This window comes from Streptococcus sp. AS20, assembly GCF_000524255.1.
In the GTDB taxonomy this organism is placed as follows: domain Bacteria; phylum Bacillota; class Bacilli; order Lactobacillales; family Streptococcaceae; genus Streptococcus; species Streptococcus constellatus.
In genome coordinates this window covers 230,686-346,028 of the sequence record NZ_JANS01000005.1, presented here as the reverse complement: position 1 = coordinate 346,028, position 115,343 = coordinate 230,686, and the positions used below count along the sequence as shown (strand labels likewise).

Below are 115,343 nucleotides of genomic sequence, written 5' to 3'. Positions count from 1 at the left end.
CTTAGCTGATAATAATCTGGTTTATGATGCTTTTCAAAATCGGATTATGTTTCCGTTGACAAATGATGCAGGGCAAGTTATTGCTTTTTCGGGTCGTGTTTGGCAGGCTAATGATATAGAGCAGAAAGTTGCTAAATATAAAAATAGCCGCAGCACACCAATTTTCAATAAAAGTTATGAGTTGTATCATCTAGACAAAGCTAAAGCGACTATCAAGAGAAGTCATGAAGTTTACTTAATGGAAGGCTTTATGGATGTTATTGCAGCTTATCGCGCTGGAATTGAAAATGCTGTGGCCTCTATGGGGACAGCTTTGACGCATGAGCATGTAGAGCATCTTCGTAAGTTCACAAAGAAAGTCATTTTAACATACGATGGTGATAAAGCGGGACAGGCAGCAACACAAAAAGCACTGGATGAATTACATAATTTGGCAGTTGAAATTGTTAGGATTCCCGATAATATGGATCCAGATGAGTTTATCAAAAAAAATTCTGCTGACGATTTACAAAATTTACTAATCAAAACACGAATTAGTGATATAGAATTTCTTTTAAACTATCTGAAGCCAGATAATGTAGAAAACTTGCAAGCTCAAATTGAATTTGTGGAGCGAATGTCGCCTTTGATTGCACAAGTCAAGTCGATTACTGCACAGAATTCATATATTTATATGTTAGCTGAGCTGTTACCTGATTTTGATTATCAGCAGGTGGAGCAAGCTGTTAATAATCATCGCTTGGTCAATAGAAAAGAACATCAACAGCAAGTTCGCCAGCAGGTGACACGATTTGATATTCCAATAACGAAGCAAGTATCGCGATTGATTAAAGCTGAAAGTCATCTCTTGCAACGTATGATTGAGAATCCTGTCATCTTAAATGATTATCGTTTAAGAGAAGATTTTCATTTTGCAACAGCAGAATTGCAAACTTTGTATAATATTTTAAAAACGAATGGTGAAGTTACGCCACAAGATTTATCTGAACAAAATGACTCAGTACAGCAATCCTGGTATCGGGTTTTAGAAGAGAATCTGCCCAAAGAGGTATCTGAGCAGGAGCTAGTCGAAGTGGAACAGACTCGAGATAAAGAATTGCTTCGAAAAGAAAATCAATTGATTGGCAAAAAAGTTCGTGAAGCATCTCACAATGGTGATGCAGATACGGCATTAACAGAGTTAGAGCGATTTATTGCTCAAAAAAGGAGAATGGAGTAAGAATGGCTACAAAACAAAAAGAAGTAACAACTTTTGATGTTCAAGTTGCAGAATTTATTCGCAACCATAAAAAAACTGGTACAGCAACCGATGATGAGATCAATGATCAATTAGTCATTCCATTTACTTTAAATGCTGATGGTATTGAGGATCTTCTTCAACGAATTCAGGACGCAGGGATTGCTATTACGGATAAAGAGGGCAACCCAAGTGAACGGGTCTTAAATACAGAGGAAGAAGAAGCTGAATTAACAGATGAGGAGTTGCTTGGTAGCAATTCTGCTAAAGTAAACGACCCTGTCCGTATGTATTTAAAGGAAATTGGTGTTGTTCCGCTGTTGACCAATGAAGAAGAGCAAGAATTAGCTGTCCTCGTGGAACAAGGCGATTTAGAAGCCAAGCAACGTTTGGCGGAAGCTAATTTGCGGTTGGTCGTTTCCATCGCTAAGCGCTATGTTGGGCGTGGCATGCAGTTTCTTGACTTGATTCAAGAAGGAAATATGGGATTGATGAAAGCTGTTGATAAGTTTGACTATACTAAAGGTTTCAAATTTTCAACATATGCTACTTGGTGGATTCGTCAAGCGATTACTCGTGCGATTGCTGATCAAGCTCGTACGATTCGGATTCCGGTTCACATGGTTGAAACGATTAATAAATTAGTGCGGGAACAACGAAATCTTTTACAAGAATTGGGACAAGATCCAACACCAGAGCAAATTGCAGAGCGGATGGATATGACGCCTGATAAAGTCCGTGAAATTTTGAAGATTGCACAAGAACCTGTTTCTCTTGAAACACCAATTGGAGAGGAAGATGATAGTCATTTGGGTGATTTCATTGAGGATGAGGTTATTGAAAATCCAGTTGATTATACAACGCGTATCGTTTTGCGTGAGCAATTAGATGAAGTTCTTGATACATTAACAGACCGTGAAGAAAATGTGCTGCGTCTGCGTTTTGGGCTAGATGATGGGAAAATGCGTACACTGGAAGATGTTGGAAAAGTATTTAACGTAACTCGTGAACGGATTCGACAAATTGAGGCTAAAGCCCTGCGCAAATTGCGTCATCCAAGTCGTAGCAAACCGCTTCGTGACTTTATTGAGGATTAGTAGATAAAAGGAGACACCATGACATACACAAATGAACAAATTGATGATATTAAAAATCGTATCTTGGAAAGTTTGGAACAAGTTATTGATCCTGAATTAGGAATTGATATTGTTAATCTTGGTTTGGTCTATGAAATTCGTTTCAATGACGAAAATGGTGAAACGCAGATTGATATGACTTTAACTACTATGGGATGTCCGTTGGCTGATTTCTTGACTGATCAAATCCGTGACGTGATGACCGATGTGCCAGAAGTTAGCAAAGTAGACGTGAGATTAGTATGGTATCCGGCATGGACTGTAGATAAAATGAGTCGCTATGCACGTATTGCTTTAGGAATTAAATAAAGCAAAAAAAGCAGTGCAATCTATTTTGTTGTGCTGCTTTTAATTTTAATCTAAATATTCAGAATTCATAAAATATTTAAAATTATATCGGAGTTTTTTGAATTATAAAAAATGAATCTATCAAAATTTTTAAGGAGATAAGATGATAAAAAAAGGAGCATTAACAGGATTACTCTTGTTCGGAATATTTTTCGGCGCAGGTAATTTAATTTTTCCACCAACTTTAGGAGCTATGTCAGGTAAGAATTTTTGGCCAGCAATTTCTGGATTTGTACTTTCGGGAGTTGGAATTGCTATTTTGACATTGATTATTGGTGCATTAAATCCAAAAGGTTATGTTTATGAGATTTCTAAAAAGATTTCTCCGTGGTTTGCAACGAGTTACTTAGTGGCTCTTTATTTAGCAATTGGTCCTTTTTTTGCCATACCACGGACAGCAACTACCTCCTATGAAGTTGGGATCGCACCATTGCTTCCGAGTAATATGACTGGTTTGGGACTCATTATTTTTACAATTTTATATTTTGTATCTGCTTATCTGATTTCATTAAATCCTTCTAAAATTTTGGATCGGATTGGTCGTATTTTGACCCCTGTCTTTGCCATCTTGATTATCATTTTAATCATTTTAGGAGTCATTAAATATGGGGCTACCGTACCACAAATAGCTAGTGCAGAATACGCAAAGGCAGCTTTTGGATCCGGCTTTCTTGAAGGGTATAATACGCTTGACGCACTTGCTTCTGTTGCCTTTAGTGTTATTGCTGTCCAAACATTGAACCAACTTGGTTTTGCCAATAAAAAAGAATATATTTCGACTATTTGGATTGTTGGAGTGGTGGTGGCACTTGGGTTTAGTGCATTGTATATTGGATTGGCTTTCTTAGGGAATCATTTCCCAATTCCTGCTGATGTAATGGCGTCTGATGCCAATAAAGGGGTCTATGTCTTGTCCCGAGCTACACAGGCTATTTTTGGACCAACAGCGCAAATTTTCCTTGCTGTAATGGTGATAGTGACTTGTTTTACCACAACGGTCGGTTTGATTGTCTCAACATCTGAATTTTTCAATAAAACGTTTCCTGCGATTGCTTACAAAACTTATGCGACAGTCTTTACATTGATTGGATTTGCAATTGCAAATCTTGGCTTGGAAACAATTATTCAGTATTCTGTGCCAGTTTTACAAATTCTTTATCCAATTACTATTGCAATCGTAATGATTGTGATGGTCAATAAATTTGTTGCCTTATCTAAAGTAGGGATGCAATTGACAGTAGCCGTTGTGACAGCTATCGCCTTTGCAAGTATTATTGGACAACAATTTAAATTAACTGCTCTTATAAGTATAATCAACACCCTACCGCTTGCCCAAGCATCTATTCCTTGGCTAATACCAACAGTTATTGGAATTATAGTCTCTTTGTTTTTACCAAACAAGCAAAAAAGCGATACTTTTGAAATGGAATAATCTCAAGAAGTCTATCACGAAAGTGGTAGATTTTTTTATGACCATATTAAATTCAAGTTTTTTCAAATCGTCGTCTCTATTTTTTTTTGCTCATCACATATATACTAGCTATATAAAGAAAATTAGTAAGGAGAAAAGGTATGGCATCAACCGTATTTTCAATTTCTGTATTTTTGGCCGGTATCTTATCTTTCTTCTCGCCGTGTATTTTACCTCTCTTACCGGTGTATGTTGGAATTTTGTTAGATACAGATGAGCCGAGGACAGTGACTGTTTTGGGAAAGAAAATCTCTTGGTATGGTATTGTAAAAACACTATTTTTCATTGCTGGTTTATCAGTTGTATTTCTAATTCTTGGATATGGAGCAGGATTTTTAGGAAAAATCTTGAACGCTGATTGGTTTCGTTATGTACTGGGGGCTATTGTCATTCTACTTGGTATTCATCAAATGGAGTTGATAAATTTCAAGGTATTACAACGACAAAAAAGTCTCCAATTAAAGCAAAATAAGAATAGGAATGATTTTTACAATGCTTTCTTATTAGGTGTAACTTTTAGTTTTGGTTGGACACCTTGTGTTGGCCCGGTCCTTAGTTCAGTATTAGCTATTGCTGCTTCTGGTGGAAATGGAGCTTGGCAAGGTGGATTGCTCATGTTGGTTTATACCCTAGGATTAGCTATCCCATTTCTTATTTTAGCTTTTGCTTCTTCAATTGTATTGCGCCATTTTGGGAAAATTAAACCTTATATGAGCACATTGAAGAAGATTGGAGGGGCTCTCATTATTTTAATGGGAATCTTACTCATGCTAGGAAATTTCAACGTTCTGGCTTCAATATTTGGTGGATAAAAAAGGAGGAAATCCCATGAAAAAATCAATGTTAGTTGTTACGAGTTTGTTATGTGCTACCTTTTTAGGTGCATGTGCAAATCAAAAAACAAATTCTTCAGCAAATGATACAAATAAAGCTGAACAAGGACAAGTAGCTAACAAGAACAATGAGGTTACTGCTACAAAAGCAAATCAAGGAGAAGCTGTTCCTGATTTTAATCTAAAAGGAGTCGATGGCAAGACTTATAAACTATCAGATTTTAAAGGAAAGAAAGTTTATTTGAAATTCTGGGCATCATGGTGCTCAATCTGTCTATCCACGCTGAAACACACGGATGAATTGGCGAAAGAAAATGGCAAAGACTACGTTATTTTATCAGTCGTTTCTCCAGGTCATAAGGGTGAAAAATCAGAAGCAGATTTCAAAAAGTGGTATTCAAAACTAGATTATAAAAACTTACCTGTTTTGATTGATTCAAGCGGAAAATTATTAGAGCAATATGGAGTTCGCTCTTATCCAACAGCCGCATTTATTGATAGTAATGGAAAATTAGTTAAAACTCGTCCAGGTTTTATCAAAAAGTCTGAAATTGAATCAACTCTGAAAAGTATCAAATAGGAGGTAATGACAATGGATCACAAAATGAAATTGCTTTTACTCCTCGGATCCATTTTACTTATCCTTGGTACAATTGTTTTGGGTGGGCGTTTTATGACAACGAAGTCTTCTATTGACAAAATAAAAGAAGCGTCCGTTAGCCAAACGACACCCGTCAACAACAAGAAACCTGATTTGAAAAATGCTAATTTAAAACATATTTATCTTGCAGGTGGCTGTTTCTGGGGGGTGGAAGAATATTTCTCTCGTGTAAATGGTGTAATAGATGCAGTCTCTGGCTATGCGAACGGAAATAGCGAAACAACGAACTATGAACTAATCTCACAAACTAAACACGCTGAAACGGTTCATGTGACTTATGATGCCAATAAAATTTCTTTAAGAGAAATCTTGCTGCATTACTTTAGAATTATCGATCCAACCAGCAAAAATAAACAAGGAAATGACCGTGGCGTACAATATCGCACAGGAGTATATTACAGAGATCAAGCTGATGTTGAAACGATTAACAAGGTTTTTGAAGAACAAAGCAAAAAATTTAAAACAACTTTGGCGGTTGAAAAAGAGCCGCTCAAACATTTTATCAAGGCTGAAGAGTACCATCAAGATTATTTGAAGAAAAATCCAAACGGATATTGTCATATCAATGTTAAACAGGCTGCCTATCCAGTCATTGATGCTTCTAAATATAAAAAACCGTCAGATGCTGAAATTAAGAAAAAACTGACAGAGGAAGAGTATGCAGTGACTCAAAAAGATGATACAGAGCGCGCTTTTTCAAATCGTTATTGGGATAAATTTGATGCAGGAATCTATGTCGATGTTGTAACAGGTGAGCCATTATTCTCATCAAAAGATAAATTTGAATCAGGCTGTGGCTGGCCAAGCTTTACACGTCCGATTAGCCCGGATGTCGCAAACTATAAAGAAGACCATAGCTTTAATATGACTCGGACAGAAGTGCGAAGTCGCGTTGGAAATTCCCATCTGGGGCATGTTTTTACAGATGGTCCTAAAGATAAAGGTGGACTTCGTTATTGTATTAATAGCTTGTCTATCAAGTTTATTCCTAAAGACCAAATGGAAAGCAAAGGTTATGGATATTTATTGAACTATGTCTAACAGCATTTTAAGAAAAAATTTGCTATAATGAGTTTAGTAAATAGTAGGAGTGCGCTCGTGTATTCAATTATGATTGTAGAAGATGAATACCTTGTTCGACAAGGTATTTCGTCTTTAGTAGACTTTAAAAAATTTAACATGCAAGTGATAGGTGAGGCTGAAAATGGTTTAGAGGCTTGGGAAAAAATTCAAGCAGAATGCCCAGATATTATCCTGACTGATATTAATATGCCTCAGATGAATGGTATTAAATTAGCCCAATTAGCAAGAGAACAGTATCCGCAATTACATATTATTTTTCTGACGGGGTATGACGATTTTGATTATGCTCTTTCGGCTGTTAAATTGGGTGCAGATGATTATTTGCTAAAGCCATTTTCGAGAGAAGATGTTGAAGCTATGTTGATAAAAGTAAAAGAAAAATTGGATAAGGAAAAGAAACAGCAACAAGTGCATGAGTTAGTGGAGAAAGCAGAGTTTTCGGACTTGGAGCAAGCGATTCATGACCGATTAGCTGACACAGAATTATCCTTGAAATCTTTATCATTTCAATTGGGCTTCAATTCTTCCTATTTAAGTGTATTGATTAAAAAAGAGCTAGGCTTGCCATTCCAAGATTATTTAATTCAGGAACGAATGAAGCGAGCTAAATTACTATTGCTGACGACGGATTTAAAAGTGTATGAAATAGCAGAGCAAGTTGGATTTGAGGATATGAATTATTTTTCTCAACGCTTTAAGCAAATCGTTGGAGTGACACCTCGGCAATTTAAAAAAGGAGACAGTAAATGAAACGTTATTCGCTGCTGATTCAGTTAGTGATTTATGTTTTTGTGATGATATTAGTTCTTTTAGGAATTGTTGGAGGGTTGTACTATCAAACTAGCTCGGCGGCTATTCGACAAACGACGGAGCAAACGACGCGTAATACCATTCAACAAAGTGGACAATTTATCACTTCTTATTTACAAAAGCTAAAAGAAACTACCAGCAGTTTAGCTGAAAGCGATAAAGTAAAAGCGTATGCTCAAAAGCCCGATGCGGATAATGCTGAACAGCTTCGTCAGTTGATGGGAATGATTTTAAAGACAGATTCAGATTTGGTATCCGCTGTTTTGGTAGCAAAAAATGGCAATCTCATTTCAACTGATCCCAATTTAACAGTGAAAACATCTAATGATATGATGCAAGAAAGTTGGTATCAGGATGCCATTCACAAAGGGACTATGCCTGTCTTAACACCAGCGCGCAAAACTGTTGATAAGGTAGAAGCTGCTGAAAAATGGGTTGTGTCCATTACACAAGAGGTAGTGGATAAAGATGGGAAAAATCTAGGAGTTGTTCGACTTGATATTGGTTACAAGACGTTGGAAGCCTATCTAGATCGCCTGCAACTGGGGAAAGACGGTTTTACCTTCATTGTGAATGACAAACATGATTTTGTCTATCATCCAAAGAAAACAGTTTATTCATCCGCTACTGAAATGCGCGCGATGGCGCCCTATATTGCTGCAAAAAATGGTTATGTAAAATCAAAGCAAGCCTACGTATCTCAGTACCAAATTCCACATAGTGACTGGACCTTGATTGGTGTGTCTTCTATGGAGCAACTGCATGCTGTGCAAAAACAAATTCTTTGGTCTTTTATCGGAACAGGATTATTAGCTTTAGGTATTTGTCTTATTGGCATTTGGTTTATCTTGCGTTTATGGATTAAGCCCTTGCATGAGTTGCAAGAGACCATTTTAGCTATCGGATCTGGGAATGCGCACTTGCGAGCTGTTGAAAAAGGATCCCCTGAGTTGATTGATTTGGCCAAGCAGTTTAATACAATGCTCAATCAGATTGACAAATTGATGATGGCTGTAAAAGAAGAAGAACAAAATGTCAGAAAATATGAATTGCAGGCACTTTCCAGTCAAATTAACCCTCATTTTTTGTACAATACATTAGATACCATTGTTTGGATGGCAGAATTTAACGATAGCAAACGTGTTGTAGAAGTCACAAAATCACTGGCTAAGTATTTCCGTTTGGCACTTAATCAAGGTCATGAACAAATTTCTCTCAAGGATGAAATTGATCATGTTCGGCAATATTTGTTCATTCAAAAACAGCGGTATGGAGAGAAATTACAGTATGAAATTGAAGAGTTAAGTGCTTATGATAATTATCAGATTCCAAAATTAATTTTGCAGCCTTTGGTTGAAAATGCGATTTATCATGGTATCAAGGAAATGAATCGTCAAGGGATGATTCGAGTTAGTGTTTATGAAAATAGTCATCAACTAATTCTTTCCATTTACGATAATGGTCGAGGATTTGTCACTCATGATACAGCTGATACCCTCCTGATGCACCTAGGTGGTGTCGGTTTGAAGAATGTTAATCAGCGTTTGCAATTACAATTTGGTAAATCCTATCACATGGAAATTAAATCTGAAGAAAATACTTATACGGAGATTCGTCTCTATTTTCCAAAGACAAATAAAACCAACTGATGAAAGATTTCAGTTGGTTTTTAATATTTAATTCCCAACACTGGAGAATTTTTTCATGCCGTATTTGAATAGAGCGTAGTTGATAGTAAAAATAACAAGTAGGACTAAAGGAAGTAGCAAACCAATCCAGCTTAGATTTAAAAAATAAAGAGCTGGAAAAAAAGAAGTAAAAGCATAAGGAAATACAAAAATTAGTATCAATTGGATAAAGGTTGGGTAAATTTTGATAGGGTATTGTGCCATTTGATTGAGGGAGAAAATCCCCATTGTGATAGGGAAAGATTCGACAATCCAAAAAGCAAGAGCAGTAGGTCCTAATTGAATAGCAGCATAGAGTAAACCAATACAAATACAGATAAAGACAAAGAGAAGTAGATGAAAAATGTTCCAGTGCAGTCCGAGTAAATGATAGGCTTGATAAGTTGCAATAGCTCCCATTAGTGTTGTGCCAAATCCTTGTAGCTGCACGCGTTCACAAATTAGCTGAAAAAGAGGATTGATGGGCATGATAAGCAGGCGTTCAAACTCACCTTTGCGAATATAGCGGCTTCCAAACATCCAAAGATTATCAAAGAAAATCAGGTGAACTGAACGTCCGATAGTTGCCATTCCATAAATAAATAGCATTTGTCCATAGTTGAATCCGGCAATTTCCTTGATATTTGCAAATAATACATTTAAAAAGATTAAATAAACAATCTGTTCAATCAAAGAAGAAATAAGTCCAATAAAGAAGTCCATTCTATAAGACATACTAGCAATCAAGTAAGCTTTGAGGTTATAAAAATAAATGTTGATGTATTTCATTTTCAACCTCCTAAAATGACTAAACGACGTTTAGCTTGATACCAAAGAAAAGCAATGAAAGCTGAAAGTATCGGAATCCAAGCCAATTGAATCCAGAAGAGTTCAAAATTAACCTGTCTTTTCAAAAGGATATTGACCGGAAAATTAACAGCAAAGCTATAAGGTAATAGTTTCAAAATGTTTGCAATATTTTCTGGATAAAAACTTAGTGGCAAAAGCGCTCCTGAAGCGAGTGAAAAAAGCCCGTTTCTGAGAATCAAAATTCCCCAAGTATTTGCCGTGAAGAAGGCTGTTAAGCTAAATCCTAAATCTAACAGGAGGATGATAAACATTCCTAATAAACTAGAAAATAGGAAAAGCAATCCTGTCTGCCAATTTGGAAGATAAAGCTGTCCTTGAAGCAAAGGGATAACTAATAAAATTGGAATGAATTTGACAATTTCAACGATTTTGACAGCAAAGTCTTGGAAAAAGAGAGAAGTAATGAGGGAATAAGGATAGAGTAGCTCGCCAGTAATATTCCCATCAACAATCATTATAGACAAATCCCGTCCAATGCTGAAACTATTTAGATTTCCCAGTAGATTTGCAAAGATAATATAGGTTGTGAAAGTTTCTAAAGTATAACCATTGACTTGAGATTGGGTGAAAAAAATGGTTTTCCAAACGAAAATAGAGACCAGCACTTGTATGAAAGTACGAATCAGGGTCGCGACAAAGAAAGATTTATATTGAAGTTGCGTAATAAGAGCTAATCGTGTGATATGAATATATTTACTCATCAAGCCCCTCCTCATAAATTTGTTTGACGATATTTTCAATTGTCAATTCTTTGATAGCTAGGTCTTCGATTGAATAATGCTCAAAAATCTGATTGATAACTTGGGCATTAGTATAAATATCCGTCTGATAATGAATATTGAAATGATAAGAGTCAATTTTCTCAAAACGAAAACCATTGATTTGGAACAGCTCTTCTATTGGCGTTTGCGTTTTGAAAGAAATGGTTTTAATTGTTGAAAACTTTTCTCTTAATTGCGTCAGACTTCCGTCATAAACCTTTTTGCCCTTATCAATAATGAAAATTCGTTCGCAGAGCGACTCAATATCCTGCATATCATGAGACGTAATGAGGAAAGTTGTCTGATACTCTTTATTCATAAAGCGAATGAAAGAGCGGATGGTTTCTTTTACACTGGCATCAAGACCGATTGTAGGTTCATCCAAGAAAACAACGGCAGGTTGATGAATGAATATAGCAGCAAATTCGCAGCGAACTCGTTGCCCGAGCGAAAGATTACGAACAGGCTGGTGAATAAAATCTCCTAGCTGCAACAGCTCAATTAATTGCTCCAAGCGTTCCTCAAAAACTTTATCAGGAACGTCATAGATCTTCGCATGTAAAATAAAAGATTCCAGCACAGGGATATCCCAACGTAAATGTGATTTTTGTCCGAACAAAACGCCAATTTGCTTATTGACTGCTGTGCGATGTTTCTGTGGGGTAAGTCCATTAATTTTAACACTGCCTCGATCTGGATAAAGGACACCCGTCAGCATTTTTATAGTCGTGGATTTTCCGCTTCCATTCGAACCAATATAACCAATAATTTCACCTTTTTGAACCGTTAATGAAATATTCTGTACAGCGTGAATTTGTTTTTTCTTGGGGTGAAAAAAGGCTTTGATAGAACCTTTAAGGCCTAATTCTTTCTCGACAATACTATATGTCTTATATAATTGATTTGCTTCAATCATCATTATCTCCTTGTGGCAGAAAACGTTTGCGTATATTCATTATTATAGCAAGTTCACGAAATCTGCGCAAGTGAGTCTTATGGAATGATCTTTTGCACAGAAAAAAGGATGAGACAAGATTTCTCAACCTTTTCTTTAGATCAATGACTGGAAACAGCAGAAGTAGCATCTCCTTCACCCGCACCGTCACTGTGGCTACCTGCATCCGAAGCGCCAGAAGTAGTGTCGACACTGGCTTGACCACCTACAAGACGTCATCAATACCTTTTATTATATCTTTATTGTAACAGATAAATAGTACTTTCATAAAGTTTTTCTAAATAATTTTATGATAATGACAAAGGAACTATCTACCTCAAACAGAATAATACCGTCTGGAGGGATCTTACATACATTGAGATTAGAAATGAAATCATTCATGAAAAGTTCTATTAAATTGATAAGAAATGTAATATTTTTCAGTTTTATGAACAAATATATTGTAAACGTTCACACGAGATGTTATAATAAGTCTGTAAATTAAAATTAAGGTAGGAATTGCTCTATGAGTAAAATTGTCGTTATCGGTGCCAATCATGCCGGCACAGCTTGTATCAATACGATGCTTGACAACTTTGGAAATGAGAATGAAATTGTTGTGTTTGATCAAAATTCAAATATTTCATTTTTAGGATGTGGAATGGCACTTTGGATTGGAAAACAAATTGATGGTCCAGAAGGTTTGTTCTATTCAGATAAAGAAAAGCTTGAAGCTAAAGGTGCTAAAGTTTATATGGAAAGTCCTGTTTTGTCCGTTGATTACGACAAAAAAGAAGTGACTGCACTTGTAAATGGGCAAAAGCATGTAGAATCTTATGAAAAATTGATTTTTGCAACAGGTTCACAACCAATTATTCCAGCAATAAAAGGCGTAGAAATTGTTGAAGGTAATCGCGAATTTAAAGCAACTCTTGAAAATATTCAATTTGTAAAATTGTATCAAAATTCTGCCGAAGTGATTGAAAAGCTGAAAAACAACGAAGGTATTAATCGTGTTGCTGTTGTGGGAGCTGGTTACATTGGTGTTGAACTGGCAGAAGCTTTCGAACGTCTCGGAAAAGAAGTGACCTTGATTGATGTGGCAGACACTTGTCTTGCTGGTTACTACGATCGTGAATTGTCTGACTTGATGAGTAAAAACTTGGCAGATCATGGCATTAAACTTGCCTATGGTCAAACTGTGCAAGCGGTTGAAGGTGAAGGCAAAGTTGAACGGATTGTAACGGATAAAGAAACGTTTGATGTTGACATGGTCATTATGGCTGTTGGCTTCCGTCCAAACACGGCTCTTGGCGCTGGCAAAATTAAGCTTTTCCATAACGGTGCTTTCCTTGTTGATAAAAAACAAGAAACAAGCATTCCAGGAGTTTATGCAGTTGGTGACTGTGCAACGATTTATGACAATGCTCTAGATGATATGAGTTATATCGCCCTTGCTTCAAATGCTGTTCGTTCAGGTATTGTCGGAGCTTACAACGCTACTGGTCATGAGTTAGAAGGCATTGGTGTGCAAGGTTCAAACGGTATCAACATTTACGACCTTAAAATGGTTTCAACTGGTTTGACCTTAGAAAAAGCAAAAGCTGCTGGTTACAATGCCGTCGAAACTGGCTTTAACGACCTTCAAAAGCCAGAATTTATCAAACACGATAACCATGAAGTAGCTATTCGTATCGTATTTGATAAAGATACACGTGTTATCCTTGGAGCACAAATGGCTTCGCACGAAGATATTTCAATGGGCATTCATCTCTTCTCACTCGCAATCCAAGAAAAAGTGACCATTGATAAATTGGCATTGACAGATATTTTCTTCCTGCCACACTTTAACAAGCCTTATAACTACATTACAATGGCAGCTTTGACAGCTGAAAAATAAGGATAAGATATTGAGTTTACAAACCAGTTTCGTATGAGGCTGGTTTGATTTTTTATCTAGATTTCATTCTCCAAAACAATTTCCGCAAGCAATAAAAAATGAAAAATTATGCTAAAATAGAAAGAGAACATATTCGGGAGGCAATGATGTCTGTTCAGACAGAAAAAGGAGTATCAAATACTAAGAAAGAATTCGCATTTACATCTAGTTCAATCATTCTGCAAGTTTCAAGAGGAATTTTAGTCGGAATCATCGTGGGTGCAATTGTTGGTTCTTTTCGTTTTTTGATTGAAAAAGGATTTCATATTGTTCAACATTTCTATCAACAAGGCCATGGCAATACCATTTGGTTTGTTTTCATTCTGCTGTTTTATGCTTGTGTCATTTGGATTAGTGCAAAATTAACGCTTTCAGAAAAGAATATTAAAGGTTCTGGAATTCCGCAAGTAGAAGCGGAATTGAAAGGACTGATGAGCTTGTCATGGTGGAGCGTCCTCTGGAAAAAGTATATTCTTGGGGTTTTAGCCATTGCAAGCGGCTTGATGTTAGGGCGTGAAGGTCCAAGTATTCAGCTTGGAGCAATGGGAGGAAAGGGAATTGCCAAATATCTTCATTTAAGCCCTGTGGAAGAACGTTCTTTGATTGCGAGCGGAGCAGCAGCAGGCTTAGCAGCGGCTTTTAATGCTCCGATTGCAGGGTTACTATTTGTTATTGAGGAAGTCTATCATCATTTTTCGCGTTTCTTTTGGGTCTCGTCTTTGGCGGCAAGTTTGACGGCGAATTTTGTTTCACTCATGATTTTTGGGCTGACTCCTGTATTAAATATGCCTGATAATATTCCTCTGATGGGACTAGGGCAATATTGGCTGTATCTGTTGTTGGGAGTTTTTCTTGGTTTTTTTGGATTTTTATATGAAAAAGTCGTCTTAGCTATGCCTCGTATTTACGATGCGCTCGGAAAACATCTTCACCTTTCTTTGCAATACTATCCCATTATAGCTTTCACTTTCATTCTTCCAATAGGGTATATCTTTCCGCAGCTTTTAGGCGGTGGCAATCAGCTGGTTCTTTCTTTGACCAGTCAGCATTATTTGCTGCTGACATTGGTGATGTTTTTCATCATCCGCTTTATTTGGAGTATGCTCAGCTACGGTAGCGGGCTGCCTGGTGGTATTTTTCTACCTATTTTAGCTCTTGGCTCTCTTTTGGGAGCGATTGCTGGTGTTGTTTGTGTACAATTAGGCTTTGCAACACAAGAGCAATTTCCTATTTTTATTATTTTAGGCATGAGCGGCTACTTTGGTGCAATTTCTAAAGCTCCGTTGACAGCAATCATTTTGGTGACCGAGATGGTTGGAGATATACGGAATCTTATGCCTCTTGGTTTAGTAACTTTAGTGGCCTATGTTGTAATGGATTTATTGGGCGGAGCACCTGTGTATGAAGCTATGTTAGAGCGAATGCTTCCAGATAGTGTAGCAGATGACGGAGAGACAACACTTATCGAAATTCCTGTCTCTGAAAAAATAGCCGGCAAGCAAGTTCACGAATTAGAACTTCCAAGAGATCTTTTGATTACCATGCAGCATCATAATGGAAAGAATCAAACAGTGAATGGCAGCACGCGTCTTTATCTAGGAGATATGATTTATGTAGTTGTGAAGAAATCAGATATTGGTCGGATGAAGGATTTATTACTATAAAAGAAGAGGGTATTTTTCCCTCGCAAAATAAGAATTTTGCATTTAATTCCGAACGAAAAATATCGTTTTGTGTTAATTTATTTTAATTTCTGTACTTTATGTTATAATACTAAAGGAAACGTCAGGAAAGGCGTAGCGATGCGAAAGCATAGGTAGGTCAATTTAATCATAAGGAGTCCTTTTTATGCTAAATGAATTTCCTATCTTTGACTACGAAGATGTTCAATTGATTCCTAATAAATGTGTCATCAAAAGCCGCTCAGAAGCAGACACGACAGTTACTTTTGGAAATCATACTTTTAAACTTCCTGTTGTCCCAGCCAATATGCAGACCATTCTTGATGAAGATGTAGCAGAAAAATTGGCTAAAAGTGGGTATTTTTATATCATGCATCGTTTTGATGAAGCGGGGCGCATTCCGTTTATTAAACGCATGCATGAACAAGGATTGATTGCTTCCATTTCAGTTGGTGTGAAAGATTATGAATACGATTTCGTTAGTCAGCTGAAAGCAGACGCCCCTGAATATATCACGATTGATATTGCGCATGGGCACTCAGACAGTGTGATTGACATGATTCAACACATTAAAAAGGAATTGCCAACTACTTTTGTGATTGCAGGAAATGTTGGAACGCCAGAAGCAGTGCGTGAGTTGGAAAATGCAGGTGCCGATGCGACCAAGGTCGGTATTGGTCCAGGAAAAGTCTGCATTACGAAAGTTAAAACAGGGTTTGGAACAGGTGGTTGGCAGTTAGCAGCTCTTCGTTGGTGTGCGAAAGCTGCTCGAAAGCCAGTTATTGCAGATGGTGGTATTCGTACGCATGGCGATATTGCTAAGTCTATCCGCTTTGGGGCTACAATGGTAATGATTGGCTCCTTGTTTGCAGGTCATGTTGAGAGTCCTGGAAAAACAGTCGAAGTAGACAGCGAACAATTCAAAGAATATTATGGATCGGCTTCTGAATACCAAAAAGGAGCTTATAAAAATGTTGAAGGAAAGAAAATTCTTTTACCGGTTAAAGGGCGTTTAGCTGATACGTTGGTTGAAATGGAGCAAGATTTGCAAAGTGCCATTTCCTATGCTGGCGGAAAGGATTTAGCTGGTCTCAAACATGTGGATTATGTCATTGTAAAAAATTCCATTTGGAATGGTGATGCGCATTGATAATAGAAACACTATCTGTTTATATTCCGATTCGATGTAATAGTTCTTGATTTTATGAGAAGAGATAAGTTAGTCAAGAACAGAAACAAGACAAGACTAGGAGGATTTTCTCCTAGCCTTTTTGACTATTCCAATTGCTTATAGTATAGTTAAGAGAGAAAGAACTATTTGAGGAGATTTTATGTACCAAACTCGCAATTTAAAAGAACGAATGATATTATTCGTCTCAATTTTTTTGCCAATTTTGATTTATCAACTTGCCAATTTTTCAGCCTCTTTTGTGGACACAACAATGACGGGACATTACAATACTTTGCATCTAGCCGGAGTTTCAATGGCGACTAGTTTATGGAGTCCTTTCTTTACTTTTTTAACTGGCATTATCTCAGCTTTGGTTCCAATTATTGGGCATCATTTAGGACAAAATCGAGAAGAAAAAGTCGCTTCTGATTTTTATCAGTTTATTTATTTATCTCTTGGCTTGTCTCTTCTCTTGTTCGGCCTCGTTTTTTTAGGTGGACCGCTGGTTTTGTCCAATATGAACTTAGAACCTTTAGTAGCAAAAGTTGCTATACATTATCTCTGGTATTTAGCGTTTGGAATTATCCCGTTACTTTTATTTAGTGTTGTTCGCTCTATATTAGATGCTTTAGGTTTGACAAGACTATCTATGTATCTAATGTTACTTCTGTTGCCATTGAATGCTAGCTTTAACTATATTCTAATTTATGGTGCTTTTGGATTTCCGGAAATGGGCGGAGCAGGAGCAGGGTTAGGCACTTCATTGGCCTACTGGGTACTGCTAATTCTTTCAATGGTCGTTGCAAAAAGACACCCTAAAATCAAAAAATATCAATTATGGAAAATTCGTCCTTTAGACAAAAAAGGGTTGCAGGAAGGCATGCGCCTAGGTTTTCCTATTGGAGGGACCGTTTTTGCAGAAGTTGTGATATTTTCAGTCGTCGGTTTACTCATGGCAAAATTTTCTTCATTAGTCATTGCCAGTCACCAGTCTGCTATCAATTTTTCAAATCTTATGTATGCTTTCCCCATGAGTATTTCTAATGCAATGGCGATTATCGTATCTTATGAAATTGGTGCTCAACGACTGGATGACGTGAGAAAATATTGTACTCTTGGGAGAGTGACCGCACTGGGATTTGCTATTTTCACACTGACATTTTTATATCTTTTTCGTCATCAAGTCGCTTCATTGTATGGAACGAACAAAGAATTCATTCGTCTGACATCCGTTTTCTTAACTTATAGTTTGTTTTTTCAATTAGCAGATACTTTCGCAGCGCCTCTTCAAGGAATTTTACGCGGTTATAAGGATACAAAAGTGCCATTTTATTTGGGATTGATTGGTTATTGGGGGGTGGCGTTACCAGTTGGACTACTATTAGATTACATCACAAATTTAGGTCCCTTTGCTTATTGGTTTGGTTTAATTGTCAGTCTGGTTGTTAGTGGCATTTTATATCAACTCCGACTTAACCATATTCAAAAAAGAAATTAGGTTATATACCGCACATGCATTCTTACTATTTTGAAACAAAAAGAATCTCAGATTTTTATCCAAGATTCTTTTTTGTTATTTTATACGCATTTCTCCTTGTGGGAAATAACTTCCTTCTGGCATATCATTAATAATGACATGAACAGCAGATTGTGGTGCGCCAGTATTTTTCACGACAGCAGCAGTAATTTCTTTTGCAAGAGCTTTCTTTTGCTCTAAAGTGCGTCCTTCAAACAAATCAATTCTAACAAATGGCATGTTATATATCCTTTTTATCTTTGATATTTTTATTTTATCATAAATTAGGTTTTAAAGCGTGTCAGAATATGGTAAAATAAGAAGTATTAAAAATTGGAGAATTTGGAACGAATTAAAGAAAATGGCTCAGTTGTATTATAAATATGGCACGATGAATTCGGGCAAAACAATCGAAATTTTAAAAGTGGCTCACAATTACGAAGAACAGGGCAAAGGTGTTGTCATTATGACGAGCGCACTTGATACACGTGACGGTTTCGGCGTTGTTTCTAGTCGTATCGGAATGAAGCGAAAAGCAATTGCGATAGCAGAAGATACTGATATTTTCCGCTTTATTCAAGAAATGCCCGAAAAACCTTATTGTGTATTGATTGATGAAGCGCAGTTTCTATCTCGTCATCATGTCTATGATTTGGCAAGAGTAGTTGATGAATTAAATGTACCAGTTATGGCTTTTGGTTTGAAAAATGATTTTCGCAATGAGTTGTTTGAAGGCTCCAAATATCTCCTGCTTCTAGCAGATAAAATTGATGAGATTAAAACGATTTGTCAATTTTGTTCTAAAAAGGCAACTATGGTATTAAGAACAACAAATGGTCAGCCGGTCTATGAGGGAGAACAGATTCAAATCGGTGGGAATGAAACATACATTCCTGTCTGTCGGAAACATTATTTTCAGCCAGAAATAGAGGAAATGAGAATCGAAGGAGAGAATAGCAAACGATGAATATTTATGAACAACTACAAGCCGTTGAGGATCGTTATGAAGAGTTGGGCGAACTTCTGAGTGATCCAGATGTTGTCAGTGACACCAAGCGTTTTATGGAATTTTCCAAAGAAGAAGCAAGCATACGCGATACGGTAACAACTTATCGTGAATATAAAAAAGTGCTCCAAAACATCACAGACGCTGAAGAAATGATTAAAGACGCTTCAGGCGATGTTGATTTGGAAGAAATGGCAAAGCAAGAGCTCAAAGATGCGAAAACTGAAAAAGAAGAATATGAGGAAAAATTAAAAATTCTTCTTTTGCCAAAAGATCCAAATGATGACAAAAACATTATCTTAGAAATCCGTGGAGCAGCAGGAGGTGACGAGGCTTCACTCTTTGCCGGCGACCTTCTGACAATGTATCAAAAATATGCGGAATCGCAAGGGTGGAAATTTGAGGTTATGGAAGCTTCTATGAATGGAGTAGGTGGCTTTAAAGAAGTAGTAGCTATGGTTTCGGGTCAATCCGTTTATTCCAAATTAAAATACGAATCAGGCGCTCACCGTGTACAGCGTGTCCCAGTGACAGAAAGCCAAGGACGAGTTCACACTTCGACAGCAACAGTTTTAGTCATGCCTGAAATCGAAGAAGTGGAATATGATATTGATCCAAAAGATCTTCGGATTGATATTTATCATGCTTCTGGTGCTGGTGGTCAGAATGTCAATAAAGTTGCAACGGCCGTTCGGATCGTTCACTTGCCAACAAATATCAAAGTTGAAATGCAGGAAGAACGGACCCAGCAAAAGAATCGTGACAAAGCTATGAAGATTATCCGTGCACGCGTAGCTGACCATTTTGCGCAAATCGCACAAGACGAGCAAGATGCCGAGCGAAAATCGACCATCGGGACTGGGGATCGCTCAGAACGGATTCGTACCTATAATTTCCCACAAAATCGTGTGACAGACCACCGTATTGGTTTGACACTGCAAAAATTAGATACGATTTTAGCTGGAAAATTAGATGAAATCGTAGATGCCTTGGTATTGTATGACCAAACACAAAAACTAGAAGAATTGAATAAATAATGAAATTAGCTCAAATTCTTGCTGAAATGGAAAAACAGCTTGAAGCAGTTGGCGAAGAAGCTGAAAGTCTCTCCTTTACTTTTCAAGTTTTTAGAAACTTATCTTTTACCCAATTTGTGTTGAAAATGCAGGCAGAAGCAACAGAAGATGATATAGAATTACTGAAAAAGATTCAATCTCAATTATTAGTTCATAGACCTGCCCAATACATTATTGGGAACGCAGAATTTCATGGACATTCGTTCAAAGTAGATGAACGAGTGCTAATTCCCCGACCAGAAACTGAGGAATTGGTCAACCTTATCTTGTCTGAAAATCAAAATAGCAGTCTGAAAGTTTTGGATATTGGCACTGGAAGTGGAGCAATTGCTCTATCTTTGGCTGCTGAGCGTGCGAATTGGCAGGTCACGGCTTCCGACATTTCCCAAGATGCTCTGGATTTAGCGCAAGAAAATGCGGAAGCAATTGATGTAGCAATTGATTTTGTTCAGTCTGATTGTTTTCAGGCAATTACAGGAAAGTATGATATTATTGTATCCAATCCGCCCTATATTTCAGAGACGGACAGAGAAGAAGTAGGACTAAATGTACTTGCTTCAGAACCTCATCTTGCTCTTTTTGCTGAAGAAGACGGGTATGCTGTTTATCGAAAAATTGCTCAGAACGCCCAAAAACATTTGACAGAAAAAGGAAAAATCTATCTCGAAATTGGCTACAAACAAGGGGAACATGTAAAAAAAATATTTGAGTCTGCATTTCCAAAAATGAGAATTCGCGTCTTACAAGATCAATTCGGAAAAGATAGAATGGTAGTGGTAGATAATGGATAAAATTGAGGAAGTACTGAGCAGTGGAGGAGCAGTCGTGCTGCCAACTGAGACTGTATATGGTTTATTTTGTAAAGCACTGGATGAGCAGGCCGTCAGTCATGTCTATGACTTAAAAGGCAGACCTCGCGAAAAGGCCTTGAATTTAAATGTTTCAAGCTTAGAAGAAATTTATCAATTTTCCAAACATCAGCCTCAGTATTTAAAAAAGCTCTATCAAGCCTTTCTACCCGGTCCTTTGACCATTATTTTACAAGCTAATGAACAAGTTCCGATTTGGGTAAATTCAGGTATGAAAACAATTGGTTTTCGTGTCCCTAGTCATCCTAAAACCTTGGACTTGATTAGAAAATTCGGACCTCTCATTGGTCCGTCTGCAAATTTATCTGGAAAGAGTAGTGGAGTAAACTTTCAGCAAATTATGATAGAGTTCAACCATAAAGTTCTTGGTATAGAAGATGATGCTTTTCTAACAGGCCAGGATTCAACTATTTTGGATTTATCTGGGGAAACAGCACATATTCTACGCCAAGGGGCTGTTACTCGTGCAGAAATCCTTGCTAAAATTCCAGAAATCGGCTTTCAAAACATGAACTAGTAGGTTTTGAACCATTTTGATCGAAGGGAGACTCTTATGATTTTTGACCATAAAGACTATAAAGAATATGACGGTGAGCTCTGGGAAGCTATTACTGCAGAAGAAGAACGTCAGCAAAACAATATTGAATTAATAGCTTCAGAAAATGTTGTTTCAAAAGCGGTTATGGCAGCACAAGGCTCTATTTTAACCAACAAATATGCAGAAGGTTATCCAGGTCATCGTTATTATGGTGGTACAAATGTTGTAGATGTGATTGAAACGTTAGCGATTGAACGTGCCAAGAAAATATTTGGAGCACAATTCGCCAATGTCCAACCTCACTCAGGTAGTCAAGCAAATTGTGCGGCTTATATGGCCTTAATCGCGCCTGGTGATACAGTAATGGGAATGGATCTGGCAGCAGGTGGACATTTGACACATGGCGCAGCTGTTAGCTTCTCTGGGAAAACCTACAACTTTGTGCCTTATAATGTCAATCCTGAAACTGAACTATTAGATTTTGAGGCTATTTTGGCACAAGCTAAAGAAGTCAGACCCAAATTGATTGTTGCAGGAGCTTCTGCCTATTCACATATTATCGATTTTGCAAAATTTCGTGAAATTGCAGATACTGTCGGAGCAAAACTGATGGTAGATATGGCTCATATTGCTGGTTTAGTTGCTGCTGGTTTGCATCCAAGCCCAGTGCCTTACGCACATATTACGACAACTACCACTCATAAAACCCTTCGAGGCCCTCGCGGCGGTCTCATTTTAACCAATGATGAAGAATTGGCGAAAAAGGTCAATTCTGCAATCTTCCCAGGCATTCAAGGAGGACCGCTAGAGCATGTTGTGGCAGCTAAAGCAGCTGCTTTCAAAGAAGTATTGGATCCAGATTTTAAAGTTTATGCTCAGCAGATTTTGGATAATGCTAAGGCAATGGTTCAAGTATTCCAGCAACATGCTAATTTTCGTGTCATTTCAGGTGGTACGGAGAATCATCTTTTTCTTGTAGATGTGACCAAAGTGGTTGAAAATGGGAAAATTGCTCAAGATCTATTGGATGATGTCCATATCACTCTCAATAAAAACTCTATTCCTTATGAAACTTTATCGCCATTTAAAACAAGTGGAATTCGAATTGGAACTGCAGCTATTACTGCTCGTGGTTTTGGCAAAATAGAAAGTATTAAAGTAGCAGAATTAATCATCAAAACTTTAGAGAACGCAAATAACAAAGCTGTTTTAGAGCAAGTTCGTGCAGAAGTCAAAGAATTGACTGATGCTTTTCCACTATATGAGGACTGAAATGGATATTTACGTAAAAAAAGCTATTATTCATCAGTTTAGTCCGTCAGACACCGACCTTCTTTTAGCAGATAAATATCTCAATATTACTCCTAAAATTGAGGAATATCTCCGTAAGAAGATTGAACATGTCTATTCGGATGAAGCCAAAACGGGTATTTTTACCGAAGCTAGTGTCTTTTTATCACATATTACAAAAGACCTTTTAGAAACTTCTATCACTATTGCCAATCTCTGGAAAGAGGAATTTTTGGTAAGCGAAAATCAGAAAACCAACGATTTGATTTTTGTTCAATTTGACAAGGAAGGAGTCGAGCATTTTGCTTTTTTGCGCATTGCTCTACGAGAAACACTCGCTCATTTGAGTGGAGAAGTAGACAATCCTATTAAGATCACCCAGAACAACTTGCCGGGATTTGGTACAGGTGCTGATGAAGCCTTGGTTATTAACCTTCAATCTCGTAAATACCATTTGATTGAAAAACGGATTAAATACAATGGCGCTTTCCTCAATTATTTTTCTGATAATCTATTACAAGTCAATCCTAAAACTTCGCCTAAAAAATCTATTAAAGCCTTAGAAAAAACTGCTCAAAAAGTCGCAGAAACTTTTAAACAGGATGATTTTCAATTTCAATCCAAGGTTAAATCATCTATTTTTAAAAACTTAGAAGAAAACGATGAATTGTCGCCAGAAAAACTAGCCGATGAACTATTTGATAACAATCTTACAGCTCGCTTGACTTTCATTGATCAAGTTAAGGAAGTCATTCCAGAAACTATTAAATTCGATGAAATTGATAGTAGCCGTCAGAAGAAAAAATTTGAAAATCAAAAACTCTCCCTTTCAAATGGAATTGAACTCATTGTCCCCAATAACATCTATCAAGATGCAGAATCTGTAGAATTCATACAAAACGATAATGGAACCTATTCCATTCTCATCAAAAACATAGAAGATATCCAAAGTAAATAATGTTTAAAATTTTTAGAAAACTGATTTTTCTTATCCTTTTAATCCTTGTCTGTTATAAGTTTATCCAAGTTCATCATGATGTTAAGCAGGTGATGAACTACCGTAGCTTAGTGCGAGAAGTACTAGATGAGCAGGATACTGTAGCCAATGAAGAACTTGTTCTTGCTATGATTTATACTGAAACAAAAGGAAAGGTTTCTGATGTCATGCAATCTAGCGAGAGTGCGACAGGTCAGAAAAACTCTATTTTAGATAATAAAGAAAGCATTCGCCAAGGTGTTCAAACGCTATCCACTAATTTAAATGTAGCTCAAGAAAAGAAAGTAGATGTTTGGACCGCTGTACAAGCCTATAACTTTGGTCGAGCTTACATTGATTACATTGCAAAACACGGTGGCGAAAATACCCTTGATTTGGCAAAAAAATATTCCAAAAATATTGTTGCACCAAGTTTAGGAAACGTGACTGGAAAGACATATTCTTATTATCATCCCATTGCACTCTTACATGGTTCTAAACTCTATATCAATGGAGGAAATTTCTATTACTCTCGTCAAGTTCGGATGAATATGTATATCATGAAAGTGATGAATTGGTTTTAATGTACTAAACTTAGTGGTCTGAGGCTACTAAGTTTTTTCAATCAGATAAATTGTTATTTATATTGTTCCATGCTATACTTAAATAAATATCTTATAGAAAGAGACGGTGGAATGATGAAGAAAATAGTTCTAATTACAGGGATTTTAACGATTTTAATCGCTATATCTACTGTATTTTTTTATCGTGTCAATGCTGAAGGAAAACTAAATAAACAAAAGTATATACAATCGACTACACCAACGCTTTTCTTTCATGGTTATGGAAGCAGCGCTAATGCCGAACGACACATGACAAATGCTGCTAAGAAAGCTGGAGTGACCAATACTATCATTCGCGCAAATGTAGATAGAAACGGTCAAGTGACTTTGAAAGGAAAAATCCCTAAAGGAGCTATTAATCCGATCGTAGAAGTGAACTATGAGGATAACCGCAATCCAAATAAGGTCAGCCAATATGCAAAAGCAGTGGTTACTAAACTGCAGCAAACCTATGGCTTTAAGAAAATGAATATGGTTGGTCATTCTCTTGGAAATATGTCCATTCTCTATTACCTTTTAGAATATGGACAAGATGAAAGTTTGCCACAGTTACAAAAGCAAGTCAATATCGCAAATTTCGCAGCTGGTTTACAGGTGATGGGAGTTTCTTCTGATTTAAAAGTTGATGAAAAAACTGGTAAGCCAAATCAAACAAGTGCGATTTTTCAAAAATTATTAGGTTTACGCGAAATTTTTCCTCAAAAACAAATTGATGTTTTGAATATCTACGGGGATTACAAAAACGGGTCAGATGGCTCCGTTTTAAATGCAGCATCTCGTGCTTTAAAATATCTCGTAGCGGATAATGCCAAATCATATCAAGAAAAGAAGATTACCGGCGCTTTGGCTCAGCATAGCAAATTACACGAAAACCCAGAAGTAGATAAAATACTGATTCAATTTTTGTGGGGAAAATAAACTAACAAATTAAAAAAGCTAAACTTTAAGAAATAAGAAGTTTAGCTTTTCTGTTTCTATTCCCACTCAACCGTTGCTGGTGGCTTGCTGGTAATATCGTAGACAATACGATTAACATGATCTACTTCATTGACGATACGAACGGAGATTTTTTGCAATACTTCCCAAGGGATTTTAGCGAAATCTGCTGTCATCCCGTCGATAGAAGTAATAGCACGAATTGCAATAGTGTAGTCATAAGTTCGACCATCTCCCATGACACCTACCGAACGAACACCAGTATTCACAGTGAAGTATTGCCAAATATCACGATCGAGTCCAGCTTTCACGATTTCTTCGCGAAGAATGGCATCAGATTCACGAACAGTTGTGAGTTTTTCTTCGGTAATCTCGCCCATAATACGAATGGCAAGTCCTGGACCTGGGAATGGCTGACGCCAAACAATTTCATCTGGCATACCAAGTTCTGTACCAAGCGCACGAACTTCGTCTTTATAAAGTGTATTGAGAGGCTCAATCAGCTCAAACTGCATGTCTTCTGGCAGACCACCAACATTATGGTGAGACTTGATAGTTTGAGCAGTATCTGTACCAGATTCGATAACGTCAGTATAAAGCGTTCCTTGTGCGAGGAATTTTACATCTTTTAACTTGCTAGCTTCATCGTCAAAAACATAAACAAACTCATTACCAATGATTTTACGCTTTTGTTCTGGATCAGATACACCAGCTAATTTATCAAGGAAACGCTTGGCAGCATCTGCTTTAATAATATTAAGACCAAATTTCCCGCCAAGAGAATCCATAACTTGCTCCGCCTCTCCCTTACGGAGTAAGCCATGATCTACAAAAATACAGATAAGCTGGTCTCCAATAGCTTTTTGAAGGAGAACACCAACAACTGATGAATCGACACCACCCGATAGACCAAGAAGAACGCGTTTATCTCCAACAGTTTCTCGAATTTGCTTAATTTGCATATCAATAAAATTATCCATAGACCAGTCGCCTTTGGCTCCACAAATATCAAGAGCAAAGTTGCGAAGAATATCGTAGCCAAACTCAGAATGACGAACTTCAGGGTGGAATTGGATGCCATAGATTTTCTTGGATGTATTTTCAATAGCTGCAAATGGACAATCGGCAGAAGTTCCGGTTCGTACAAACCCTTGAGGAATTTCTGTAACAGCGTCTCCATGACTCATAAGAACTATTTGTTGTTCAGGAGTGCTTGCAAACAGTTGCGAATCCGTATGAATGAGTTCTGACTGACCGTACTCACGATTTCCAGCGTTTCCTGCGGGTACAACTTTTCCACCTAATTTGTAAGTTAAAAGCTGCATTCCATAACAAATTCCTAAAATCGGAATGCCCAATTCCAAAATTTCAGGGTCAAGATCAAATGAACCTTCTTCATAAACAGAATTTGGCCCACCAGACAGGATAATTCCGACTGGATTTATTTCACGAACTTCAGCAGCTGTAATTTTATTACTTTTTAGTTCAGAAAAAACACCAATCTCGCGTATACGGCGTGAGATGAGCTGATTATATTGACTGCCATAGTCCAATACAATGATTCTTTCAACATCGTGCAATTCAGTTGTAATTGTCATTTCTTCCCTTTCTCAAATGAAATTTCTTTGTTTATTCTAACACAAAATAGAGACTTTTTCCAATCTCATTGAGTGAGAATTGACTTTTATTTCAATTGATAATACAATAAAAAGAGGAAATCCGTCTTGAAAGAGGTTACTATGCTTCCAGCTTATATGAAAATTCACGATCAAATAAAAAAAGAAATCGACGAAGAAATTTGGAAAATCGGACAACGCTTGCCAAGTGAGCGTGATTTAGCCGAACAATTTGAGGTTAGCCGCATGACACTTCGTCAGGCCATCACTCTTTTAGTAGAAGAAGGAGTACTGGAACGTCGTATGGGAAGTGGTACATTTGTAGCTAGTACACGGGTTCAGGAAAAGATGCGTGGCACAACTAGCTTTACTGAAATTATCAAAGCCCAAGGAAAGACGCCTTCGAGTCAGCTTATTTCTTATCGTCGAACATTACCAAGTAAAGAAGAAGTCGAAAAATTAGAAATCGAAAAGACTGAAAACGTCATTCGTATGGAACGAGTACGATACGCTAATCACATTCCTGTAGTTTATGAAGTCGCTTCAATTCCGGAAAAATTTATTAAAAATTTTAACAAAGAAGAAATTACTAGGCATTTTTTCCAAACATTACAAAAACACGGCTATAAAATTGGGAAATCCCAACAAACCATTTATGCACGTCTTGCCAAAGAAAGAATTGCGCATTACCTGGAAATACCTAAAGGTCATGCGATTCTTGGTTTGACACAGATTTCTTATTTTGACAATGGAACGGCTTTTGAATATGTCAAAAGTCAATATGTCGGCGAACGATTTGAATTTTATTTAGAAAACAATTAATTTATATTACCTAATTTAAGATATGTAAACACTGTCGCTGATGTGGGAGTGTTTTTAGTTAGGTAAATCTCTTCACTAGTAGAGTTTTACTATATTTTTTGGTATAATAAATCTTATGGAAATTGAAAAAACCAATCGAATGAATGCTCTATTTGAATTTTATGCAGCACTTCTAACAGATAAACAAATGAATTATATTGAACTTTATTATGCAGATGATTATAGTCTCGCTGAGATTGCTGAAGAGTTTCAAGTTAGCCGTCAAGCTGTTTATGATAACATCAAACGGACTGAGAAGATTTTAGAAGACTATGAAATGAAACTTCACATGTATTCAGATTATATCGTTAGAAGCCAAATTTTCGATCAAATAATAGAGAAATATGCTGACGATACCTATTTACAAAAGCAAATTGCAACCTTATCTAGTATTGACAATCGAGAATAGTGAATTGTTAGTAAAAAAATACGCACAAATCAATATCATTAACTAGGAGAAATACATTTTATGGCATTTGAAAGTTTAACCGAACGTTTACAAAACGTCTTTAAAAATCTACGAAGAAAAGGAAAAATTTCAGAGAGTGATGTCCAAGAAGCGACCAAAGAAATTCGTATGGCACTCTTGGAAGCCGATGTAGCTTTACCAGTTGTCAAAGACTTTATCAAAAAAGTTCGCGAGCGCGCTGTCGGACACGAAGTTATTGATACGTTAAATCCTGCTCAACAAATTATCAAGATTGTTGACGAAGAATTGACCACTGTATTGGGTTCTGATACAGCAGAAATTATCAAATCCCCTAAAATTCCGACCATTATCATGATGGTCGGTCTCCAAGGGGCTGGTAAAACTACATTTGCAGGAAAATTAGCCAATAAACTTAAGAAAGAAGAAGCTGCTCGGCCTTTGATGATTGCTGCTGATATTTATCGTCCGGCAGCCATTGACCAGCTCAAAACTCTTGGTCAGCAAATTGATGTACCAGTATTTTCGTTAGGAACAGAAGTACCAGCAGTCGAGATTGTCCGTCAAGGTCTGGAGCAGGCCAAGGCTAATCACAATGACTATGTGCTGATTGATACAGCTGGTCGTCTGCAAATCGATGAGAAACTCATGAATGAGCTGCGTGATGTCAAAGTACTTGCTCAACCAAATGAAATTCTCTTGGTTGTCGATGCCATGATTGGGCAAGAAGCTGCCAATGTAGCTCGTGAATTTAATGCTCAGTTAGAAGTAACTGGGGTTATTCTGACTAAGATTGATGGCGATACACGTGGTGGTGCCGCTTTATCCGTCCGCCAAATTACTGGTAAACCGATTAAGTTTACTGGTACTGGGGAAAAAATTACAGACATTGAAACTTTCCACCCAGATCGAATGTCTAGTCGGATTTTAGGCATGGGAGACATGCTGACTCTGATTGAAAAAGCCTCTCAAGAATACGATGAGCAAAAATCACTTGAGATGGCTGAAAAAATGCGAGAAAATACCTTTGATTTTAATGATTTCATTGACCAACTAGATCAGGTTCAAAATATGGGTCCAATGGAGGATCTACTAAAGATGATTCCTGGTATGGCCAATAATCCTGCCATGAAGAATTTTAAGGTAGATGAAAATGAAATTGCTCGCAAACGTGCCATTGTATCATCCATGACACCAGCTGAACGAGAAAATCCCAATCTTCTCAACCCAAGTCGCCGCCGTCGGATTGCTGCAGGTTCTGGTAATAGCTTCGTCGAAGTTAATAAATTTATCAAGGACTTTAATCAGGCTAAATCTGTCATGCAGGGTGTCATGTCTGGTGATATGAATAAGATGATGAAGCAAATGGGACTAAACCCCAACAATATGCCTAAGAACATGCCTGGCGGAGGAGGAATACCAGATATGACAGCTCTAGAAGGTATGATGGGGCAAGGTGGCATGCCAGATATGTCAAGTTTAGGAGGGGCCGGCATGCCGGATATGAGCCAAATGTTTGGTGGTGGACTTAAAGGAAAAATTGGTGAATTTGCAACTAAACAAGCTATGAAACGCATGGCAAATAAAATGAAAAAAGCAAAGAAAAAGCGGAAATAATCAAATATAAAAAATAAGCCGTTCAATAAATCGCGCACCGGCTTATTTTTTATATATTAATGATTGTTTTCTATGCAATCCCCCTAATATCTTTCCGAAAAACTGTAATTTTCTTGAAAAAAATATAGAGCTATGCTATACTTCTTATAGAGAATAAAATAATGGAGATCCTTTATGAAGCGTGAACTACTTTTAGAAAGAATTGAAAAACTAAAGACTATTCTACCCTGGTATGTTTTGGAATATTATCAATCTAAATTAACTGTTCCATACAGTTTTACAACCTTATATGAATATCTTAAAGAATACAATCGTTTTTTTCAGTGGATTTTAGACTCTGGAATTGCTGATGTCTCACAAATTGCAGAAATTCCTTTATCGGTGTTGGAAAATATGACTAAAAAAGATATGGAATCATTTATCCTTTACCTACGGGAACGACCGTTGCTTAATGCTAATACCACGCAAAATGGAGTATCTCAAACAACTATTAACCGCACTCTTTCAGCTCTCTCTAGCCTTTATAAATATTTAACTGAAGAGGTGGAAAATGAGAATGGAGAGCCTTATTTTTATCGTAATGTTATGAAAAAAGTGTCCACTAAGAAAAAGAAAGAAACTTTAGCTGCACGAGCTGAAAATATTAAACAAAAGCTCTTTTTAGGCACGGAAACTGAACAATTTTTGAATTATATTGATGAAGAATATCCTAAAAGTTTATCTAACCGCGCCCTCTCCTCTTTCGACAAAAATAAAGAGCGAGATTTGGCAATTATAGCATTGCTTCTTGCATCTGGTATTCGCCTATCCGAGGCGGTCAATCTTGATTTGAAGGACCTTAACCTAAAAATGATGGTCATTGAAGTGACTCGTAAGGGCGGAAAAAGAGATTCTGTCAATGTTGCAGCTTTTGCCAAACCCTACTTGGAAGCCTATCTTGAGATTCGGGCCAAACGCTATAAAGCTGAAAAATCAGACACTGCCCTATTTTTGACAGAATATAGAGGTGTTCCTAACCGGATTGATGCTTCTAGTGTAGAAAAGATGGTTGCTAAGTATTCTGAAGATTTCAAAGTTCGAGTGACACCTCACAAACTCCGCCATACGCTGGCTACTCGACTTTATGATGCTACTAAATCTCAAGTTTTGGTCAGTCATCAGCTAGGACATGCCAGTACTCAAGTTACAGACCTCTACACCCATATTGTTAATGACGAACAAAAAAATGCATTGGATAATTTATAAAATAAAAAGTTTGCATAATTTAAGGTATGCAAACTTTTTATTTGAATTGAGCTAAATGCTGCTAGTTTGTGCCCATGCTCATAGTTTCTGGTAGGGTACTACCGCCGTCAATGACAATTTGAGATCCTGTAAGATAGGAGGATTCGTCACTACCTAAAAAGGCAAAGAGTTCCCCTACTTCTTGCGGTTTAGCTAATCTTTTCATTGGGACAGCGGCCGCAATATCTTGAATAGGAACTTCTGGATGTTCTGGGTTGGATTCCAGGGCCATTTTTTCGACCATCGGTGTCCGAGCATAGCCTAGCTGGCTGCAGTTAACTCGGATATTGCGATCGGCATATTCTACTGCCAAGGCCTTGGTTAAGCCGACCAGAGCTGCCTTGGTCATCGCATAAGCTGCTTCTCCAGCATCAGCAACCAAATCGCCTGTCACAGATGATGCGATGACGATAGCGCCTGCTCTCTGTTTCAACATGGGCTTGATGGTTGCCTGACAAGTGTTCCAAACGCCCTTGATATTGACATTAATATGTTGATCCCGTATCTGGTCTGTCATTTCTTCAAAGGGCGCCAGCTTGCAGATACCAGCATTACAGCAGGCAATATCAAGATGCCCAAAGGCTTGGATAGTCTGAGAGACAGCCGCTTCCAAATCTTCTAGACGACTGACATCACCGATATAGCTGATAATATCTATTTGGTAGCTGTCACGAAGTTCTTGAGCAGTTGCTTCTACTTGAGGGTCTCGATCGAAAAGGCAGAGCTTGGCGCCATATTTGGCATAGACTGAGGCAATGCCCTGACCCAGACCGACAGCAGCTCCAGTAATCAAAGCAACTTTTCCATCTAATTTAGCCATAGTAACCATCCTTTCTAAGACGAAGAAGTTTGACAGATTTTTGTGACATTTTATGATATATTTCTAACTTTAGTCTAGTACTTTTCTAGTTGCTTGTCAATATAATAATGAAGGAAAACCTCGCATTTGCTATGATGTTTCGTCCTCTTTATAAAAATTCTATCCAATAATTTCTGTAGGGTTCGATAATAAGGAACTTGCTCCAAAGCGGATATTCTCCAAGCGATTATTGGCTGTGGTGTATCCCAGAAGCATCTGAACATCCTGATAACCAGCTTCTTCAAACAATAGAAAAAACATCCTTAGTTAAATAAACGTAAGGATGTTTTCTCTATTGTTATAGTCTTGTGATTTAGCCGACCACTGCTTCTGTAATTTCTTCTTGGCTAATTCCAGCGAAATAGCGAGAAATATCCAGGTTTTCAAGAGCATTTAAAACATCTTCTCTTTCATATTTAACACCCTTGAGGACTTCTTCTACTGCTGCTACATCTTCGATTCCAAAGAAATCTCCGTAAATTTTGATGTTTTCGATTTTTGACTGAACAACATTGGCAAAGATTTCGACTTTACCACTAGTAAACTTGGTACCACGACGAACATTGTATGCTGGCGATTTGCCATAGTTCCAATCCCAAGTAGCAAATTTAGTTTCCTTGATATGGTTGATTTCAGCTAGTTCATCATTAGAAAAGGCATATTCTGTCATTTCTGGATGTTCTTTCTTCATATAGTCTAGCAGGAGGTCGCGAAATTGCTCGACAGTAATTTTTTCAGGCAATTCATCAACGATATTGGTTACACGAGCTCGAACAGATTTGACACCTTTGGATTCAAATTTATCTTTAGAGACTTTTAAGGCATTCGCTAAGACGGATAATTCTACGTCAAAAAGCAGGCAGCCGTGGTGCATGATTCGACCATTGATGTAGGCTTGTGCATTGCCACAGAATTTTTTCCCGTCAATTTCCAGATCGTTGCGCCCTGTAAATTCTGCTTTTACACCTAATTCTTCCAAAGTCTTGATGACTGGGATAGAGAAACTCTTAAAATCAAAGGCTTTGTTTTCAGATTCTTTGGAAATGATGGTATAGTTGAGATTGTTATAGTCATGATAAACAGCTCCACCTCCACTGATACGACGAACAACCTCAATGCCATGCTCTCGGACATAGTCACGATTGATTTCTTCAATAGTATTCTGATGACGTCCGACAATGATAGAGGGTTTATTGATCCAAAGCAAGAAAATCATATCTTCATCAAGGAGATGCTTGAAAGCATATTCCTCAAGTGCGATATTAAAAGCTGTATCATTACTGTTGTTAATAATGTATTTCATCTCAATCGTGCCTTTTATTTTTTCTTTGGAGCATGAATAGCCATGCCGAGTACGTCTGCAAATGCTTCGTACATAACTTCTGAGAATGTCGGATGACCGTGAATGGTCTTGAGCATTTCTTCCACCGTGATTTCCATTTCGATGATAGTAGAGGCTTCATTGATTAACTCGGCTGCAGCGGGACCGATGATGTGAACACCGAGAACTTCTCCGTATTTCTTATCAGCAATTACTTTGACAAATCCTTGAGCAGCATCAGATGCAATTGCTCGTCCGTTTGCTGCGAAGTTGAATTTGCCGATAGCTATATCATATTTTTCTCGAGCTTGTTCTTCTGTCAGACCGACTGCCGCAACTTCTGGCAAAGTGTAGATGGCTGCTGGAGTTAGATTTAATTTAGCAACTACGTGATTGCCTTTGAGAGCATTCTCTGCAGCTACTTCTCCCATACGAAAGGCTGCATGCGCCAACATCTTGGTACCGTTAATATCTCCAGGCGCATAAATTCCTGAAACAGAAGTTTCCATATATTCATTGACCTTGATACGACCTCGGTCTAGTTCAAAGTCAACCTCGCCAATTCCCTCCAAATCAGGCACTCGTCCGATAGAAAGCAAAGCTTTATCAGCTATGATATCTTCCTTTCCTGCAACTTTGATGCGGAGCTTGCCATTTTCTTCGACAATTTCTTCCAACTTGGTCTCTGTCAAAATGGTCATGCCCTTGCGGTCAAGAATGAGTCGAAGGTTTTTAGAGACTTCTGCATCCATAGCTGGAACAATCCGATTCATCATTTCAACAACCGTCACCTTGCTACCAAAGGTCATGAAAGCCTGTCCTAGCTCAATACCAACAACGCCACCACCGATGATTACTAAACTTTCTGGAACTTCCTTCATATCCAGAATATCATCGCTAGTCATAACAAGTGATGATTCCATGCCTGGAACGTTAATCTTGCTGACTTTTGATCCACCAGCTAAGATAATCTTCTTGGTCTCAAGAAGTTCAGCACCATTCACCAAGACATTCTTATCTTTGGTAATGGTACCAATTCCTTTGTAAACATCAACGCCGTAGCTGCGAAGCAGACCTGCAACGCCTCCGACAAGTGTATTGACAACCTTGTTTTTGGTTTCCAAAACTTTATCCATATTGACAGTAAAGTTTGGATTTTCAATGATAATACCACGGTTTGCTGCATGGGCTAGACTTTCAATAATTTCCGCATTGTGAAGATAGGTCTTAGTCGGGATACAGCCACGGTTGAGGCAGGTTCCACCTAGTTCAGATTTTTCAACAAGGGCAATCTTGCCTCCTAATTGAGCTGCTTTAATCGCTGCCACATAGCCAGCTGGTCCGCCACCAATAACCACAATATTATAAGCATCATCACTCTTATTATCATCGTTAGAAGTTGTGGTTGCAGTTGGTGTTGAACTAGCATCTGAAGCAGCCACAGTAGTCGGAATATTTTCTCCTTCTTCGCCCAGATAACCGATAACTTCCGTTACAGGAACAGTCTCACCGTCTCCTTTCAAGATAGCAATCAAGTAGCCATCTTCCTCTGCTTCTAACTCCATGCTGACTTTATCTGTCATGATTTCCAGAAGGATTTCTCCTTCTTTTACAAATTCGCCAACTTTTTTATTCCATTGAACAATCTGTCCTTCTGTCATATCAACGCCGGCTTTTGGCATAATTACTTCTAAGGCCATGTTTTTATTTTCCTCTCATTTAAACTTTCTCTTATACCAACATTGAAATTGGGTCTTCAATCAGTTCTTTTAGGTCTTTCATGAATTTAGCACCTGCCATACCGTCCACGACTCGGTGGTCAATGGTCAGTCCCAGGCTCATAATCGGCCGGATGACAATTTCTCCGTTCAGGGCAACAGGTTTCTCAATAGTGGCACTGACGCCCAAGATGGCCGAGTTAGGCTGATTGATAATCGGGCCAAAGGATTGGACACCAAACATGCCCAGATTGCTGATGGTGAAGGTAGAATTTTGCAGCTCGCTCGGTGCCAGCTTGCCATCCAGGGTCCGGCCGATGATATCCTTGAAGGCCACAACTAGCTCAGACAGACTCATCTTCTCAGCGTTGTAGACTACAGGTGTCATGAGACCATTATCCATACCGACAGCCATGGCCAGATTGACATAGTTGTGGGTGATGATGGTCTTGCCGTCCTCGGTCAGGGAGGAATTGAGATAAGGGTGCTTCATCAGGGTCTTAACCACAGCCAACGACAGCAAATCTGTGACCGTCACCTTCTTGCCGGTCGCTTCCATGATTGGATCTATAACCTTCTTGCGTAGGGCCAGCATTTCCGTCATATCCACATCATAGTTGAGGGTAAAGGTCGGCGCCGTCAGATAGGAATCCACCATCCGTTGGGCGATAACCTTGCGCATCGGTGTCATTGGAATACGCTCAATCTCACCGTAAGGCGTGATATTATCTGGTACTTCTTCAACCTTTTCAATAACAGCCGGCGACTTGATGCTGTCACTTTCGACATTTTCAGGCAGGAAGGCCAGGACATCCTTCTTCATAATCTTGCCGCGGTGCCCAGTTCCCTGAATCTCATTCCAGGCGATATTGTGCTCCTCGGCAATGCGCTTGGCCAGCGGTGAAATCCGAACCGCATGGGTATCTTGATAGGTTTCCACGTCTTCCTTGTGGACGCGACCGTTTGAGCCTGAACCGGAAACATCGTAAAGATTGATTCCCAGATCGTCTGCCAGCTTTCTAGCTGCAGGGGTCGCTCTTAATTTTTTGTCATCCATGATCTCTCTCATTCTTAAATAATTCATTGGTCGAGGCAACATTTGCCCTTATTTTTGTTTTTATTCTCAGTTATTTATACATAATTTAAATTACGTAAATGTTAATCGCTGTTTATCTACACCTTACTCTTTATGATAAGTCTTACGGATAGTGTCTTTGATGGATTCTACTGTCGGAATCATGGCATTTTCAAGATTTTGAGCATAAGGCATCGGCACGTCTTCTCCAGCACAGCGACGAATCGGTGCATCCAGATAGTCAAAGGCTTCAGACTCAGATATAATAGCCGAAATTTCTCCGATATAGCCGCTGGTCTTATGGGCATCGTTGACCAGAACGACTTTTCCTGTTTTTTTAACTGAGTTAATAATAATATCTTTATCAAGTGGTACCAAGGTACGAGGATCGACTACTTCTACTGAAATGCCTTCTTCTGTCAATTCTTCAGCTGCTTGCATAACTCTGCGGAGCATTTTTCCATAAGTCACAACTGTTACGTCCATTCCTTCTTTTTTGATGTCACCAACACCGAGAGGGATTGTATAATCAGGGTCAAGTGGAACTTCGCCTTTTTGGTTGAATTCTGATTTATACTCAAGGATAATAACAGGATTGTTGTCGCGAATTGAAGATTTCAACAATCCCTTCATATCTGCGGGAGTTCCAGGCGCTACGACTTTGAGACCGGGAATATGGGTAAACCAAGATTCTAAAGATTGCGAGTGTTGAGCAGCTGATCCGACACCATTTCCAGCTGCGCAACGAATTGTTAGCGGAACTTGTCCTTTACCACCAAACATATAACGTGTTTTAGCAGCCTGGTTGACAATCGCATCCATGGCAATGACAGAAAAGTCCATGAAAGTCATATCTACAATAGGACGAAGGCCTGTCATGGCAGCTCCTGCTGCAGCTCCTGAAATAGCTGCTTCAGAAATTGGACAATCACGTACTCGTTCTGGACTGAATTCTTCTAACATTCCGACGGATGTTCCGAAATCTCCTCCGAAAATGCCGACATCTTCTCCCATTAACAACACATTTTCATCAAGACGCATTTCCTCAGACATGGCAAGGATAATGGTGTCACGGAAAGACATTGTTTTTGTTTCCATTATTGTTCAATCTCCTCTCTTTAATCTGCATAAATATCTTCAAAAGCTGATTCAAGCGGTGGGAATGGACTTTCTTCCGCGAATTTTACAGATGCTTCTACTGCTTCTTTAACCTCTGCTTGAATAGCCTCAAACTCTTCATCGCTTGCAATCTGATTTGCGAGTAAATATTTACGAAGATTTTCGATTGGATCTTTTTTCTTCCATTCTTCTACTTCTTCACGAGTACGGTATTTACCTGGGTCAGAAGATGAATGTCCCAACCAACGATAGGTCACACTCTCGATTAAGACAGGTCCTTTACCACTGCGAACATGCTCTACAGCTTTTTGGAAACCTTCATAGACATCCAAAACATTATTGCCATCTTCGATGAACATACCTGGAACGCCATAAGCTGCGCTGCGCTCGTGAATATGCTCTATATTGGTCATTTTCTTAATATCCGCAGAAATACCATAGCCATTATTGATACAATAGAAAATCACTGGCAAATTCCAAATAGAGGCCATATTAACCGCTTCATGAAAAACACCTTCGTTCGTTGCTCCGTCACCAAAAAAGCAAACGACAATCTTTCCTGTATGATGCATTTGCTGAGTAAGGGCTGCACCGACAGCAATTCCCATGCCGCCGCCAACAATACCATTTGCTCCCAAATTTCCAGCATCCAAATCAGCAATATGCATGGAGCCACCTTTTCCTTTGCAGGTTCCGTTGTATTTGCCCATGATTTCTGCCATCATGCCATTCAGATCAATCCCTTTAGCAATGGCTTGGCCATGACCACGGTGGTTGGATGTAATCAAATCATCAGGATCGAGGGCCAACATAGCTCCGACACTCGCTGCTTCTTCTCCGACTGAAAAGTGAGTCATGCCTGGAACTTTCCCCTTTTTTACGAGCTGAGCAATTTTTAAGTCCATCCGACGAATTTCTTCCATCTTCCGAAACATCTCTAACAAGAGATTTTTATCTAACATTGCCATATTTTTTACCTTTCTAAACTTGGTTTCTACAATCACATTCTAACCAATCCTAAAAAAACTGTCAAAATTTATGCTTGCAGAATTTCACAAAGAAAAATCAGCTAACCTTGCTGGCAAGCTGATTTGAATTGACAAAATAAAAATTTCACAAATAGATTTTTCTACTTTTTCCCAAAATCCTCTATCATTTGATCGATTTCCAAACGACTTGGTGTTGTCAAAATATAATGAACATCTCCTTGTAAATCTGCAAATGCCTTTGGCATGATTTTGACTGCTTTTAATTTATCGCCGTACTTTGCACGCAATTCTTCTTCTGAATACACATAATTTGAGGTTGAACGGCGTGAAGTAACCAAGCCATATTGTGCTTCGACTTGAGGTTGTGGGAAAGGTTCGCCATTCACAATATCTGCATATCCACGATAAAGATCAATGGAGTGAGCAAAGTTATACAAATCAATCGTAAAAGCACCTGCTGGACGATTATTGTATTCTATGGCGATATAATCATCTCCGTCACGGAAAAATTCAATATGGAAGAAACGTTCTTTCATGCCAAACGCTTTAATGATAACTTCCCCATATTGACGTAATTTTGAATCCATATCTTTTATAATATAATATGAGTTTTCATAATGATTCAAAACTAAATCTAAAGGGGTATAAGCATAATCAAAAGTTGTTGAAAACACAATATTTCCCTTTGAATCTAGTAGCCCGTCAAATGTACAAATTTGTCCAGAATCAACAAATTTTTCAAAGAAATAAACGGTTTGCTTATCCCATTCTTGCTTAAACTGTTCAACATCTTCACTGCTTTCAAGTTTATAAGTTCCCGCTGCGCCAACTCCATTATCTGGTTTCGCAATCAATGGAAGACCAATTTTACTTACCGCCATGTCAACTGCCTGCAAGGTTTTTACAATTTGACCAGGAACGACAGGAACTCCGGCCTTTTTAAAAAGTTTCTTCATTTCAGATTTGAATTTTGTCTTTTTCAAGTCTTTTGGTTTTGGTCCTACAACATTGAACTGTTCACGCAATTTTGCATCTTGATCTAACCAATATTCATTGTGTGACTCAATGCGGTCAATTGGTCCGTGCTTGTAAAAAAGGAAGGCTACAGCACGTTTCACTTCATCAAGATTTTCTAAATTTTCCACACGAAAATATTCTGTTAAAGCATTTTTCAACGGTTGATCTAGTTGATCATAAGGTTCCTGCCCGATGCCCAAAACAGTAATTCCTTTATTTGCAAGTTCAACAGTAAATTGTTGAAAATTTTGCGGATAATAAGGTGAAATAACGATATAGTTCATAATAGTGTTTCCTTTCTAATCATAGGTTTAATTGATTGAGAAAATAAGGCATTTGCTTGCGCCACCAAATCCAGTCATGCGAAACATCATATCCCCATTCAGCAAACCATGCCGGAATGTTCTTATGTTCAAAGGCTTCTTTTAAGGTGTAGAAAGAAGGTAGTCCGTCCTGTTCCCATGCACCAAGTCCTGTACAGACAATAATATCAGCATTGCGACAGCGATCAATAAACCAGCCATCATTTTGATTCCAAATATAATCTGCCGGTGAATTTTGATAAATTATTTCATCCTCTAAACAATCACCAACAAAATAGCGCGCATCATAAACTCCGCTCAGTGCAATGACTTTATTGAAGACATCGGGGTGCTGGAGAAAGAAATTAACAGCGTGATAGGCTCCCATAGAACAACCTGTCGTCATCATTGGATCAAACCAACCTGTTTTATGCTTGATAAAAGGAATGGCTTCCTCAATGACATAGCGCTCATAGGCTCGGTGCATTTCTGCTCGGTCGTGAGGAGATTTCCAATCAGCCAGCCAGCTTTCACTATCTACACTACTCAAAGTGAAAAATTGGATTTTTCCTGTTTCGATAAACCATGAACAAGCCTCAATCATACCAAAATCTGCATATTCATTATGACTGCCTCCCGATGAAGCAAAAACGATTACAGGCATTCCAGCGTGTCCATAGCGATTCACATACATTTCACGGCTTAAATTACCGCTCCAATGACTTAAAAATTCAACATGCATATAAATTCTCTTCTCATATTCTTAATTGATTTATTTACCATTTTTCACTAAAGAAGCGAAGGCAATCAGGTAAATGCTCAGCCCAAGCCATTTCATTGTGTTCTGCACCGGCTTGGATATAAAACAATAGATTTTCCAAATCTAAACCACCTGCAATTAACTGACGAAAGTAGGTTAATGACGAATCAATATAAGCTTGCTTGATATTGCCAGCCATCAAGGTTTTATCTGTATCATCTGCTTCTTCTGTTCCAACATAAATATAAATATGCTGATCTGCTAATAAGTTATGACGTTCTATATAACGATTGAATGCTTCTTGGTGCAGCCAGTTCGCAGATGAGAAAACACCCAAGCAACCGATTTGCTCTTGGTATTCAATTCCCATAAACTGCGTAATATTTCCACCCAAAGAAGAACCAACCATGCCCGTGTGTGCTCGGTCTGACTTGGTACGGTAATGCTCGTCAACAAAGGGTTTGACAACTTCCATGACAAACTCAGCATACTCTGTTCCTTTGCCTCCAAATTCTATACCTGGAATAGTTGACTCTTGGTATTTCCAAGCAGAATACTCATTCATTCGATTAAAACCGTCGTTGTCAATAGCTACCACAATCATTTTTTCAATGTCCGGATTTCGCTTAATTGTTGGAATAATCTTCCAAGAATGACCGCTAAAAGACTCCTTACTATAAAGGACATTTTGACCGTCATGAAAATAAACTACAGGATAAGATTTCTTAGTATTTTGCTCATAATTTCTAGGAAGGAGCACCCGAACACGACGCTTTTGTTTAGTATAAGGCACTTCTAATTCATGTGTTCTAACTTCAAGGTAAAAATAGGAATGGTTCATTATCAGAAAACTTTCTATTTTCAAAATTTTTATCTATTATATCATAAAAATATGCAAAAAAGTTAGGAATTCCTAACTTTTTTAATACTTCTACAACTTATCGTCATTATTTCCATTTTTTCAGAAAGAAAATTAGAGATTTTGATAGCTTTCGATAGCTTGTAGAGCTCGTTTTGCTATTTTTTCATAGCGTTCTTTCTTGTCTCGAATTCGAGGACCGTCCAATTCTTTGATAATTCCAAAGTTGACATTCATCGGCTGGAAATGTTTGCTGTCAGCGTGCGTGATATAATGAGGTAAGCTTCCAATAGCAGTTGTTTCTGGAAAGATCACAGCTTCTGCTCTATTGAAAAGACGAACTGCATTGATACTAGCTACGAGTCCAGATGCAGCGGATTCCACATATCCCTCTACACCAGTCATCTGACCCGCAAAGAAGATATTCTGTTGTTTTTTAGACTGAAAAGTTTGAGTCAGAAGATTCGGTGAATCCATGTAAGAATTACGGTGCATCACGCCATAGCGAACAAACTCTGCATTTTCCAAACCTGGAATCATCCGAAAAACGCGCTTCTGTTCGCCCCATTTAAGATGTGTCTGAAATCCAACGATATTATAAAGACTCCCAGCTGCATTGTCTTGACGAAGCTGCACGACTGCGTATGGCGTCTTAAATTCGCCATCACGAGGACCTTGATAGTCATCTGGGTATTCCAAGCCGACCGGTTTCATAGGACCGTAGAGCATGGTTTTTATCCCTCTCTTAGCCATCACCTCAATCGGCATGCAGCCTTCAAAATATTTTTCTTTTTCAAAAGCATTGAGAGGCGCTTCCTCAGCATTGACTAAAGCATCGTGAAAAGCTATAAATTCGCTTTTAGTCATGGGAGCATTTAGATAAGCAGCTTCTCCCTTGTCATAGCGAGACTTGAGATAAACTTTTTCCATATCAATCGTATTGACATCTACAATCGGTGCTGCCGCATCATAAAAGTAAAATCCAGTTCCACCATTTAGCGCATGGATTTTTTTAGCAAGCGCATCACTTGTCAAAGGACCTGTCGCAATAACAGTAATCGTATCGCCAGGGATTTCTGTTATTTCCTCACGAATAACCTCAATGAAAGGATGATTATTTAGCTCATCGGTGACTGATTTTGAAAAGCTCTCTCTATCAACCGCTAACGCTCCTCCGGCCGGTACACGCGTAGCTTCTGCTGCTCGCATAATGATTGAATCCAAACGGCGCATTTCTTCTTTTAGCAGACCAACTGCGTTTGTCAGTGAATCTCCCCGTAGAGAATTAGAACAGACTAGTTCTGCAAAATCACTAGTCTTATGCTGAGGAGTGGATTTCATTCCGCGCATTTCGTACAGTTTAACAGGAATACCGCGTTTAGCAATCTGATAAGCTGCTTCGCTGCCAGCCAGACCAGCTCCTATGACATTGATGTAAGATTGAGACATACAACGAATACCTATTTGGGAGGGTTACTCCCACAAATCTTTCTAATTATTCTTTATCATTATAACAAAAAAAGCCTCTACTGACGAGTGAGACTTTCTAGGACGCAAATACACTAACTTATTAGTATCCATCCTCAAACATTGGTGTAAAGAATATAATGATTGGTCATGTATCTACTTCTTTAACATTTTTTCCAGATAAGCAATTTTAACAAAATCCTTATCATTATTTTGGTCATTTCGATAGGAATCTTGCGAAGACGCTGTGTAAATCTTAAGATATTGTTCAGCATCAGGAAGAAAATAAATTACCCCTGCTGTTTCATGTTTTACCAATTCATCTAAAGGAATCCCAGCAAAGTTTTCTAAAGTATTCATGCTACCAAACTCAACCGATAGATTTCCTTTTTGAAATTCGTGCTCGTGCAAATCTACTAATTGGTAGCCAAGCCGGTTCATAATCGTTTCAATCTTTTTAAAATCATAAATTCGTACCTCATCAGGTGCGTCCCATCCCCTAGGATCTCCTGGAACATGGATATCAATATCTCGTGCTTGCCAGTCTTGACCAGTTACCTGTTCAAGACCTAGTGAGCCCATAAGAAAAGGAATAATTCCGATTTTATTTAATTCCTCGGAAATTTTTAAAAACTCATGAAACTTCTCTTTCATATAATCTCCTTTTGTGGATGCAAAAATTATTTGCATAAGTTAAATTATGTAAAACATTGAATTATTTTACTTTTTCTTCTTCGTAATCCCCGTTGCTGCAGACAACTTGTTTGCCACCACCGCGAACTTTCTTTTCTACAAGATACTGACCGCATTTCGGACAAGAGCGACCAACCGGTTTATCCCAAGAGGTGAAGTCACAATCTGGATAGCGATTGCAACCATAAAAAAGCCGATTGCGCTTGGTTTTGCGCTCAATGATTTGTCCTTGATGACATTTAGGACACTCTACGCCTATTTCTTTGACAATTGCTTGGGTGTGACGACAATCGGGGAAGTTGCTACAAGCATAGAATTTACCATAACGTCCTAACTTGATAACCATAGGACTTCCACAAACTTCACAATCAAAACCAGCCGGTTCGTCTTTAATTTGAATTTTCTCCATTTCAGTTTCTGCTTTAGAAACTTCTTTTTCAAATGGTTTATAAAATTCGTCAATGACCTTTTTCCACTGCTCTTTTCCGACTTCTACATCATCCAATTTGGCTTCCATATCAGCGGTAAACTTCACATTGACAATATCTGGGAAGAATTCAACAATCAATGAATTCACAATTTCTCCCAATTCGGTTGGTTCAAAGCGTTTGGAAACTAATTTTACATAGTAGCGTTTTTGAATAGTTTCAATCGTTGGTGCATAAGTTGATGGACGCCCAACGCCATTCTCCTCCAAGGTCTTAATTAAAGTTGCTTCTGAATAACGTGCTGGTGGTTGAGTAAAATGCTGCTCAGGATTGGTGTTGATACGCTTAACCAAATCACCTTTTTTCATGTCTGGCAGCATTTTGTTTTTATCAGAGTCGTTATAAATAGCTAGATAACCATCAAATTTAACCTGACTACCGTTTGCAGTAAATTGAACACCATTTTGCTCTAACTTCACACTCATCGTGTCAAATACCGCAGCAGTCATTTGACTCGCCACGAAACGATTCCAAATCAACGTATACAATTTCAATTGATCTTTATCTAGATATTTTGCGATATTGTCAGGTGTATTAAATACACTTGACGGACGAATCGCTTCATGAGCATCTTGTGCGCCAGAAGTATTTCGGACTCTACTGCCATGTTTAGAATATTTTTCGCCAAAACGATCTGTAATGAAAGTTGCAGCTTCGTTTTGAGCTACTGGGCTAATACGAGTAGAATCTGTACGCATATAGGTAATCAAACCTTGCACACCAGAACCGATATTGATTCCTTCGTAGAGTTGTTGAGCGACCATCATAGTTTTGCGAGTTCGGAAATTGATTTTATTAGCAGCGTCTTGCTGCATAGATGATGTAGTATAAGGTAACGGAGCATGACGCTTGCGTTCCTTTTTCTCAACACTTTCCACGGTAAATTCATCATTCTTGATTTGAGAAAGAACATTTTTGACATCATCGTTGATAGCAAGTTTCATTTTCTTGCCATTTATACCATAAAAGCTTGCTTGAAATTGCCGAGCACCTTTCTTGAACGTTCCATCAATCGTCCAATATTCTTCTGGCTTAAAAGCATTAATTTCGTTTTCACGATCAATGATGAGCTTCAAAGCAACAGATTGCACGCGTCCAGCAGATAATCCCTTTTTGACCTTTTTCCAGAGAATTGGAGAGATAGAATACCCCACAATACGGTCAAGTACACGACGAGCTTGTTGAGCATCTACCAAATCCATATCAATTTGACGTGGTTCTTTAAAAGCATTTTTAACTGCATCTTTCGTAATTTCGTTGAAAACAACGCGATTTTTATCATGTTCATCCAGATTTAGAATATGAGCCAAATGCCAAGAAATAGCTTCTCCTTCTCGATCTGGGTCGCTCGCAAGATAGACTTGTTTAGCCTTTTTAGCTTCTTTTTTCAAATCATTGATAAGAGGACCCTTTCCACGAATATTGATATATTCTGGCTCATAATTATTTTCAAAATCAACGGACATCGTAGATTTTTTTAAATCTCGAATATGACCTACGCTGGCTAAAACCTTGTAGTTCCGTCCTAAATATTTTTCAATTGTTTTTGCCTTAGCTGGCGACTCTACAATCACCAGATTTTTTTTAGCTGTTATTTTTTTCTTCGTTTTTGTTGCCAATCTAAACACCTTCTAAAAGTAATAAACCTCATAGAGTTTAAACTATTTTTTTCAAGATGTCAACTAGTAGCATTCTCTTATAGGAGAACTTGTTTTAAAATTGGAATTCAGAAAGTACGTCAGCCCCTGATGTGATGCATTTTGCTCCTTCCTGAATCAAATGATGACAGCCATCACTTCTTCCATCTAAAATTGACCCTGGAATAGCAAATACATCTCGCCCTTCTTCCATTGCTCGCTCACAAGTAATAAGGCTGCCTGAGCGCATTTTTGCTTCGGCAACAATAACCCCTCTACACAATCCTGCTATAATCCGATTACGCTCTGGAAAATGAAATTTTAATGGCTCTGCTTCAGGACCATATTCACTAAGTACTAGATGATGTTCTCCCAAATACGATTGGAGTTTTTTATTTGCCCTTGGATAAAAAACGTCTAGACCCGTTCCGATAACTGCAATTGTTCGACCACCATTTTGCAATGCTGCCATGTGAGCTGAGGTATCAATTCCGCGTGCTAAACCACTCACGATAACCAATTCATTGTTTAGCTCTTTAATAATCTTTTGAACGGATTGACTGCCTACTCGGCTACTATTCCGACTTCCTACAACAGCTACTTTAGGTAATTTTAGCAAATCCAAATTACCTTTATAAAAAAGAAGAACGGGTGGATTATAAATTTCACTCAAATCCCAAGGATATACATCTTCCAAGATAGAAAAAGATGGGAATTTCTCAAATTCTTGATGTAATAAATCATCATCTAATTGTAAATATTTTTCGATAAAAAGAGCAGGATTACGACATTCGGAGACAACTGCCATATCTTTGACTGACAATTCTTTTTCGCGAATTTCTGCGTATTCCAATACATTGATGACTTGTTGGTTGGTCAAACCAGCTGTTTTTAGTTTATAAATATCAAAATTATCCATTTTATCATTCCTTTTACTATTGCTAATTGTCTTTCAGTTATATTATTCGTAAAAGGAATTAAAAAAACGAGAATTTCTCGTTTTTTACATTCTATCTAATTCTTTAATAATCCGAGCTGGGTTTCCTGCTAAAACAACATTATCACCATAAGATTTAGTGACAACTGATCCCGCACCAACGACAACATTGTTACCTAATGTTACTCCTGGTAAAATCGTTACACCACCACCTGCCCAGAAATTATCCCCAATAGTTATCGGTGCACCATACTCTACACCTGATATGCGTTCTTGTGCATCTAAGGGATGGATAGGAGTCAGAAGTTGACAATTCGGCCCAAACAATGCATTTTTTCCAATTGTAATCGGACAGACATCAAGCATAGTTATGTTCCAATTAGAGTAGAAATTATCCCCTAAATGTATATTGATACCATAATCGCAAACAAAATTTGGCTTCATAGAAATACTTTCACCAGTAGAACCAAGCCATTCTTTTACTAAATCACTTCTTCTTTTGTCATCTCGTTCTGCGTTAAATGTGTATTGAAATTTGCAAGAACGAGATACAAGCTTGCGTAATTCTGGATCTTGAGGATTGTATAATTGTCCCGCTATCATTTTTTCATATTCAGTTTCCATTGATTTTCCTTTTCATTCTTGATAAATAAATGGTTAAATACATTTGTTCATCTATGCGCATAACTAATTTCATCAGCCATTTCAATGATATTAGAAGGCAATTCCAATAACAGGTCACGCTTGTTTTTCTGATAAAACATATTTTTTCTCAATTAGGTTGTCCTGAATGTCATCTCCCGCCTTACAACCAAAGGCTAACCCACGTCCCATTAGAACTACTTCTTGGTGATTTTCTTCAGAAATGACTACATTATTGTTTAAAACCTTGCTAATAATCATTTTTGATCCTCTGCCTTTTCAATCATAGATTTAATTGGTTCAAAGGTTTTCCGGTGGATAGGAGTAATCCCCTTTTTCTTTAAGCCTTCTAAATGGTGCTGGGTTCCATAGCCAGCATTATGCGCAAAGTCATAACCTGGATAAGTTAAGTCATAATCTGTCATCATGCGATCCCTAGTCACTTTTGCTACGATTGAAGCAGCCGCAATGGAGAGTGAATTAGCATCTCCTTTGATGATAGAAGTCTGTGGTATTTGAAGATCTAGCTTCATGGCATCAATCAGAAGATGTTGTGGAGTAATTTTAAGATTTCCAACTGCTTCTATCATAGCCAACTTCGTTGCTTCATAGATATTCACTTCATCAATAAATTGATTATCCTTAATACCAATACCAATTGCAACCGCTTGCTTTAGCACTTCTTGATAGATTGTTTCATGTTTTTTCTTAGAAATTTTCTTGCTATCGTTGAGACCTTTTATTTTAGAGTTTTTAGGTAAAATAACTGCCGCAGCCACAACAGGACCGGCCAAAGGACCACGACCAACTTCATCAATGCCGGCAATCCATTCTATACCCTGTGCATAAAAATCTTTTTCATAGCATAGCATTTTTTCCAATCGAGCGTCTTCTTCATACTCATCTTGAATTGCTTTGCGACGCTTAACAACCAATTTCTTTACCCCAGTCCGTTCATCATGAGCCAGCGCTTTAAAAAATGGATCATCCAAACCGGTAACTTGTTCCAACTGTTTCTGAATTTCTTTAATCGTTGCCATTCAAGTCTCCCAGCATATCCAATGTATATCGCCCTACTTTTCCGTCACGAATCTCTTTGATAAAAAGCTGATAAAACCGGTCATAATTATCGCGAAATCCTAATTTCTGTGTCATATCCATAATTATTTCCGGTGCTTCTTCTTTCAAGTCTATTTGCTTGAACCGTTCTCGAAGCTCTTTTGGATAATGTTCTTTAAAATAATTGATTCCGAAAATAGCAACTTCATCCATTGGGAGCAAATCGTCTTTAATTGCTCCTGTTAAAGCGAGTTTTAAAGCTACTTTTTCATCCTCAAACTTAGGCCAGAGAATCCCTGGAGTATCTAAAATTTCCAAATCCTTATTAGACTTGAGCCACTGCTGCCCCTTGGTAACACCTGGTTTATTTCCAGTCACAGCGATTTTTTTCCCAGCTAAACGGTTCATCAGGGTTGATTTACCAGCGTTCGGGATGCCGATAATCATAGTCCGCAATGTTTCAATTTGGATCCCACGTTCTTTTTGCCGAGCAATTTTTTCTTTCATTAATGACTTAGCTGCTTCTGTGACTTTTTTAACAGTTGATTGTTCTTTAGAATTGATTGCCAAGGTCTTGATACCTTGACTTTCAAAATATCTTCGCCACTCTTTCGTCAGATCAGAATCAGCTAAATCCGCCTTATTTAAAATAAGAAGCTTGGGCTTATCACCCACGATTTTAGTTAGCATAGGATTTTGACTAGATAATGGCAAACGCGCATCTACTAAAATTGTCACAAAATCCACAAATTTGATATTTTCTTGTACTTGTCTCCGAGCCTTTGACATATGACCTGGAAACCATTGAATTGTTACCATGAAAACCCTCTTTCTTACAGTATTCTAACATTTTCATTATATCAGAATTTTAAATAATCCGCATTGATAAATAGAGTCATAAAAAAAGCCTTTCAAAAATAAAAGGCGATTTTTAAATTTTAATGATATAAAGCAGGTTTTCTATCTTGCTTATCGGTAAATGGAAGTCTTGGTTCACGAATCCGCTTTACATAATCAACAATTTCTTTTCCTTCATGGTCAAATTCTGCAACAGCAAAAAATTGATCATGATAAAAGAAAAATTTATAATGATTTTCAAATGCTTCCTTGAGCCATTTTTCTTTTGCAATAATAGAACGCATAGGATAGTCATCTACAGCAGCAACCCAAACAGGCTTACGATGCACGTGGGTTAAGAGCAAATCCGCCATATGGATCATCGTTTCCTTTCCCTGTTTCAGTAAAATAATACTATGACCATTGCTATGCCCGCCAGTATGAACTAGTTGAATTTCTGGAATGATATTTAAATATTCAGTGAATGTCTCGACTTGATGCTGAATGGGCTCCCAATTTTCTCTTAAATAGGTTCCACGTGTTCGATTATTTGGATTCATCATTTCATACCATTCAATATCATTGACAAAAATCTTAGCATTAGGAAAGGTTGAAACCAATTGATTGTTTTCATCTAATTTCGTTAAACCGCCAGAGTGATCGTGGTGCATGTGAGTCATCAACACATGAGAAATATCTTTTGGTGTCAACCCTAAGGTTTCCAAGCTTTCCTCAATTCTGCTTTCGGATAAAATTCCTAGATTTCGTCTCTGTTTATCCGAAAGTTTAGCAGTATTAAAACTTGCATCAATTAAATAGTTTTTGTCCTTGTATTGAATCAATATGGGATCTGTCAATTCAACCATCATATTTTCTTTAGTTGTTGGATAATAGCGTGACCAAACAACTTTTGGTACAGGGCCAAAGAGAGTGCCTGCATCCGTCATTTTATCAGCACCACGTAACCAAATTAGTTTCATGTCTCCAAATTGATATTCTTGTAGAGTGAGTTTTGCCATTTCTTACTCCTTTAGCCATCTTTCAGCAATTTCTCGTCTAATAGAATTTCCAGACCTACCATAATTTTCAATAATCTCAGCATCCTTTAAGTAACGTCTGATATTAATTTTATCAAATTTTTGAAAAGGCCCGATAAGTCTAATAATTTCATCGGATATTTCAATTGCAACTTTAGTTGTGTATAATTTTATGCGAGAAACAAATTTTGCGTCTTCTTCTATCTGACTAGGATAGGAGTCAAAATAAGCTTCCGCCGAGCATAGTTTATTATACAAATCAGCAAACTTATGTTGGTGAACCTCGACATCAATCAAGCGCTTACCAAATTCTCTTTTCACTTTTGCAAATTCAAGTCCTTTCTTAAAAGCTCCCTCAGCAATCCCTAACGCAATAGCACTTAAACCAAGTTGCATATTCTTGATAATGTTAGCAAATTGTACATCTCCAAGCAATTCACCTCCCAGTAAAGCATGTTTTGGGAGTAAGACATTTTCTAAAGTAACTGAACTCAAAGGGAGACCGATTAACCCTGGCTTTTCAATTTGTTCACCAATCAGAACATCTGAATCATTCGGATCGACAATAAAGAGTCCGTACGTCTCTTCCTTACTTTGTTCTTTTACTTTTGCCAAAATTAATAATATATCTGCAACACTGCTATTAGAAATCATGGCTTTTTTCCCTGATAGATACCAGCCCTGCTCAGTTTTTGTTGCATAGGTTTCTAGGTCTTCCAGTCCATTTAAGTGCTTATATTCACAAAATCCCAGCCCTGCTATGCAGTTGCCTTTCAGTAATTTTTCAAGATATAACTCCTTTTGCTCTGCTGTCCCAAAATTTAAAATAGAATAGATGCCATAGCAGCCTTGGGTTAATAAAATAGCTGAAAGAGCAGCAAATTCATTAGCAATTTTTCGGATAAATGTGATGAAATCAGAACTCAATGTATGATTTTTTTCAGATAAAATGGGCGAAAATATATTCATATCATTCGCTAAATTATCCCATATCTCTCTTGGGAAATCATTTGACTCATCATATTCTCTTACATAGTTTCTAATTGCTGTATTTACATATGAATCAAGCATTGTTGCTGTAGTGCTATTTTTTGACATTGATTCTCTCCTTTATTAAGTATCAAGGCTCTGAAATAGGCTGATAATAATCTTTTAAAAGTTCTTCATAAACATATGCTTCAACTTCGTTATAATTTGTTTTATAAGGTCTGCAGAACCAAATATTAAATGGTATCGGATCTTTAAAACGGACAACTTTAAATTTATCTTTATCTACAAAGTACTCTACTGGACGAGGTAAAATAGCAATCATATCGTTCTCATACGTGGACTCTGTTAAAAAGTCCCACGTTGATGATAAATAGGTAAAATTCCTTTTTATTTTTTTGTTTTTTAATTTCTCTGTTATCAATTCATAAGTGGTAAATGATTTATTAAAGGTCGCCAAATCATAAGCAGCGATGTCTTTCCATTCTAAAAATTCTTTATCCGCTAAAGGATGATTTTTGTCCATGTAAGCCGCATATTCATCGACTTGGATAATATATTGCTCATATTTTTTTGTATCCAAACTAGTTGGTTCAATCAATAAAACAAAATTCAAATCGCCTTCGATAAATTTTTGACGTAAATCCTTGCTTCCACCTTCTACAACTTGAATATTGATGTGTGGATTATCCTTTAAAAATTTAGGGAGCACACTGGCAAAGTAAACGCGTAAAATCAAAGAAGGAATACCTAAACTAATGGTACCTTTTTGTTTCTGGGCTTCTCTATGAATCATGGACTGCATTTCTTCGTAACGATTAACAATTTCAGTTGCAAAACGATAAATTTTCCCACCAGCTTCTGTCAGACTTTCTAGCCTTCCATTTCTACGATTAAAAAGCTGAAGTCCTTCAGCGGTTTCAAAATTTGTGACAAATTGACTCAAAGCAGATTGACTAATATGAATTTTTTTAGCAGCAATTGAAAGATTACATCCACATTCAACGATATTAATAAAATACGTCATTTGAATAATATCCATGTTCGTCGTCTCCTATCTTCAATATTTTTGTGATGTAATTTGTCAAGAATAAAATAGCAACCAATCATTTTGAATACAGATGATTAGTTGCTAATAGTTCGATTAAAAACTTATCATCGATAAAGTTCTTTATAAGCATATAGTAACACATTTTATGGCAAACAGTAGTTCTATTTGCTTGATATTTTAACTAGATAGACATTGTTTTTAAATCTTCCGACACAATTACGTCTCCAGCTGTTTTTTCAAGGACTTCTTCCAGAGTGACGCCGGGTGCTAATTCTTTTAGCAGGAATTTACCATCTTGAAAGCCAAATACCGCTAGTTCTGTGATGACTAAATCCAAAACTCCTTTAGCTGATAGAGGCAATGTGCACTCTTTCAGCAGTTTTGACTGTCCATCAACAGTTGTATGTTGGATGGCAGCGATAACTTTTTTAGCACCAACGAGAAGATCCATAGCCCCTCCCATTCCTGGCGCGAATTTGTCAGGAATAATCCAGTTTGCAATACTGCCATCTTGGCTGACTTCTAGCGCTCCTAAAACTGTCGCATCAACATGACCTCCACGAATAATAGCGAAAGAAGTTTGAAGATCAAATAAAGACGCTCCTGGTAAAAGAGTAATGGGGGCTCCACCAGAGTTGGCCAGATTCGCATTGTAGTTTTCTTTTGTCGGTGTCTCACCAAAACGAAGTGCCCCATTTTCTGCTTGAAGAATCACATTCACACCTTCAGGAATGTAATCAGCAGAAGCGTTCGGAATCCCAAAACCAAGGTTGATGACATCTCCATCCTTAAATTCAAGTGCGATACGTCTTGCAATAATTTCTTTTGGTTTCATATTACACTACCCCTGCAAATTTTTTTGTCTCCGTCCAGAGGTCCCCCATCATTTCATGATGTTCTTCAGCAGTCAAACTTTTAACAACATAATCTACAAGGATTCCTGGAATGTATATATCGTTGGGATCGATTTCACCAACTTCAACAATGTCATTAGTTTCGACAATAACTGTATCAGCTGCAAGCGCTAGTTGCAATGAAATATTTTTGGTTGTACCGTCGATATATAAATTACCATATTTGTCTGACTTGGTAGCTTTAATCAAAGCAACATCGATTTTCAAAGGGTCATAAACCAGATATTCTCTGCCATTACGGACTACTTTTTCATAGTCATTTTCCAAAATAGTACCTACACCAGTAGGAGTCAAGACAGCTCCTAAACCGGCTCCAGCAGCGTGAAGTCGTTCTACCACAGTTCCCATTGGTGTGAACTCAACTTCCATATCACCACTAAAATATTCATGTTGCACTGCTGCAGAAGTTCCCACATGAGCAGCGATGTATTTTTTTACTTGGTGGTTTTCGCATAAACGACCAACACCAACTTCTTTACCGGGTTGTGAAGTCACCACCGATACTATTGTTAAGTTTTGTTGATTTTGTCGAATCAGTTCTTCAATGAGTTCAAATGGTTCACCTACCCCAAGAAAGCCTGAGATGCCAACTATATCGCCAGATTTAATCTTAGAAATTGCTTCTGGTAATGTTACAATGTGCATACCACTACCTCCACCTACTATTTGCGATTAAAAACAGCTTTGCGCTTTTCTACAAAAGCATGCATCCCTTCTACTTTATCCTCTGTAGAGAACAATAATGCTTCTGCTTCAGTTTCGAGCCTAATAGCATTTTTAAGTGGAAGTTCAGAACCAACCTGAATAACATGTTTAGCTTTCTCTACTGCTAACGGTGCATTCTTCATAATTGCAGCAGCCAATTCTTCAGCTGAAGTTAACAGTTCTTCCGCAGAAACCAACTTATTAAGAATTCCCAGTTCGTAGGCTTCTTGACCTTTCACTGTACGAGCAGTGAAAATCAATTCTTTCGTACGGCTTGTTCCAATCAAACGAGACATACGTTGAGTGCCAGCGAATCCTGGAATAATGCCCAAACCAACTTCTGGAAAGCCAACAACTGTCTTTTCAAATCCAATACGGATATCCGTCGAAAGTGCTAATTCCATTCCTCCTCCAAGTGCATACCCATTGAGCACTGCAATTGTTGGTTGACGTAAGTCAGAAAGTCGAGTAAAAGTATTGTTTGCAAATGTCATATATTCAAAAGCTTGAATTGGCGACATCACGTCCATTTCTTTAATATCAGCCCCAGCTACAAATGCCTTTTCTCCTGCCCCTGTTACAATCACAACACGGATTTCTTCACTTTGTTCAACTTGATCAAGAACATCATTCAGATCAGTTAATACTTGAGAACTCAAAGCATTTAATGCTTCAGGACGATTGATCGTAATGTAGCCGATGCTGTTTTTTACTTCTAGTAAAACAGTTTTACTCATTTTAATGCTCCTACTTATAAAATTTGAAATATTAAGTACAGTGTCAACAAATACTTGAACCCAAAATGTAAGAGCTTACAATGCTATGATATCCCATTTTTCCATTCTCGTCTACTTAATCTTAATTTATAACTCTATAAGTTAAACTTATAGAGTTATAAAAAATACTAAGACTTTTTGATTTTCAAAATAAAAAAAACAAACTCTACTAAGAATCATTTAAGATAAACGTCTTAGATAGAATTTGTTTTACAGAGTAAAAAAATCAAATGGTAAATTAAATTTAGTAGGTAATTATTTTTAACGTTCTACAATAACTGCTGTGCCCATTCCTCCTCCGATACAAAGAGTTGCAAGACCACGTTTAGCATCGCGTTTTTCCATTTCATGCAACAAAGTAACCAGAATACGGCAGCCTGATGCTCCAATTGGATGACCAAGTGCAATGGCACCACCGTTTACGTTTACTTTTTCCGGATCAAGATTTAACTCCTTACCAACAGCACATGCTTGCGATGCAAATGCTTCATTGGATTCAATCAAATCAAGATCTTCAGTTGTAAAGCCACCTTTTTCAAGTGCTTTACGAGAAGCATAAATTGGTCCGCAACCCATGATTTTCGGATCTAATCCTGCACTTGCATAGGATTTTATGGTTGCTAAAACAGGAATGCCTAGCTCTTTCGCTTTTTCTGAACTCATGACAACAACTGCTGCCGCTCCATCGTTGATGCCAGAAGCATTACCAGCTGTGACCGTTCCGCCTTCTTTAAAGACAGGGCGTAATTTAGCCAAACCTTCTAGTGAGGCATCTTTTCTTGGAAATTCATCCGTATCAAAAACAATTGGCTCACCTTTTCTCTGTGGAATAATCACTGGAACGATTTCTTCTTTGAAACGTCCAGCTTCAATAGCTGCCACAGCACGTTGTTGTGACTGAACAGCAAAAGCATCTTGGACTTCACGAGAAATATCATACTGTTCAGCAACATTTTCAGCTGTGATTCCCATATGGAAATCACCAAAAGCGTCAGTCAGACCGTCGCGTAACATAGTGTCAATCACTTTTGTATCTCCCATACGAGATCCCCAACGCTGACCTTGAAGAACGTATGGTGCCTGACTCATATTTTCTGCACCACCTGCTACAATAATATCTGCATCTCCACATAAAATTGCTTGGGCAGCTAATTGAACTGTTTTCAGTCCTGAACCACATACTTTATTCACTGTAAAGGCTGGAGAAGAGACTGGAATACCTGCATTGACACTCATTTGACGTGCTACATTTTGCCCTAGTCCTGCTGCCAACACATTTCCCATAATCACTTCATCAATTTGTTCTGCTTTCAAATGTGCTCGTTCAATCGCACTTTTAATAACCAAACTTCCCAAATCAACAGCTGAAATATTTTTCAAACTTCCACCAAAAGAACCTAATGGTGTACGAACTGCTGATACAATCACTGCTTCTTTCATTTCTTGCTCCTTATATCTTAATATTTAAAGAAACCTTCCTTTGTCTTACGACCCAGTTTACCAGCTTCAACCATTTTTTTCAACAATGGAGCAGGACGATATTTTGGATCACCAAATCCATTATTCAATACACCCATAATAGCTAAGCAAACATCCAAACCAATCAAATCAGCTAAAGCCAATGGTCCAATAGGATGGTTAGCACCGAGTTTCATAGCTTCATCAATTTCTTCAGCTGTTGCAACCCCTTCTCCGAGAATGAAAATCGCTTCATTAATCATCGGAATCAACACACGGTTCACCACAAAACCATAAGAATCTTTAACACCAACTGCTGTTTTACCGATTTTTTCAGTTAATTCACGAACAGCTTTAACGACTTCTTCTGATGTTTGAAGTGCTTTGATTACTTCGACCAATTTCATAACAGGAGCAGGATTAAAGAAGTGCATTCCAATGACTCGTTCTTGATGTACTGTTGCTGCAGCAATGTCTGTGATAGACAAAGATGAGGTATTTGAAGCTAAAATAGTTTCTGGAGATGTCAATTCATCTAATTGTTTAAAAATACTCAACTTAATATCTCTATTTTCAGTAGCTGCTTCAATAACTAACTGAACATTTTTAGCATCCTCATATGAAGTTGATGGAATCAGCTTACTCAAAATACTATTTTTATCATCTTCTGAAAGACGACCTTTTTCAACGGAGCGTGTTAGTTGCTTAGTGATATTTCCGATGCCTCTTTCAACGAATTCTTCTTTAATATCATTCAAATACACCGTAAAGCCTGATTGCGCAAAAACTTGAGCAATACCACTTCCCATTTGACCTGATCCAATGATCATTACGTTTGAAATATTCAATTTTTTCTCCTATCTAGTACGTTACAAAATTTAAAGCGAAAGAATAGGAACGATTGAATGATATACACCCCTCAATCGCTCCTTTTTCGTCATTATACAAATGCACCTAAGCCAGTGATTTCACGACCAACAATCAAAGCGTTGACTTCATGAGAACCTTCATAAGTGTAAACTGCCTCAGCGTCTGCAAAGAAGCGTGCAACGTCTGTTTCAAGAGTAATTCCATCGCCTCCACATGTTTCACGAGCAAGAGCCACCGTTTCACGCATGACAAGTGAATTGTGCATTTTAGCAAGAGCAGAATTTAACATCAATTCATTACCCGCTTCTTGCATTTCAGCGATACGAACTGAATAAGCGATTGCTGCCACAGCGTTTGCTTGCATTCTAGCCAATTTTTCTTGAATAATTTGGAATTTAGCAATTGGACGTTTGAATTGTTGACGATTTGTAGCGTATTTCAAGGCTGCATTAAATGATCCGCAAGTTATCCCCATAGCGATATGAGCCACATCAGCACGAGTAAATGTAAGAATACGAGCTACATCTGCAAATCCATTGATATTTACTAAACGGTCTGAATCTGGAACTTCAACATTTGTCATGGTAATATGACCATTTCGAACACACCGAAGTGCAATTTTATGTTGGATGACTTCTACATCGTAACCAGGAGCTCCCTTACGAACGATAAAACATTTAACCTTACCATCCGCAACATCGCGAGCAAATACTGGGATAACATCTGCTGTATCTGAACCACCAATCCAACGTTTTTCACCATTAAGAATCCATTTATCTCCAACACGTTCAGCAGTTGTTGCGAGTCCACCTGCAATGTCTGAACCTGAAAGTGGCTCTGTCAAAGCAAAACATCCTTGCCAATCAAATGCTGCTAATTTAGGAAGAAATTCTTTTTGTTGACGTTCATCACCACCGAGCAAGATTGTATTATAGCAAAGTCCGCCATGAACAGTATAGAATGTAGCCATTGATGTATCAAAACGAGCCAATTCCAAGTAAAGGAATGCGATATAAAGTTCTGATGGTTTGTAGCTGCCTTCACGTCCCTCAAACAATTTAGGATTGTTCATAATTTGTGCACCCTTGGCAACTGTGTAAAATTGTTCAAATGGAAAATCAGGTTTTTCCCAATGTTCATTGATAACAGGACGAAGATGTTTTTCAATCAAACGACGAGTTTCTTGCAAAACTTCTGCTTCTCCTAATGTCAAACCATCTGCATAATGGAAAAGATCTTCAGGATATAGTTCACGTAAAATTTCTTCTTTGGTTGCCATAGTATGGACTCCTTTGTAATAGTATGATAAGAGCGCTTTCATTTTAAGGCTCAGTATTTGTTGACGCTTTCATTTTATATCGAACACGCTATAATGTCTACTTAAGATAAATTAAACTTCCCATAAGCTAGTGTTATACATGCTGATTTTAGTGGATTTTCAAGGGTTAAAATCTAAATTTTCCGAATAAAAAATTTTTCAGATTCTAAAAATTTCTTTATAAAATTTTTGGATTTTATAAAGATTTTTTCCAATACATGTAGCGGCCAGATCAATTTTACGGAGCAAAATACGGGCAATTTCAAAATAGACGTGCTACAATATTTGTAAAAAACGGAGGAAAACCATGTTAATATATGATATAATTGTCATTGGTTTTGGTAAAGCCGGAAAAACATTAGCAGCCAAAATGGCAATGCAAGGAAAAAAGGTTGCTTTGATTGAACGCAGTAAAGCTATGTACGGCGGAACTTGCATCAACATCGCTTGTATTCCAACCAAAACCTTACTAGTAGCTGCAGATAAAGGATTATCTTTTGAAGAAGTAATGACTGAGAAAAATGCGGTTACTAGCAGACTCAATGGGAAAAATTACGCAACTATTAGTGGTGCTGGAGTCGATATTATTGATGCAGAAGCTCATTTTCTATCCAATAAGATAATTGAAATTGTCTCAGGTAACCAAAAACAAGAATTAACAGCTGAAAATATCGTCATCAATACAGGTGCTATCTCTAACATTCTACCAATCCCAGGACTTACTACATCAAAAAATGTTTATGATTCAACAGGTATTCAAAACCTTGATAGACTACCTAAAAGTCTTGGAATTCTTGGCGGTGGGAATATCGGTCTTGAATTTGCTGGTTTGTTCAATAAATTAGGAAGCAAGGTCACTGTTCTTGATGCTGCCGATACCTTTCTACCACGTGTAGAACCTTCTATCGCTGCCATGGCCAAACAATACATGGAAGAAGATGGCATTGAAATTCTTCAAAATGTCTTTACTCAAGAAGTTAAAAATGATGGTGACGAGGTGATTGTCGTTACTAAAAATAAAAGTTTTCATTTTGATGCTTTGCTTTATGCTACCGGTCGCAAGCCAAATATTGAACCATTAAAGTTAGAAAATACAGATATTCAAATAACAGATCGTGGTGCTATCCAAGTTGATAAGCATTGTCAAACTAGTGTTTCTGGCATTTTTGCTGTTGGAGATGTCAACGGTGGATTGCAATTCACCTATGTCTCATTAGATGATTTCCGTATAGTTTTTAGTTATTTAGCAGGTGACGGCTCATACACACTTGATAATCGTAAAAATGTACCGACTACCATGTTCATCGCTCCACCACTCGCTCAAATTGGTCTAACTGAAGCACAAGCTAAAGAACAAGGATTGCCTTATGCAACTAAAGAAATTCCAGTTTCAGCTATGCCACGTGGACATGTCAATGCTGACCTCAGAGGAGCATTCAAAGCAGTTGTAAACACAGAAACTAAAGAAATTCTTGGCGCTACTATCTTCTCACAAGGAGCTCAAGAAATTATTAACATTCTAACTGTAGCTATGGACAACAACATACCATATACTTATTTCACAAAACAAATCTTTACTCATCCAACCCTAGCTGAAAACCTTAACGATTTGTTTGCGATTTAATGATGGTAATTGAGTTGTCATCAAAATTTAACACGAGTCGTTTTACTTTCAGCTAACTAAAAAGGTTAAGCAAAAACTTCCTGAATAATGAAAAAAGCTTAAAATCAAGTTATTAAAAACGTTGATTTTAAGCTTTTCTATTGTTAGCTACTTAATTTTGACTAAAAACGGAATCTTTGCCCAGCTTCTTTTATTTTATAGTTGCATTTGATTATATGTTTTACTAAATGCATTCAAAATTTCTTTTGGAGCATCCTTGTAAGAAGTTTCTCCTTCTAGTGTTCCTTTAACAATCGTTCGCGAAGTAGCTGCAGCATCTTCGCAGGTCACTAGCGTTACCTCATTGACTCCTTCACGATCATTAATCACATCTACTCTGTCAGGTGAAACATTTTCAACAGAAGTAATGGAATAAGTATATATCTTCTCTTTATCTGTTAGGTAAATCTTCATTCCGGCTTTTGCACGATCTAATGGAGAAAATAGCATATTACTTGCACCTGTAATTCCAAACACATGGTGACTCGCCAATGCATAATTCCCTTTCCCCATTTGCTGTGTTTCTTTCATCGTACCTGCACCATAATAAAGACCAACATTATCTAGTCCCTTAAAAATTGGCAAATTCATCGAAAGCTCTGGAATTGCAATTCCACCAATAACTGGTAGTTGCTGAGCCTGCCATTGGGCGTTAATCACATCTTCAGTTGACAATGATTTTACTTTGTCAAAGTTAAAGCTGGTTTTGGCTTTTTTATTTTTATTAATCTTATCTTTTGAAACATTGCTCACTTGATACCTATTGGTATGCCAGACCATAATCATATTACGAATAGAAGAGTTGAAAATAAGTGCAAGCGCTACAATAATTAGCAATGTCGCAACAATGTTAATCAGAATATTTTTTCTTTTATTATGTTTTTTTCTTCTTGATGACATAACATTTCCTTTTATCTAGTTTATTATTCATCCACTTCTTTTTCATTTTCTGCTTCAACACTTGTAAAAGTAACAATTTGCGCTCCCTTATCTAGTCGCATTACTTTAACACCCAAAGTTGCACGTCCTGTTTGAGAAATGTTAGCAACATTTGTTCGGATAATGACACCTGTATTTGTGATAATCATTAAATCTTCATCACCGTTCACGGCCATAAGCCCCGCTAATGGACCGTTCTTTTCAGTGATATTCGCTGTTTTCATTCCTTTTCCGCCACGTCCTTTCGTAGCGTATTCACTAGCCAAAGTTCGCTTACCATAACCTTTTTCAGTAATGACTAACACTTCTTGATTATCCGAAATAACGCTAGCTCCCACAACATGATCATCTGGGCGCAAATTTACACCACGTACACCAGTTGCAGCTCGTCCCATGTTGCGAACCTGATTTTCATTAAATCGTACAGCATAGCCCATTTTTGTTCCGATAATGATGTCTGTTTGCCCATCTGTCAGAAAGACATTGATTAGCTCATCTTCATCTTTTAAATTCAGAGCTTTTAGCCCATTTTGACGAATGTTAGCAAATTCTGTTACGCTAGTTCGTTTTACCACACCATAGCGCGTGGTGAAGAAAAGGTAAGAATGATCATTGTGTTCAGCTTGAACATTGATGATTGTCTGAATTGTTTCACCTTCGTCCAATTTCAACAAATTGACAATTGGCAACCCTTTCGCTGTACGACCATATTCAGGAATTTCATAACCTTTCAAACGATAAACACGGCCTTTATTGGTGAAGAAGAGCAAGCGTTCATGTGTACTAGTAGAAACTAATTCACGAACAAAGTCATCATCCTTAACACCTGTCCCTTGAACCCCTCGACCACCACGTTTTTGAGCTGTAAATTCATCTTGATTTAGCCGTTTGATGTAACCTTTATTGGAAAGCGTGATTAAAACATCAGCCTCTTCAATTAAATCTTCATCTTCAAGAGATAAAACTTCCCCGACCATTAGTTCCGTACGGCGCTTATCAGAAAATTTACGTTTGACTTCTTCCAACTCTTCTTTGATAATCGCAACAACTCGTTCTGGTTTTGCCAATATATCTGTCAAATCCGCAATTAATTTCATTAAATCATCGTATTCAGACTGAATCTTATCGCGCTCCAATCCTGTCAAACGACGAAGACGCATATCCAGAATTGCTTGACTTTGACGTTCAGATAACTCATAACGTGACATTAATTCCGCTTGTGCTTCAGCATCCGTTTCACTATTTCGAATAATGCGAATGACTTCATCAATATGATCAAGCGCAATCAACAAACCTGCTAAAATATGGGCACGTGCTTCGGCCTTTTCCTTATCAAAAATCGTCCGACGAGTTACCACTTCTTTTTGATGTTCAATATAAGCAAGCAGAATTTCACGCAAGGAGAGAATTTTAGGCACTCCATTTTGAATCGCTAGCATATTGAAACTGAAATTCGTCTGCATTTGCGTGAGTTTAAATAAGTTATTTAAAATAACATGCGCACTTGCATCACGTTTCACTTCAATGATAAAGCGAACACCTTCTCGGTTAGATTCATCACGGACTGCCGTAATTCCATCAATCCGTTTTTCTTGAACAAGCCGGACAATATGTTCATGGACTTTTGTCTTGTTGACCATATACGGAAATTCGGTAACAACAATCCGTTCTCGACCAGATTTAGTTTCTTCGATTTCTGTCCGAGCACGTAAAACAATGGAACCCTTACCGGTTTCATAAGCACGATGAATACCTGACCTTCCCATGACTAAAGCTCCCGTTGGAAAATCTGGACCAGGCAATACTTCCATAAGCTCGCGCGTTGTTACATCTGGATTGTCTATAATCAATTTAACGGCATCAATGGTTTCACCAAGATTATGGGGAGGAATATTGGTAGCCATCCCCACAGCAATCCCAGTTGCTCCATTAACCAATAAATTAGGAAAACGTGACGGTAAGACTAATGGCTCACGTTCGCTGCTATCATAGTTATCCGCAAAATCAACTGTATTTTTGTTAATATCGCGCAACATCTCAAGCGATATTTTACTCATACGAGCTTCTGTATACCGTTGTGCTGCGGGACCATCTCCATCCATAGAACCAAAGTTTCCGTGACCATCGACCAGCATATGACGGTAAGACCACCATTGCGCCATCCGCACCATCGCTTCATAGATAGAGGAATCTCCGTGTGGGTGATATTTACCCATAACATCACCCGTAATACGAGCAGATTTCTTATGTGGTTTATCAGGGGTAACACCCAGTTCATTCATTCCATACAATATTCTGCGGTGAACAGGCTTTAAACCATCACGAACATCAGGAAGGGCACGAGCCACAATGACACTCATGGCGTAATCGATAAAACTCGTCTTCATTTCGCTCGTTAAGTTCACATTGACTAAATTATTATCCTGCATTAAAAAATGCCTCTCTTCAATTTATATGACCATATCATTATAACATAAATCATGATTTTTTTCAGTAAACACCCCTTATCATAAAAACGTTTACATAAGATGATATGTATTATATCCGTGACAAAATGTTACAAAAGTGATAGAATGAAGTTGTAAAGGGAAAATGTTCCCCAATAAAATAAAGGAGATGTTTAGCAAAATGACTCTTACTAAACAACATAAAAAAGTCATCCTTGTCGGTGACGGTGCTGTAGGTTCTTCTTACGCATTTGCTCTTGTCAACCAAGGTATCGCTCAAGAACTTGGTATCGTTGATATTTTCAAGGAAAAGACAGAAGGAGATGCTGAAGACCTTAGCCACGCCCTTGCCTTCACTTCACCTAAGAAAATCTATTCAGCAGAATATGCTGATGCGCACGATGCAGATCTTGTTGTTTTGACTGCTGGTGCACCACAAAAACCGGGTGAAACTCGTCTTCAATTGGTTGAAAAAAACCTTCGCATCAATAAAGATGTTGTTACCAAAATTGTTGAGTCAGGATTTAACGGTATTTTCCTTGTGGCTGCTAACCCAGTTGATATCTTGACTTACTCAACTTGGAAATTCTCTGGATTCCCTAAAGAACGTGTCATTGGTTCAGGTACTTCTCTTGACTCAGCACGTTTCCGTCAAGCGCTTGCTGAAAAATTGGATGTAGATGCTCGCTCTGTCCATGCTTACATCATGGGAGAACATGGTGATTCAGAATTCGCTGTTTGGTCACATGCTAACGTTGCAGGTGTCAACCTTGAAAATTATCTTCAAGACGTAGAAAACTTCAATGCTGCTGAATTGGTTGACTTATTTGAAGGCGTTCGTGATGCTGCATACTCAATTATCAATAAAAAAGGTGCAACATTCTATGGTATCGCAGTTGCCTTAGCTCGTATTACAAAAGCTATCCTTGATGACGAAAATTCAGTTCTTCCACTTTCGGTATTCCAAGAAGGTCAATATCCTGGTGTTACAGATTGCTACATTGGACAACCAGCTATTGTTGGCGCACATGGTATCGTACGTCCAGTAAATATCCCGTTGAATGATGCTGAAAAACAAAAAATGCAAGCTTCTGCTAAACAATTGAAAGATATCATCAATGATGCTTTCTCTAAAGAAGAATTTGCTTCAGTAGCTAAAAACTAAAGAATTTCCTTTCTTACTCCTTGTTTTATCAAGGAGTTTTTTCATTTTAAAACAGGAATAAAATTTGAAATTTTTTAGTTTGCGATTTTAGCTTCGTTACCTAACATTCCTTTAGAATCTTGAAGTATGAATGAAAAAAATTGTTCTTTCGAGTTTGAAAAGCGAATGTTATTGGAACTGTTTCATAAGTCCTATCTATTCTTTCAACTATATTAATAGCTTTTACTAGCGTAAAGTAAGGCTAAGATAATATTATCTTAGCCTTACTTTATAACTTATTTGAATAGATCGTTTAAATATGGAACAATTGTTTCTTCTTTCATATCCGATAAGGTCTGAATCCAGCGAAATGCTGTATGCTCTTCTGGATCAAGTTTTATCTCTCTACATTCTAGCAATTTCGCCTTGTATACTAGACGTGTGAAAACGACTCCCTTTGTATCATCGTAACAGCTATCCTCATGAAGTATCTCACTTAATTGTATCTTTTGGTTGACTTCTTCCATCGCTTCTCGTACAGCACCTTCTCGCGGCAATTCGTCTTCTTCCACACTACCTCCTGGAATATCCCAATATTCGGGATACATGTTTGGAGAACCACGTTTTATTTTACTTCGTTTAATAAGCAAATATTTTCCATCTTTTTCAATTAGAGCATGAGCAATCAATTTTATAGGCATTCGCAATCTCCTTTGTAAAAATAAAAAATCTTGCATAAAACAAGACTTTCAAGTAATAAACACAATCCACCCTGAGAGAATCGAACTCCCATCTCAAGAACCGGAATCTTACGTGATATCCATTACACTAAGGGTGGCAACTATTTTATTATATAAAAATTTTATAAAAATAACAAGTAAAAAAGGACTGAAATGATAAATTCCAATCCTTTTATTTGATTATAATTCAATATCACCAAACAAGTCAGCCATTGAAAATCCAGTTTGAGTTTCTGGAAGTTCAAAGTCACGTTTTTCTTGACGTTTTTGACGACGAGGACGTGATTGACGTTTTTCTTTTTGGTCATCTTCTTGTGCTGGACGTTCTTCAAGAGCCTTGATAGAAAGTGATACACGTTCTGCATCAGCGTTTACATCAAGAACTTTCACAGTTACTTCCTGACCGACTTTAAGCACATCTTTTGGATTTTCAACACGTTTATGTGAAATTTGTGAAATATGGACAAGTCCGTCAATACCTGGTAATACTTCTACAAAAGCACCGAAATCTGTTAAACGTTTAACTGTACCTTCGATAACATCACCGGCAGCAAGTTTTTGTTCGACACCGTCCCATGGTCCAGGGGTTGTAGCTTTAAGAGAAAGCGATACACGACCTTCTTCTTCATTCAAATCAAGAACTTTTACTTCGATTTCATCGCCAACTGATACAACAGATTTTGGTGAAACATTGCGCTCATGTGACAATTCAGTTAAATGAACAAGTCCGTCAACACCACCAAGATCAATAAAAGCACCAAAGCTTGTGATACGTGCAACTTTCCCAGTCACGATGTCACCAACAGCCAATTTACCAAACACTTCAGCACGTGCTGCTGCTGCTTGAGCTTCTACAACTTCACGACGTGAAAGGATAAAGCGATTTTCTTTTGGATCCACTTCTTTAATTTTTGCTTCAAATTCTTGACCTACAAAACGTTCAGTGTTACGAACGAAACGAGTATCTAGCATTGAAGCAGGAATAAATCCACGAAGTCCCTCAAATTCTACTGAAAGTCCGCCTTTAACAGCACGAGTCCCTTTTACAGTAACAACTTCTTCTTCACGTCCAACCAACTTGTCCCATGCCTTGCGAGCTTCTAAACGTTTTTTAGATACTAGGTAAGTAACTGTATCCGTATCTTTACCCACTACTTGACGAAGAACAAGCAATTCAAGTGTTTCACCTGGTTTTACAAGGTCGTTAATGTCAGCATCACGATCGTTTGTCAATTCACGAAGGGTCAAAACACCTTCCACACCAGTTCCAGCGATTGCAACATTAGCTTGGTTCGCATCAACAGTCAATACTTCAGCAGTAACGACGTCGCCTGGCTCAACTTGGCTAACACTATTTAGCAAATCTTCAAATTCATTCATCTAAAAAAATCCTCCAACAATCAAGCATTTCTCGCTTGACATACTTATAATATTTTTCCTAAGCACCGCAATGACATTGAACTATCTTTAACGTTTCTCACCCTATAAAGAAATAAAATACCCTAAGATATTTTACCATTTATCTGATATATTACCTAAGAACTGGGGTAGCTGGATTCGAACCAACGCATGAGGGAGTCAAAGTCCCTTGCCTTACCGCTTGGCTATACCCCAAAAAAGAACGTGGTCATACCATTAAAAATTAAGTACGCTCATGGAGAGGGAGGGATTCGAACCCCCGAACCCGAAGGAGCGGATTTACAGTCCGCCGCGTTTAGCCTCTTCGCTACCTCTCCTGTATAATCAACAGTATTCATTATACCATTGATGAAAAGAAAATACAAGCATTTATTTACTCAAATTATAGGTTTCAATCAATTTTTCCACAGCATTTTCAAGTTTTTTATAAAAACTATCAACATTTTCATTTTTTATGATAGCAAATTGCCCGTTAAACTCAGCAATTTGACCAATGACTTTTTTTCCAATTGATAGAACATAACCTTCGTACTGGTCAGTTCCTACTTTGACTTGGCTATCTGCCAATTGGATTTCAATCTTTTTATCTTTTTTACTCATCATATACCTCTTTCAAGTCTCTATTTTACAAAAAAATAGGAAAACTAGCAAGTGATATGTGACAATAAAAGCTACCTCAACCGAGAGATAGCTTCAAACATTTTTAAACTTTTACGATCCAGCCTTCTGGTGCTTTAACATCGCCAAATTGGATGCCGGTTAATTCATCATAAAGTTTTCGAGTAACAGGTCCAACTTCTGTTTCACTATAAAAAACATGAAACTCATCACCGTGCTGAACACCACCAATTGGAGAGATAACCGCTGCTGTGCCGCAAGCCCCTGCTTCGACAAATTTATCTAGATCATCTATGAAAATATCCCCCTCAATAGCTTTCATGCCCAAACGATGCTCTGCTAAGTATAGAAGAGAGTATTTTGTGATAGAAGGCAGGATAGATGGGCTAAGTGGTGTGATAAATTCATTATCTGCGGTAATGCCAAAGAAATTGGCAGAACCCACCTCTTCAATTTTGGTATGAGTTGCAGGATCTAAATAGATTACATCTGAAAATCCGTTTGTTTTCGCATATTGACCAGGAACAAAACTTCCTGCATAGTTCCCCCCTACCTTAGCTGCACCTGTTCCATGTGGAGCCGCACGATCGTATTCCTCTTGAATGAGAAAATTAGTTGGTTGCAAGCCTCCTTTAAAGTAATTTCCAACAGGCATAGCAAATACAGTAAAAATGTATTCATCGGCTGGTTTTACGCCAATGATGTCACCGATACCTAGCAACAGCGGACGAATATAAAGAGTCCCTCCTGTTCCATACGGTGGAACGTATTCTTCATTTGCACGAACAACCTGCTTAACTGCATCAATAAACATATCAGTCGGAACTTGTGGCATTAAGAGCCGGTCTGAGGTACGTTGTAGACGTTTTGCATTTTGATCCGGGCGAAATAGTTGAACGCTGCCATCTTTTGTGCGATATGCTTTCATTCCTTCAAAAGCCTGTTGTCCATAATGAAGGCAGGGAGAAGATTCAGACATATGCAAAGTAGCATCTTCAGTTAATTCTCCCTTTTCCCATTGACCGTTTTTATAATAAGCGAGATAACGATAAGGTAATTTCATATAGGAAAAGCCTAGGTTTCCCCAATCAAGATTTACTGACATAACATTCTCCTTTTTGAACTTATGTTTTTAATTTTACACTATTTTTAGATATTTTCAATAGCTTTTTGCAAAATTCTGAAAATTTTTAATTTCAGTTTATAACGACAATAAAAAATCAGCCACTTGGACTGATTTTCAATTATTTAAGATTCGCAGAGAACACTTCTTCATCAGAAATGGTATCTGAGATAAAACTACCATTGCTGGTTCTTTCAGATAAACCAAGATCAGCTAGCTTCACCTCGTAAGTCGTTCCTTTGTTAGAAACTATGGACAAAATTTGCTCTTCTTCTGCTGCTGGATTATCTGAACTGAAGAGATCTAGTTCTGCAGGCTGCTCCTCAAATACAGGACCTGCTTGAAAGACACGATGTGGCTTGGACTTCAGATCGCGCAACACTTGCAAGCCACGATTCGCTCGACTAGTCACAGGAATGTCTGCAACTGCCATTCGCTTGAGCGCTCCTCGCTGAGTCAAGATATAAAGTGAATCAGTATTGGCAATAAAAGCAGTAGCTAGGACATCATCTTTTTTGAGATTGATAGCTTTGACACCTGCTGCCTTGGCACCCACAATTGGTACTTCTTCGATATTGAACCGAAGAGCATAACCGTTCTTAGTCACTAACATGACATCGTCCAGCTTGATTGGAGAGAGGGTGATAATTTGATCGTCTTCATTTTTTAGTTTAGCAAACTTGATAGACTTGGACTTATAGGTTCGCCAAGGACTAAATTCTCTTCGCTCTACGCGCTTGATTTGCCCTAGTTTTGTTACCGCAAAATAAGTTCCTTCGTCAAAATTATCAACCAATTCTGTATAGATGACTTCTTCATTCGTCTCAAAATTAGTAATAGTCTGACTGAGGTGTTCCCCGATTTCTTTCCAGCGAATGTCTGCCAGTTCATGAATCGGTCGATAGATGACATTGCCAAGGTTGGTAAAAATCAAAAGGTGCTGAGTGGTTTTCGCCGAGCTGACAAAAATCAGACGGTCGTCCTCGCGCTTGCCGACCTCGTCAACCATTGATGAATTGAAAGAACGTGGACTGGTGCGTTTGATGTAACCCCCACGAGTGACGCTGACATAGGTTTCTTCTTCCACAATCAGACTAGCCGTATCAATCTCAATGGCATTAGCCGTATCTTGCAATTCACTAAGACGAGGATTGCCAAATTTCTTTTTGACCTCACGCAGTTCACGCTTCATCAAATTGTACATGGTCCGCTCATCGCCGATAATGGCAGAAAGTATGGCAATTTTCTCGCGCAATTCCGCCTGCTCTTCCTCCAGAATCACCACGTCTGTATTGGTCAAACGATAAAGTTGGAGAGTGACGATAGCCTCTGCCTGCTCCTCGGTGAAATCATAGCTGACTTTGAGGTTTTCCTTAGCATCCGATTTATTTTCCGATGCACGAATGAGCGCAATCACTTCATCCAAGATAGAAATTACTCGAATCAAGCCTTCCACGATATGCAGGCGCTTCTCTGCTTTCGCTTTGTCAAAACGACTACGCGCCAGAATAATCTCTTTTCGGTGGGCGATGTAACTAGTCAGAATCGGCACAATCCCTACCAAACGCGGTGTAAAATGATCAATCGCCACCATGTTAAAATTGTAATTGACCTGCAAATCCGTATATTTAAAGAGATAATTCAAAATCAGCTCGGTATTGGCATCCTTTTTCAGCTCAATAGCAATACGAAGCCCGTCACGGTCAGACTCATCCCGCACTTCTGCAATGCCAGCTACCTTATTATTGACCCGAACGTCATCAATCTTCTTGACCAGAACAGCTTTGTTAATGTCATAAGGAATTTCAGTGACAACAATCTGCTCTTTGCCGCCTTTGAGCTTTTCAATCTCCGTCCGAGAACGCACGACAACGCGCCCCTTTCCAGTCTCATAGGCTTTCTTAATCTCATCACGCCCTTGCACAATAGCTCCCGTTGGAAAGTCAGGGCCCGGCAGAAACTCCATGAGTTTGTCAACCTTAGCTTTGGGGTGGTCAATCATATAGACCACCGCATCGATGACTTCCGCCAGATTGTGAGGCGGAATGTCCGTCGCATACCCAGCAGAAATCCCCGTTGCCCCATTCACCAAAAGATTTGGAAAGGCAGCAGGCAATACAGTCGGTTCTTTTTCCGTATCATCAAAGTTCCAAGCAAAAGGCACGGTGTCCTTTTCGATGTCTTGAAGCAAGTAGCCCGCAATCTCAGACAAACGAGCCTCGGTATACCGCATAGCAGCTGGCGGATCGCCGTCCATAGAACCGTTATTTCCGTGCATTTCCACTAAAATCTCACGGTTCTTCCAGTCCTGAGACATACGGACCATAGCGTCGTAAATAGAGCTGTCACCATGCGGGTGGAAATTCCCCATGATATTTCCGACAGACTTTGCCGACTTGCGGTAGCCCTTGTCAAAGGTATTGCCGTCCTTGTTCATCGAATAAAGAATTCGACGCTGCACGGGCTTGAGTCCGTCACGAATGTCGGGCAAGGCCCGCTCTTGAATGATGTATTTGGAGTAGCGCCCAAAACGCTCTCCCATGATGTCCTCCAAGGACATGTTTTGAATGTTACTCATAAGATACAAAGGGACGTTTCGGCTTGCCGAAAATTTCTGTAGAAAAATAGGAAATCGATGCAGGGTTCGATGAACTCCAATCGATTTATCTTTTTTTCTAAGTCTTAGTCCCGTGTTCAGTTGCTATACAACCAAACTATCCTTTCTGTAATTTTCTTTTTTAATGCTTCCTGATGTAAGAGGCATCTCTTATGAATGAGCAAAGTGGATTATCACTTTCTTAGATTCAGTTTTTCTTTAGTGTACTGAATCATTTTTTCTGCAGTTTCTTTATCATAAGGAAAATCAGTCTTGAGAGAGAAAGCCTGAGCTTCTCTGTGGAAAAATTGCTGCGTAGACAGTAGAGACTGGATGAGGCTTTCTTTGTTGGAAAAATCAAGCAAAGCGGCAAATTCTTCCTCCTTCTCAGCAGGCAAATACTCAAACAGGTACTTGTAGTTTTTGCCGACATCAATGACTCCTCTGTCTGCTGCCACTTGCCAAGCCAATAATTTCAGCAATTCTTTCTGACAGATACCATAGAGATGATCCACCGCATACACAAATTGCTGACGCTGAATCCCCTTGACAACATAGGCTGAAACCCACCAGAATTCATTGCAAGATTTTGCAAAATCATCTGCACTCGCTGGTTTTGTCCAATAACGTTTGGGAGTAGGTGTATAGGGCTGAAAGAGTCCCTGCGGGTCATCCAGCACTGTGAAATCTGCTTCGCTATCCACCCATTCTTTGATGTGTTCCTTGGGGCAGAGAGTCAGATCTATCCGATTGCCATCTTCAAAGAGCATCAGATAAAGACGGCGATGGTCAAGTATATTATGTTGCTCGATGATGCGCTTGCCAAACGCTTCTAACCAAGCAAGGTCAGTTACCAGAGCAGCTAAATCATCTACAACGTAGACCACATCATAGTCTTGAAACTCGTCCTTGGGAGCATTCGGATTTGTCCGCGAGCCAGACAGAGCGACTGCATCCGCTTGTATGACTTTTGCAATTTGCAAAATCAAATCCAACATTTCACTTTCAGTTCTCATGGAGGTACCTACCTTTTTGCTAGATCGCTTCTTTCACTTTCTTAACCGCTTTGCGTTTTTTGTAGCGGCTGCGAATGGTATTGAGGTGGTCGCGAAGATCCGCATAGTGGCTTCTTTCTGGGTAGGCATAGGTCATGATAGCGGTGAAATCCAGCAAGAAATCGTAAATTTCTTGTAGCTGAATGCGAAGTTGCTTGCTTTGGCTAGGCACTTTGCCTTTTAATTCAGTCAAGCGCTCCTTATAGGCTTCTTCAAACCGCTTTTGCGCAGTTACCAAGCTTTCCACATGAGCTTCCAAGTGCAGTTTTGCCAGCGCCGTTTGATAAGTTGATTTCTTCAGCTCTTGGAGCAGGTGGTTGATGCCCTCTGTCTCTTTTTCATAGTTGGCAGCCGCAATCCCAGCGTAATTTTTCAGCAAGCCTGCCAAGATATCGTAGGCTTCTTTGGTCGCAGTCTCCTTGACCCGTGAAAATGCCCGCACCAAAGCAGTCAGCGTACCCAAAGCATCGTCTCGCTCGCGGTCGGCTTGGTCTAAACTGGTCACCAAGCGACTGGCTTTCGTCTGATGAAGCCCCTCCTGAAACTTAGCCAAATGCTGGCTCATCTCTTCCAGCTTACTCGTATAAATACTTTCAACCTTGTGCGCCTTGTTAAAAGCAGCAATCGCCTCTTTCGACTCGGTCATGAGCTGGGAAAATTCGTTGTTCTCCAAATTGCGTACCGTTAAACTAATGACTCCGTATTCTTTTGCCATAAACTCCTCTTTCTTCGTGTGTTTTTTAGTTTTTTTGCTTTAAAATCGCTCAGAACACATGTAAATGTTCGTCTTTTGCTTTAAAAATTCAAATCACACATGTGTGATTTGGTTTTTTACTCCTAGACAAGAAATTCTTCATGTGAAATTTCTTGTTTTAGGGGTGGGGAAGGTAATTTGAGATGTGGGATTGAGTTATCCTTCTCTTAAAAACGTTAATTCTGATAAAATTCTAGCTTCATCCAAACTTAGAATAACAAACAAGGATGAAGTGTAGATATCATCGTACCATTGTTCTAGTTTATCATTAGTCATATCAAGATGATATTGTTTAGCATTGTTATGTCTTAAACCAAAATTATTATACATTTCAAAAAGCTTTTCAAACGCAATAATCTTTTGATTATTAACCTTGAACACCTCCTTTAATTCCTCAGAATTATTCAATTCTTTTCTTAATGGCTCAAGGTAGTTCGCTAAAGAAATAAGTATTTCTTTCTTACGCTGAATATTTCCCTTATTTGCAAAATGATTATATTCTAAAACCTTTATTGCATCTTGTATATTTGTCTCAGATAAAATCTGAGAAACTTCCGAAGCATAAACATTCTTTTCAACGATGATTTTGTCACCATTTTCTAAAGTAATCAGTTCATGATTTGATAATTCTAAGAATCTTGTAATATTATCAAATATAACTTGAATAAACTGACATTCTTTTTCTGTAAATTTTCCCTCGAGATTATTAAATATATCGACTAATAACTCAGAGAAAACAAATAGTTGTTCAGTTGTATCATAGATGTTTGAAATAATAACTTCTATCATTTGTGAATAACTGGTGAACGTTGATCGATTAGGATAATCTAAGAAATTATCAGAAATGACACTATTTATCGTTGTATAATGGCCGCGGCCCAAATTATTCTCCATTTTAAGTAAGTCCACTAAATTTTTCAGTTCTCTCTGTGGATTAAACTCCATCTGGTTCAAAATATCAAAATAATTTTGTCGTGTCATAATATCTCCTATACTATCTTAAAACGCCGTCGTTTCTTCCAGCGTAAACTTAACATTATCTTCAATCCATTTACGGCGGGGTGGGACTTTGTCGCCCATGAGGACATTGACGCGGCGCTCGGCACGGGCCAAGTCGTCAATGGTGACGCGAATGAGGGTGCGGTTTTCAGGGTTCATGGTGGTTTCCCAAAGCTGGTCTGCGTTCATTTCCCCAAGCCCTTTGTAGCGTTGCAGCATGGCACCTTTGCCAAATTTCTTGCGCAAATCTTCTAGTTCGCCGTCCGTCCAAGCGTACTCGACAACCTCGTTCTTGCCTTTGCCTTTGGACATTTTATAGAGCGGGGGGAGGGCGATATAGACATGCCCTGCTTCTACGAGTGGACGCATGTAGCGGTAAAAGAAAGTCAGCAAGAGCGTCTGGATATGGGCGCCGTCCGTATCTGCGTCGGTCATGATGATAATCTTGTCGTAGTTGGCATCTTCGAGGGAGAAGTCCGAACCGACACCTGCACCAATGGTGTAAATCATAGTGTTGATTTCTTCGTTTTTGAGAATGTCTGCCATTTTAGCCTTGGCGGTATTGATAACCTTACCGCGCAGGGGCAGAATTGCCTGAAACTTGCGGTCGCGTCCTTGCTTAGCAGAGCCACCCGCTGAATCTCCTTCGACCAGATAGAGTTCGTTTTTGGCTGGGTTTTTGGATTGAGCTGGCGTTAGCTTTCCAGATAAAAGCCCCTTGTCTTTCTTGTTTTTCTTGCCACTTCGGCTTTCATCTCTCGCCTTGCGGGCTGCCTCGCGCGCATCTCTCGCCTTAATCGCCTTGCGGATGAGATTAGATGCCAATTCTCCATTTTCCAAGAGGAAGAAAGTCAACTTGTCCGACACAATCGAATCCACCGCAGGACGAGCAAGCGGACTGCCCAGCTTGTCCTTGGTCTGTCCTTCAAATTGCAAATGTTCTTCTGGTACTAAGATAGAAAGAACAGCCGCCAAACCCTCACGGTAGTCAGAACCTTCCAGATTTTTGTCCTTTTCTTTCAGCAATCCAGTCTTTCTCGCATAGTCATTCATGACCTTGGTAATAGCTGACTTAAGCCCCGTCTCATGCGTTCCACCGTCCTTGGTGCGGACGTTATTGACAAAAGAAAGGATATTATCTGAATAACCGTCATTGTACTGGAGGGCCACTTCCACTTGAAAACCGCCCTCTTCTCCTTCAAAATAAAGAACTGGTGTCAAAGTTTCCTTGTCTTCATTCAGATAGCTGACAAAGTCCTGCACCCCATTTTCATAATGAAAATCAACAGACTCGCCCGTTCGCTCATCTGTCAGAGAAAGGTGAACGTTTTTGAGCAAAAAGGCTGATTCATTAAGCCGCTCTGCGATTGTATTATATTTAAAATCAATCGTTGAGAAAATCGTATCGTCTGGCATAAAAGTCACTTTCGTGCCCGTTTTTGACTTGGGAGCCTTGCCAATCTTTTCCAGACTGGTAACAGGTTTTCCACCTTGCTCAAATCGTTGCCGATAAACCATTCCGTCACGTATGATTTCAACTTCCAGCCAGCTAGACAGCGCATTGACCACAGAAGAACCCACACCGTGCAGCCCCCCAGAGGTCTTGTAGCCGCCTTGACCAAATTTACCCCCAGCGTGGAGCACCGTAAAGATGACTTCTACTGTTGGGATTCCCATAGCGTGCATACCGACTGGCATTCCCCGACCGTGGTCTGCTACAGTCAAACTCCCGTCTTTGTTAATCGTCACGTCAATCTTGTCGCCAAAGCCAGACAGAGCCTCATCAACTGCATTGTCAACAATTTCCCAGACCAAATGGTGAAGCCCAGTTGCATCTGTTGAGCCGATATACATACCAGGACGTTTACGAACCGCGTCCAACCCTTCTAATACTTGAATGGCATCATCATTGTAATTGTTAATATTGATTTCCTTTTTTGCCACAAGGAACCTCCTGAATCATTCATCCTTTCTATCTTACAAGTTTTTAGCAAATTTTGCAAAGATTTTTAGAAAATAGTGTATTCTTTCTGCTTCTCACCACTATTTTTTCAGCCTAGACAAATTTTATAAAATATTTCTGATCGTTCAACTATCAAAATCAAAATTCATGGTATAATAAAAACATGATAAAGATAGTTTTTACATTGATAGCAGCTTATTTGATTGGTTCAATCCCTGCCGGGCTTTGGATTGGACAAGTATTTTACAAGAAAAATCTCCGCGAATACGGCAGCGGAAATACAGGGACGACCAATACCTTTCGTGTCCTTGGAAAAAAAGCAGGCATCATCACCTTTATTTTTGACTTTTTTAAAGGGACATTTGCGACACTATTGCCATTTTTCCTTCATATCAACGGTATTTCTCCTCTCGTTTTTGGACTTTTAGCCGTTCTTGGGCATACCTTCCCCATTTTTGCTGAATTTAAAGGTGGTAAAGCCGTAGCAACTAGCGCAGGCGTCATTCTTGGATTTTCACCGACTTTCTTCACTTATTTAGCTGTCATCTTTTTCAGCTGCTTGTACCTGACTAGTATGATTTCCTTTTCAAGTGTGACAGCTGCTGCCTCCGCTATTCTGGGAGTCTTAATTTTCCCACTATTTGGCTTTCTTTTACCACGTTATGATGTACTCTTTACCGTAATTGTACTCGCATTAGCGCTCATCATTATCGTCCGACATAAAGATAATATCCAGCGAATTCGGATGAAACAAGAAAACCTCATTCCCTTCGGATTGAATATCACAAAACAACAACCTAAACAGAAATAAAGGGAACTCTATATAGCGCGGTTTACACCAACTGCAATAAGCAGCATTTTAAAACAAGATTTTTGTAAATTTGATAATAATAATTTATTTCTGTGTAAGCAAGTATGTAATTTTAAAAATAAAAACGGAAGAAGTAATATTCTTCCATTTTTATTTAGCCTTGACTTTATTGATTTCTGAAATTGAATCTTTAAACGTAACACCTTGAATATTATGTGAGTGCCTTTTTTGTAGTTTCTGGCGATGTCATATCAATAACCACAAATTCATCACCTTCAAGATTCTTGTCTTTATCAACAATCGTAGAAACTTGGAAAAGACATGCGCCATTGACATAGTGCACTAAGACTAAGCAATGTCGACAAAATAGAAACATTTATTTTTTCTTCTTCATAATCAATCCTCTTTTATTATTTTTTGATTATATTATATAAGATTTTTTGATAAACTAAAACCTTATTTAGTAAATTTCAGTTTATCGTTCGTTAAAATGGATATAAAAATACTCTAATTTTTATATTAGAATACCTTTATTTTACAAACATTATGAAATTTTCATCTTATTACTTTATCTGTGCCATCAAACCCTTCAGCTCTGTCGCTCCAACGCCATCACCTGCTTTTTCAAAACACGCCAGTGCTTTTTGTGCATGAAGCTTAGCTCTTTTTATATCTCTCTTAGCTAACATTACCTCAGCCAAGGCGCGATAAGCACAAGCATGGTTGACTAAATCATCTGTCTGCAATGCTAAATTTAGTGTTTCTTGCAAAAGCTCTTCTGCAAGATGAATATTTCCAAGTTTGAACTGTAAATATCCTTGTTCGTATAAATTGACTGATTTCTTTAGTACATCATCAGGGAAATGCTCTGTAATAATTGTAGCTTCTGTCATTATCAAATCATAAGCCTTTTGAAAATGTTCTTCTTCTCGTTCGACCATAGCTAGTTGATGTAAGCCTATGTGCTGTTCTTCTAGGTTCTTTTCAGACACAGCTTGAGCATAATAGTCTTTTAAAAATTGACGGGCTAACGCAAAATCTTTTTCTTCTAAAGCAATATATGCTTTTAAATTCAGTGTACTATAATTGTCTTGCTCTATTTGATAAACTAATTGCTTCGCAAGCTGATATTGCCCATCAAACAATGCTTGCCAGGCTTTTTGAAGTTGTTCTTCTGTCATATTTTCTTTCCTTGTATTCATAGAAAATAAATGTTACACTCTAAAAGTTATATTAAATCAATCTCCGAAATTGCTTCTTTTACTTTTTCAATTGGCAAATGTACTAGCTCGACTTTCTTTTCGCTATATAAATAACGCGCATAATCATCCATACGGTATTGATTGATATACACTACTCGCTTGCAACCAACTTGTAAAAGCTGCTTAGTACAATTGAGGCAAGGGAAATGCGTGACATAAACAGTAAAACCTTTCGGAATTCCACGCTCTGCACCTTGTAAAATCGCATTCACTTCTGCATGTAAGGTTCTCACACAATGCCCATCAACCATCAAACATTCATGATCAATACAGTGCTCCGTTCCTGAAACAGAACCATTATATCCTGTTGAAATAACTTTGTTCTCCTTTACAATAACCGCTCCTACACTTGCTCGCTTGCAGGTTGAGCGATTAGCAATCAAGAGAGCTTGCGCTGCAAAATATTCATCCCAAGCCAATCTTTTTTTAACCATGTTACACCTCATTGTCTTATTCATCGCTCGATTTACCATTCTTTCGCTGCGGAAAAAGCGGAAGTCCGAGCGATGCAATCTTCTCTGCTGGAACCCTCATACCGTCTTTTATCCATTTAATCAAAACAGAAACCACCGCCGAACTCCAAAAAGAATTCATGTACGTTGAAGCCTCTTTTCTGGAATAATTTTGTTGCTCTAACATATCAAACACAGCACTTGTCAACAGTTTTTCTAAATTGTAGTCTATCGCTAGACTAACAATTCGAGCTTCTTTTTTGACTTCTTTAAACAAAAACAACCATACTTGATAAAGTTCTGTTCTCATATTGAATTGTTCCAATTTATCTGTAATCTTTTGCACTGTTCGTTGAAAAATTTCTTGTAAAATCTCTTCTTTTGAATCATAATTTCGATAAAAAGCTGCACGTGAAACGCCTGCCCTCTCTACTAATTCAGAAATAGTAATTTTAGTCAACTCTTTCTTTTCCAATAATTGCAATAAAGAAATCTCCAATGATTCTTTTGTAATTCGATTCGATTCCTCATTTGATATTTTTAAATTTTCTAAGGATTTTTTTGATATTTTACGTTCCGACATAACATTTTCTTTCTACGTGTAACAACCGACTGTAAAGGCTTTCTAAGGCACAGATTTCATGATATAATTGTAAAAAAAGACAAAACTTTTGTCAATGTCTAACTAATTTACTGCCCTATAAAGGAGAATTTAATGACTTGGAAAATTGTAGCTGATTCAGGTTGTGATTATAGAACTATCGAAAATATTGCTGTTGACACCTTATTTGAAAATGTTCCTTTGAGCATTCAAGTAAACGATGAAATCTTTATAGATAATGCACAACTCAATATTGATGATATGATGAAAAAAATGTATGCCACTTCTTCTGCTTCAAAATCAGCCTGCCCTAGTCCAGATGACTATATGAAGGCTTTTGATGGCGCTTCAAATATTTTTGTGGTTACTATTACAGGAACCTTATCAGGAAGTCACAATAGCGCGCAAGTTGCTAAAAAACTCTATCTCGAAGAACACCCCGATGTGAATATTCATATTATTGATACTCTTTCTGCAGGCGGCGAGAATGACTTGATTATCAAAAAACTGAATTTTCTTATTGGTCAAGGTTTGAGTTATGAAGAAGTCGTGACAGAAATTACAGCCTATCAAACCAAGACAAAATTACTTTTCGTTCTTGCCAAAGTTGACAATCTCGTTAAAAATGGTCGACTAAGCAAATTAGTCGGAGCCGTTGTAGGATTACTTAACATCCGTATGGTAGGTGAAGCTAGCCAAGACGGGAAGCTAGAGTTACTTCAAAAGGCACGTGGTGCAAAAAAATCACTCATTGCAGCTTTTGATGAACTCATAAAAGCGGGCTATGCAGGTGGGCAAATCATTATTGCTCATCGAAATAATCTTAAGTTTTGCCAGCAATTTTCCGAAATGGTGCGAGAAAAATTTCCTCAGGCTGTTATTGAAGTTATTCCAACTTCTGGCCTGTGCAGTTTTTACGCCGAAGAAAATGGTCTCCTCATAGGTTATGAAATTCAATAATGTAACAAAAGGAATTAGACAGGTGACTATGAAACGAATATAATCTGAGAAGATTACGTATACGACGGAATAAAATTGAAAATTTTTAGCTCCTAGTTTCACTCCTGCAAAGGTTGAACCGTCTGAACGGATCAGCTCAGTAACCTCTATTACAAATACTTTGAGCAATAAACCACTGCGTCCTTGGTTTATTGCATCATATACTTTGAAGCTGGGAATTTTCGTCCCAGCTTTTTTTATAAATAAAGCAAACTAAAAACAATGAGCACACTAATCATGCTAAAAAGTGAGCCAATGAGGTAATATTCCGCAAAGGACTGGCTTTCAGAAATTTTATTATAGCGAGCAATTGACTTGGCGGTAAAAACTAAACCAATCGAGGCAAATTGTCCAAATACGAGGGACAAAGCCATAATATAACGCTCTAAAATCCCAATCATTGCACCTGCACCTGCTATGGTATCTTGGTCATTCCCATTTGACTGATATTTGCTAAAGAAAAACTTAAATAAAATATTAACAGGTTTTCCAACGATAGCCAAAAATAGAAACATCTGAGCTACTAGAACACTATTTTTAAGCCAAAGTGGATAGGTTTTACTCGCCAATACGGTATAAAATAGGAAAATGCAAATGAGATGAAGTAGTTGGTCAACGATAAAAGCTTGTTTGGTACATTTCTTTTTCTCTATAAAAATATTGAGCTTGTACTTCAAAAAGTCAATAACTACATGACTAAGCCAAACCACAGCAAAATATAGGCTATTTTTGGGGAAAAAGACACTCAAAATCAGTAATGGAAGAAAAACGATGATCAAATGTAATATTAAATATGGGAATTTCCGACTTTTTAAGTCGGCTATTTTTTGACTCTGCCATTGAAAATCAGCTAAAACATGAGCTATCAACGTTAATAATAAGATTGGATTTTGCAAGAAGAAATCTGAAAACCCCCACAACTTAGACATACCTACTCTCCTCCTTTGCTATCTCTTTTAATATCTGATTCATAGCAACTCGTTTATTTCTGAGATAAATTTTTAGACCACTTGCCTTGATACGTTTATTAAAAGCACTTGGAGTAATACCGAGCAATCTTGCTATTTCTTTATGCGAAAATGTTTCATCGTATATATTTTCAGCCAGTAATTGTTTGAGTACATCATATTGAACTTCTGTCCACTTAGACTGAATAAAAGAACACGCAGCTAACATAGCATTGACAGTCCAACTAACTTCTTCATTTGCCAAAAAAACTGAAATGTGATTGATGCCATAATCATTCTTATCGTGGATATGGTTAATGGCTTCTCTCGCCAACCAATATGCAGGACCATCAGAACCTATACTTTGTTCTTTATTAATCTCTGTAATCATATCTCCAACACCAATACCGAATCGAATTTCATAAGGAGCAAATGCAACAGAAATCTGATCTATGATTTGAAATATATAAGAATTTGGTGAAAATAAGGCTTGAAATTCATCTCCAGTTGTGACTGTAAAGGGAGAAACTAAATAATTTTGATATTGCTGATTCAACTCTTTCATCAATTGTAATAAGCGCTGTTGCACCTGTGCTCGATCTTGTATTTTTTTTGATTCAATAATATCGCCAATAAGAGCAATGTACATCATTTTCTCACCTCTTTTTATCTATTATAACGGAAATTTTTAAAAATTTCCATTACAAAGGACATTTTATAAAATTTCCGTTATAAAGGACATTTTTAAAATTTTACTTTTTTAAAAAATACAGTTAAATGCCATACATTCACTGATTTTCGAATTAATTATCCGTTAATTTCCATACCTTACTTAACACTTCTCCAATCTTGCCCTTGATGACTAAATTAGCTTGATTATCTTGTACCGTATTACTTTTATTGATAAGGACTAGCTGCCGTCCTTGAAAATAATGAACCAAATTCGCCGCTGGATAAACAACTAGCGAGGTCCCACCAATGATGAGTAAATCAGCTCGACTAATAGCTTGAATAGCTTGAGAAAAGACGTCCATATTTAGCGATTCCTCATAAAGAGTCACATCTGGCTTAACTATGTAACCGCAAGTCTCACAATAAGGAATAGTTCCAGATAATCTCAAAAAATCCTCTAAGTCATAAAAACGATGACAGTTGGTGCAATAATTTCGGTCAACACTACCATGAATTTTCAATACATTTTTGCTTCCCGCTATCTCGTGTAAACTATCAATATTTTGCGTGACAATCGCTTTTAATTTCCCTGTCTTTTCTAGATGAACTAAATAATCATGGGCTACATTTGGTCTGGCATCCGGATAAATGAGATGTTTTTTGTAAAAGTCAAAAAACTGTTCTGGATAGCGTTCAAACATCGTATGGGAAACTAGTTGCTCTGCTGTAAAATGCTGGTTTAACTCAATATTGTAAATACCATTTGAACTGCGAAAATCCGGAATACCAGATTCAGTTGAAACACCTGCACCACCAAAGAATACAATATTTTGACTACTTTGAATAATATAAGCCAGTTCTTCAATTTTATCCATATTGCCCTCCTAAAATTTATCAATACAATAAAGAAAAAATCGACTAGTTTCACTAGCCGATTCGTATTCTAACTGAATTATTTTGACAAGTTATAGAAAGATTTCAAACCACGATATTCAGCTACTTCACCAAGTTGATCTTCAATGCGAAGCAATTGGTTGTATTTAGCGATACGGTCTGTACGTGAAAGTGAACCAGTCTTGATTTGTCCTGCGTTAGTTGCGACTGCGATGTCAGCAATTGTTGAATCTTCAGTTTCACCTGAACGGTGTGATACAACAGCAGTGTAACCAGCTTCTTTCGCCATTTCGATAGCGTCAAATGTTTCAGTAAGAGTACCGATTTGGTTAACTTTGATAAGGATTGAGTTAGCACAAGCTTCGTTGATACCTTTTTCAAGATAAGAAGTATTTGTTACGAAGAAGTCGTCACCAACAAGTTGCACTTTCTTACCAAGACGTTCAGTAAGTTTCTTCCATCCATCCCAATCGTTTTCATCCATACCATCTTCGATAGTGATGATTGGGTATTTGTTTACTAATTCTTCAAGGTAGTCAATTTGTTCATCAGCTGTACGAACTGCAGCTCCTTCACCTTCGAATTTAGTATAATCATAAACTTTACGTTCTTTGTCGTAGAATTCTGATGATGCACAGTCAAAACCAAGGAATACATCTTTACCAGGAACATAACCAGCAGCTTCAATGGCAGCAAGGATTGTTTCTACACCGTCTTCAGTTCCATCAAAACGAGGAGCAAATCCACCTTCGTCACCAACAGCTGTTTCAAGACCACGAGATTTAAGGATTTTCTTAAGAGCGTGGAAAATTTCAGCACCCCAACGAAGAGCTTCTTTGAATGTAGGTGCACCAGCAGGTACAATCATGAATTCTTGGAAGGCGATTGGAGCATCTGAGTGAGAACCACCGTTGATGATGTTCATCATTGGAGTTGGAAGAACTTTAGTATTGAATCCACCAAGGTAGCTGTAAAGTGGAATTTCAAGGTAATCAGCAGCAGCACGTGCCACAGCAATAGATACACCAAGGATTGCGTTTGCACCCAATTTACCTTTATTTGGAGTACCATCAAGTGCAATCATTGCACGGTCAATAGCTTGTTGATCGCGAACGTCATAACCAATAACTGCTTCAGCAATAATATTGTTTACGTTGTCAACAGCTTTTTGTGTACCAAGACCACCGTAACGAGATTTGTCACCATCACGAAGTTCAACTGCTTCGTGTTCACCAGTAGAAGCTCCAGATGGAACCATACCACGTCCGAAAGCACCTGATTCAGTATAAACTTCTACTTCAAGTGTTGGGTTACCGCGTGAGTCTAGGACTTCGCGAGCGTAAACATCAGTAATAATTGACATTTTTTACTCTCCTTTGAGTTATTTTATTTACATTCCTATCATACCTTAAAAATCGGTTTTTTTCAAGGAAAAATCGTGTCTTTCTATGAAATTTACGATAATTTTCTGTGTAAGCGTTTTATATTTCCGAATGTTTCTTGGATAAATTTCAAAAAAGTATGTTATACTAACTTTATGACAGATATAAACAAAGCAATAATCGAAAAAGCTCAAGGGGGATTAAAATTAAATCCTGATGAGCAAAGAAAATTTTTAGAAACATTTGAAGAACGGGTCATAGCAGAATGTAGCATTGATGAGGCTAATAGTGCTCCTATCCACGACCACTTTAAAGAAATGTTACAAAAGATTATCTTGGACTATCAGCCTGTAACTGTGAAAATATCTCCTGCGGTCACCAGTCAATATCAAATTTTTTACTTAAAAATAGCAAAAGATCTCGGTTGCAAAGCAACAATCGTGTCTAGTAACTGCAAAAATTCTCCATTTGGATTGGTTATTCATAGCGATCATCCAGTAGAGATTACCGAAAAAGAAATCCTTATCCAATTTTCTGAACTTTTCCAATCAGATTTATCCCAACAAGCAGAAAAGAAACTTTCTTTTTGGAAAAGGTTGTTTCATTAAGGAGGTCACTAATGACAAATTTAGAAACATTAACCTTGTTCCTTCGAGCGGAAAATCAAAGAGATTGGAAAACTTGCCAAAAATTTTTACATACTAAAATCATCTGAGAATTGCATGAGCAAAAGGTTTCTATTATTCATGGAATAGAAGATTACCTTTATAAGATTCAGCAAGCCTATCGTCATAACACTGTTCAATTTTCCCGTTTACATACTTTTTCAACAGATGAAAATCGGATTGTTACTATTCTCAAAAATGATTTTAGTCAACTATCCTGTGATATTTTTGAGTTTGAAAATGGTTTAATTGTCAGAGAATATAAATATTTGCTATGATCATTTTTGAGAAACAAACGTATAAGGTTAGGGAATAATATCCTAGCCTTATTTTTTATAACAACTCTGCTTCGCCTATACCAAATGCCGTTAGGATCTGCTTGATTTGGTCGAAATTCAAGCGAAAATGTTCTAACGTATGGGCATCAGAGCCAACAGAATACTTTGTTCCGCCCAATTCTTTCACCAAAGATAGAGCATAGATATAAATATCTTCGTGATTATAGAGATACATAGACTTGCAATTTAGTTCAAAAGCCAAGTTGTACTCTATCATTTTCTGAAAGAGGGCACGAAGTTGAGGTTCAAAGTTTTTTAGTTCTTCAACTGTCACATTAAACTTGCGAAAACCATAGTCAAAATGAGCCAAAACATGAGCTGGAATACTTTCAATAGCTTCTTCTAATTCTTTTAAATAATCTGGAATCCATTGCATTTTTTCCAATTGCAAAACAGGAGCTTCTAAGTAATCGAATTTCCCATTGTGATGAACAGATAAAAGTTTCAAATCATAATCTTTATCTTCTAAAAAAGCCAAAGTATCTTTCTTACGTGGTCTATAATAGCCTATTTCAATTCCTTTTTTGATTCGATTTCCATATTTCTTATTGAGAAAAGCTATTTTTCTAGAATAAGACTTATAATCAGGAATGTCATCGTGAGGAGAGCCTGCATTATACGGATAGGGATTAGATAAATCCAGATGTTCAGTCGTCACAATTTCTCCATCATAATGTTCCAAGTAATCTCTAAAATCAGTATCTGAATCGTAAGAAAAGTAAGTATGAAGATGATTGTCACGCATAATATTTTTCCTCCTATCGTTCCATTAAATTATACCGGAAACTTAAAAAATATCGTTTCTAGTTCCATTATCTCTTTCTATGGTCTATGAATAGTAGTACCGTCATTTACAATTCCTTACCACAAAGATTGATTAAGTAACAAACCAATCTGTCCATGAAATTTAGCTCATAAAACTTATATTTTATCAATAAATATAGCCTAAGGTAAAAAATTAATTTTCGATTGTTTTCAGCTGTTTACGAATCCTTTGTAAAACGATAATTAAAGGTAGTACTAACACTATCAGTACCGTTCCCAAACCAATAAAAGTCGAATTGAAGCCAAAACTGTCAATCAGCCAACCAACAATCGGAAAAATGATAATCATGCTTAAACTGAACATCATTGAAGTAACGCTTAACATGGTCGCTCTGACTGAGTTTGGTAAATACTGTTGCAAATCATTGTAAAAAATTGGTTGATACATGGCATACAAAGCGTTTGTCGCTAAATAAACAAGGATATACATAAATGGAGTTTCCAAAAACGACAGAGTATAAGCTCCCCCTGTTAAACTGACAACTACTGGAAAAATCCGAAAAGAATGCCATGTTTTCCCAATCTTACTGGCAATAGAAACTGCCAAAATATTTAAGACGCTGCCAATTAACATAACTGTCGAAATTTGCCATCCAGCTAAATCTGGTAATTGTTTTTGATAGTAAAAATAAAACATACACATCATTGTTCCAACGAATTGGAAAATCATCATCCACGCAAAAAGACTCGGACTACTTTTCATTTCTTCTTTTACCGTCAGGATTATTTTCTTCATCGTAACCACTTTATCTGTTTGCCTTTTAAGCCTTGGTTCCTTTATGAACCAAATCAAGATTAAAACAACACCTGAGACTGCAATCATGATATAATAAGTCACATACAGATATCCATGTACAAATAATCCAGCCAATACCGTCCCTAAAGAAATCGCTGCTTCTGAAACACCTGATATCAAACTTGATAGTTTCAAATAACAATCTTTTAAGCCCGCTTCTACTGCAGAATCATATAAAAGTGCAGAGCTCGTTCCTGAATCAAAATTATAAGACAAAGCATTGAAAATCATTGCCAGAGCATAAATCCAAAAGTTCCCCTGCCCTGTCAACATCAAAATAGATGACAAAATACTTGTTAAACGGCTGATATACAGATTAGTCTTATAAGAAAACCTGTCTGCTAACATACCTGACGGAATTTCAAAAATGATCCCAGTTGCATGAAAAATACTCTCTAACAGACCAATTTGCAGTAAAGACATCCTGTTTTGGCTGAGAAATAAAATCCAAAAACTTGTAATACCTAAAAATCCTAGAAACTCCACTCCAGCCATGAGAGGAATATTTCTTTTGTAACTTCTCCTAAACATAAACATATTTTTTCCTTGAATAAGAAGAAACTGAACATTTCATCTCATTTTCTTACTTAGTCGTTTTCCATATATTTTATTTCTAAAAAAACGCCAACAGGCGTTTTTACATTTCTTAAGGTTCAATTCTGTGAAGCATACGTGGAAACGGAATGGCTTCACGAATGTGTTTCGTTCCTGCGACAAATGTCACCATTCTCTCCAAACCAAGTCCAAATCCAGCATGAGGAACCGAACCATATTTACGCAAATCAAGGTAAAAGGCATAATCATCAGGATTGAGACCGTTTTCCTTAATCTTCATTAGTAGTTTTTCATAATTTTCTTCACGGGCTGAACCACCAATAATTTCACCATAACCTTCTGGCGCCAAAAGGTCTGCACAAAGCACACGTTCTTCGTTTCCGGGCACAGGTTTCATGTAGAAAGCCTTGAAGCTGGCAGGGTAGTTCACGACGAAAGTTGGTATACCAAAATAGTTTGAAATCCACGTTTCATGTGGTGACCCAAAATCATCTCCGCGTTCAATATGCTCGTATTCTGCATCTTCATCATTTTCATGTTCTTGCAAAAGGTCAATTACTTCATCGTAAGAAATGCGTTTGAATGGTTCAGTTGCATATTTTTTAAGCAAATCTGTATCGCGTTCCAACATTTCAAGTGCATGTGGTGCACGATCCAAAACTCCTTGAATCAGAGCCTTCACATAAGCCTCTTGAAGATCAAGCGATTCTTCATGTGTAACAAATGGATATTCTGCATCCATCATCCAGAATTCTGTCAAATGGCGACGTGTTTTGGATTTTTCAGCACGAAAAACAGGGCCGAAATCAAATACACGACCAAGTGCCATGGCACCCGCCTCTAAGTAAAGCTGTCCAGATTGACTTAAAAAGGCAGGAGTTCCAAAATAATCTGTTTCAAAAAGCTCTGTCGAATCTTCCGCTGCATTCCCTGATAAAATCGGACTATCAAATTTGATAAAGCCGTTCCGGTCAAAGAACTCATAGGAAGCATAGATAATCGCGTTGCGAATCTGCATAATTGCCATTTGCTTGCGCGACCGAAGCCATAAGTGACGGTGATCCATCAAAAAGTCTGTTCCGTGTTCTTTCGGTGTAATTGGGTAATCAACCGATGTAGCAATAATTTCAAGGTCAGTGATATCAAGTTCATAACCAAATTTTGAACGTTCATCTTCTTTGACAATACCAGTCACATAGACTGAAGTCTCTTGACTGATATGCTTAATTGTATTGAATTTTTCAAGCCCAGCTTCTTCACCAAATTTTTCAAGAAAGTTCGGTTTAAAAGCTACACCTTGAAAAAAGGCAGAGCCATCACGCAATTGGAGAAAGGCAATCTTTCCTTTTCCTGATTTGTTGGCAACCCAAGCACCGATAGTGACTTCTTCACCAATATGCTTTGGGACGTCAATAATGCTTACTAATTCTCTAGACATTAATTCATTTCTCTTTTCTTTTATTTTTTATGATAAACAGCCTCAATATTGCTTCCATCTGGATTAATGATATAAGCTTAAGCCGCATAATAGCCAGGATGATAGTGGCTACGTTCACCGGGAGCACCATTATCTTTGCCACCAGCTGCCAAGGCTGCTTGATAGAAGTTATCAATTTCCTGAGGATTTTGAGCATTGAAGACAAAATGCTCAAGCTCTTGCTGACCAATATTCAACCAAAAATCACCGGTAGGATCCGCATTTTTTGGCTCTGAGAAACTTGCTACCCACTCGTTATCAAATTGAAGACGATAATTTAAAGGAGCTAAAGCTGCTTGATAAAAGAGTTTGCTAGCTTCTAAATCCTTTCCTTTGATACCAAAATGAGCAATCATTTTTATTTCTCCATGAAAGTTCTAATGCGACGAACAGCTTCTTTCAGAGTAGCCATATCTGTCGCATAGCTGAGACGAACATTCTCTGGTGCACCAAAGCCAGCACCCGTGACCAATGCAACACCTACTTCTTCTAGGATAACTGTTGTAAACTCTGTTACATCTGTATAGCCTTTCATTTCCATTGCTTTTTTAACATTTGGAAAAAGGTAAAAAGCTCCCTGAGGTTTTACAACATCAAATCCTGGTACTTCGGAAAGCAAAGGGTAAATGGTATTAAGACGTTCTTCAAAGGCTTGTCGCATGATTTCAACAGTATCTTGAGGACCAGTTAAAGCTTCAATAGCAGCATACTGTGTTGCAGTCGTAGGATTTGAAGTTGTTTGTCCAGCAATCTTGCTCATGGCTGCAATAATATCAGGATCTCCAACAGCATAACCAAGCCGCCAGCCTGTCATTGAATACGACTTAGACACGCCATTGATCACAATTGTTTGCTTGCGGATCGCTTCAGATAGACTCGAAATTGGTGTGAATTCATTTCCATTGTAAACCAAACGACCATAAATATCATCTGCCAAAATGAGAATGTCGTGCTCTACAGCCCAATTACCTATCGCCAACAACTCCTTAGCTGTATAAATCATTCCCGTTGGATTGGAAGGAGAATTGAGCACAAAAACTTTCGTTTTCTCTGTCCGTGCAGCCTCTAATTGCTCAACAGTCACTTTGAAATGATTTGCTTCTGTCGCTTGAACAAAAACTGGTATCCCTTCTGCCATCTTAATCTGATCACCATAACTAACCCAACACGGGGTCGGAATAATTGCCTCATCGCCCGGATTGATGACACTCATAAAAAAAGTATAAAGGGAGAACTTTGCCCCCGTCGCAACAGTCACTTGATTTGGTTTAATCGTATAACCATAGTATTTTGCAAAATAAGCTACAATTGCTTCCTTTAATTCAGGAAGACCACTAGTAACCGTATAAAAGCTAGCTCTACCGTCTCTTATTGCAGAGATAGCTGCATCTTGAATATTCTTCGGAGTTGGAAAATCTGGCTCTCCCAAAGTCAGCGAAAGGATATCGCGTCCTTGTGCTTTTAAAGCTTTTGCACGCGCTGCTGCTGCTAGTGTCACGCTCTCTTCCATATTTAAAACGCGATTTGATAATATCATAGTCCCTCCTTACTGAGTAACCTTCCAGTTTCAAATTCAACATTGTAATAAGTTGTTCCAGATTTGATTTCCCAAATTGGTTGCTCTTTGATATAGCCAAATGTTACTTTATCAATTTGTTTGGCCCCATTATCTTTAGCGATTTTTTCTGCTTTCTCTTGACTAATTCCTTTAGACAACTCATAAGTATAGATTTTATCACTATCAGCTTCTATCAAAACAGCAAGCTGTGTCTTTTTGCGATTCTTCCCCAAAAGACTATAATAACTCTTTTTGCCATTATAGATAGCAAAGCGATCCACTTTATCCAAATCTGCGTATTGGCGAGCGATTTTACTAGCCGTTTCCTTAGCGGATTGATAAGGAGTCATCGATAGATTTAAAATGTAAAGAAAAGAAAAAGTGAGAACAGCTAAAACTATCACGCTTCCGATAATATATTGCCATATAACGAAAATTTTATCATTTTTTCTTCTATTTTTCACTCGTCTATTATACTATAAATAAGGATTTTTTTCTATCTTTTTCTAAAAATTGATTTTATTACTACTTATTGGTAAAATACAGATATGGATAAACTAACAAAACTTTTACAAGAAAATCGTCTTGATTTAAAAACAATGATTGTTTTAAATAAAGCAATTCGTACAATTCGACATTTTGAAAACCAAGCAGCAAAACAACATAACCTTACTCCCACTCAATTTTCCGTCTTAGAAACTCTTTATAGCAAAGGAAACTTACGCATTCAAGACTTAATTGATAAAATGCTTGCTACATCTGGAAATATGACCGTTGTTATTAAAAATATGATACGAAATGGCTGGATTTTTCGGACCTGTGACCCATCTGATCGACGTTCATTTTTAGTCGGATTGACCCCAGAAGGGCGTAGCAAAATTGAAGCAGTGCTTCCAGATCATATTCAAAATATCCAGCAAGGACTCAGCATTTTAACAGGGGAAGAGAAAGAAGATTTAATTCAGATTCTAAAAAAATTTAAAAATTTGAGCTAGTTTCTTGCTAACTAGTGATATTTGTTGTAACATGAACAGGTACAAAAGAAAAGGAGAATGACTTATATGTCTAAAAAAGTACTATTTATTGTCGGGTCTTTTCGTCAAGGCTCATTCAACCATCAATTAGCTGCTCAAGCTGAAAATATCCTTACTGACAAAGCTGAAGTTTCTTATCTTGATTTCAAAGATATTCCATTTTTCAACCAAGATATTGAAAGCCCAGCTCCTGCCGCTGTTGCCAAAGCTCGTGAAGAAATTCTTTCCGCTGACGCTATCTGGATTTTCTCCCCAACTTATAACTGGTCTATTCCAGGTGTTGTTAAGAATCTTCTGGATTGGTTATCACGTGCTCTTGATCTTTCAGATCCTACTGGACCTTCTGCTCTCAACGAAAAGCTTGTAACAGTTTCTTCTGTAGCAAATGGAACTTCTCCAGATGAAGTTTTCAAACATTATCGTAGCCTCCTTCCATTTATTCGCATGAATGTCGTTGAACCATTTACTGGTGTTGCTGTGAATCCAGAAGCTTGGGGAACAGGTCAACTCACAGTTTCTGAAGAAAAACAAGCTGAACTCGCAACCCAAGCTGAAGCTTTATTAGCAGCAATTAACTAAAAAGAATCCAAAACGGAATGACGTAAACGTATCATTCCGTTTTTTGCTTATTTTCCTTGACAAAAACATAAGTATCTATAGTAGATAAATCTTCTCGAAAAGCAAAGTCTGCAAATTGTAATTGCTTGATTTCCTCTTTCGTTGTTATTTGATTTTCAATTAAAGCAGTTAAAAATTGCCCCCTAGCCTTCTTAGAAATAGTTGAGTGAACTTTCAAACTTCCTTCTCTATCTTCTAAAAATTTAAACCGAAGCATCTTATCACGCACAGATTTGGAAAACACCGTCTCAAACTCACTTGATAACAGAGACAAAATCATTTCCTCACCTGAAATAGCTGCATCATAATCATTGCGCCAATAATTTTTCAAGCTTTTGCCAGAAATGGTACATTTCACTAAAAAATCCAATCGATGAGGTGAAATCAACGCCATAGCTGGCATAATACCATATAGACTAGAGGTAATGAGCAAATGATTGTCTATATACCTCAACTCTTTCTCCATTAAATCACTTCTTTTGATATTTCGATACATGAGACCATCAAATAAATGTAAAGCTGGGTAAGTAAGAGCTTGCTCATTTTTTAATTGTTGCAGATGAAGATGCTCCTCTTCTGCCCGCTCCAGATTAACATGATAAAGCTTCGCTAACTCTTCAATAGAATACTGTGACAGGCTAGCTACAATTGTTTTTGTTTGCTCTGAAAGAAAACACTTGCCATGCGGTTTAAGGCTAAGATTCATTTCCTTTGCAGTTGGAATTAAAATTTTCATAATCTTATTGTATCAAAAGTTATTTTGCAGAACAAATGATTTTTCTCTTGACACAAGACATTTATTATTATATAATCTGGTTATTAAGACTAGATTATGAAGAGGTGGATATTTTGAAAATCACACAATTCCCAACTTGGGAGGAATTACCTGACTTAGATCTCTATCTTGACCAAGTTCTTCTCTATGTGAATGGTGTAAACGAACAGGCGTTTCGTGGTACAGATAAATCTTTAACCGCTGCTATGGTTAATAACTATGTCAAACACGCTCACATTCCAAAACCAATTAAGAAGAAATATAATCGTATCCAGATTGCTCGATTGATTGTATTGACAACTTTGAAGCCTGTCTTTCCTATACCAGATATTATCAAAACGATTCAGCTTTTAGTAAACGAAAAGGATTCTGCTACTCTCTACAATGAATTTGTCTACTGTATGCGAGAGGAAAAAACAGATAATACTGCACCTGCTATTGAAGCAGCCTGTCAAACTGTAAAATTATTTCATCAAACGAAAGATCTTGCTTTATCCTTAGAAAGGAGGACAAAAGATGAACCAAACCCTTAAACTTAGCAAGCAGCTGAGTTTTGGTGAAGAAATCGCCAATGCCGTTACTCATGCTATTGGTGCTATCATCATGCTAATTTTACTTCCGATTTCTGCTATTTACAGCTATGAAGAACATGGTATGCTTGCTGCCGTCGGAGTTTCAATTTTTGTCATCAGTTTATTTCTGATGTTTCTTTCTTCAACCATTTACCACTCTATGAGCTATGGTTCTACACACAAGTATATCTTGCGAATCATTGATCATTCGATGATTTATATCGCTATCGCTGGAAGCTATACCCCCGTTGTATTGTCTCTTATGAATAACTGGTTAGGTTACCTTATCATTGGCATTCAATGGGGAAGCACCATTTTTGGTATTTTATATAAAATATTTGCTAAAAAAGTTAATGAAAAATTCAGTTTGGCACTGTATCTTATTATGGGATGGTTAGTGATTCTTATCGTTCCCCAAATCATTGGGCAAACAGGACCAGTCTTCTGGGGACTGATGCTGGCTGGAGGACTCTGCTATACTGTTGGTGCAGGATTTTATGCTAAGAAAAAGCCATATTTTCACATGATTTGGCATCTCTTCATCCTAGCAGCATCTGCACTTCAGTATCTTGCAATTGTATATTTTATGTAAGTAACTTTAAAGACAATTATTCTTTAAATATAGTGCAACAAAAAAACTCATAGCGTTTCATTGGTGTAAACTGTAAGTAACCACACAAACAGAACCCGAGGAAAAACTATGAGCTACTCCCATCTTACCATAACCGACCGAATAAAGATAGAAACCTACTTGGAATTAGGTTTAAAACCTTGCCAAATTGCAAGTAAACTTGGCGTCCATAAGTCTACCATTTCAAGAGAGTTAAGACGATGTCAAAATGGTTATTCTGCAGTCTTAGCACAGGAAGAGTACGACCGCAGGGCCAAACAAAAAGGTCGGAAGTCTCGTTTGACACCAAAGTTGAAAAAGGAAATTGAGAACGGTTTAAAATCCTCCTGGTCGCCTGAACAGATTTGTGGCCGCTATCAGCTTGAACAAAGGCCGATGGTAGCTTTTAAAACAATCTATAACTGGCTCTATGCTGGTTTGATTGATCTGGATTTGAGTGTCCTTCGTCGTAAAGGAAAAACTCGACAACCTAAAGAAACACGTGGAAGATTTAGGATTGGCACATTGATTGCCAAACGTCCTAAAGAGGTCCGGAATCGTGAAACTTTTGGCCACTGGGAGCTTGATACTGTGGTGTCTTCCAGAGGCAAAAGCAAGGGGTGTTTAGCGACTTTTCTAGAGAGAAAAACTCGTTTTTACTTAGCTTTCAAGATACCAGATAGAACAGCCAAAGCCATGTTTTCAGCCATCGAACAACTTTGTAGGCTATTTCCAAAAGAGGCTCTTAAAACCTTCACTTCAGACAGGGGAAAAGAGTTTGCCTGCTATCCTCTGGTAGAAAACTTAGGAATTTCCTTTTTCTTTGCGAACGCCTATTCATCCTGGCAGAGAGGAAGCAATGAAAACGCCAATGGCTTACTAAGAGAATATTTTCCAAAGAAAACAGATTTAGCCGCTATCTCTGATGTGGCTTTGAACAAGGCCTTATATGATATCAATCACCGACCACGAAAATGTTTAGCTTACAGAACGGCTTGTGAAGCTCTAGTGGATGAGTTCAAGTAAATGTTGCACTTATTCTTGCAATTTATCTTATAAAAAGAGCCAGGCTACTTTGAAAAGTAACTTGGCTTTTTGCAATAAATTATTTTGATTTGATATAATTAACACCATCTGCTTTTGGTGCAACAGCTTTTCCGAAGAAAGCCGCTAATACGACAATAGTTAGTACATACGGTGCAATTTGCAAATAAACTGCTGGTACGTGTGATAGGAATGGCAATTGACTTCCGATAACAGCTAAACTTTGTGACAGTCCAAAGAAGAGACTTGAAAACATAGCTCCAATTGGGTTCCATTTACCAAAAATCATAGCAGCCAGTGAGATAAAGCCTGGTCCGATAATCGTTGTTGCAGCAAAGTTTACTGAGATAGATTGAGCATAAATCGCACCGCCGACACCGCCAAGGAAACCTGAAATCATCACACCATAATAACGCATGAGATAAACATTGATTCCCAATGTATCAGCCGCTTGTGGGTGCTCCCCTACAGAACGTAAACGCAGCCCAAATTTCGTCTTAAACATAATGAACCAAGCTAGAAAGGCAAATACTACTGCAATATACCCCATTAGACTGGTATGTTTGAAGAAAATATCTCCAATGACAGGAATATCTGATAATAGCGGAAAGTTAAATTTGCCAAATGATACTTGAATATTATTCGTTTGTCCTTTGTTATAGAAAGCTTTTACCAAGAAAATTGCTAAGGCAGGTGCCATCAAATTGAGCACTGTACCACTAACAACATGATCGGCTCGGAAATTAATCGTTGCAACAGCATGGATAAGAGAGAAAATCAATCCCACAATACCGCCAACCAAAAGTGCCAGCCACGGAGTTAAATTTCCAAAAGTATTGACAAAAGTAAGATTAAAGACAACTCCTGAAAAAGCCCCCATCACCATAATACCTTCGAGTCCGACATTGACAATTCCTGCATGCTCAGAATAAGCTCCACCAATACTTGTAAAAATCAAAGGTGCTGCATAAATCAGCATAGAGGAAACTAATAGACTTAACATCGTTACAAAATTCATCTTATTTTCCTCCCTTGGCTTTTGCTTGTTTTCTTGGTTTGATAAAGTGTTCAATGATATAATGAATACTTACGAAGAAAATAATAGACGCTGTTACAATATTTACCAACTCAGCCGGAATCGTTGCGGTATTCATACCTGGAGCACCGACTTGGAGCACTGCAAATAAGAAGGCTGCAAATGGAATACCAATTGGTGAATTGCTAGCTAATAAACTAACGGCCATACCATTAAATCCAACAGCAAGAGAACTTCCTTGTACATAGATGTTTTGGAATGTTCCTAGTCCTTCGACAACACCTCCGACACCAGCAAGCGCGCCTGAGATAATCATTGAAAGAATAATCGTTCTTTTAGCAGACATCCCTGCATACTCACTCGCATTTGGGTTTAGTCCGACAGAGCGGATTTCAAAGCCAAGTGTTGTTTTTTTCAACATAAACCAGATAAGAACAACTGCAATAATTGCAAAGAAGATTCCGATGTTCATCCGTGAATTGTTTGTCAACGCTCGCAACCACTCTGTTTGATAGGTTGCATTTGCTCCAACTTTAATACTTGAATCAATACTTTGCATGACACTCTTGGGGAAACTATGAATCATTGCATTTCCAACATAAAGAACAATGTAGTTCATCATGATCGTTACAATAACTTCACTCGTTCCTAAGTAAGCACGAAGAATACCAGGAATTGCTCCAATAATCCCACCGGCTACTGCTGCAATGACAACTGTCGCGAGAATCATAATCGGACGTGGAAGGTTCGGAAACGAAAGTGCAAACCAGCCGCTCAAAATCCAACCTGCTAAAGCTTGTCCAGGCAAACCAACATTAAAGAATCCAGCTCGACTTGCCACTGCAAATCCAAGAGCAATTAAAATAAGTGGACCCATTGCACGGAAAATTTCACCAATACTCCGAATAGTACCAAAAGCGGCTTTAAATAGTTCTTCATAGCCCCAGATGGCATCATATCCAAAAATCCACATGACAATGGCGCCCAGCAAAATCCCAAGAACAACGGAAATCAAAGGCACTGCAATTTGCTGTGTTTTCTTAGTCATTTGAATCTCCCTTCTTAATTTCACCACCAGCCATCAAGATACCTAACTCTTGCTTATTGGTTTCAGCAGGGGTTACAATGCCTTGAATTTTACCATCATGGATAACAGCGATACGATCTGAAACATTCAAAATTTCATCCAATTCAAAGCTGACAACAAGTACAGCTTTCCCCTTATCGCGCTCTTCAATCAAACGTTTGTGAATATATTCAATCGCCCCAACATCAAGTCCACGAGTTGGTTGACTAACGATTAAAAGATCTGGATTACGATCGATTTCACGAGCAATAATCGCTTTTTGCTGATTTCCTCCTGAAAGTGCAGATGCTGGAACAGTTTCACTTGCAGCACGAACATCAAATTCCTCCATTAATTTGCGTGCATAAGAAGTGATATTATTATAATTTAAAATGCCATTTTTGCTTAATGGCTCCTTGTAATAAGTTTGCAAAGCCATATTTTCAGACAGCATCATCTCCAGTACTAAGCCATCACGATGCCGATCTTCAGGAACGTGGCTGACTTGCATTTCGGTAATCTTCCTTGGAGATAGACCAACGACTTCTTCGCCTTTTATAGTAATACTTCCTGATTTTACTTTCCGAAGGCCTGTGATTGCTTGAATTAGCTCACTTTGTCCATTGCCATCAATCCCAGCAATTCCGACAATTTCACCAGCTCGCACATCCAAAGACAAATTTTTAACAGCAGGCACACCACGATTTTCATTAACGATCAAATCTTTAATGGATAGAATAACTTCCTTAGGGTCTGATGCTATTTTTTCTGTCGTAAAGGATACCGAACGCCCAACCATCATTTCAGCAAGATCTTTATTCGTTGCTCCACCAATCTCAACAGTTTGAATACTTTTACCACGACGGATAACGGTGACACGATCTGAAACAGCACGAATTTCATCCAATTTGTGCGTAATCAAAATGATGGATTTTCCTTCTTTAACTAGATTTTTCATGATATGCTCTAGTTCTTCAATTTCTGAAGGAGTTAACACTGCGGTTGGTTCGTCAAAAATCAGGATATCAGCGCCACGATACAAGGTCTTTAAGATTTCAACACGCTGTTGCGCACCAACTGAAATATCTTCGACTTTTGCTGTAGGATCTACAGCAAGACCATATTTTTCAGATAGCTCCGTGATATCTTTGATTGCTTTCCTAATGTCTAAAACACCATTTTTCGTCGTTTCACTCCCCAAAATAATGTTTTCAGCAACCGTAAAAGCCTCTACCAACATAAAATGTTGGTGAACCATCCCGATTCCTAAAGATGCTGATTTTGATGGAGAATCAATTGTTACTGACTTTCCATTCACAGTAATCTCACCACTTGTTGGCTCAAGCAAGCCCGCCAACATATTCATCAGAGTGGACTTCCCCGCTCCGTTTTCTCCTAAAAGTGCATGAATTTCACCACGTCTTAGATTAAGGTTAATTTTGTCATTTGCGACAAATTCACCAAAAATCTTGGTTATTTCATGCATTTCAATGACATTTTCATGTGCCATATGATTAAATTCCTTTCAGAAATTATTTTATTTCAGTAAAACTCACTAAAAGATTAGCCAGCTTTACTGAGACAAAAGCTGTCTCAATCTCAAAAAAGCGACCCACGAAGGTCGCTTCTTGAGTGTCAGATTACTTATCTGTAGGAACTTTAATACTTCCATCAAGGATTTTTGCTTTTGCATCTTCTACTGCTTTTTTAGCTTCAGCAGACAAATTCTTAGTTGTTAAATCTACACCTTTATCTTTCAAACCATAAGTTGTAGTTTTACCTCCAGGGAACTTCCCTTTTGCTGTTTTGTTAGCAATATCTTTTACAGTACCACCAACTTGTTTCAGAGTAGAAGCTAAAACAAAATTAGATTCTTTGCCATCTTTAGATTTGTATTTACCTTCTTCGTTTTGGTCACGGTCAACACCAATAACCCAAACTTTTTCAGATTCATTTCTAGTTTCATTGATGGATTTTGCTTCGTTGAATACACCTGCACCAGTACCACCGGCTACCTGGTAAACAATATCTGCACCAGCTGCATATTGAGCAGCTGCAATGGTTTTACCTTTTGCTGCATCACTAAAGCTTTCTGCATATTTCACATCAATCTTAATAGATGGATCAACAGATTTCACACCTGCTTCAAAACCTTTTTCAAAGCGAGTCAAAACAGCACCTTTAATACCACCAACAAAGCCAATTTTCTTGGTTTTAGTTGTTTTTGCTGCAGCCACACCTGCAAGGTAAGCAGCTTCATTATCAGCAAATAAAGCAGAAGCTACGTTCTTATGACCTTTAATCTCATCATCAATGATAACATAGTTCGTATCAGAATGATCCTTTGCTGCTGCTTCTACAGCGTTACGAAGAGCAAAACCAATACCAAAGACCAACTTGTAATTACCAGAAGCTGCCTGCTCAAGGTTAGTAGCATATTCTGATTCATTAGTAGATTGAAAATAAGTGAAGCCATGGTCTTTTGTCAAACCATTTTCTTTACCCCAAGCTTGCAAACCTTCCCAAGCTGATTGGTTAAACGATTTATCATCTACACCACCTGTATCTGTTACAATTGCAGCTTTCAAATCTGTCTTTGCATCTTTATTGCTTGATTTAGATGCACGGTTACCACATGCAGCAAGTCCGATTGCTGCGACAGCTACTAGACCAAGGCCTAGCCATTGTTTCTTGTTCATCTCTGAACCTCCTAAATAAGATGTGCAACAAAGTTGCAAAATTAACTTTGGTCAAATGACCATTTTTACCAACTACTCCAAGTTAGTAAAAGAATACGGAAGTAATTCCCTGACCGTCATCACGACCGTCGATTTATCTTTGGCAACAAGTGTTACCTTTAAATTCTGCGGAAAAAATTCTGCCATTACTTGACGACAAGCTCCACACGGAGAAACGGGCTTTTGAGTTTCACCATAAACGATTAATTCCTCAAACTCCGTAACACCTTCTGAAATAGCCTTAAATATGGCTGTCCGCTCACCGCAGTTCGTCAGACCAAAACTAGCATTTTCAATGTTTACGCCTGTAAAAATCTGACCATTTTTAGCTACTAGTACAGCGCCAATCGGAAAATGAGAATAAGGAACGTAAGCTTTTTTACTTGTCTCAATCGCTAGATCAATCAACTCAGTAGTCGCCACTAGCTTTTTCTCCTTTCATAATGGCTACACCAGAAGAAGCTCCGATACGCGTTGCGCCTGCTTCAATAAATGCAACTGCATCTTCATACGAACGAGCCCCACCTGAAGCTTTAACACCCATATCTGGACCTACTGTCTTTCTCATCAATGCTACATCATGAACAGTAGCTCCACCTGTTGAAAATCCAGTTGAAGTTTTTACAAAGTCTGCACCAGCTTTTTGGGCTAACTGACACGCTACAACTTTTTCTTCATCAGTTAACAAACAAGTTTCGATAATTACTTTTACAAGTGTGTCACCGCTCGCTTCCACAACAGCAGCAATATCTTCTTCTACCAACACCAGATTTTGAGATTTCAAAGCACCAATATTGATAACCATGTCTACTTCGTCTGCTCCGTTCTTAATGGCATCTTTTGCCTCAAAGGCTTTTACAGCAGGTGTATTTGCACCCAAAGGGAAACCAATAACAGTACAAACCTTAACATCTGTATCTCGTAATCCTTCTGCTGCAAAACTGACCCATGTTGGATTAACACAAACACTTACAAAATCATATTCTCTTGCTTCTTCAATCAATTTTTCAATTTGCTCTTGGTGAGCATCTGGCTTTAAAAGCGTATGATCTATATATTTATTTAACTTCATTTTCGGTTCTCCTGTAAGTTAAGCGATTACTTCAATAATCTCTTGAACTTTTTTCGGCTCATTACTTATTTTAACATTTTTTTTGAATTCTGTAACTAGTTCTTGTGAAATTTTTTCATTTGCATAAATTTTTGCGACAATTTCATCGATTTTGACCGGCTCTCCGACTTTCTTTTCAAAAACAATTCCTGTTTCAAAGTCTAATGCATCAGATTTCACAGCTCGACCTGCGCCCAGCCGCATAGCAAATAAACCAAACTCCATCGCTGGTAATTCAGAAATATAACCCGCTTCATCTGCAGTCACTTCTACAACGTATTTTGCTGATGAAGGGCGGTACAAATCTTCTAAATCGCCACCTTGTGCAACAACCATGGCTTCAAATTTTTGCAGTGCCGATCCATCAAATAGATGTTCCCGCACTTCTTTTACAGTTTTTTCAACATTTGCTAAGCCAAGCATGATTTGGCCTAATTCACAAATAAATTCTGTTACATCTTCTCGTCCTTTTCCTTGCAGGATATCCAAAGCTTCAAGGATTTCCAAACGATTACCAATGCTAGTTCCCAGAGGTTGGCTCATATCAGTAATAACTGCTGTCGTCCTACGCCCAACCGCCTTTCCTAAATCAACCATAGTACGAGCTAGAGCACGTGCATCTTCTAGATTTTTCATAAATGCACCCTCGCCAACTGTCACGTCTAACAAAATACTATCCGCACCAGCTGCAATTTTCTTGCTCATAACAGAACTTGCAATCAGAGGAATCGTATCGACGGTAGCTGTCACATCACGCAAAGCATAAAGTAACTTATCAGCTTTCACCAACTGATTTGACTGACCAATAACGGACAATCCGATATCCTGCACTTGTTTAATAAATTCTTCTTGGCTGCGCTCAATCTGAAATCCTTTAATGGATTCTAGTTTATCAAGTGTTCCTCCTGTATGACCGAGTCCACGACCACTCATTTTAGCAACAGGCACGCCAAAACTAGCCACCAATGGTACTAACACCAGTGTCACTTTGTCGCCTACACCTCCGGTCGAATGTTTATCAACCTTGATTCCAGAAATAGCTGACAAATCAATTTGCTGACCTGTGCCTACCATGGTCATCGTCAAATCAGAAATCTCGCGAGTACTCATGCCTTTAAAATATACTGCCATTGCAAAAGCCGACATCTGATAATCGGGCACGGTTCCAGCAACATATCCTTCGATTAACCACTTAATTTCATCGCTGGTTAATTCTAAGCCATCCCGCTTTTTCTGAATAACATCAACTGTTCTCATATTTCCTTCCTACTTCTAAGGATATAATATCCCTTATCTTTTTTTAAAATTTCGCAATTTCCAAATACTTCTTCCATCTTAGCTTTTGCACTTGGCGCTCCCTGTTTTTTTTGAATAACAATCGTCAAGTCACCTCCGTCTAGTAAGTGCGCATGGCTTCCTGCAATCACCTCATGAACAATCTGTTTCCCAGCTCGAATCGGTGGATTGCTGATAATATGATGAAATCTCCCTTCTACATTTTGATAAATATTAGATTGAAAAATCGTAGCTAGAACTTGATTACGATTAGCATTTTGGCGAGCTAAATCAAGAGCACGCTGATTTATATCAACAAGGGTCGCCTTGACTTCTTTAGCCTTGACTAAAGTAAGTCCTAATGTTCCATAGCCACAACCAACATCTAATACGCTTTCTTGCTTATGAAAATCAAGACACTTTAAAAGCGTTTGACTTCCATAATCAATTATTTTCTTACTAAAGACGCCGGAGTCAGTCAAGAAAGTCATATTTTGCCCCAGAAGTTGAACGTTCAGTTCGTGAATATCATGTTCTGCATCTGGATTTTCTGCGAAATACATTTTAGTCATAAAACTATTTTAACATAAAGACCTTTTATTTGTAAACCGTTTACAATTTGTTTAAAATTATGATATACTAATGGTCATATTAATAGGAGTCCTCTATGAATAACGAATTTATCCATTTTGAAAAAATTAGTCGAAAAACTTGGCAAAACTTACATCGCAAAACAACTCCACCTTTAACGCAAAAAGAGCTAAATTCCATCAAAAGTTTCAATGATAAGATTAGCCTTCAAGATGTAACAGATGTTTATCTTCCCTTGACCAATCTCATCCAAATTTATAAGCGCTCAAAAGAAGATTTAGCATTTTCAAAAGGTATTTTTTTACAGAAAGCTATCAAACGCCAACCGTTTATTATCGGTGTCTCTGGCAGCGTTGCTGTTGGAAAATCTACTACCAGTCGGCTCTTGCAAATCCTTTTATCTAGAACATTTTCAAATGCTACTGTTGAATTGGTGACGACGGACGGATTTCTTTATCCAAATGCTCACTTGCAGGAGCAAAATCTTCTCAAGCGCAAAGGCTTTCCAGAAAGCTATAATATGGGGCTCTTGCTTGACTTTTTGGACAATATCAAAAATGGAAAGGATTATCAAATTCCTGTTTATTCTCATGAAATTTATGATATTGTTCCAGACGAAAAACAGTATGTTACAGCCGCAGATTTTGTCATCGTTGAAGGTATCAATGTTTTTCAAAATCCACAAAATGAACGTCTCTACATGACGGATTTCTTTGATTTTTCGATTTACGTGGATGCAGAAGTTGAAAATATCGAAACTTGGTATCTGGATCGTTTTAAAAAATTGCTCACTTTAGCAAAAGAAGAGCCAACTAACTATTATCATCCTTTCACTTCTCAGCCAGAAAACAAAGTCATGGAATTTGCTCAAAATGTCTGGAAATCTATTAATCTTGTCAATTTACAGGATTATATTGAACCCACACGCAACCGAGCCGAAATTATTCTTCATAAAACAGAAAATCATGAAATTGATGAAATTTATCTTAAAAAATAAAAAGGCTTGTCAAATTTCAACTTTTCATATATAATTAGATAGTTAGTATATCATTGGAGGTGAAAACATTGGCAAATATTAAATCAGCTATCAAACGCGCTGAATTAAACGTTAAACAAAACGAAAAAAACTCAGCTCAAAAATCAGCTATGCGTTCTGCAATTAAAGCATTTGAAGCAAATCCTTCTGAAGAACTTTTCCGCGCTGCAAGCTCAGCTATCGATAAAGCAGAAACTAAAGGTTTGATTCATAAAAACAAAGCGAGCCGCGATAAAGCACGTCTTGCTACAAAACTAGCAAAATAATCTGCATAACGTAAAAAAGAGCTCAGTGGAGCTTTTTTTGTTGCTGAAAACAGAAAGGCTAGATATGAAAATTGCAATCATTGGTTATTCTGGATCGGGAAAATCTACTTTAACGACCAAATTAGCCCAGTATTACTCTATTCCCAAATTGCATTTAGACACACTGCAGTTTCTACCCAATTGGGAAATGAGTGACCGCAGCTGGATGCAAGAGCAAGTTAAAGGATTTTTAGAAGCCAAAGAAAACTGGGTGATAGACGGAAACTACAGCTCCTGCTGCTATGAAGAGAGAATGAAACAAGCAGACCGAATTATTTTTTTAAATTTCTCACGTTGGAGTTGTCTCTATCGTGCTTTTAAGCGTTATCTGATTTATCGTGGCAAAAATCGCGATAGTACGGCAAAGGGGTGCATTGAAAAATTTGATTGGGAATTTATCCGCTGGATTCTACATGACGGGCGAACGATAAACATTCGCACGCGTTATGAAAAACTTCAAAAAATGTACGCTTCTAAATGGATAACCCTTCACAATCAAAAGGAACTAGATAACTTTTTAGCACAATTTTCATAAAAAACAAGAGCTATATCCCTAACTAAACTGAATATAGCTCTCTTGTTTTATTTTTTAATGCTGTCAATGTGTTCTAACAAATATAACAGAAATTGAGGAATCGTCTTCAACATATCCTTTTCATAGACGCGTTCTGTTAACTGATGTAAATCCTTTCCCCAAGGACCCAGATTGATTCCAGGAACATTGATATCCTGAATTTTCTCGAAATCAATCGGATATAAATTTTCAGGGACAGCCATACTATCGATAATTTTCTGATGTTCTTCAACAGATTTTTCTAAAGCACAGTAACTAATATCGCAAATTCCCATAAAGAACTCTTCTACTGTTAGACGAGCAGCCGCCGTATCAGCTAAGTATCTACTATAAAGTGCAATGAGTTTTTCAATATCAACCACACTATTTTTCAGATGCCGGCAATTCATAGAAGGATAATAAGGTGGTGCAATGGTCAGCACCACAAATGCTTCCTTTTTATCATAGAAATCTAACACCTTTTGAACAGTTTCAATGGTTATTTCTTGATAGCTTAAGCCCGCTTGAAATGCTTTATGAGCAGATCGGGTTACCTTGTGCATAAATTCTTCAAATCCAGACTTCTTTTGACATAACTGGATTAACTCATCATAAGTCAGTACACGAGGTTTTGTGACTTTTTTATACTCTTTATAAACCACCTGCAAAGTCTGATAGCGCTCATAAAATTCATCAACAGCTTCTTGACAAAGATGTTGAATTGTCATCATCAGCTCTTTCGGACTTTTATCTAAATAAAGAACGTTAAAATAGCCTGCTGCCCTGAGAACAGTTGATACATCATAATTTTCCTTCAAATCACGCATATAAGACCATGAGGGCAAAGGAGCCCGCTCTCCATCAATCAAATCCGACAAGAGAGGATTAAGATCAATTTTTTCTACTACTTTTGCTAGAAGCGAAACAGCATTGATACCCTTGAGAGGCTCTTTCATGTGGGAAAGAATACCCTGCGTAACCACGACAGGCATCATTTTCCCAACTGTTCCAACATGCAGCATTTTTTCCTGAGCTGAATTGCTTTCAAATGGTTCTGAATCAATAGCCAAGATATAATTTAAATGAAATTTCTTCTTCAAATCAGAGAGCAAACCTACCGCAGCTCGCATTCCTTGAGAATAAGATTCCTCATCTCCAACAGATAAATAAAGAAGATTCACTTTCCCTTCTGCTTTGCTCGCATATTCTGCAACTACTCCCAATTGCAAAGCCAATGCAGCTTTCATATCACATGATCCACGACCAAATTGCCATTCGTTAGAAATTATATCTTCTAACACATCCTGACCCAGTGCAGAACTTGCTAAAGCCTTTTTCAAAGCCATATTATCAAAGGCAATTTCCTTTAAATTGCCAAAATCCTCAATATCAACTGTATCATGGTGATGAAACAAAATCACTGTATCTGCACAATGACGTTTTACTAAAGCCCAATTCACGCTGCGATGAAAAAAATCATTCGGAATCTGATATGTGCCAAAGTAATCCGAATGCTCCTGAAAATACGGCAGACTGCCAATATATTGATTGAGAAAATTTTCTATATTTCTTTCTGAACTCGTATGGGTGAAACTCTCAATTGCCATACTCTTGTCAAAAACATCTTGAATCCTATTTTTCATCAATGGCTCCTTCAACTTTTTAATAAAAATAGCTCACTAGCTTTATTATATACCTTCAAAATAACAGTTTCAATCCATTTTATCGTTTCTGATTCTATAAAATTTACGCAAACGTTTGCGTCAAAAGAGTTATTTTGATAAAATAATAGCCATCAAGATAAGAAAGAAGTATCTCGTATGGAAAATCAAACATTGATGCAATATTTTGAATGGTATCTACCAAATGACGGACAACATTGGAATCGCTTAGCAAAAGATGCCCCACATCTAGCTTCTAAAGGGATTTGCAAGGTTTGGATGCCACCAGCTTTTAAAGCTACTAGTTCCAACGATGTTGGTTACGGTATCTATGACCTATTTGATTTAGGCGAGTTTGACCAAAAAGGAACGATTCGAACAAAGTACGGCTTAAAAGAAGAATATTTGAAAGCTATTAAGTCGCTCAAAGAAAATGGAATCGAGCCTATTGCAGATATCGTTTTAAATCACAAAGCAGCAGCAGATTACAAAGAGCGATTTACTGTTATTGAAGTTGACCCAAACGATCGTACAGTTGCACTCTCTGAACCTTTTGAAATTAAAGGTTGGACTAAATTCACGTTTCCAGGTCGCCACAAAAAATACAATGATTTTGAGTGGCATTGGTATCACTTTACTGGGACTGATTACGATGCTCAACGGAATAAATCAGGGATTTATCTCATTCAAGGAGACAACAAAGGGTGGGCAGATGATGACTTAGTTGATAACGAAAATGGCAATTTTGATTATCTCATGTATGCTGACCTTGATTTTAAGCACCCAGAAGTCATTCAAAACCTTTATGATTGGGCAGATTGGTTTATCGAAACGACTGGCATTCATGGCTTTAGGTTAGACGCTATTAAGCATATCGACTCTTTCTTTATGAGAAATTTTATCCGTGATATTATGGCGAAGTATGGAGAAAATTTCTATGTCTTTGGAGAGTTTTGGAATGGTGATGAAACTGCAAATAACGATTATTTAGGAAGCATTGACTATCGTTTTGATTTAGTTGATGTCAAGCTTCATCATAATCTATTTGATGCTAGTCGCGCTGGAGTGGACTATGATTTGAGAAATATTTTTGAACAAACACTCGTCAAAAATCATCCTGAATCGGCTGTTACTTTTGTCGATAATCACGACACACAACGTGGACAAGCGCTGGAATCAACTGTTGAAGAATGGTTTAAGCCTGCTGCTTATGCTCTCATTTTATTGCGTAAAGCAGGTCTACCTTGCGTTTTCTATGGAGACTACTATGGTATCAACGGCGAATTCGCTCAAGCCAGCTTCCAAACAGTTCTTGATAAATTATTAGATATTCGCCTCAACTTAGCCTATGGCGAACAGACGGATTATTTTGACGACGAGCATTGCATTGCTTGGACCCGTTCAGGCAAAGACAATGGACAGCCAATTGCTGTTATTTTGACAAATGATCAAGCTAATTCAAAACGCATGTATATTGGTGAAAATTGGGCTGGTAAGGAGTTTAAAGATTACTTAGGAAACAATTCTTCAGCCGTGATAATCGAGGAAGACGGCTGGGCAGATTTCCCAGTTGCAGAAAAATCAGTTAGCGTCTGGTCTGCGCAATAAAATAAGGAACACAGAGAGAGCCAAACCCAAATTCGCTCTCTCTGTCGATCGGGGCGACGAAGCAAACCGAAAGTTGAGACCCCCGTCCGCCCGGCTGACAGCATAAACTAAAACTTAGGCGGCTCGTCCGCCCAGTCGACAGAATAAACCGAAACTTAGACAACTTGTCCGCCCGGCTAACGGAATAAACTGAAACTTAGTCAGCTCGTCCGCCCAGCTGACAGAATAAATTAAAACTCAGGCAACTCGTCTGCCGGGCTGACGGAATAAACTAAAATTTACTTGCTTCGTCCGCCGGGCATATGAAAGCAAGAAAGAACGATGTTGACATTCTCATTCAACTATGCTTTTAAACAAGAAAAAAACACGACCAAATCAAGATTAGCTAACAACTCGTCTTGACTTGGTCGCGTTTTATTATCATCTTTCGGAATAACTTTCTTTACAGGTACACTGAAAGTATCCTAAATCTATTTTTTCTTTTTATTATCCGTTCGAATCGCAATCTTCACCTCAAAAATAGTTCCTTTAGGCTTATTGTCTTTCACTGCAATGGTTCCTTTAAGAGCTTCTGTGATTTGCTTTGCAAGCGACAACCCTAAACCAAAACCACCTGTCTGCCGAGTCCGTGCTTTATCAACACGATAAAAACGATCAAAAATCTTTTTCTTATCTGCCGTACTAATCCCCGGACCATTATCCGAAACCTTCAAAAACAAATTTCGATCATTTGCAGAAATTGTCAATTCAATCACACCATCTTCATCTGTATATTTCAGGGCATTATCAAACAAGATAGTCATCAATTGCTTCAGTAAGGTTTTATCCGTTTTAATTACGCGGTGAATCTTATTGTCAAACCGGAAAATTTTCCCATTCTCTGCGGCAACCATTTCATAGTTGGTGAAAGTTGTATTAAAGAAATTTGGCTCGACATCGCCAATTTCTGGTTTAATCCCGTCGTCACGTCGTGCTAGATTGAGTAAGTTTGTCGTCAACATTTTCATATTCCGCACTTCATCCAAACTAGAAGCAATGCTTTCACTGGCTTCCATAATAGTAGCTTCTGGCTTTCTAAATAAAGTCTCCAAACGATTTTGCAACACAGCTAGAGGTGTACGCAACTCATGACTAGCGTTTTCGACAAAACTTTTTTGCTTTTGAATGCTTTCTAAAAGAGGTTTAACACTGACCCGTGCAAGATAAACACTAGCAATCAAGGAAATTCCCCAGAAACTAATCATCACCACCACAATCAACTGTTCATGATTTTGACTAGTTTGTTCCAATTGACTGATATTGATAAAAACCGCTGCGTATTTGACATTGGTCTCCAAATTAGGCAGTTTTACCTCAAATAAAATCATTCGATAGGTTTCTTCTCGACCATAATTGCTTTTTACTTGAATCTGACGAATGTGGTCTAATTGCTTGCTATTAAAGGAAAGTTTATTGAACCCTAAGAAATTATTGCTTGTAATAATCGGCTTATAATTCTTATCAAATAAAATAACTTCTGTATTGGCACTAACATTTGGTTTATCTGTCAACTCTTTGTCAGCTGTTCCACTTTTAGGCTCTCCATTTTCTGACTTTTGATCTAGCCCTACTTTTCGAGCAAGCGCTAAATTAATCACAGAAGCCGAATCTTGACTCAAGCTTTTTAAATTGTTATCTACCGTTGTATAAAGGCTTGAGCGCATAACTTGAATGATAATCAAAGTCATAGCTGAGAAAATGAGAGTAAAAATACCAAAATTGCGAATGAAATAAGAAAAATCATCCGCATACCATGCTTTTTTTAGTTTATTCAGCATCTTTTAAAATATATCCGACGCTGCGAAGTGTTTGAAGATTATTCGCAAAGGTCGTCCCTTTCAATTTTTTCCGAATTTTTGAGACATAAACTTCTACAACTGAAATGGTTGTATCACTATCAAACCCCCATAAGCGATCGAAAATCTGCGTCTTCGGTAGAATAACATTTTGATTCTGCAAGAAATATACTAATAAATCAAATTCTTTTCCGAGTAACTCTACTTCATTTCCATCTACAAGTGTCGTGTTCGTTGACAAATTAATGGTTACATCGCCATAAGAAAGAGTATTTTCATTAAACTTGCCCGATCGTTTCAAAAGAGCTTGAATCCGCATTTTTAACTCTTCCAAATAAAATGGTTTGGTCAAATAATCATCGGCTCCCAGCTCAAAGCCATGTCCTTTATCATTCAAACTCTCTTTAGCTGTCATAATCAATACCGGTGTTGTAACACCTTTTTCACGTAATCCCTTCAATACTTGAAAACCGTCTTTTTCCGGTAACATCAAATCAAGTAAGATAAGATCGTACACACCACTTTCAGCTTCGTACAAGCCTTCCTCACCATCAAAAACTTGCATGACATCTGCAAAATCATCCAAAAAATCAAATACTGAGTTAGATAAACCAAGGTCATCTTCTACTAATAGAATCTTAATCATACGCTTTTCCTTCTAAAAATATGAGTTTAGGACAAATATCCCTCAATCAATAATTCGTTATGTACTAAACGGCGCAATAGCCGAGCATTTAAGCAGCATCCTGTTTCTTTCAGAATAGAATAAGAACTAAAAATTTTAAAATTCCACTTCTTCCCCATTCCCTTAATTATGAACCAATCAACTATTTTCACATTTTCGTGTTAAAACTCAATCTACTGACTTTCTGCTATTCTGATTCTATTATAGCATGACTTTCTCTAAAATATTAAGAATTTGTTGTATTTGAGTCATTATTTTCTGTCGTACTACTATTCTTGTCTGATTTAGTCGAACCGTCAGCATTTGATGGAGCTTTTTTCTTTGAGTTATTATTATTTCCTGATCCATTTTGACTATTACTATTATCATTTTGGTCACCGTTTTGTTGGGAAGGTCTTCCATTGGGATCACCTTGGTTATTTCCACTTTGTCCACCCGGAGGTATTCCCGGACCACCTTGGTTTCCTTGTTGGTTTTTTTGCGCCTGAGTTGTCGTACTTGTCTGTACTTTAGTTTGCTGATTAAGCGCATTTGTCGCCAATGAGCCAATACCTAGCCCACCAAGAAGACCGACAGCAAGTGATCCGCCTGCTACAACAGTCATCCACCATTTCGTACTTTTTTCCACTATGATCATCTTCTCTTTTCTACTTGTATTCTCTTGTTTCATTTTTATCAAATTCCTTCTTTCTATTTTTAAGCATTCAGAGACTGTGTTACAAAGAACATTGCAATGATTCAGCTCTTCTTTATGATAAAGCGTATCAAATCAATATACTTAACTTTGAATTTCTATCTCATCACACTCTTTCTTTTGAATGTACCTATCATATCCATTTTTTCTTAAAAGTGACTGAATTTTTTCTTAAATAAACCTAAAACTAAAGAAAGAAAATAGTGAAACAATACAGAAATAATAGAAATAAAAAAACTAAATCCGATAAATACGAATTAGTTTAGAAACGATTTTATTGAACCCCGGTTAGAAAAGTGAAAACTATGTCTCTTTTTTGTCAAAAAGCCGGTTAGTATCTATTTTGTCTTTGAGTAATGCTGCTATTTCTTTTGGTTTTTCTGTATATAAGGAGTGACCACAGCCAGACACTTCTAGAATGTCTATAAAATCCGGAATATTTTTCAAAGCATTCTGTTTCCAGATGGGCGTACCTTGATTTACTCTTGGAATAAACAATATCACATTTCTATTCTGTAAAAGAGATAGTTTCCCCGTAGTTTGTCGTCTAATAGTTAACAAACGAGTGAGAAGTATTTCAGACAAGTTCAAATGCCAATACCTTTGTACCTCATCAAATACAAAACTTTTTTTAACTGCTCTCTCTATATTTTCTGACCACACAGTGGCATTTTGCTTTTCTGCTATAATAGCTCCTTCTAAATTTCTATAAGTATTCGTTTGAAGATAATTCAAAGCATCTTCTATTTCTACATTTAAAGGGCAAATCTTGTCCATATCAATATATCCACCATCTAGTAAGACGAGATGCATAATATTATTATAAACACTTGTTAGATAAACTGCTAAATCTGCTCCCAAAGAGTGGGCAATTAACAAAATATCATCTTCCATATCAACTTGTGCTACAAACCAGTCTTTCAAAGCCTGTAATGAAGTTAATCGTTCTTTCAACTTAGAATCATACATATCCAGATAAACAACTGGAAAATGCAAAGAGTCGAAAAAGTCTTGAGGATAGAAACGATTGCATCCTAAACCACCAATAAAATAAGCTTTCATATTTTCCTCCTTTCTCTCACTGCTATAGAAACAAAACTTACTTTAGCTTTTATTTGTTTCGCTTTCAAAATATACAAATTTGGCCAAACATAACAAAAGCTCTTTAGTAACAAGAGCTTTCAGCATATTACGATGTCCCCTGCCGGAATCGAACCAGCAACTACTCCTTAGGAGGGAGTTGTTATATCCATTGAACTAAGGGGACTAGAGAAAAACTCTGCCGACAGACAGAGTTATTTCTACATTAACGGCGAATTTCTTTAATACGCGCAGCTTTACCTTGTAATGCACGAAGGTAATACAATTTCGCACGACGTACTTTACCGTAACGTACTACTTCAATCTTTTCAACACGGGGTGTGTGAAGTGGGAAGATACGTTCAACACCTACACCGTTAGAGATTTTACGAACAGTATAGTTTTCTGAAATACCTGCACCCTTACGAGCGATAACCACACCCTCGAAAATTTGGATACGTTCGCGGTTTCCTTCGACAACTTTCGCATGAACACGAACAGTATCACCAGGACGGAACGCAGGAATATCAGTACGAAGTTGACCTTCAGTCAAACTTTGGATTAATGGATTCATTTTTCTTCTCCTATCTTACTAATCTTACGATTCAAGACCACAGCGGATTAGTCGTTTTCTAGTGCTTCCATTACGCACTAACTAATATCATAACAAATTTTATAAAAATTGTAAATGCCTTGTTTGAATTATTTTTCTTTTTGGAAGGGTTATTGAAGAACTAAAGAAGCCGCTCCAATGACACCTGCATCATTTCCAAGCGTTGCAAGTGCCAGCTTTGTCGAAGTACGCACTTGTGGGAAAGAATTTTCTTCATAAACCTTACGAACACCGTCTAGTAAAAATTCTCCTGCAGCAGAGACACCACCACCAATAACAATCGTTGATGGATTTAAGATTGATCCAATGTTTGCACAGGCAATACCAAGGTAACGAGAAAAATTTCGATAAACAATGAGAGCTAATTCGTCTCCAGATTTAGCTAAGTCAAAGACTATTTTTGCATTAACATCTTCGCCGTTATCAATCAGTTTTTTTAGCTCTGCATCACCAGCATATTCATCAGCATAGCGACGCGTTAAATTAACAATACCTGTTGCAGAAGCTACTGTTTCTAAACAACCTTTCTTGCCACAAGTACAAAGGATTGGTTGATCAAAATCAACTGTAATATGGCCCAATTCTCCTCCTGCTCCAGCTACACCATGCAGTAGTTTACCTTCCGCGACAATACCACCACCGACACCTGTTCCAAGAGTCATAAACACAACATCGGGCTGATTTTCACCAGCACCTTTCCAACGTTCGCCAAGAGCAGCTACATTTGCGTCATTATCAATAAAGAAAGAAATACCAGTTGCTTTCTCAATTTTTTCTTTTACAGGTTGTAAAGTTTTCCAGTTGAGATTATAAGCCCCAATAACCGTTCCTTTTTCACGATCCACAACACCAGGTGAACCCATGCCAATTCCAATGAAATCTTCTGCCCCAAGTCCCAATAGTCGCAAGCGATGATTGATAGATTCAATCATATCATCAACAATATGACTACCTTCATCTAAAATGTTTGTCTTAATAGACCATTTTTCTTGAACTTCTCCCTCTCGGGTTAGAATCGCAAACTTAACCGATGTGCCACCTAGGTCAATCCCAATGATTTTTTTAGACATACTACTCTCCTCTAATAACTATTTTCATTTTCATTATAACAGATTTTTCAAGAATTGAAAAGGTTTGCATAAAACTTAATATATCTTAACCCAGTCTAAATCGCTTCTGTCATGAAGCTACGGCTTTCTAAAACTTGAAGCATGGCATTGGCTGTATCAAGCGCAGTAAAAAGTGGTACACCATGTTCAATGGCAGAGCTGCGAATAGCCGCACCATCTTCATCTGCCGTTCGCTTTGTTCCGACCGTATTGATAATTGCCTGAACCTTGCCTTTGCGAATAAAGGCTGGAATATCATTATGATCATCTGTACCAATTTTTTCAACTAATTGCGCTTGAATACCATTTTCTTTAAAGAATTTAGCGGTACCTTCCGTGGCTAAAATACTGTAACCAATATTTGAGAAACGACGTGCTAACGCCAATGCTTCTTCTTTAGTATCATCAGCAATGGTAAAAATGACATTACCAAAAGCAGGAAGGTGGAAATAAGATGCTTCAAAAGCTTTATAAAGCGCTTTTTCAAGAGTTGAATCAGTCCCCATGACTTCGCCTGTAGATTTCATCTCAGGTCCTAAAAGACTGTCAACCTTAGCTAATTTGGTGAAGGAAAAGACTGGAGCTTTAACATGAACAGTTTGACTTTCTGGATAAAGGCCATCCTTATAGCTAAGTTCAGCCAGACTGCTTCCTAAAATCAATTTAGTAGCAATTTGTGCCATTGGTATATCTGTCACTTTAGATAAAAACGGTACTGTTCGACTGGCACGCGGATTAACTTCAATAACATAAACGGTTTCGTCTTTGATGACAAACTGAATATTCATTATCCCGATACAGTTTAGTCCGATAGCCAAGCGTTTTGTATAATCTGCAATGGTTGCCTGAACTTCTTTTGAAAGAGTTTGCGGTGGATAGACAGCCATAGAATCTCCTGAGTGGACACCGGCACGCTCAATATGTTCCATAATGCCGGGAATAAGAACGTCCTTACCGTCAGAAATGGCATCTACCTCACATTCACTGCCGACTAAATAAGAATCAACCAATACAGGATGATCCGGACTGGCCTTTACAGCTGTTCGCATGTAAGAGCGTAAATCGTTTTCATTTTCAACAATTTCCATAGCACGTCCCCCAAGAACGTAAGATGGGCGAACAAGCACTGGAAAACCAATTTTACGAGCCGAAGCGACCGCTTCTTCTTCATTTGTTGCTGTTTGTCCCGGCGGTTGAGGAATATTTAAATCCTTTAAAACCTGCTCGAAAAGATCACGGTCTTCTGCACGGTCAAGATCAGCTACTTGCGTACCCAGAATTGTCACACCAGCATGCGATAATGGTTCTGCCAAATTGATAGCTGTTTGTCCGCCAAACTGAACAATGACACCTTTAGGTTGCTCCAACTCAATTACATTCATAACATCTTCAAAAGTTAGCGGTTCAAAATAAAGTTTATCAGAAACTGAAAAATCTGTTGAAACGGTCTCAGGATTGGAATTCATGATAATAGCTTCATAACCTGCGTTTTGAATGGCTTTGACAGAATGAACTGTCGCATAATCAAATTCAACTCCCTGTCCGATACGAATCGGACCTGAACCCAAAACAATGACGGATTCTTTTTCTGATTTGATGGACTCATTTTCCCATTCGTAAGTCGAGTAGAAATAAGGTGTTGCAGATTCAAATTCAGCCGCACAAGTATCAACCATCTTATAAACAGGAATTATCTTGTTGTCAAGACGAAGCTTGCGAACAGCATCTGCTGTCATCTGCCAGATATCAGCAATTTTTCGATCAGCAAAACCATTGTGCTTAGCTTCTTTGAGAATAGCAATATCACCAACCTTGGCTGCTAATTCTGTTTCAATTTCAAAGATATGCAAGAGCTTATCAAGAAAGA

General features: G+C 37.9%; 109 protein-coding genes, 4 tRNA genes and 3 pseudogenes (2 of these 116 only partly in view). 40 read left to right on the top strand and 76 right to left on the bottom strand.

What is annotated here, in order from left to right:
- The 9 genes from dnaG to HMPREF1514_RS02635 form a co-directional block, all read left to right on the top strand.
- On the top strand, nt 1-1,219 hold the 3' portion of the coding sequence (gene dnaG, locus HMPREF1514_RS02675; RefSeq protein ID WP_332252783.1) for a DNA primase. It extends 557 nt beyond the left edge of the window; 1,219 of the gene's 1,776 nt are visible here — the last part of the coding sequence; its start codon lies beyond the left edge, outside the window; its stop codon occupies nt 1,217-1,219.
- Nucleotides 1,220-1,221: 2 nt separating this feature from the next.
- Nucleotides 1,222-2,334, top strand: coding sequence for an RNA polymerase sigma factor RpoD (rpoD, locus tag HMPREF1514_RS02670; RefSeq protein ID WP_003031450.1), 1,113 nt, complete (start codon nt 1,222-1,224; stop codon nt 2,332-2,334).
- Between the two features lie 18 nt (nt 2,335-2,352).
- Entirely contained in the window at nt 2,353-2,682 is a 330-nt protein-coding gene (locus HMPREF1514_RS02665; protein WP_003069160.1) for a metal-sulfur cluster assembly factor, read from the top strand.
- A gap of 142 nt (nt 2,683-2,824) precedes the next feature.
- Entirely contained in the window at nt 2,825-4,153 is a 1,329-nt protein-coding gene (brnQ, locus tag HMPREF1514_RS02660) for a branched-chain amino acid transport system II carrier protein (RefSeq protein WP_006269526.1), read from the top strand.
- Between the two features lie 140 nt (nt 4,154-4,293).
- Nucleotides 4,294-5,004 carry a thiol-disulfide oxidoreductase-associated membrane protein CcdA2 gene (gene ccdA2 / locus HMPREF1514_RS02655; RefSeq protein ID WP_003069152.1) on the top strand — a complete coding sequence of 237 codons (711 nt, stop codon included), beginning with the start codon at nt 4,294-4,296 and terminating at the stop codon, nt 5,002-5,004.
- A gap of 16 nt (nt 5,005-5,020) precedes the next feature.
- Nucleotides 5,021-5,605, top strand: coding sequence for a redoxin family protein (locus HMPREF1514_RS02650; protein ID WP_003069149.1), 585 nt, complete (start codon nt 5,021-5,023; stop codon nt 5,603-5,605).
- 12 nt (nt 5,606-5,617) lie between these two features.
- Nucleotides 5,618-6,727 (top strand): peptide-methionine (R)-S-oxide reductase MsrB, encoded by a 1,110-nt coding sequence (gene msrB, locus HMPREF1514_RS02645; protein ID WP_037597058.1) that lies wholly within the window; start codon nt 5,618-5,620, stop codon nt 6,725-6,727.
- 57 nt (nt 6,728-6,784) lie between these two features.
- A complete protein-coding gene (locus tag HMPREF1514_RS02640) occupies nt 6,785-7,519 on the top strand; it encodes a response regulator transcription factor (RefSeq protein ID WP_006269551.1) in 735 nt (244 codons plus the stop codon).
- Complete coding sequence (locus tag HMPREF1514_RS02635; RefSeq protein WP_037597055.1) at nt 7,516-9,228, top strand: cache domain-containing sensor histidine kinase; 1,713 nt, start codon at nt 7,516-7,518, stop codon at nt 9,226-9,228. Before HMPREF1514_RS02640 ends, HMPREF1514_RS02635 begins: the two co-directional genes overlap by 4 nt.
- A gap of 27 nt (nt 9,229-9,255) precedes the next feature.
- Here the strand turns inward: HMPREF1514_RS02635 and HMPREF1514_RS02630 are convergent, their stop codons facing one another.
- The 3 genes from HMPREF1514_RS02630 to HMPREF1514_RS02620 are packed head-to-tail and all read right to left on the bottom strand — an operon-like array spanning nt 9,256 to nt 11,793.
- A complete protein-coding gene (locus HMPREF1514_RS02630) occupies nt 9,256-10,035 on the bottom strand; it encodes an ABC transporter permease (protein WP_037597054.1) in 780 nt (259 codons plus the stop codon).
- A 2-nt stretch (nt 10,036-10,037) separates the two neighbouring features.
- On the bottom strand, nt 10,038-10,817 hold the full coding sequence (locus HMPREF1514_RS02625; RefSeq protein ID WP_037597050.1) for an ABC transporter permease: 780 nt from the start codon (nt 10,815-10,817) through the stop codon (nt 10,038-10,040).
- A complete protein-coding gene (locus HMPREF1514_RS02620) occupies nt 10,810-11,793 on the bottom strand; it encodes an ABC transporter ATP-binding protein (RefSeq protein WP_037597048.1) in 984 nt (327 codons plus the stop codon). The genes HMPREF1514_RS02625 and HMPREF1514_RS02620 overlap by 8 nt, the downstream gene beginning before the upstream one ends.
- Before the next feature lie 544 nt (nt 11,794-12,337).
- Between HMPREF1514_RS02620 and nox the strand changes: the two genes are divergently transcribed.
- From nox to HMPREF1514_RS02595, 4 genes are all read left to right on the top strand, one after another.
- Nucleotides 12,338-13,711 (top strand): H2O-forming NADH oxidase, encoded by a 1,374-nt coding sequence (nox, locus tag HMPREF1514_RS02610; RefSeq protein WP_037597045.1) that lies wholly within the window; start codon nt 12,338-12,340, stop codon nt 13,709-13,711.
- Nucleotides 13,712-13,857: 146 nt separating this feature from the next.
- Entirely contained in the window at nt 13,858-15,414 is a 1,557-nt protein-coding gene (locus HMPREF1514_RS02605) for a ClC family H(+)/Cl(-) exchange transporter (RefSeq protein ID WP_037597042.1), read from the top strand.
- A 184-nt stretch (nt 15,415-15,598) separates the two neighbouring features.
- Nucleotides 15,599-16,582 carry a GMP reductase gene (gene guaC, locus HMPREF1514_RS02600; RefSeq protein ID WP_037597040.1) on the top strand — a complete coding sequence of 328 codons (984 nt, stop codon included), beginning with the start codon at nt 15,599-15,601 and terminating at the stop codon, nt 16,580-16,582.
- A gap of 181 nt (nt 16,583-16,763) precedes the next feature.
- Entirely contained in the window at nt 16,764-18,101 is a 1,338-nt protein-coding gene (locus HMPREF1514_RS02595; RefSeq protein WP_037597038.1) for an MATE family efflux transporter, read from the top strand.
- A gap of 75 nt (nt 18,102-18,176) precedes the next feature.
- Here the strand turns inward: HMPREF1514_RS02595 and HMPREF1514_RS02590 are convergent, their stop codons facing one another.
- On the bottom strand, nt 18,177-18,368 hold the full coding sequence (locus tag HMPREF1514_RS02590) for a 4-oxalocrotonate tautomerase (RefSeq protein ID WP_198014305.1): 192 nt from the start codon (nt 18,366-18,368) through the stop codon (nt 18,177-18,179).
- A gap of 112 nt (nt 18,369-18,480) precedes the next feature.
- Here HMPREF1514_RS02590 and HMPREF1514_RS02585 point away from each other — a divergent pair, with 112 nt between their 5' ends.
- The 8 genes from HMPREF1514_RS02585 to HMPREF1514_RS02550 all read left to right on the top strand — a co-directional run bounded on the left by HMPREF1514_RS02585 (nt 18,481) and on the right by HMPREF1514_RS02550 (nt 25,415).
- Nucleotides 18,481-19,086, top strand: coding sequence for a thymidine kinase (locus tag HMPREF1514_RS02585; protein WP_037597034.1), 606 nt, complete (start codon nt 18,481-18,483; stop codon nt 19,084-19,086).
- Nucleotides 19,083-20,162, top strand: coding sequence for a peptide chain release factor 1 (prfA, locus tag HMPREF1514_RS02580; protein ID WP_003069115.1), 1,080 nt, complete (start codon nt 19,083-19,085; stop codon nt 20,160-20,162). Before HMPREF1514_RS02585 ends, prfA begins: the two co-directional genes overlap by 4 nt.
- Nucleotides 20,162-20,992 (top strand): peptide chain release factor N(5)-glutamine methyltransferase, encoded by an 831-nt coding sequence (gene prmC, locus HMPREF1514_RS02575; protein ID WP_037597031.1) that lies wholly within the window; start codon nt 20,162-20,164, stop codon nt 20,990-20,992. The genes prfA and prmC overlap by 1 nt, the downstream gene beginning before the upstream one ends.
- Nucleotides 20,985-21,587, top strand: a complete 603-nt coding sequence (locus HMPREF1514_RS02570; protein WP_037597030.1) for an L-threonylcarbamoyladenylate synthase — start codon at nt 20,985-20,987, stop codon at nt 21,585-21,587. Before prmC ends, HMPREF1514_RS02570 begins: the two co-directional genes overlap by 8 nt.
- Before the next feature lie 36 nt (nt 21,588-21,623).
- A complete protein-coding gene (gene glyA / locus HMPREF1514_RS02565; RefSeq protein ID WP_037597028.1) occupies nt 21,624-22,880 on the top strand; it encodes a serine hydroxymethyltransferase in 1,257 nt (418 codons plus the stop codon).
- Nucleotide 22,881: 1 nt separating this feature from the next.
- Nucleotides 22,882-23,856, top strand: a complete 975-nt coding sequence (locus HMPREF1514_RS02560; RefSeq protein ID WP_037597027.1) for a nucleoid-associated protein — start codon at nt 22,882-22,884, stop codon at nt 23,854-23,856.
- The gene (locus HMPREF1514_RS02555) at nt 23,856-24,458 is read left to right on the top strand and encodes a lysozyme family protein (RefSeq protein WP_020997782.1); all 603 of its coding nucleotides are present in this window, start codon (nt 23,856-23,858) and stop codon (nt 24,456-24,458) included. The genes HMPREF1514_RS02560 and HMPREF1514_RS02555 overlap by 1 nt, the downstream gene beginning before the upstream one ends.
- A 111-nt stretch (nt 24,459-24,569) precedes the next feature.
- Complete coding sequence (locus HMPREF1514_RS02550; RefSeq protein WP_037597025.1) at nt 24,570-25,415, top strand: alpha/beta hydrolase; 846 nt, start codon at nt 24,570-24,572, stop codon at nt 25,413-25,415.
- 56 nt (nt 25,416-25,471) lie between these two features.
- Here HMPREF1514_RS02550 and guaA read toward each other — a convergent pair whose 3' ends face one another.
- Nucleotides 25,472-27,031, bottom strand: coding sequence for a glutamine-hydrolyzing GMP synthase (gene guaA / locus HMPREF1514_RS02545; RefSeq protein ID WP_037597023.1), 1,560 nt, complete (start codon nt 27,029-27,031; stop codon nt 25,472-25,474).
- 141 nt (nt 27,032-27,172) lie between these two features.
- Between guaA and HMPREF1514_RS02540 the strand changes: the two genes are divergently transcribed.
- The 4 genes from HMPREF1514_RS02540 to xerS all read left to right on the top strand — a co-directional run bounded on the left by HMPREF1514_RS02540 (nt 27,173) and on the right by xerS (nt 31,199).
- A complete protein-coding gene (locus tag HMPREF1514_RS02540; RefSeq protein ID WP_006269535.1) occupies nt 27,173-27,871 on the top strand; it encodes a GntR family transcriptional regulator in 699 nt (232 codons plus the stop codon).
- Nucleotides 27,872-27,986: 115 nt separating this feature from the next.
- Nucleotides 27,987-28,319, top strand: coding sequence for a putative DNA-binding protein (locus tag HMPREF1514_RS02535; protein ID WP_003069097.1), 333 nt, complete (start codon nt 27,987-27,989; stop codon nt 28,317-28,319).
- A 60-nt stretch (nt 28,320-28,379) separates the two neighbouring features.
- Entirely contained in the window at nt 28,380-29,954 is a 1,575-nt protein-coding gene (gene ffh, locus HMPREF1514_RS02530) for a signal recognition particle protein (RefSeq protein WP_037597022.1), read from the top strand.
- A 174-nt stretch (nt 29,955-30,128) separates the two neighbouring features.
- The gene (gene xerS / locus HMPREF1514_RS02525) at nt 30,129-31,199 is read left to right on the top strand and encodes a tyrosine recombinase XerS (RefSeq protein WP_003069090.1); all 1,071 of its coding nucleotides are present in this window, start codon (nt 30,129-30,131) and stop codon (nt 31,197-31,199) included.
- A 61-nt stretch (nt 31,200-31,260) separates the two neighbouring features.
- Here the strand turns inward: xerS and ucpA are convergent, their stop codons facing one another.
- The 26 genes and pseudogenes from ucpA to fadE all read right to left on the bottom strand — a co-directional run bounded on the left by ucpA (nt 31,261) and on the right by fadE (nt 58,094).
- Entirely contained in the window at nt 31,261-32,058 is a 798-nt protein-coding gene (ucpA, locus tag HMPREF1514_RS02520) for an SDR family oxidoreductase UcpA (protein WP_003069088.1), read from the bottom strand.
- Between the two features lie 352 nt (nt 32,059-32,410).
- On the bottom strand, nt 32,411-33,400 hold the full coding sequence (locus tag HMPREF1514_RS02515; RefSeq protein ID WP_006269515.1) for a lipoate--protein ligase: 990 nt from the start codon (nt 33,398-33,400) through the stop codon (nt 32,411-32,413).
- A 14-nt stretch (nt 33,401-33,414) separates the two neighbouring features.
- Nucleotides 33,415-35,118: a dihydrolipoyl dehydrogenase gene (gene lpdA / locus HMPREF1514_RS02510; RefSeq protein ID WP_037597021.1), complete on the bottom strand. Its 1,704-nt coding sequence runs from the start codon at nt 35,116-35,118 to the stop codon at nt 33,415-33,417.
- 31 nt (nt 35,119-35,149) lie between these two features.
- The gene (locus HMPREF1514_RS02505) at nt 35,150-36,193 is read right to left on the bottom strand and encodes a dihydrolipoamide acetyltransferase (RefSeq protein WP_037597020.1); all 1,044 of its coding nucleotides are present in this window, start codon (nt 36,191-36,193) and stop codon (nt 35,150-35,152) included.
- A gap of 123 nt (nt 36,194-36,316) precedes the next feature.
- On the bottom strand, nt 36,317-37,309 hold the full coding sequence (locus HMPREF1514_RS02500) for an alpha-ketoacid dehydrogenase subunit beta (protein ID WP_037597019.1): 993 nt from the start codon (nt 37,307-37,309) through the stop codon (nt 36,317-36,319).
- Between the two features lie 20 nt (nt 37,310-37,329).
- Nucleotides 37,330-38,298 carry a thiamine pyrophosphate-dependent dehydrogenase E1 component subunit alpha gene (locus tag HMPREF1514_RS02495; RefSeq protein WP_037597017.1) on the bottom strand — a complete coding sequence of 323 codons (969 nt, stop codon included), beginning with the start codon at nt 38,296-38,298 and terminating at the stop codon, nt 37,330-37,332.
- A gap of 161 nt (nt 38,299-38,459) precedes the next feature.
- Nucleotides 38,460-39,620 carry an ATP-grasp domain-containing protein gene (locus HMPREF1514_RS02490; protein WP_037597016.1) on the bottom strand — a complete coding sequence of 387 codons (1,161 nt, stop codon included), beginning with the start codon at nt 39,618-39,620 and terminating at the stop codon, nt 38,460-38,462.
- 19 nt (nt 39,621-39,639) lie between these two features.
- Nucleotides 39,640-40,380, bottom strand: coding sequence for an esterase family protein (locus HMPREF1514_RS02485; protein ID WP_037597014.1), 741 nt, complete (start codon nt 40,378-40,380; stop codon nt 39,640-39,642).
- Between the two features lie 34 nt (nt 40,381-40,414).
- Complete coding sequence (locus tag HMPREF1514_RS02480; protein WP_006269503.1) at nt 40,415-41,239, bottom strand: alpha/beta hydrolase; 825 nt, start codon at nt 41,237-41,239, stop codon at nt 40,415-40,417.
- Nucleotides 41,240-41,371: 132 nt separating this feature from the next.
- The gene (gene trmFO / locus HMPREF1514_RS02475; RefSeq protein ID WP_037597013.1) at nt 41,372-42,706 is read right to left on the bottom strand and encodes a methylenetetrahydrofolate--tRNA-(uracil(54)-C(5))-methyltransferase (FADH(2)-oxidizing) TrmFO; all 1,335 of its coding nucleotides are present in this window, start codon (nt 42,704-42,706) and stop codon (nt 41,372-41,374) included.
- A gap of 174 nt (nt 42,707-42,880) precedes the next feature.
- The gene (locus HMPREF1514_RS02470) at nt 42,881-43,378 is read right to left on the bottom strand and encodes a phosphoribosylanthranilate isomerase (protein WP_037597011.1); all 498 of its coding nucleotides are present in this window, start codon (nt 43,376-43,378) and stop codon (nt 42,881-42,883) included.
- A 61-nt stretch (nt 43,379-43,439) separates the two neighbouring features.
- On the bottom strand, nt 43,440-45,533 hold the full coding sequence (gene topA / locus HMPREF1514_RS02465; protein WP_156921860.1) for a type I DNA topoisomerase: 2,094 nt from the start codon (nt 45,531-45,533) through the stop codon (nt 43,440-43,442).
- A gap of 85 nt (nt 45,534-45,618) precedes the next feature.
- Entirely contained in the window at nt 45,619-46,461 is an 843-nt protein-coding gene (gene dprA / locus HMPREF1514_RS02460) for a DNA-processing protein DprA (RefSeq protein ID WP_037597009.1), read from the bottom strand.
- An 84-nt stretch (nt 46,462-46,545) separates the two neighbouring features.
- Nucleotides 46,546-47,103, bottom strand: a complete 558-nt coding sequence (locus HMPREF1514_RS02455) for a sugar O-acetyltransferase (RefSeq protein WP_037597008.1) — start codon at nt 47,101-47,103, stop codon at nt 46,546-46,548.
- A gap of 65 nt (nt 47,104-47,168) precedes the next feature.
- A pseudogene (locus tag HMPREF1514_RS09100) lies at nt 47,169-47,382 on the bottom strand (CAT RNA binding domain-containing protein); the annotation flags it as partial.
- Nucleotides 47,379-48,161, bottom strand: a complete 783-nt coding sequence (locus HMPREF1514_RS02450) for a ribonuclease HII (protein WP_037597007.1) — start codon at nt 48,159-48,161, stop codon at nt 47,379-47,381. The gene HMPREF1514_RS02450 and the pseudogene HMPREF1514_RS09100, both read right to left, overlap by 4 nt.
- Nucleotides 48,148-48,999 (bottom strand): ribosome biogenesis GTPase YlqF, encoded by an 852-nt coding sequence (ylqF, locus tag HMPREF1514_RS02445; protein ID WP_037597006.1) that lies wholly within the window; start codon nt 48,997-48,999, stop codon nt 48,148-48,150. Before ylqF ends, HMPREF1514_RS02450 begins: the two co-directional genes overlap by 14 nt.
- 119 nt (nt 49,000-49,118) lie before the next feature.
- Entirely contained in the window at nt 49,119-50,036 is a 918-nt protein-coding gene (locus HMPREF1514_RS02440; protein WP_037597005.1) for an MBL fold metallo-hydrolase, read from the bottom strand.
- Between the two features lie 3 nt (nt 50,037-50,039).
- Nucleotides 50,040-51,152, bottom strand: coding sequence for an acyl-CoA dehydrogenase family protein (locus HMPREF1514_RS02435; RefSeq protein ID WP_037597004.1), 1,113 nt, complete (start codon nt 51,150-51,152; stop codon nt 50,040-50,042).
- A gap of 22 nt (nt 51,153-51,174) precedes the next feature.
- A complete protein-coding gene (locus HMPREF1514_RS02430) occupies nt 51,175-52,083 on the bottom strand; it encodes a LysR family transcriptional regulator (RefSeq protein WP_037597003.1) in 909 nt (302 codons plus the stop codon).
- Between the two features lie 190 nt (nt 52,084-52,273).
- On the bottom strand, nt 52,274-52,927 hold the full coding sequence (locus HMPREF1514_RS02425) for a 3-oxoacid CoA-transferase subunit B (RefSeq protein ID WP_003069053.1): 654 nt from the start codon (nt 52,925-52,927) through the stop codon (nt 52,274-52,276).
- A gap of 1 nt (nt 52,928) precedes the next feature.
- Entirely contained in the window at nt 52,929-53,651 is a 723-nt protein-coding gene (locus tag HMPREF1514_RS02420; protein ID WP_037597002.1) for a CoA transferase subunit A, read from the bottom strand.
- 17 nt (nt 53,652-53,668) lie between these two features.
- Nucleotides 53,669-54,448 (bottom strand): enoyl-CoA hydratase/isomerase family protein, encoded by a 780-nt coding sequence (locus tag HMPREF1514_RS02415; protein ID WP_003069051.1) that lies wholly within the window; start codon nt 54,446-54,448, stop codon nt 53,669-53,671.
- Nucleotides 54,449-54,748: 300 nt separating this feature from the next.
- Nucleotides 54,749-55,927 carry an acetyl-CoA C-acetyltransferase gene (locus HMPREF1514_RS02410; protein ID WP_003069049.1) on the bottom strand — a complete coding sequence of 393 codons (1,179 nt, stop codon included), beginning with the start codon at nt 55,925-55,927 and terminating at the stop codon, nt 54,749-54,751.
- A 17-nt stretch (nt 55,928-55,944) separates the two neighbouring features.
- A complete protein-coding gene (locus HMPREF1514_RS02405; RefSeq protein WP_006269489.1) occupies nt 55,945-56,793 on the bottom strand; it encodes a 3-hydroxybutyryl-CoA dehydrogenase in 849 nt (282 codons plus the stop codon).
- 92 nt (nt 56,794-56,885) lie between these two features.
- Nucleotides 56,886-58,094 carry an acyl-CoA dehydrogenase FadE gene (gene fadE / locus HMPREF1514_RS02400; protein ID WP_003069045.1) on the bottom strand — a complete coding sequence of 403 codons (1,209 nt, stop codon included), beginning with the start codon at nt 58,092-58,094 and terminating at the stop codon, nt 56,886-56,888.
- A gap of 346 nt (nt 58,095-58,440) precedes the next feature.
- On the opposite strand from fadE, the gene HMPREF1514_RS02395 reads away from it, so the two are divergent.
- Nucleotides 58,441-59,757 (top strand): FAD-containing oxidoreductase, encoded by a 1,317-nt coding sequence (locus HMPREF1514_RS02395; RefSeq protein ID WP_037597000.1) that lies wholly within the window; start codon nt 58,441-58,443, stop codon nt 59,755-59,757.
- A 195-nt stretch (nt 59,758-59,952) separates the two neighbouring features.
- Here the strand turns inward: HMPREF1514_RS02395 and HMPREF1514_RS02390 are convergent, their stop codons facing one another.
- Nucleotides 59,953-60,696, bottom strand: coding sequence for a class A sortase (locus tag HMPREF1514_RS02390; protein ID WP_037596997.1), 744 nt, complete (start codon nt 60,694-60,696; stop codon nt 59,953-59,955).
- Nucleotides 60,697-60,719: 23 nt separating this feature from the next.
- A complete protein-coding gene (gene gyrA / locus HMPREF1514_RS02385; RefSeq protein WP_037596995.1) occupies nt 60,720-63,164 on the bottom strand; it encodes a DNA gyrase subunit A in 2,445 nt (814 codons plus the stop codon).
- Nucleotides 63,165-63,363: 199 nt separating this feature from the next.
- On the opposite strand from gyrA, the gene HMPREF1514_RS02380 reads away from it, so the two are divergent.
- Nucleotides 63,364-64,347 (top strand): L-lactate dehydrogenase, encoded by a 984-nt coding sequence (locus HMPREF1514_RS02380; protein WP_003069027.1) that lies wholly within the window; start codon nt 63,364-63,366, stop codon nt 64,345-64,347.
- A 275-nt stretch (nt 64,348-64,622) separates the two neighbouring features.
- Here HMPREF1514_RS02380 and HMPREF1514_RS02375 read toward each other — a convergent pair whose 3' ends face one another.
- The 12 genes and pseudogenes from HMPREF1514_RS02375 to parE form a co-directional block, all read right to left on the bottom strand.
- Nucleotides 64,623-65,027 (bottom strand): NUDIX hydrolase, encoded by a 405-nt coding sequence (locus tag HMPREF1514_RS02375; RefSeq protein WP_037596993.1) that lies wholly within the window; start codon nt 65,025-65,027, stop codon nt 64,623-64,625.
- Nucleotides 65,028-65,092: 65 nt separating this feature from the next.
- Nucleotides 65,093-65,164, bottom strand: a tRNA-Arg gene (locus HMPREF1514_RS02370).
- An 82-nt stretch (nt 65,165-65,246) separates the two neighbouring features.
- The gene (gene rpsA, locus HMPREF1514_RS02365; protein ID WP_003069023.1) at nt 65,247-66,446 is read right to left on the bottom strand and encodes a 30S ribosomal protein S1; all 1,200 of its coding nucleotides are present in this window, start codon (nt 66,444-66,446) and stop codon (nt 65,247-65,249) included.
- 162 nt (nt 66,447-66,608) lie between these two features.
- Nucleotides 66,609-66,680, bottom strand: a tRNA-Gln gene (locus tag HMPREF1514_RS02360).
- 41 nt (nt 66,681-66,721) lie between these two features.
- Nucleotides 66,722-66,802: transfer RNA gene (locus HMPREF1514_RS02355), tRNA-Tyr, on the bottom strand.
- A gap of 52 nt (nt 66,803-66,854) precedes the next feature.
- A complete protein-coding gene (locus HMPREF1514_RS02350) occupies nt 66,855-67,085 on the bottom strand; it encodes a DUF2969 domain-containing protein (RefSeq protein ID WP_003024423.1) in 231 nt (76 codons plus the stop codon).
- Between the two features lie 103 nt (nt 67,086-67,188).
- Nucleotides 67,189-68,211 (bottom strand): annotated as a pseudogene (locus HMPREF1514_RS02345) (branched-chain amino acid aminotransferase); the annotation flags it as partial.
- A gap of 136 nt (nt 68,212-68,347) precedes the next feature.
- Nucleotides 68,348-70,804: a DNA topoisomerase IV subunit A gene (gene parC, locus HMPREF1514_RS02340; RefSeq protein ID WP_037596989.1), complete on the bottom strand. Its 2,457-nt coding sequence runs from the start codon at nt 70,802-70,804 to the stop codon at nt 68,348-68,350.
- Nucleotides 70,805-71,016: 212 nt separating this feature from the next.
- Nucleotides 71,017-71,838 (bottom strand): aminoglycoside 6-adenylyltransferase, encoded by an 822-nt coding sequence (locus HMPREF1514_RS02335; RefSeq protein WP_037596987.1) that lies wholly within the window; start codon nt 71,836-71,838, stop codon nt 71,017-71,019.
- 19 nt (nt 71,839-71,857) lie between these two features.
- Complete coding sequence (locus tag HMPREF1514_RS02330) at nt 71,858-72,592, bottom strand: DUF6261 family protein (protein ID WP_037596985.1); 735 nt, start codon at nt 72,590-72,592, stop codon at nt 71,858-71,860.
- A 195-nt stretch (nt 72,593-72,787) separates the two neighbouring features.
- Nucleotides 72,788-73,612 (bottom strand): hypothetical protein, encoded by an 825-nt coding sequence (locus HMPREF1514_RS02325; protein WP_037596983.1) that lies wholly within the window; start codon nt 73,610-73,612, stop codon nt 72,788-72,790.
- 18 nt (nt 73,613-73,630) lie between these two features.
- A complete protein-coding gene (gene parE, locus HMPREF1514_RS02320) occupies nt 73,631-75,574 on the bottom strand; it encodes a DNA topoisomerase IV subunit B (RefSeq protein WP_037596981.1) in 1,944 nt (647 codons plus the stop codon).
- Between the two features lie 182 nt (nt 75,575-75,756).
- Between parE and plsY the strand changes: the two genes are divergently transcribed.
- Nucleotides 75,757-76,404, top strand: a complete 648-nt coding sequence (gene plsY / locus HMPREF1514_RS02315) for a glycerol-3-phosphate 1-O-acyltransferase PlsY (RefSeq protein WP_037596978.1) — start codon at nt 75,757-75,759, stop codon at nt 76,402-76,404.
- A 563-nt stretch (nt 76,405-76,967) separates the two neighbouring features.
- On the opposite strand, the gene HMPREF1514_RS02310 is transcribed toward plsY, so the two are convergent.
- From HMPREF1514_RS02310 to HMPREF1514_RS02300, 3 genes are read right to left on the bottom strand one after another with little or no spacing between them, the layout of a single operon-like run.
- Nucleotides 76,968-77,585, bottom strand: a complete 618-nt coding sequence (locus HMPREF1514_RS02310) for a tetratricopeptide repeat protein (protein WP_037596976.1) — start codon at nt 77,583-77,585, stop codon at nt 76,968-76,970.
- 47 nt (nt 77,586-77,632) lie between these two features.
- Complete coding sequence (locus HMPREF1514_RS02305; protein ID WP_006267890.1) at nt 77,633-78,100, bottom strand: deoxycytidylate deaminase; 468 nt, start codon at nt 78,098-78,100, stop codon at nt 77,633-77,635.
- A 16-nt stretch (nt 78,101-78,116) separates the two neighbouring features.
- Complete coding sequence (locus HMPREF1514_RS02300; protein ID WP_037596974.1) at nt 78,117-78,701, bottom strand: TetR/AcrR family transcriptional regulator; 585 nt, start codon at nt 78,699-78,701, stop codon at nt 78,117-78,119.
- A gap of 132 nt (nt 78,702-78,833) precedes the next feature.
- Here HMPREF1514_RS02300 and HMPREF1514_RS02295 point away from each other — a divergent pair, with 132 nt between their 5' ends.
- Nucleotides 78,834-79,679, top strand: a complete 846-nt coding sequence (locus HMPREF1514_RS02295; RefSeq protein WP_037596973.1) for a DegV family protein — start codon at nt 78,834-78,836, stop codon at nt 79,677-79,679.
- A 236-nt stretch (nt 79,680-79,915) separates the two neighbouring features.
- Here HMPREF1514_RS02295 and HMPREF1514_RS02290 read toward each other — a convergent pair whose 3' ends face one another.
- From HMPREF1514_RS02290 to eno, 4 genes are all read right to left on the bottom strand, one after another.
- Complete coding sequence (locus tag HMPREF1514_RS02290) at nt 79,916-80,647, bottom strand: DUF3307 domain-containing protein (protein ID WP_037596971.1); 732 nt, start codon at nt 80,645-80,647, stop codon at nt 79,916-79,918.
- On the bottom strand, nt 80,640-81,317 hold the full coding sequence (locus HMPREF1514_RS02285; RefSeq protein ID WP_037596969.1) for a SatD family protein: 678 nt from the start codon (nt 81,315-81,317) through the stop codon (nt 80,640-80,642). The genes HMPREF1514_RS02290 and HMPREF1514_RS02285 overlap by 8 nt, the downstream gene beginning before the upstream one ends.
- A 151-nt stretch (nt 81,318-81,468) precedes the next feature.
- Nucleotides 81,469-82,212 (bottom strand): NAD-dependent protein deacylase, encoded by a 744-nt coding sequence (locus tag HMPREF1514_RS02280; protein WP_037596967.1) that lies wholly within the window; start codon nt 82,210-82,212, stop codon nt 81,469-81,471.
- A 77-nt stretch (nt 82,213-82,289) separates the two neighbouring features.
- Nucleotides 82,290-83,594: a surface-displayed alpha-enolase gene (gene eno / locus HMPREF1514_RS02275; protein ID WP_003068974.1), complete on the bottom strand. Its 1,305-nt coding sequence runs from the start codon at nt 83,592-83,594 to the stop codon at nt 82,290-82,292.
- Between the two features lie 174 nt (nt 83,595-83,768).
- Between eno and HMPREF1514_RS02270 the strand changes: the two genes are divergently transcribed.
- On the top strand, nt 83,769-84,221 hold the full coding sequence (locus HMPREF1514_RS02270) for a DUF1694 domain-containing protein (RefSeq protein WP_037597249.1): 453 nt from the start codon (nt 83,769-83,771) through the stop codon (nt 84,219-84,221).
- Between the two features lie 11 nt (nt 84,222-84,232).
- Nucleotides 84,233-84,556, top strand: a pseudogene (locus tag HMPREF1514_RS09620) (nuclear transport factor 2 family protein).
- Between the two features lie 55 nt (nt 84,557-84,611).
- On the opposite strand, the gene HMPREF1514_RS02260 reads toward HMPREF1514_RS09620, so the two are convergent.
- From HMPREF1514_RS02260 to HMPREF1514_RS02235, 6 genes are all read right to left on the bottom strand, one after another.
- Nucleotides 84,612-85,361 (bottom strand): PHP domain-containing protein, encoded by a 750-nt coding sequence (locus tag HMPREF1514_RS02260; RefSeq protein WP_003068966.1) that lies wholly within the window; start codon nt 85,359-85,361, stop codon nt 84,612-84,614.
- 213 nt (nt 85,362-85,574) lie between these two features.
- On the bottom strand, nt 85,575-86,768 hold the full coding sequence (locus tag HMPREF1514_RS02255; RefSeq protein WP_232216467.1) for an MFS transporter: 1,194 nt from the start codon (nt 86,766-86,768) through the stop codon (nt 85,575-85,577).
- Between the two features lie 115 nt (nt 86,769-86,883).
- Entirely contained in the window at nt 86,884-88,230 is a 1,347-nt protein-coding gene (asnS, locus tag HMPREF1514_RS02250; protein WP_037596959.1) for an asparagine--tRNA ligase, read from the bottom strand.
- Nucleotides 88,231-88,307: 77 nt separating this feature from the next.
- Nucleotides 88,308-88,625 (bottom strand): VOC family protein, encoded by a 318-nt coding sequence (locus HMPREF1514_RS02245; protein WP_037596958.1) that lies wholly within the window; start codon nt 88,623-88,625, stop codon nt 88,308-88,310.
- Between the two features lie 2 nt (nt 88,626-88,627).
- Nucleotides 88,628-89,806 carry a pyridoxal phosphate-dependent aminotransferase gene (locus HMPREF1514_RS02240; protein ID WP_037596957.1) on the bottom strand — a complete coding sequence of 393 codons (1,179 nt, stop codon included), beginning with the start codon at nt 89,804-89,806 and terminating at the stop codon, nt 88,628-88,630.
- Complete coding sequence (locus HMPREF1514_RS02235; protein ID WP_006267692.1) at nt 89,803-90,291, bottom strand: cell wall elongation regulator TseB-like domain-containing protein; 489 nt, start codon at nt 90,289-90,291, stop codon at nt 89,803-89,805. Before HMPREF1514_RS02235 ends, HMPREF1514_RS02240 begins: the two co-directional genes overlap by 4 nt.
- Nucleotides 90,292-90,375: 84 nt before the next feature.
- Here HMPREF1514_RS02235 and HMPREF1514_RS02230 point away from each other — a divergent pair, with 84 nt between their 5' ends.
- On the top strand, nt 90,376-90,822 hold the full coding sequence (locus tag HMPREF1514_RS02230) for a MarR family winged helix-turn-helix transcriptional regulator (protein WP_020997807.1): 447 nt from the start codon (nt 90,376-90,378) through the stop codon (nt 90,820-90,822).
- A 66-nt stretch (nt 90,823-90,888) separates the two neighbouring features.
- The gene (locus HMPREF1514_RS02225; RefSeq protein WP_003068952.1) at nt 90,889-91,440 is read left to right on the top strand and encodes an NADPH-dependent FMN reductase; all 552 of its coding nucleotides are present in this window, start codon (nt 90,889-90,891) and stop codon (nt 91,438-91,440) included.
- A 31-nt stretch (nt 91,441-91,471) separates the two neighbouring features.
- Here HMPREF1514_RS02225 and yaaA read toward each other — a convergent pair whose 3' ends face one another.
- Complete coding sequence (gene yaaA, locus HMPREF1514_RS02220) at nt 91,472-92,215, bottom strand: peroxide stress protein YaaA (RefSeq protein ID WP_037596956.1); 744 nt, start codon at nt 92,213-92,215, stop codon at nt 91,472-91,474.
- Nucleotides 92,216-92,328: 113 nt separating this feature from the next.
- Between yaaA and HMPREF1514_RS02215 the strand changes: the two genes are divergently transcribed.
- The 3 genes from HMPREF1514_RS02215 to HMPREF1514_RS02205 all read left to right on the top strand — a co-directional run bounded on the left by HMPREF1514_RS02215 (nt 92,329) and on the right by HMPREF1514_RS02205 (nt 94,462).
- Complete coding sequence (locus tag HMPREF1514_RS02215; protein WP_006267836.1) at nt 92,329-92,787, top strand: DUF1836 domain-containing protein; 459 nt, start codon at nt 92,329-92,331, stop codon at nt 92,785-92,787.
- Entirely contained in the window at nt 92,771-93,418 is a 648-nt protein-coding gene (trhA, locus tag HMPREF1514_RS02210) for a PAQR family membrane homeostasis protein TrhA (protein ID WP_037596955.1), read from the top strand. The genes HMPREF1514_RS02215 and trhA overlap by 17 nt, the downstream gene beginning before the upstream one ends.
- Before the next feature lie 108 nt (nt 93,419-93,526).
- On the top strand, nt 93,527-94,462 hold the full coding sequence (locus HMPREF1514_RS02205) for an IS30 family transposase (protein WP_037596954.1): 936 nt from the start codon (nt 93,527-93,529) through the stop codon (nt 94,460-94,462).
- Between the two features lie 79 nt (nt 94,463-94,541).
- Here HMPREF1514_RS02205 and HMPREF1514_RS02200 read toward each other — a convergent pair whose 3' ends face one another.
- The 8 genes from HMPREF1514_RS02200 to HMPREF1514_RS02165 form a co-directional block, all read right to left on the bottom strand.
- The gene (locus HMPREF1514_RS02200; RefSeq protein ID WP_037596953.1) at nt 94,542-95,498 is read right to left on the bottom strand and encodes an ABC transporter permease; all 957 of its coding nucleotides are present in this window, start codon (nt 95,496-95,498) and stop codon (nt 94,542-94,544) included.
- A gap of 1 nt (nt 95,499) precedes the next feature.
- A complete protein-coding gene (locus tag HMPREF1514_RS02195) occupies nt 95,500-96,564 on the bottom strand; it encodes an ABC transporter permease (RefSeq protein ID WP_037596951.1) in 1,065 nt (354 codons plus the stop codon).
- Nucleotides 96,557-98,092: an ABC transporter ATP-binding protein gene (locus tag HMPREF1514_RS02190; RefSeq protein ID WP_006269415.1), complete on the bottom strand. Its 1,536-nt coding sequence runs from the start codon at nt 98,090-98,092 to the stop codon at nt 96,557-96,559. Before HMPREF1514_RS02190 ends, HMPREF1514_RS02195 begins: the two co-directional genes overlap by 8 nt.
- 130 nt (nt 98,093-98,222) lie before the next feature.
- Nucleotides 98,223-99,281, bottom strand: coding sequence for a BMP family lipoprotein (locus tag HMPREF1514_RS02185; RefSeq protein ID WP_006269420.1), 1,059 nt, complete (start codon nt 99,279-99,281; stop codon nt 98,223-98,225).
- A gap of 72 nt (nt 99,282-99,353) precedes the next feature.
- Entirely contained in the window at nt 99,354-99,743 is a 390-nt protein-coding gene (locus HMPREF1514_RS02180; protein ID WP_003068929.1) for a cytidine deaminase, read from the bottom strand.
- The gene (deoC, locus tag HMPREF1514_RS02175) at nt 99,730-100,392 is read right to left on the bottom strand and encodes a deoxyribose-phosphate aldolase (RefSeq protein ID WP_037596950.1); all 663 of its coding nucleotides are present in this window, start codon (nt 100,390-100,392) and stop codon (nt 99,730-99,732) included. The genes HMPREF1514_RS02180 and deoC overlap by 14 nt, the downstream gene beginning before the upstream one ends.
- An 18-nt stretch (nt 100,393-100,410) precedes the next feature.
- Nucleotides 100,411-101,688 carry a pyrimidine-nucleoside phosphorylase gene (locus tag HMPREF1514_RS02170; protein ID WP_003068925.1) on the bottom strand — a complete coding sequence of 426 codons (1,278 nt, stop codon included), beginning with the start codon at nt 101,686-101,688 and terminating at the stop codon, nt 100,411-100,413.
- Nucleotides 101,685-102,278, bottom strand: coding sequence for a class I SAM-dependent methyltransferase (locus HMPREF1514_RS02165; RefSeq protein ID WP_037596949.1), 594 nt, complete (start codon nt 102,276-102,278; stop codon nt 101,685-101,687). The genes HMPREF1514_RS02170 and HMPREF1514_RS02165 overlap by 4 nt, the downstream gene beginning before the upstream one ends.
- A 95-nt stretch (nt 102,279-102,373) precedes the next feature.
- Between HMPREF1514_RS02165 and coaA the strand changes: the two genes are divergently transcribed.
- The 3 genes from coaA to HMPREF1514_RS02150 all read left to right on the top strand — a co-directional run bounded on the left by coaA (nt 102,374) and on the right by HMPREF1514_RS02150 (nt 104,173).
- Entirely contained in the window at nt 102,374-103,294 is a 921-nt protein-coding gene (gene coaA, locus HMPREF1514_RS02160; protein ID WP_003068922.1) for a type I pantothenate kinase, read from the top strand.
- Between the two features lie 68 nt (nt 103,295-103,362).
- Nucleotides 103,363-103,599 (top strand): 30S ribosomal protein S20, encoded by a 237-nt coding sequence (rpsT, locus tag HMPREF1514_RS02155; protein WP_006269392.1) that lies wholly within the window; start codon nt 103,363-103,365, stop codon nt 103,597-103,599.
- A 64-nt stretch (nt 103,600-103,663) separates the two neighbouring features.
- Nucleotides 103,664-104,173 carry a DNA topology modulation protein gene (locus HMPREF1514_RS02150; protein ID WP_020997811.1) on the top strand — a complete coding sequence of 170 codons (510 nt, stop codon included), beginning with the start codon at nt 103,664-103,666 and terminating at the stop codon, nt 104,171-104,173.
- Between the two features lie 47 nt (nt 104,174-104,220).
- Here HMPREF1514_RS02150 and HMPREF1514_RS02145 read toward each other — a convergent pair whose 3' ends face one another.
- Nucleotides 104,221-105,834 carry a M20/M25/M40 family metallo-hydrolase gene (locus HMPREF1514_RS02145; RefSeq protein ID WP_037596947.1) on the bottom strand — a complete coding sequence of 538 codons (1,614 nt, stop codon included), beginning with the start codon at nt 105,832-105,834 and terminating at the stop codon, nt 104,221-104,223.
- Nucleotides 105,835-106,011: 177 nt separating this feature from the next.
- Here HMPREF1514_RS02145 and HMPREF1514_RS02140 point away from each other — a divergent pair, with 177 nt between their 5' ends.
- On the top strand, nt 106,012-107,460 hold the full coding sequence (locus tag HMPREF1514_RS02140) for an alpha-amylase (protein ID WP_037596945.1): 1,449 nt from the start codon (nt 106,012-106,014) through the stop codon (nt 107,458-107,460).
- Nucleotides 107,461-107,930: 470 nt separating this feature from the next.
- On the opposite strand, the gene HMPREF1514_RS02135 is transcribed toward HMPREF1514_RS02140, so the two are convergent.
- The 8 genes from HMPREF1514_RS02135 to carB all read right to left on the bottom strand — a co-directional run.
- Entirely contained in the window at nt 107,931-109,277 is a 1,347-nt protein-coding gene (locus HMPREF1514_RS02135; RefSeq protein WP_037596944.1) for a sensor histidine kinase, read from the bottom strand.
- On the bottom strand, nt 109,267-109,941 hold the full coding sequence (locus HMPREF1514_RS02130; RefSeq protein WP_003068917.1) for a response regulator transcription factor: 675 nt from the start codon (nt 109,939-109,941) through the stop codon (nt 109,267-109,269). Before HMPREF1514_RS02130 ends, HMPREF1514_RS02135 begins: the two co-directional genes overlap by 11 nt.
- A 265-nt stretch (nt 109,942-110,206) precedes the next feature.
- A complete protein-coding gene (locus HMPREF1514_RS02125; RefSeq protein ID WP_037596942.1) occupies nt 110,207-110,650 on the bottom strand; it encodes a hypothetical protein in 444 nt (147 codons plus the stop codon).
- 327 nt (nt 110,651-110,977) lie between these two features.
- Entirely contained in the window at nt 110,978-111,736 is a 759-nt protein-coding gene (locus HMPREF1514_RS02120; protein WP_037596940.1) for an alpha/beta hydrolase, read from the bottom strand.
- A 133-nt stretch (nt 111,737-111,869) separates the two neighbouring features.
- Nucleotides 111,870-111,941 (bottom strand) — tRNA-Arg (locus HMPREF1514_RS02115).
- Between the two features lie 39 nt (nt 111,942-111,980).
- Nucleotides 111,981-112,328, bottom strand: a complete 348-nt coding sequence (gene rplS / locus HMPREF1514_RS02110; protein WP_003024326.1) for a 50S ribosomal protein L19 — start codon at nt 112,326-112,328, stop codon at nt 111,981-111,983.
- A gap of 149 nt (nt 112,329-112,477) precedes the next feature.
- The gene (locus tag HMPREF1514_RS02105) at nt 112,478-113,437 is read right to left on the bottom strand and encodes an ROK family glucokinase (protein WP_037596938.1); all 960 of its coding nucleotides are present in this window, start codon (nt 113,435-113,437) and stop codon (nt 112,478-112,480) included.
- A gap of 95 nt (nt 113,438-113,532) precedes the next feature.
- A protein-coding gene (gene carB / locus HMPREF1514_RS02100; protein ID WP_037596937.1) for a carbamoyl-phosphate synthase large subunit crosses the window boundary here: on the bottom strand, nt 113,533-115,343 show its 3' portion. Its footprint extends 1,369 nt past the window's final position; the window shows 1,811 of its 3,180 coding nt (coding positions 1,370-3,180); its start codon lies off the right edge, out of view — the gene reads right to left on this strand; it ends in the stop codon at nt 113,533-113,535.

Excerpts from the sequence above, each read along its gene's own strand:
- HMPREF1514_RS02330 (WP_037596985.1), bottom strand. The coding sequence starts at position 72,592 with ATGGCAAAAGAATACGGAGTCATTAGTTTAACGGTACGCAATTTGGAG.
- HMPREF1514_RS02635 (WP_037597055.1), top strand. The coding sequence starts at position 7,516 with ATGAAACGTTATTCGCTGCTGATTCAGTTAGTGATTTATGTTTTTGTG.
- parC (WP_037596989.1), bottom strand. The coding sequence starts at position 70,804 with ATGAGTAACATTCAAAACATGTCCTTGGAGGACATCATGGGAGAGCGT.
- HMPREF1514_RS02170 (WP_003068925.1), bottom strand. The coding sequence starts at position 101,688 with ATGAGAACAGTTGATGTTATTCAGAAAAAGCGGGATGGCTTAGAATTA.
- rplS (WP_003024326.1), bottom strand. The coding sequence starts at position 112,328 with ATGAATCCATTAATCCAAAGTTTGACTGAAGGTCAACTTCGTACTGAT.
- HMPREF1514_RS02125 (WP_037596942.1), bottom strand. The coding sequence starts at position 110,650 with ATGAAACAAGAGAATACAAGTAGAAAAGAGAAGATGATCATAGTGGAA.
- xerS (WP_003069090.1), top strand. The coding sequence starts at position 30,129 with ATGAAGCGTGAACTACTTTTAGAAAGAATTGAAAAACTAAAGACTATT.
- brnQ (WP_006269526.1), top strand. The coding sequence starts at position 2,825 with ATGATAAAAAAAGGAGCATTAACAGGATTACTCTTGTTCGGAATATTT.
- HMPREF1514_RS02455 (WP_037597008.1), bottom strand. The coding sequence starts at position 47,103 with ATGGAAACTGAATATGAAAAAATGATAGCGGGACAATTATACAATCCT.
- HMPREF1514_RS02535 (WP_003069097.1), top strand. The coding sequence starts at position 27,987 with ATGGAAATTGAAAAAACCAATCGAATGAATGCTCTATTTGAATTTTAT.
- msrB (WP_037597058.1), top strand. The coding sequence starts at position 5,618 with ATGGATCACAAAATGAAATTGCTTTTACTCCTCGGATCCATTTTACTT.
- HMPREF1514_RS02390 (WP_037596997.1), bottom strand. The coding sequence starts at position 60,696 with ATGTCATCAAGAAGAAAAAAACATAATAAAAGAAAAAATATTCTGATT.
- HMPREF1514_RS02430 (WP_037597003.1), bottom strand. The coding sequence starts at position 52,083 with ATGGATATTATTCAAATGACGTATTTTATTAATATCGTTGAATGTGGA.
- HMPREF1514_RS02130 (WP_003068917.1), bottom strand. The coding sequence starts at position 109,941 with ATGATTAAGATTCTATTAGTAGAAGATGACCTTGGTTTATCTAACTCA.
- HMPREF1514_RS02310 (WP_037596976.1), bottom strand. The coding sequence starts at position 77,585 with ATGACAGAAGAACAACTTCAAAAAGCCTGGCAAGCATTGTTTGATGGG.
- HMPREF1514_RS02620 (WP_037597048.1), bottom strand. The coding sequence starts at position 11,793 with ATGATTGAAGCAAATCAATTATATAAGACATATAGTATTGTCGAGAAA.
- HMPREF1514_RS02415 (WP_003069051.1), bottom strand. The coding sequence starts at position 54,448 with ATGAGTAAAACTGTTTTACTAGAAGTAAAAAACAGCATCGGCTACATT.
- HMPREF1514_RS02335 (WP_037596987.1), bottom strand. The coding sequence starts at position 71,838 with ATGAGAACTGAAAGTGAAATGTTGGATTTGATTTTGCAAATTGCAAAA.
- HMPREF1514_RS02190 (WP_006269415.1), bottom strand. The coding sequence starts at position 98,092 with ATGGCACATGAAAATGTCATTGAAATGCATGAAATAACCAAGATTTTT.
- yaaA (WP_037596956.1), bottom strand. The coding sequence starts at position 92,215 with ATGAAAATTTTAATTCCAACTGCAAAGGAAATGAATCTTAGCCTTAAA.
- trmFO (WP_037597013.1), bottom strand. The coding sequence starts at position 42,706 with ATGTCTCAATCTTACATCAATGTCATAGGAGCTGGTCTGGCTGGCAGC.
- HMPREF1514_RS02150 (WP_020997811.1), top strand. The coding sequence starts at position 103,664 with ATGAAAATTGCAATCATTGGTTATTCTGGATCGGGAAAATCTACTTTA.
- asnS (WP_037596959.1), bottom strand. The coding sequence starts at position 88,230 with ATGTCTAGAGAATTAGTAAGCATTATTGACGTCCCAAAGCATATTGGT.
- HMPREF1514_RS02490 (WP_037597016.1), bottom strand. The coding sequence starts at position 39,620 with ATGAACTATATCGTTATTTCACCTTATTATCCGCAAAATTTTCAACAA.
- ffh (WP_037597022.1), top strand. The coding sequence starts at position 28,380 with ATGGCATTTGAAAGTTTAACCGAACGTTTACAAAACGTCTTTAAAAAT.
- HMPREF1514_RS02260 (WP_003068966.1), bottom strand. The coding sequence starts at position 85,361 with ATGCGTGACAATCATCTTCATACTTACTTTTCTTACGATTCAGATACT.
- fadE (WP_003069045.1), bottom strand. The coding sequence starts at position 58,094 with ATGGCAACCAAAGAAGAAATTTTACGTGAACTATATCCTGAAGATCTT.
- HMPREF1514_RS02470 (WP_037597011.1), bottom strand. The coding sequence starts at position 43,378 with ATGAAAGAGAAGTTTCATGAGTTTTTAAAAATTTCCGAGGAATTAAAT.
- HMPREF1514_RS02665 (WP_003069160.1), top strand. The coding sequence starts at position 2,353 with ATGACATACACAAATGAACAAATTGATGATATTAAAAATCGTATCTTG.
- HMPREF1514_RS02410 (WP_003069049.1), bottom strand. The coding sequence starts at position 55,927 with ATGAAAGAAGCAGTGATTGTATCAGCAGTTCGTACACCATTAGGTTCT.
- HMPREF1514_RS02585 (WP_037597034.1), top strand. The coding sequence starts at position 18,481 with ATGGCTCAGTTGTATTATAAATATGGCACGATGAATTCGGGCAAAACA.
- HMPREF1514_RS02420 (WP_037597002.1), bottom strand. The coding sequence starts at position 53,651 with ATGCACATTGTAACATTACCAGAAGCAATTTCTAAGATTAAATCTGGC.
- HMPREF1514_RS02280 (WP_037596967.1), bottom strand. The coding sequence starts at position 82,212 with ATGGATAAAATTGAAGAACTGGCTTATATTATTCAAAGTAGTCAAAAT.
- HMPREF1514_RS02325 (WP_037596983.1), bottom strand. The coding sequence starts at position 73,612 with ATGACACGACAAAATTATTTTGATATTTTGAACCAGATGGAGTTTAAT.
- HMPREF1514_RS02550 (WP_037597025.1), top strand. The coding sequence starts at position 24,570 with ATGATGAAGAAAATAGTTCTAATTACAGGGATTTTAACGATTTTAATC.
- dprA (WP_037597009.1), bottom strand. The coding sequence starts at position 46,461 with ATGGATAATTTTGATATTTATAAACTAAAAACAGCTGGTTTGACCAAC.
- HMPREF1514_RS02555 (WP_020997782.1), top strand. The coding sequence starts at position 23,856 with ATGTTTAAAATTTTTAGAAAACTGATTTTTCTTATCCTTTTAATCCTT.
- HMPREF1514_RS02185 (WP_006269420.1), bottom strand. The coding sequence starts at position 99,281 with ATGAACAAGAAACAATGGCTAGGCCTTGGTCTAGTAGCTGTCGCAGCA.
- ylqF (WP_037597006.1), bottom strand. The coding sequence starts at position 48,999 with ATGGTAACAATTCAATGGTTTCCAGGTCATATGTCAAAGGCTCGGAGA.
- HMPREF1514_RS02375 (WP_037596993.1), bottom strand. The coding sequence starts at position 65,027 with ATGCCTATAAAATTGATTGCTCATGCTCTAATTGAAAAAGATGGAAAA.
- HMPREF1514_RS02290 (WP_037596971.1), bottom strand. The coding sequence starts at position 80,647 with ATGTCTAAGTTGTGGGGGTTTTCAGATTTCTTCTTGCAAAATCCAATC.
- HMPREF1514_RS02560 (WP_037597027.1), top strand. The coding sequence starts at position 22,882 with ATGGATATTTACGTAAAAAAAGCTATTATTCATCAGTTTAGTCCGTCA.
- HMPREF1514_RS02225 (WP_003068952.1), top strand. The coding sequence starts at position 90,889 with ATGTCTAAAAAAGTACTATTTATTGTCGGGTCTTTTCGTCAAGGCTCA.
- HMPREF1514_RS02435 (WP_037597004.1), bottom strand. The coding sequence starts at position 51,152 with ATGTCAAAAAATAGCACTACAGCAACAATGCTTGATTCATATGTAAAT.
- HMPREF1514_RS02270 (WP_037597249.1), top strand. The coding sequence starts at position 83,769 with ATGACAGATATAAACAAAGCAATAATCGAAAAAGCTCAAGGGGGATTA.
- HMPREF1514_RS02540 (WP_006269535.1), top strand. The coding sequence starts at position 27,173 with ATGCTTCCAGCTTATATGAAAATTCACGATCAAATAAAAAAAGAAATC.
- HMPREF1514_RS02630 (WP_037597054.1), bottom strand. The coding sequence starts at position 10,035 with ATGAAATACATCAACATTTATTTTTATAACCTCAAAGCTTACTTGATT.
- glyA (WP_037597028.1), top strand. The coding sequence starts at position 21,624 with ATGATTTTTGACCATAAAGACTATAAAGAATATGACGGTGAGCTCTGG.
- HMPREF1514_RS02395 (WP_037597000.1), top strand. The coding sequence starts at position 58,441 with ATGTTAATATATGATATAATTGTCATTGGTTTTGGTAAAGCCGGAAAA.
- HMPREF1514_RS02350 (WP_003024423.1), bottom strand. The coding sequence starts at position 67,085 with ATGAGTAAAAAAGATAAAAAGATTGAAATCCAATTGGCAGATAGCCAA.
- HMPREF1514_RS02595 (WP_037597038.1), top strand. The coding sequence starts at position 16,764 with ATGTACCAAACTCGCAATTTAAAAGAACGAATGATATTATTCGTCTCA.
- guaC (WP_037597040.1), top strand. The coding sequence starts at position 15,599 with ATGCTAAATGAATTTCCTATCTTTGACTACGAAGATGTTCAATTGATT.
- ucpA (WP_003069088.1), bottom strand. The coding sequence starts at position 32,058 with ATGGCTAAATTAGATGGAAAAGTTGCTTTGATTACTGGAGCTGCTGTC.
- HMPREF1514_RS02505 (WP_037597020.1), bottom strand. The coding sequence starts at position 36,193 with ATGGATGACAAAAAATTAAGAGCGACCCCTGCAGCTAGAAAGCTGGCA.
- guaA (WP_037597023.1), bottom strand. The coding sequence starts at position 27,031 with ATGACAATTACAACTGAATTGCACGATGTTGAAAGAATCATTGTATTG.
- prmC (WP_037597031.1), top strand. The coding sequence starts at position 20,162 with ATGAAATTAGCTCAAATTCTTGCTGAAATGGAAAAACAGCTTGAAGCA.
- HMPREF1514_RS02570 (WP_037597030.1), top strand. The coding sequence starts at position 20,985 with ATGGATAAAATTGAGGAAGTACTGAGCAGTGGAGGAGCAGTCGTGCTG.
- HMPREF1514_RS02425 (WP_003069053.1), bottom strand. The coding sequence starts at position 52,927 with ATGAAACCAAAAGAAATTATTGCAAGACGTATCGCACTTGAATTTAAG.
- HMPREF1514_RS02380 (WP_003069027.1), top strand. The coding sequence starts at position 63,364 with ATGACTCTTACTAAACAACATAAAAAAGTCATCCTTGTCGGTGACGGT.
- HMPREF1514_RS02440 (WP_037597005.1), bottom strand. The coding sequence starts at position 50,036 with ATGGCAAAACTCACTCTACAAGAATATCAATTTGGAGACATGAAACTA.
- coaA (WP_003068922.1), top strand. The coding sequence starts at position 102,374 with ATGAATAACGAATTTATCCATTTTGAAAAAATTAGTCGAAAAACTTGG.
- ccdA2 (WP_003069152.1), top strand. The coding sequence starts at position 4,294 with ATGGCATCAACCGTATTTTCAATTTCTGTATTTTTGGCCGGTATCTTA.
- HMPREF1514_RS02200 (WP_037596953.1), bottom strand. The coding sequence starts at position 95,498 with ATGAATTTTGTAACGATGTTAAGTCTATTAGTTTCCTCTATGCTGATT.
- HMPREF1514_RS02295 (WP_037596973.1), top strand. The coding sequence starts at position 78,834 with ATGACTTGGAAAATTGTAGCTGATTCAGGTTGTGATTATAGAACTATC.
- HMPREF1514_RS02650 (WP_003069149.1), top strand. The coding sequence starts at position 5,021 with ATGAAAAAATCAATGTTAGTTGTTACGAGTTTGTTATGTGCTACCTTT.
- trhA (WP_037596955.1), top strand. The coding sequence starts at position 92,771 with ATGAACCAAACCCTTAAACTTAGCAAGCAGCTGAGTTTTGGTGAAGAA.
- plsY (WP_037596978.1), top strand. The coding sequence starts at position 75,757 with ATGATAAAGATAGTTTTTACATTGATAGCAGCTTATTTGATTGGTTCA.
- eno (WP_003068974.1), bottom strand. The coding sequence starts at position 83,594 with ATGTCAATTATTACTGATGTTTACGCTCGCGAAGTCCTAGACTCACGC.
- HMPREF1514_RS02515 (WP_006269515.1), bottom strand. The coding sequence starts at position 33,400 with ATGAAATACATTATTAACAACAGTAATGATACAGCTTTTAATATCGCA.
- HMPREF1514_RS02495 (WP_037597017.1), bottom strand. The coding sequence starts at position 38,298 with ATGGCAATGTTAGATAAAAATCTCTTGTTAGAGATGTTTCGGAAGATG.
- HMPREF1514_RS02480 (WP_006269503.1), bottom strand. The coding sequence starts at position 41,239 with ATGAACCATTCCTATTTTTACCTTGAAGTTAGAACACATGAATTAGAA.
- HMPREF1514_RS02230 (WP_020997807.1), top strand. The coding sequence starts at position 90,376 with ATGGATAAACTAACAAAACTTTTACAAGAAAATCGTCTTGATTTAAAA.
- HMPREF1514_RS02245 (WP_037596958.1), bottom strand. The coding sequence starts at position 88,625 with ATGATTGCTCATTTTGGTATCAAAGGAAAGGATTTAGAAGCTAGCAAA.
- HMPREF1514_RS02135 (WP_037596944.1), bottom strand. The coding sequence starts at position 109,277 with ATGCTGAATAAACTAAAAAAAGCATGGTATGCGGATGATTTTTCTTAT.
- prfA (WP_003069115.1), top strand. The coding sequence starts at position 19,083 with ATGAATATTTATGAACAACTACAAGCCGTTGAGGATCGTTATGAAGAG.
- HMPREF1514_RS02300 (WP_037596974.1), bottom strand. The coding sequence starts at position 78,701 with ATGTCGGAACGTAAAATATCAAAAAAATCCTTAGAAAATTTAAAAATA.
- HMPREF1514_RS02285 (WP_037596969.1), bottom strand. The coding sequence starts at position 81,317 with ATGATGTACATTGCTCTTATTGGCGATATTATTGAATCAAAAAAAATA.
- HMPREF1514_RS02485 (WP_037597014.1), bottom strand. The coding sequence starts at position 40,380 with ATGCATGTTGAATTTTTAAGTCATTGGAGCGGTAATTTAAGCCGTGAA.
- HMPREF1514_RS02240 (WP_037596957.1), bottom strand. The coding sequence starts at position 89,806 with ATGATATTATCAAATCGCGTTTTAAATATGGAAGAGAGCGTGACACTA.
- HMPREF1514_RS02195 (WP_037596951.1), bottom strand. The coding sequence starts at position 96,564 with ATGACTAAGAAAACACAGCAAATTGCAGTGCCTTTGATTTCCGTTGTT.
- rpoD (WP_003031450.1), top strand. The coding sequence starts at position 1,222 with ATGGCTACAAAACAAAAAGAAGTAACAACTTTTGATGTTCAAGTTGCA.
- HMPREF1514_RS02450 (WP_037597007.1), bottom strand. The coding sequence starts at position 48,161 with ATGGCAACGATTAAAGAAATTCAGAAACAGTTGGAACAAGTTACCGGT.
- HMPREF1514_RS02105 (WP_037596938.1), bottom strand. The coding sequence starts at position 113,437 with ATGTCTAAAAAAATCATTGGGATTGACCTAGGTGGCACATCGGTTAAG.
- HMPREF1514_RS02145 (WP_037596947.1), bottom strand. The coding sequence starts at position 105,834 with ATGAAAAATAGGATTCAAGATGTTTTTGACAAGAGTATGGCAATTGAG.
- lpdA (WP_037597021.1), bottom strand. The coding sequence starts at position 35,118 with ATGGCCTTAGAAGTAATTATGCCAAAAGCCGGCGTTGATATGACAGAA.
- HMPREF1514_RS02140 (WP_037596945.1), top strand. The coding sequence starts at position 106,012 with ATGGAAAATCAAACATTGATGCAATATTTTGAATGGTATCTACCAAAT.
- HMPREF1514_RS02625 (WP_037597050.1), bottom strand. The coding sequence starts at position 10,817 with ATGAGTAAATATATTCATATCACACGATTAGCTCTTATTACGCAACTT.
- nox (WP_037597045.1), top strand. The coding sequence starts at position 12,338 with ATGAGTAAAATTGTCGTTATCGGTGCCAATCATGCCGGCACAGCTTGT.
- deoC (WP_037596950.1), bottom strand. The coding sequence starts at position 100,392 with ATGAAGTTAAATAAATATATAGATCATACGCTTTTAAAGCCAGATGCT.
- HMPREF1514_RS02165 (WP_037596949.1), bottom strand. The coding sequence starts at position 102,278 with ATGACTAAAATGTATTTCGCAGAAAATCCAGATGCAGAACATGATATT.
- HMPREF1514_RS02120 (WP_037596940.1), bottom strand. The coding sequence starts at position 111,736 with ATGAAAGCTTATTTTATTGGTGGTTTAGGATGCAATCGTTTCTATCCT.
- HMPREF1514_RS02205 (WP_037596954.1), top strand. The coding sequence starts at position 93,527 with ATGAGCTACTCCCATCTTACCATAACCGACCGAATAAAGATAGAAACC.
- gyrA (WP_037596995.1), bottom strand. The coding sequence starts at position 63,164 with ATGCAGGATAATAATTTAGTCAATGTGAACTTAACGAGCGAAATGAAG.
- HMPREF1514_RS02500 (WP_037597019.1), bottom strand. The coding sequence starts at position 37,309 with ATGGAAACAAAAACAATGTCTTTCCGTGACACCATTATCCTTGCCATG.
- HMPREF1514_RS02605 (WP_037597042.1), top strand. The coding sequence starts at position 13,858 with ATGTCTGTTCAGACAGAAAAAGGAGTATCAAATACTAAGAAAGAATTC.
- HMPREF1514_RS02255 (WP_232216467.1), bottom strand. The coding sequence starts at position 86,768 with ATGTTTAGGAGAAGTTACAAAAGAAATATTCCTCTCATGGCTGGAGTG.
- HMPREF1514_RS02305 (WP_006267890.1), bottom strand. The coding sequence starts at position 78,100 with ATGGTTAAAAAAAGATTGGCTTGGGATGAATATTTTGCAGCGCAAGCT.
- rpsA (WP_003069023.1), bottom strand. The coding sequence starts at position 66,446 with ATGAATGAATTTGAAGATTTGCTAAATAGTGTTAGCCAAGTTGAGCCA.